The sequence below is a fragment of the Vibrio sp. SCSIO 43135 genome, assembly GCF_023716665.1.
GTDB classification, from domain to species: domain Bacteria; phylum Pseudomonadota; class Gammaproteobacteria; order Enterobacterales; family Vibrionaceae; genus Vibrio; species Vibrio paucivorans.
On the sequence record NZ_CP071859.1, the window covers coordinates 2,417,650 to 2,532,992 of the forward strand.

At 45.4% G+C, this 115,343-nt stretch carries 97 protein-coding genes (2 of these 97 only partly in view); 48 read left to right on the top strand and 49 right to left on the bottom strand.

Annotated features, from left to right (window positions below; translation table 11 throughout):
• Window positions 1–499: the end of a diguanylate cyclase gene (locus tag J4N42_RS10815; protein ID WP_252027901.1), read on the top strand. 719 nt of this gene lie to the left of the window's left edge; 499 of the gene's 1,218 nt are visible here — the last part of the coding sequence; its start codon lies beyond the left edge, outside the window; its stop codon occupies window positions 497–499.
• Window positions 500–574: 75 nt separating this feature from the next.
• On the opposite strand, the gene nqrM is transcribed toward J4N42_RS10815, so the two are convergent.
• From nqrM to bolA, 9 genes are all read right to left on the bottom strand, one after another.
• A complete protein-coding gene (nqrM, locus tag J4N42_RS10820) occupies window positions 575–808 on the bottom strand; it encodes a (Na+)-NQR maturation NqrM (RefSeq protein ID WP_252027902.1) in 234 nt (77 codons plus the stop codon).
• Window positions 809–823: 15 nt separating this feature from the next.
• A complete protein-coding gene (locus J4N42_RS10825; protein WP_252027904.1) occupies window positions 824–1,828 on the bottom strand; it encodes an FAD:protein FMN transferase in 1,005 nt (334 codons plus the stop codon).
• Between the two features lie 133 nt (window positions 1,829–1,961).
• Window positions 1,962–3,188, bottom strand: a complete 1,227-nt coding sequence (gene nqrF / locus J4N42_RS10830) for an NADH:ubiquinone reductase (Na(+)-transporting) subunit F (RefSeq protein ID WP_252027906.1) — start codon at window positions 3,186–3,188, stop codon at window positions 1,962–1,964.
• A gap of 33 nt (window positions 3,189–3,221) precedes the next feature.
• Window positions 3,222–3,818 carry an NADH:ubiquinone reductase (Na(+)-transporting) subunit E gene (gene nqrE / locus J4N42_RS10835; protein ID WP_252027907.1) on the bottom strand — a complete coding sequence of 199 codons (597 nt, stop codon included), beginning with the start codon at window positions 3,816–3,818 and terminating at the stop codon, window positions 3,222–3,224.
• 7 nt (window positions 3,819–3,825) lie between these two features.
• Window positions 3,826–4,458: an NADH:ubiquinone reductase (Na(+)-transporting) subunit D gene (locus J4N42_RS10840; protein WP_252027909.1), complete on the bottom strand. Its 633-nt coding sequence runs from the start codon at window positions 4,456–4,458 to the stop codon at window positions 3,826–3,828.
• Complete coding sequence (locus J4N42_RS10845; protein WP_252027911.1) at window positions 4,458–5,228, bottom strand: Na(+)-translocating NADH-quinone reductase subunit C; 771 nt, start codon at window positions 5,226–5,228, stop codon at window positions 4,458–4,460. Before J4N42_RS10845 ends, J4N42_RS10840 begins: the two co-directional genes overlap by 1 nt.
• Entirely contained in the window at window positions 5,218–6,462 is a 1,245-nt protein-coding gene (locus tag J4N42_RS10850; RefSeq protein WP_252027913.1) for an NADH:ubiquinone reductase (Na(+)-transporting) subunit B, read from the bottom strand. The genes J4N42_RS10845 and J4N42_RS10850 overlap by 11 nt, the downstream gene beginning before the upstream one ends.
• Before the next feature lie 5 nt (window positions 6,463–6,467).
• A complete protein-coding gene (locus J4N42_RS10855) occupies window positions 6,468–7,808 on the bottom strand; it encodes a Na(+)-translocating NADH-quinone reductase subunit A (RefSeq protein ID WP_252027914.1) in 1,341 nt (446 codons plus the stop codon).
• Between the two features lie 440 nt (window positions 7,809–8,248).
• Entirely contained in the window at window positions 8,249–8,557 is a 309-nt protein-coding gene (gene bolA, locus J4N42_RS10860) for a transcriptional regulator BolA (protein ID WP_252027916.1), read from the bottom strand.
• Between the two features lie 174 nt (window positions 8,558–8,731).
• On the opposite strand from bolA, the gene J4N42_RS10865 reads away from it, so the two are divergent.
• The 8 genes from J4N42_RS10865 to csdA all read left to right on the top strand — a co-directional run bounded on the left by J4N42_RS10865 (window position 8,732) and on the right by csdA (window position 16,533).
• A complete protein-coding gene (locus J4N42_RS10865) occupies window positions 8,732–9,862 on the top strand; it encodes a methyltransferase (protein ID WP_252027918.1) in 1,131 nt (376 codons plus the stop codon).
• 61 nt (window positions 9,863–9,923) lie between these two features.
• A complete protein-coding gene (locus tag J4N42_RS10870) occupies window positions 9,924–10,493 on the top strand; it encodes a YajG family lipoprotein (RefSeq protein ID WP_252027920.1) in 570 nt (189 codons plus the stop codon).
• A complete protein-coding gene (locus tag J4N42_RS10875) occupies window positions 10,493–11,038 on the top strand; it encodes a peptidylprolyl isomerase (RefSeq protein ID WP_252027922.1) in 546 nt (181 codons plus the stop codon). Before J4N42_RS10870 ends, J4N42_RS10875 begins: the two co-directional genes overlap by 1 nt.
• Before the next feature lie 57 nt (window positions 11,039–11,095).
• Window positions 11,096–12,484, top strand: a complete 1,389-nt coding sequence (locus J4N42_RS10880; protein ID WP_252027924.1) for an AmpG family muropeptide MFS transporter — start codon at window positions 11,096–11,098, stop codon at window positions 12,482–12,484.
• 396 nt (window positions 12,485–12,880) lie between these two features.
• Window positions 12,881–13,693: a nucleoside-specific channel-forming Tsx family protein gene (locus J4N42_RS10885; protein WP_252027926.1), complete on the top strand. Its 813-nt coding sequence runs from the start codon at window positions 12,881–12,883 to the stop codon at window positions 13,691–13,693.
• Between the two features lie 145 nt (window positions 13,694–13,838).
• Entirely contained in the window at window positions 13,839–14,726 is an 888-nt protein-coding gene (gene panE, locus J4N42_RS10890; RefSeq protein WP_252027928.1) for a 2-dehydropantoate 2-reductase, read from the top strand.
• Window positions 14,723–15,322: a DJ-1 family glyoxalase III gene (locus J4N42_RS10895; protein ID WP_252027930.1), complete on the top strand. Its 600-nt coding sequence runs from the start codon at window positions 14,723–14,725 to the stop codon at window positions 15,320–15,322. Before panE ends, J4N42_RS10895 begins: the two co-directional genes overlap by 4 nt.
• A complete protein-coding gene (gene csdA, locus J4N42_RS10900; protein ID WP_252027931.1) occupies window positions 15,322–16,533 on the top strand; it encodes a cysteine desulfurase CsdA in 1,212 nt (403 codons plus the stop codon). Before J4N42_RS10895 ends, csdA begins: the two co-directional genes overlap by 1 nt.
• A gap of 127 nt (window positions 16,534–16,660) precedes the next feature.
• Here the strand turns inward: csdA and csdE are convergent, their stop codons facing one another.
• The 4 genes from csdE to J4N42_RS10920 form a co-directional block, all read right to left on the bottom strand.
• Window positions 16,661–17,092 carry a cysteine desulfurase sulfur acceptor subunit CsdE gene (gene csdE / locus J4N42_RS10905; RefSeq protein WP_252030826.1) on the bottom strand — a complete coding sequence of 144 codons (432 nt, stop codon included), beginning with the start codon at window positions 17,090–17,092 and terminating at the stop codon, window positions 16,661–16,663.
• A gap of 17 nt (window positions 17,093–17,109) precedes the next feature.
• Entirely contained in the window at window positions 17,110–17,919 is an 810-nt protein-coding gene (gene tcdA, locus J4N42_RS10910; RefSeq protein ID WP_252027933.1) for a tRNA cyclic N6-threonylcarbamoyladenosine(37) synthase TcdA, read from the bottom strand.
• A gap of 86 nt (window positions 17,920–18,005) precedes the next feature.
• Window positions 18,006–19,109: a murein transglycosylase A gene (mltA, locus tag J4N42_RS10915; RefSeq protein ID WP_252027935.1), complete on the bottom strand. Its 1,104-nt coding sequence runs from the start codon at window positions 19,107–19,109 to the stop codon at window positions 18,006–18,008.
• A 69-nt stretch (window positions 19,110–19,178) separates the two neighbouring features.
• Window positions 19,179–19,604, bottom strand: a complete 426-nt coding sequence (locus tag J4N42_RS10920; RefSeq protein ID WP_252027936.1) for a DUF2850 domain-containing protein — start codon at window positions 19,602–19,604, stop codon at window positions 19,179–19,181.
• A gap of 196 nt (window positions 19,605–19,800) precedes the next feature.
• Between J4N42_RS10920 and argA the strand changes: the two genes are divergently transcribed.
• Window positions 19,801–21,138, top strand: coding sequence for an amino-acid N-acetyltransferase (gene argA / locus J4N42_RS10925; protein ID WP_252027938.1), 1,338 nt, complete (start codon window positions 19,801–19,803; stop codon window positions 21,136–21,138).
• A 211-nt stretch (window positions 21,139–21,349) separates the two neighbouring features.
• Window positions 21,350–21,535: a hypothetical protein gene (locus J4N42_RS10930; RefSeq protein WP_252027940.1), complete on the top strand. Its 186-nt coding sequence runs from the start codon at window positions 21,350–21,352 to the stop codon at window positions 21,533–21,535.
• Between the two features lie 65 nt (window positions 21,536–21,600).
• Here the strand turns inward: J4N42_RS10930 and recD are convergent, their stop codons facing one another.
• The 4 genes from recD to J4N42_RS10950 all read right to left on the bottom strand — a co-directional run bounded on the left by recD (window position 21,601) and on the right by J4N42_RS10950 (window position 32,215).
• Entirely contained in the window at window positions 21,601–23,742 is a 2,142-nt protein-coding gene (gene recD, locus J4N42_RS10935) for an exodeoxyribonuclease V subunit alpha (RefSeq protein ID WP_252027941.1), read from the bottom strand.
• A 2-nt stretch (window positions 23,743–23,744) separates the two neighbouring features.
• Complete coding sequence (gene recB / locus J4N42_RS10940) at window positions 23,745–27,377, bottom strand: exodeoxyribonuclease V subunit beta (RefSeq protein ID WP_252027943.1); 3,633 nt, start codon at window positions 27,375–27,377, stop codon at window positions 23,745–23,747.
• Window positions 27,378–27,696: 319 nt separating this feature from the next.
• Window positions 27,697–31,152, bottom strand: coding sequence for an exodeoxyribonuclease V subunit gamma (gene recC / locus J4N42_RS10945; protein WP_252027945.1), 3,456 nt, complete (start codon window positions 31,150–31,152; stop codon window positions 27,697–27,699).
• Window positions 31,153–31,246: 94 nt separating this feature from the next.
• The gene (locus J4N42_RS10950) at window positions 31,247–32,215 is read right to left on the bottom strand and encodes a TDT family transporter (RefSeq protein WP_252027947.1); all 969 of its coding nucleotides are present in this window, start codon (window positions 32,213–32,215) and stop codon (window positions 31,247–31,249) included.
• 111 nt (window positions 32,216–32,326) lie between these two features.
• On the opposite strand from J4N42_RS10950, the gene J4N42_RS10955 reads away from it, so the two are divergent.
• The 10 genes from J4N42_RS10955 (at window position 32,327) to J4N42_RS11000 (ending at window position 40,235) form a co-directional block, all read left to right on the top strand.
• Entirely contained in the window at window positions 32,327–33,217 is an 891-nt protein-coding gene (locus tag J4N42_RS10955) for a LysR family transcriptional regulator (RefSeq protein ID WP_252027949.1), read from the top strand.
• A gap of 133 nt (window positions 33,218–33,350) precedes the next feature.
• A complete protein-coding gene (locus tag J4N42_RS10960) occupies window positions 33,351–33,641 on the top strand; it encodes a YebG family protein (RefSeq protein ID WP_252027951.1) in 291 nt (96 codons plus the stop codon).
• A 198-nt stretch (window positions 33,642–33,839) separates the two neighbouring features.
• On the top strand, window positions 33,840–34,598 hold the full coding sequence (locus tag J4N42_RS10965) for a copper homeostasis protein CutC (RefSeq protein WP_252030827.1): 759 nt from the start codon (window positions 33,840–33,842) through the stop codon (window positions 34,596–34,598).
• Window positions 34,599–34,631: 33 nt separating this feature from the next.
• The gene (locus J4N42_RS10970) at window positions 34,632–35,585 is read left to right on the top strand and encodes a LysR family transcriptional regulator (protein WP_252027953.1); all 954 of its coding nucleotides are present in this window, start codon (window positions 34,632–34,634) and stop codon (window positions 35,583–35,585) included.
• Between the two features lie 102 nt (window positions 35,586–35,687).
• A complete protein-coding gene (locus J4N42_RS10975) occupies window positions 35,688–36,242 on the top strand; it encodes a porin family protein (protein ID WP_252027955.1) in 555 nt (184 codons plus the stop codon).
• Window positions 36,243–36,290: 48 nt separating this feature from the next.
• The gene (locus tag J4N42_RS10980; protein WP_252027957.1) at window positions 36,291–36,827 is read left to right on the top strand and encodes a hypothetical protein; all 537 of its coding nucleotides are present in this window, start codon (window positions 36,291–36,293) and stop codon (window positions 36,825–36,827) included.
• Window positions 36,828–37,105: 278 nt separating this feature from the next.
• Entirely contained in the window at window positions 37,106–38,065 is a 960-nt protein-coding gene (locus tag J4N42_RS10985) for a LysR family transcriptional regulator (protein WP_286036652.1), read from the top strand.
• Window positions 38,066–38,164: 99 nt separating this feature from the next.
• Entirely contained in the window at window positions 38,165–38,686 is a 522-nt protein-coding gene (locus J4N42_RS10990) for a porin family protein (protein WP_252027960.1), read from the top strand.
• A 151-nt stretch (window positions 38,687–38,837) separates the two neighbouring features.
• A complete protein-coding gene (locus tag J4N42_RS10995) occupies window positions 38,838–39,578 on the top strand; it encodes a hypothetical protein (protein ID WP_252027962.1) in 741 nt (246 codons plus the stop codon).
• An 81-nt stretch (window positions 39,579–39,659) separates the two neighbouring features.
• A complete protein-coding gene (locus J4N42_RS11000; protein WP_252027963.1) occupies window positions 39,660–40,235 on the top strand; it encodes an acyloxyacyl hydrolase in 576 nt (191 codons plus the stop codon).
• Window positions 40,236–40,303: 68 nt separating this feature from the next.
• On the opposite strand, the gene phoU is transcribed toward J4N42_RS11000, so the two are convergent.
• The 4 genes from phoU to J4N42_RS11020 form a co-directional block, all read right to left on the bottom strand.
• Window positions 40,304–41,002 (bottom strand): phosphate signaling complex protein PhoU, encoded by a 699-nt coding sequence (gene phoU, locus J4N42_RS11005; protein ID WP_252027965.1) that lies wholly within the window; start codon window positions 41,000–41,002, stop codon window positions 40,304–40,306.
• Between the two features lie 88 nt (window positions 41,003–41,090).
• On the bottom strand, window positions 41,091–41,909 hold the full coding sequence (gene pstB, locus J4N42_RS11010; protein WP_252027967.1) for a phosphate ABC transporter ATP-binding protein PstB: 819 nt from the start codon (window positions 41,907–41,909) through the stop codon (window positions 41,091–41,093).
• 2 nt (window positions 41,910–41,911) lie between these two features.
• Window positions 41,912–43,558 carry a phosphate ABC transporter permease PstA gene (gene pstA, locus J4N42_RS11015; RefSeq protein WP_252027969.1) on the bottom strand — a complete coding sequence of 549 codons (1,647 nt, stop codon included), beginning with the start codon at window positions 43,556–43,558 and terminating at the stop codon, window positions 41,912–41,914.
• A gap of 38 nt (window positions 43,559–43,596) precedes the next feature.
• Window positions 43,597–45,783: an ABC transporter permease subunit gene (locus tag J4N42_RS11020; RefSeq protein WP_252027971.1), complete on the bottom strand. Its 2,187-nt coding sequence runs from the start codon at window positions 45,781–45,783 to the stop codon at window positions 43,597–43,599.
• Between the two features lie 200 nt (window positions 45,784–45,983).
• Between J4N42_RS11020 and ppk1 the strand changes: the two genes are divergently transcribed.
• Window positions 45,984–48,065, top strand: a complete 2,082-nt coding sequence (gene ppk1, locus J4N42_RS11025; protein WP_252027972.1) for a polyphosphate kinase 1 — start codon at window positions 45,984–45,986, stop codon at window positions 48,063–48,065.
• Window positions 48,066–49,565, top strand: coding sequence for an exopolyphosphatase (ppx, locus tag J4N42_RS11030; protein ID WP_252027973.1), 1,500 nt, complete (start codon window positions 48,066–48,068; stop codon window positions 49,563–49,565).
• 27 nt (window positions 49,566–49,592) lie between these two features.
• Here ppx and J4N42_RS11035 read toward each other — a convergent pair whose 3' ends face one another.
• Genes J4N42_RS11035 through phoB form a run of 3 tightly spaced genes read right to left on the bottom strand, consistent with a single transcriptional unit; the run spans window position 49,593 to window position 52,599 of the window.
• On the bottom strand, window positions 49,593–50,561 hold the full coding sequence (locus J4N42_RS11035) for a PstS family phosphate ABC transporter substrate-binding protein (protein ID WP_286036653.1): 969 nt from the start codon (window positions 50,559–50,561) through the stop codon (window positions 49,593–49,595).
• Between the two features lie 16 nt (window positions 50,562–50,577).
• A complete protein-coding gene (gene phoR, locus J4N42_RS11040) occupies window positions 50,578–51,876 on the bottom strand; it encodes a phosphate regulon sensor histidine kinase PhoR (RefSeq protein WP_252027974.1) in 1,299 nt (432 codons plus the stop codon).
• A 33-nt stretch (window positions 51,877–51,909) separates the two neighbouring features.
• A complete protein-coding gene (phoB, locus tag J4N42_RS11045; RefSeq protein ID WP_252027975.1) occupies window positions 51,910–52,599 on the bottom strand; it encodes a phosphate regulon transcriptional regulator PhoB in 690 nt (229 codons plus the stop codon).
• Between the two features lie 217 nt (window positions 52,600–52,816).
• Here phoB and rdgC point away from each other — a divergent pair, with 217 nt between their 5' ends.
• The 3 genes from rdgC to J4N42_RS11060 all read left to right on the top strand — a co-directional run bounded on the left by rdgC (window position 52,817) and on the right by J4N42_RS11060 (window position 55,561).
• Window positions 52,817–53,731 carry a recombination-associated protein RdgC gene (gene rdgC / locus J4N42_RS11050; RefSeq protein WP_252027976.1) on the top strand — a complete coding sequence of 305 codons (915 nt, stop codon included), beginning with the start codon at window positions 52,817–52,819 and terminating at the stop codon, window positions 53,729–53,731.
• A 172-nt stretch (window positions 53,732–53,903) separates the two neighbouring features.
• Complete coding sequence (gene trhP / locus J4N42_RS11055) at window positions 53,904–55,304, top strand: prephenate-dependent tRNA uridine(34) hydroxylase TrhP (protein ID WP_252027977.1); 1,401 nt, start codon at window positions 53,904–53,906, stop codon at window positions 55,302–55,304.
• A gap of 2 nt (window positions 55,305–55,306) precedes the next feature.
• Window positions 55,307–55,561, top strand: coding sequence for a YfhL family 4Fe-4S dicluster ferredoxin (locus J4N42_RS11060; RefSeq protein WP_171758595.1), 255 nt, complete (start codon window positions 55,307–55,309; stop codon window positions 55,559–55,561).
• Window positions 55,562–55,617: 56 nt separating this feature from the next.
• Here the strand turns inward: J4N42_RS11060 and mepA are convergent, their stop codons facing one another.
• The 7 genes from mepA to queA form a co-directional block, all read right to left on the bottom strand.
• Entirely contained in the window at window positions 55,618–56,433 is an 816-nt protein-coding gene (mepA, locus tag J4N42_RS11065; protein ID WP_252030829.1) for a penicillin-insensitive murein endopeptidase, read from the bottom strand.
• A gap of 64 nt (window positions 56,434–56,497) precedes the next feature.
• Window positions 56,498–56,830, bottom strand: a complete 333-nt coding sequence (locus tag J4N42_RS11070; RefSeq protein WP_252027978.1) for a DUF1904 domain-containing protein — start codon at window positions 56,828–56,830, stop codon at window positions 56,498–56,500.
• 131 nt (window positions 56,831–56,961) lie between these two features.
• A complete protein-coding gene (gene secF, locus J4N42_RS11075) occupies window positions 56,962–57,909 on the bottom strand; it encodes a protein translocase subunit SecF (RefSeq protein ID WP_252027979.1) in 948 nt (315 codons plus the stop codon).
• Between the two features lie 14 nt (window positions 57,910–57,923).
• On the bottom strand, window positions 57,924–59,780 hold the full coding sequence (secD, locus tag J4N42_RS11080) for a protein translocase subunit SecD (protein WP_286036654.1): 1,857 nt from the start codon (window positions 59,778–59,780) through the stop codon (window positions 57,924–57,926).
• A gap of 21 nt (window positions 59,781–59,801) precedes the next feature.
• Window positions 59,802–60,131, bottom strand: a complete 330-nt coding sequence (gene yajC, locus J4N42_RS11085) for a preprotein translocase subunit YajC (RefSeq protein WP_252027980.1) — start codon at window positions 60,129–60,131, stop codon at window positions 59,802–59,804.
• A gap of 176 nt (window positions 60,132–60,307) precedes the next feature.
• Window positions 60,308–61,438, bottom strand: a complete 1,131-nt coding sequence (tgt, locus tag J4N42_RS11090) for a tRNA guanosine(34) transglycosylase Tgt (RefSeq protein ID WP_252027981.1) — start codon at window positions 61,436–61,438, stop codon at window positions 60,308–60,310.
• A 222-nt stretch (window positions 61,439–61,660) separates the two neighbouring features.
• On the bottom strand, window positions 61,661–62,713 hold the full coding sequence (queA, locus tag J4N42_RS11095) for a tRNA preQ1(34) S-adenosylmethionine ribosyltransferase-isomerase QueA (protein WP_252027982.1): 1,053 nt from the start codon (window positions 62,711–62,713) through the stop codon (window positions 61,661–61,663).
• 335 nt (window positions 62,714–63,048) lie between these two features.
• Here queA and J4N42_RS11100 point away from each other — a divergent pair, with 335 nt between their 5' ends.
• Window positions 63,049–63,498, top strand: coding sequence for a CBS domain-containing protein (locus tag J4N42_RS11100; protein ID WP_252027983.1), 450 nt, complete (start codon window positions 63,049–63,051; stop codon window positions 63,496–63,498).
• Between the two features lie 71 nt (window positions 63,499–63,569).
• Here J4N42_RS11100 and aceA read toward each other — a convergent pair whose 3' ends face one another.
• The 3 genes from aceA to J4N42_RS11115 form a co-directional block, all read right to left on the bottom strand.
• Window positions 63,570–64,880, bottom strand: coding sequence for an isocitrate lyase (gene aceA, locus J4N42_RS11105; RefSeq protein ID WP_252027984.1), 1,311 nt, complete (start codon window positions 64,878–64,880; stop codon window positions 63,570–63,572).
• A 176-nt stretch (window positions 64,881–65,056) separates the two neighbouring features.
• Window positions 65,057–66,700: a malate synthase A gene (gene aceB / locus J4N42_RS11110; RefSeq protein WP_252027985.1), complete on the bottom strand. Its 1,644-nt coding sequence runs from the start codon at window positions 66,698–66,700 to the stop codon at window positions 65,057–65,059.
• A 616-nt stretch (window positions 66,701–67,316) separates the two neighbouring features.
• Complete coding sequence (locus J4N42_RS11115) at window positions 67,317–68,222, bottom strand: hydrogen peroxide-inducible genes activator (protein WP_252027986.1); 906 nt, start codon at window positions 68,220–68,222, stop codon at window positions 67,317–67,319.
• Window positions 68,223–68,421: 199 nt separating this feature from the next.
• Between J4N42_RS11115 and J4N42_RS11120 the strand changes: the two genes are divergently transcribed.
• The 7 genes from J4N42_RS11120 to glpD all read left to right on the top strand — a co-directional run bounded on the left by J4N42_RS11120 (window position 68,422) and on the right by glpD (window position 76,754).
• A complete protein-coding gene (locus J4N42_RS11120) occupies window positions 68,422–69,030 on the top strand; it encodes a peroxiredoxin C (RefSeq protein ID WP_252027987.1) in 609 nt (202 codons plus the stop codon).
• Between the two features lie 284 nt (window positions 69,031–69,314).
• On the top strand, window positions 69,315–69,956 hold the full coding sequence (locus J4N42_RS11125) for a MarC family protein (RefSeq protein WP_252027988.1): 642 nt from the start codon (window positions 69,315–69,317) through the stop codon (window positions 69,954–69,956).
• Window positions 69,957–70,174: 218 nt separating this feature from the next.
• A complete protein-coding gene (dapD, locus tag J4N42_RS11130; RefSeq protein ID WP_252027989.1) occupies window positions 70,175–71,206 on the top strand; it encodes a 2,3,4,5-tetrahydropyridine-2,6-dicarboxylate N-succinyltransferase in 1,032 nt (343 codons plus the stop codon).
• A gap of 375 nt (window positions 71,207–71,581) precedes the next feature.
• On the top strand, window positions 71,582–72,436 hold the full coding sequence (locus J4N42_RS11135) for an MIP/aquaporin family protein (protein WP_252027990.1): 855 nt from the start codon (window positions 71,582–71,584) through the stop codon (window positions 72,434–72,436).
• Window positions 72,437–72,492: 56 nt separating this feature from the next.
• A complete protein-coding gene (gene glpK / locus J4N42_RS11140) occupies window positions 72,493–74,010 on the top strand; it encodes a glycerol kinase GlpK (protein ID WP_252027991.1) in 1,518 nt (505 codons plus the stop codon).
• A 225-nt stretch (window positions 74,011–74,235) separates the two neighbouring features.
• Window positions 74,236–75,009, top strand: a complete 774-nt coding sequence (locus tag J4N42_RS11145) for a DeoR/GlpR family transcriptional regulator (RefSeq protein WP_252027992.1) — start codon at window positions 74,236–74,238, stop codon at window positions 75,007–75,009.
• Window positions 75,010–75,185: 176 nt separating this feature from the next.
• Entirely contained in the window at window positions 75,186–76,754 is a 1,569-nt protein-coding gene (gene glpD / locus J4N42_RS11150) for a glycerol-3-phosphate dehydrogenase (RefSeq protein WP_252027993.1), read from the top strand.
• Between the two features lie 113 nt (window positions 76,755–76,867).
• On the opposite strand, the gene J4N42_RS11155 is transcribed toward glpD, so the two are convergent.
• Window positions 76,868–78,052 (bottom strand): NnrS family protein, encoded by a 1,185-nt coding sequence (locus J4N42_RS11155; protein WP_252027994.1) that lies wholly within the window; start codon window positions 78,050–78,052, stop codon window positions 76,868–76,870.
• A 259-nt stretch (window positions 78,053–78,311) separates the two neighbouring features.
• On the opposite strand from J4N42_RS11155, the gene J4N42_RS11160 reads away from it, so the two are divergent.
• Window positions 78,312–78,863, top strand: a complete 552-nt coding sequence (locus J4N42_RS11160) for a gamma-glutamylcyclotransferase family protein (protein WP_252027995.1) — start codon at window positions 78,312–78,314, stop codon at window positions 78,861–78,863.
• Between the two features lie 5 nt (window positions 78,864–78,868).
• Here the strand turns inward: J4N42_RS11160 and J4N42_RS11165 are convergent, their stop codons facing one another.
• The gene (locus tag J4N42_RS11165) at window positions 78,869–79,201 is read right to left on the bottom strand and encodes a tRNA-binding protein (protein WP_252027996.1); all 333 of its coding nucleotides are present in this window, start codon (window positions 79,199–79,201) and stop codon (window positions 78,869–78,871) included.
• A gap of 168 nt (window positions 79,202–79,369) precedes the next feature.
• Here J4N42_RS11165 and J4N42_RS11170 point away from each other — a divergent pair, with 168 nt between their 5' ends.
• Window positions 79,370–80,368, top strand: a complete 999-nt coding sequence (locus J4N42_RS11170) for a substrate-binding domain-containing protein (RefSeq protein WP_252027997.1) — start codon at window positions 79,370–79,372, stop codon at window positions 80,366–80,368.
• A 66-nt stretch (window positions 80,369–80,434) separates the two neighbouring features.
• Here J4N42_RS11170 and J4N42_RS11175 read toward each other — a convergent pair whose 3' ends face one another.
• Window positions 80,435–81,823: an MFS transporter gene (locus J4N42_RS11175; protein ID WP_252027998.1), complete on the bottom strand. Its 1,389-nt coding sequence runs from the start codon at window positions 81,821–81,823 to the stop codon at window positions 80,435–80,437.
• Between the two features lie 71 nt (window positions 81,824–81,894).
• Window positions 81,895–82,965: a cellulase family glycosylhydrolase gene (locus J4N42_RS11180; protein WP_252027999.1), complete on the bottom strand. Its 1,071-nt coding sequence runs from the start codon at window positions 82,963–82,965 to the stop codon at window positions 81,895–81,897.
• A gap of 215 nt (window positions 82,966–83,180) precedes the next feature.
• Here J4N42_RS11180 and J4N42_RS11185 point away from each other — a divergent pair, with 215 nt between their 5' ends.
• Complete coding sequence (locus J4N42_RS11185) at window positions 83,181–84,197, top strand: LacI family DNA-binding transcriptional regulator (RefSeq protein WP_353505328.1); 1,017 nt, start codon at window positions 83,181–83,183, stop codon at window positions 84,195–84,197.
• An 81-nt stretch (window positions 84,198–84,278) separates the two neighbouring features.
• Here J4N42_RS11185 and galM read toward each other — a convergent pair whose 3' ends face one another.
• The 4 genes from galM to galE form a co-directional block, all read right to left on the bottom strand.
• On the bottom strand, window positions 84,279–85,343 hold the full coding sequence (gene galM / locus J4N42_RS11190; protein WP_252028001.1) for a galactose-1-epimerase: 1,065 nt from the start codon (window positions 85,341–85,343) through the stop codon (window positions 84,279–84,281).
• A gap of 9 nt (window positions 85,344–85,352) precedes the next feature.
• Complete coding sequence (gene galK / locus J4N42_RS11195; RefSeq protein ID WP_252028002.1) at window positions 85,353–86,513, bottom strand: galactokinase; 1,161 nt, start codon at window positions 86,511–86,513, stop codon at window positions 85,353–85,355.
• Window positions 86,514–86,615: 102 nt separating this feature from the next.
• Complete coding sequence (locus J4N42_RS11200; protein ID WP_252028003.1) at window positions 86,616–87,668, bottom strand: UDP-glucose--hexose-1-phosphate uridylyltransferase; 1,053 nt, start codon at window positions 87,666–87,668, stop codon at window positions 86,616–86,618.
• Window positions 87,669–87,723: 55 nt separating this feature from the next.
• The gene (galE, locus tag J4N42_RS11205) at window positions 87,724–88,746 is read right to left on the bottom strand and encodes a UDP-glucose 4-epimerase GalE (RefSeq protein WP_252030832.1); all 1,023 of its coding nucleotides are present in this window, start codon (window positions 88,744–88,746) and stop codon (window positions 87,724–87,726) included.
• A 373-nt stretch (window positions 88,747–89,119) separates the two neighbouring features.
• Here galE and ebgR point away from each other — a divergent pair, with 373 nt between their 5' ends.
• The 5 genes from ebgR (at window position 89,120) to J4N42_RS11230 (ending at window position 96,674) form a co-directional block, all read left to right on the top strand.
• Complete coding sequence (gene ebgR, locus J4N42_RS11210) at window positions 89,120–90,103, top strand: transcriptional regulator EbgR (protein ID WP_252028004.1); 984 nt, start codon at window positions 89,120–89,122, stop codon at window positions 90,101–90,103.
• Between the two features lie 300 nt (window positions 90,104–90,403).
• Window positions 90,404–93,511 carry a beta-galactosidase subunit alpha gene (gene ebgA, locus J4N42_RS11215; RefSeq protein WP_252028005.1) on the top strand — a complete coding sequence of 1,036 codons (3,108 nt, stop codon included), beginning with the start codon at window positions 90,404–90,406 and terminating at the stop codon, window positions 93,509–93,511.
• Window positions 93,512–93,514: 3 nt separating this feature from the next.
• Window positions 93,515–93,967: a beta-galactosidase subunit beta gene (locus J4N42_RS11220; RefSeq protein WP_252028006.1), complete on the top strand. Its 453-nt coding sequence runs from the start codon at window positions 93,515–93,517 to the stop codon at window positions 93,965–93,967.
• Between the two features lie 170 nt (window positions 93,968–94,137).
• Window positions 94,138–95,574, top strand: a complete 1,437-nt coding sequence (locus tag J4N42_RS11225) for an amino acid permease (protein ID WP_252028007.1) — start codon at window positions 94,138–94,140, stop codon at window positions 95,572–95,574.
• A gap of 206 nt (window positions 95,575–95,780) precedes the next feature.
• Window positions 95,781–96,674: a DMT family transporter gene (locus tag J4N42_RS11230; protein ID WP_252028008.1), complete on the top strand. Its 894-nt coding sequence runs from the start codon at window positions 95,781–95,783 to the stop codon at window positions 96,672–96,674.
• Here the strand turns inward: J4N42_RS11230 and J4N42_RS11235 are convergent.
• Window positions 96,649–97,362: an AraC family transcriptional regulator gene (locus tag J4N42_RS11235; RefSeq protein WP_252028009.1), complete on the bottom strand. Its 714-nt coding sequence runs from the start codon at window positions 97,360–97,362 to the stop codon at window positions 96,649–96,651. The two genes, J4N42_RS11230 and J4N42_RS11235, sit on opposite strands and share 26 nt — an antisense overlap.
• A gap of 308 nt (window positions 97,363–97,670) precedes the next feature.
• On the opposite strand from J4N42_RS11235, the gene ygjJ reads away from it, so the two are divergent.
• Complete coding sequence (gene ygjJ / locus J4N42_RS11240) at window positions 97,671–98,729, top strand: protein YgjJ (protein ID WP_252028010.1); 1,059 nt, start codon at window positions 97,671–97,673, stop codon at window positions 98,727–98,729.
• A gap of 15 nt (window positions 98,730–98,744) precedes the next feature.
• Window positions 98,745–101,123, top strand: coding sequence for an alpha-glucosidase (gene ygjK, locus J4N42_RS11245; protein ID WP_252028011.1), 2,379 nt, complete (start codon window positions 98,745–98,747; stop codon window positions 101,121–101,123).
• A 71-nt stretch (window positions 101,124–101,194) separates the two neighbouring features.
• Here ygjK and J4N42_RS11250 read toward each other — a convergent pair whose 3' ends face one another.
• The 5 genes from J4N42_RS11250 to J4N42_RS11270 form a co-directional block, all read right to left on the bottom strand.
• A complete protein-coding gene (locus tag J4N42_RS11250) occupies window positions 101,195–103,318 on the bottom strand; it encodes an alpha-galactosidase (protein WP_252028012.1) in 2,124 nt (707 codons plus the stop codon).
• Window positions 103,319–103,347: 29 nt separating this feature from the next.
• Window positions 103,348–106,473, bottom strand: a complete 3,126-nt coding sequence (locus J4N42_RS11255) for a beta-galactosidase (protein ID WP_252028013.1) — start codon at window positions 106,471–106,473, stop codon at window positions 103,348–103,350.
• A 156-nt stretch (window positions 106,474–106,629) separates the two neighbouring features.
• Window positions 106,630–107,856 (bottom strand): ABC transporter substrate-binding protein, encoded by a 1,227-nt coding sequence (locus J4N42_RS11260; protein ID WP_252028014.1) that lies wholly within the window; start codon window positions 107,854–107,856, stop codon window positions 106,630–106,632.
• A 111-nt stretch (window positions 107,857–107,967) separates the two neighbouring features.
• Window positions 107,968–108,819: a carbohydrate ABC transporter permease gene (locus tag J4N42_RS11265; RefSeq protein ID WP_252028015.1), complete on the bottom strand. Its 852-nt coding sequence runs from the start codon at window positions 108,817–108,819 to the stop codon at window positions 107,968–107,970.
• A complete protein-coding gene (locus tag J4N42_RS11270; protein ID WP_252028016.1) occupies window positions 108,819–109,739 on the bottom strand; it encodes a carbohydrate ABC transporter permease in 921 nt (306 codons plus the stop codon). Before J4N42_RS11270 ends, J4N42_RS11265 begins: the two co-directional genes overlap by 1 nt.
• A 343-nt stretch (window positions 109,740–110,082) precedes the next feature.
• Here J4N42_RS11270 and J4N42_RS11275 point away from each other — a divergent pair, with 343 nt between their 5' ends.
• The 3 genes from J4N42_RS11275 (at window position 110,083) to J4N42_RS11285 (ending at window position 114,178) form a co-directional block, all read left to right on the top strand.
• On the top strand, window positions 110,083–111,165 hold the full coding sequence (locus J4N42_RS11275; RefSeq protein ID WP_252030833.1) for an ABC transporter ATP-binding protein: 1,083 nt from the start codon (window positions 110,083–110,085) through the stop codon (window positions 111,163–111,165).
• A 181-nt stretch (window positions 111,166–111,346) separates the two neighbouring features.
• Entirely contained in the window at window positions 111,347–112,687 is a 1,341-nt protein-coding gene (locus tag J4N42_RS11280) for an MATE family efflux transporter (protein ID WP_252028017.1), read from the top strand.
• 177 nt (window positions 112,688–112,864) lie between these two features.
• A complete protein-coding gene (locus J4N42_RS11285) occupies window positions 112,865–114,178 on the top strand; it encodes an O-antigen ligase family protein (RefSeq protein ID WP_252028018.1) in 1,314 nt (437 codons plus the stop codon).
• On the opposite strand, the gene J4N42_RS11290 is transcribed toward J4N42_RS11285, so the two are convergent.
• Window positions 114,153–115,070 (bottom strand): LysR family transcriptional regulator, encoded by a 918-nt coding sequence (locus J4N42_RS11290; protein ID WP_252028020.1) that lies wholly within the window; start codon window positions 115,068–115,070, stop codon window positions 114,153–114,155. The genes J4N42_RS11285 and J4N42_RS11290 overlap by 26 nt on opposite strands.
• 103 nt (window positions 115,071–115,173) lie before the next feature.
• Here J4N42_RS11290 and chrA point away from each other — a divergent pair, with 103 nt between their 5' ends.
• Window positions 115,174–115,343 carry the start of a chromate efflux transporter gene (gene chrA / locus J4N42_RS11295; RefSeq protein WP_252028022.1) on the top strand. The gene runs 973 nt beyond the window's last position, so only the first 170 of its 1,143 coding nucleotides appear in the window; it begins with the start codon at window positions 115,174–115,176; its stop codon lies off the right edge, out of view.

Sequence of the window (115,343 nt, forward strand, 5' to 3'; positions counted from 1 at the left end):
AATTCTAGACATGAAAGAGGCCACAAACGAACTCTTTCGCATGGCTAACCAAGACGCCTTAACCGGACTTTGGAATCGCCGTTTCTTGTTCAATCAAGTTTGCAATGGTTGTGAAAAAAGAAACATAGCCATGCTCGACATCGACCACTTTAAAAAGGTCAACGACACATATGGCCACGATGGTGGAGATGCTGCACTGAAAACGCTGTCTAGCATCCTCAAAATATACTTCGAAGATGATGTCGTTGTGCGGTTTGGTGGTGAAGAATTTTGTATTCAATCATGTGCCCCAATCCAAGAGTTTACCAACCGATTGGAAATCATGCGCCAAAGAGTAGAGAAAACCACGATTACTCATAACGAGCAGCAGCTATCTATTACGATTAGTATCGGCGTGACCGATATCGAAGGGGATTTGAACGAGCAAATAAAGGTCGCTGATGACCGGCTCTATTTGGCCAAAGAAAATGGTCGAAACCAGATAGTATCAGTTGGATAAACTCCCCAAACTAAAAAAGCCCGAAGAATCATGTGTTCCATGAAAACTTTGGGCTTTTTGAGTGATTGGAGCGGGTTAAGCGATGCGATCTTTTTCCCACGCAGCAAGCTTTTCTGCTCTAGCAGCTTCACGTGCTTCTCGCTTCTTACGTGCATCACACGGTTCTGGGCAGTTACATACCTTGTCGATACCTACCGCACCTAATCCGCCACAGCTTCCTTTAACCACTTTCTTTTGGAAAATGTAACCTACCGACATTGCTGCGATAACAGCTAGGAACACTCCAAAGGTAATCAAAAATGTATTCATAATGACATGCTCTTGTTAATTATGTACGTATGGTTTGTATGCTTCTGAAGTTAGCTCTAAGAACCCGTCTTTTGTTTTGACGATAATCAGAGCTGGGATACTGTGCTTATTCGCAACTTCCAATCCTTTCTCTTCACCCAATACCATTATGCCTGTCGCCAGGCCGTCTGCCGTCATAGACGACTTATCCAATACAGTAACAGACACAACCTTATTTCTGATCGGTTTACCTGTTTGTGGGTTAATTATATGCGAATAACGGATTCCGTCACGCTCAAAATAGTTACGATAATCACCAGAAGTGGCTATCGCCATATCACCCGGTTCTATGATCTCTTGAACACTGCGCTCATCTACCGAGGGTTTCTCAATCGCAATACGCCAGCGAACCCCTTCACGATTCACGCCTTTTAGGCGCAGTTCTCCACCAACTTCAACCATGTAGTCTTGAATGCCTTGAGATTCAATATAGTCGGCAACCACATCCACTCCCCAACCTTTTGCAATCGTAGAAAGGTCCACATACAAGTTAGGAATATCTTTTGATAATGAAGTAGCGGTAGCGCTCAAATGAGAAATGCCTGTGACTGCTTTACGTGCTGCTAGTTCTTCATCTGTTGGGACAACTTCAGGGCGTGCTTCTGGGCCAAACCCCCATAAATTCACTAACGGTCCAACTGTTACGTCAAGCGCGCCATGAGTAAGCTCATTAAGACGAATAGCTTCTTTCACAACAATCGCGGTTTGTGGTGAAACCTCGAATTGGTCGCTGCCTTGATATTGATTAAAACGACTTAGCTCCGAGTCTTTGCGGTAAGTCGACATTTGGTCGTTTACTTCTTCAAGTAAGCGGTCAACTTCCTGATGGATCTTTTGTGCATCAGGCGTCGAGTCTGATTCGATGTATTTGATGTTATAGGTGGTACCCATCGTTGGGCCACTTAAATGCACTTGCTCGGCCGGTTTTTCACAGCCAGCAAGGATCAAAAGAGAAGCTAACGCAACAAGCCATTTTTTCACTTGTTTACTCCTATAGATAAAAGTGGGGATAGGAAAATAGTCTAGATAAAACCGCTTTACTATCACAACCGAAGTTCGAAAAAAGAATGGCTGGCTCCAAGAGCCAGCCATAGAGTTCAATCACTTAGGTAGATTAACCACCGAAGTCATCTAGAAGGATGTTTTCATCTTCTACACCGAGATCTTTCAGCATACCGATTACAGCTGCGTTCATCATCGGTGGACCACACATGTAGTACTCACAATCTTCAGGTGCTTCGTGGTCCTTCAGATAGTTTTCGTACAATACGTTGTGGATGAAGCCAGTGTAGCCATCCCAGTTGTCTTCAGGCATTGGATCAGAAAGAGCACAGTGCCACACGAAGTTGTCGTTTTCTGCTTGTAGGCCATCGAAGTCTTCAACGTAGAACATTTCACGTTTAGAACGAGCACCGTACCAGAAAGACATCTTACGAGAAGATTTAAGACGCTTAAGCTGGTCAAAGATATGAGAACGCATTGGAGCCATACCTGCACCACCACCAACGAATACCATTTCTGCATCAGTATCTTTCGCGAAGAACTCACCAAATGGACCAGAGATAGTACACTTGTCGCCTTCTTTAAGAGACCAGATGAATGAAGACATGATACCAGGTGGTACGTCTGGGTTATTAGGCGGCGGCGTAGCAATACGCACGTTCAGCATAATAATCCCTTCTTCTTCTGGGTAGTTTGCCATTGAGTAAGCACGGATAGTTTCTTCATCTACCTTAGACTCGTAGCGGAACAGATTAAACTTGTCCCAGTCTTCACGGTACTCATCCGGTACATCAAACTCAGAGTATTTAACGTGGTGAGCTGGAGCTTCAATCTGAATGTAGCCACCTGCACGGAAAGGTACAGATTCGCCATCAGGGATTTGAAGTTTAAGCTCTTTGATGAATGTTGCTTTGTTATCATTAGAGATAACTGAACATTCCCACTTCTTAACGCCGAAGATTTCTTCAGGTAGTTCGATTTCCATGTCAGTTTTCATTGCAACTTGACATGCTAGACGTTCACCTTCACGAGCTTCACCTTTAGTAATGTGATCAAGCTCAGTTGGAAGAATGTCACCGCCACCTGATTTAACTTTTACGCGACACTGACCACAAGAGCCACCGCCACCACAAGCAGAAGATACGAATACGCCAGCACCAGCTAGAGCACCCAGCAGCTTGCTGCCTGGTTGTGTAACGATCGCCAATGAAGGGTCATCGTTCACAGAAATTGTAATGTCACCTGATGGAACTAGTTTAGATTTAGCGAATAGAATCACTAAAACTAGCGCCAAAATAATCAGGGTAAACATTACTACACCAAAAATAATAGTAGACATTGACTATTCCTTATTTGCTGCGGTTTACCCGACTTACAGTTGAACACCAGAGAAAGACATAAAGCCCAACGCCATTAGACCTACAGTGATAAACGTGATACCAAGACCACGAAGACCAGGAGGTACGTCAGAGTACTTCATCTTCTCACGGAGACCTGCAAGAGCAACAATAGCTAGCAACCAGCCCACACCAGAACCAAAGCCGTATACAACAGATTCAGCAAAGTTGTAGTCACGCGTAACCATGAAAGATACGCCACCGAAGATCGCACAGTTTACAGTGATCAACGGTAGGAAAATGCCTAACGCGTTGTACAGAGGCGGGAAGAAGCGATCGAGGATCATTTCTAGAATCTGTACTAGAGCCGCGATTACACCGATAAAGGTGATGAAGTTTAGGAAGCTAAGGTCCACACCTTCAACTAACGCATTCTCTTTAAGGATAAAGGTATAAAGCAGGTTGTTTACTGGTACCGCGACAGTCAGTACGAAAACAACTGCTACACCAAGACCGAAAGAGGTCTTAACTTTCTTAGATACTGCAAGGAATGTACACATACCTAAGAAGAACGATAGTGCTAAGTTCTCGATGAAGATCGATTTAACTAGCAAGCTAATGTAATGTTCCATGACGTCCTTACTCCTTCGCTTCTACTTGTTCAGGCTTGAACGTACGAATCGCCCAGATCAGGAAGCCGATCAGGAAGAATGCTGATGGTGCAAGTAGCATCAAGCCGTTTGGCTGATACCAACCACCATTACTTACTAGCGGAAGTACTTCTAGGCCGAATAACTTACCTGAACCAAATAGTTCGCGGAAGAAACCAACAGTGATAAGAACGAAGCCGTAACCAAGACCGTTACCAATACCATCGATAAGAGAAGGAATTGGCTCAGACTTCATAGCAAACGCTTCAGCACGACCCATTACGATACAGTTCGTAATGATAAGGCCTACGAATACAGATAGCTGTTTAGAGATATCGTATAGGTAAGCTTTAAGTACTTGGTCTACCACGATTACAAGTGACGCAATGATCGCCATTTGAGCAATGATACGTACACTGTTTGGAATGTGATTACGGATAAGAGAAACGAAGAAGTTAGACAGTGCAGTTACAAAGATAACCGCTAGTGTCATTACAAATGCCGTTTCTAGTTTGGTTGTTACTGCAAGTGCAGAACAAACACCAAGAACCTGTAGAGCAATCGGGTTGTTATCCAACACCGGTGCCATCAGACTCTTTTTAACGTTTTGTGCGCCAGACATTAGTTCAGACCTCCGTCACGAACTTTTGCTAGGAATGGACCAAAGCCCATGTCGCCTAACCAGAAATCAAATGTTCCTTGAACACCGTTACCTGTTAGCGTAGCACCAGAAAGGCCATCAACGCCGTGTTCTGAGCCAGCTGGAGCACCACCTTTAACAACCTTAATAGCTGGTTTGTGGTTCTCGTCGAACAGCTTCTTACCTACAAATTGTGCACGCCAAGACGGGTTCTCAATTTCACCACCAAGTCCAGGAGTTTCACCCTGTTCGTAGTAAGTGATCGCAGAAACCGTGTTGCCATCTGTTTCAACAGCAACAAACGCGTACATCATAGACCATAGGCCGTTACCATGTACCGGTAGGATAACTTTAGATACTTCATCACCTTCTTTCACAAGGTATACAACACCTGTGTTAGCACGACGAAGAATCTTAGCTTTGTCTTGGTCCGCAGTTAGACGGATAGACTCAGCTGGATCTTTTGCAGCGGAACGTTGATCGTAAGTTGCAGCATCACCTTCAACAAAGTCACCTGTTTCGAAATCTACTAGACGCGGCTCAATGTATTGTGCAAATAGCTCAGGAACTTTTTTTCCTTCCGCTTCAATACCAGCAACTTCAACAATTTTAGTTTGCTTATCTAGTACAGCGTTTGCTTTTTGTTGATCGCGAAGAACAACAGCTGCTGTTGATACGATGATTGAACAAACAAGGCTCAACCCGATAACAACACCCAGCGTCTTTTTAATGCTGTCGTTATTACTTGCCATAGCGAGCTAGTCTCCGTTTGATGTTCTTTTCAACAACTAAGTGGTCGAATAGTGGTGCAAATAGGTTCGCAAATAGAATCGCCAGCATCATACCTTCTGGGTAAGCTGGGTTTACTACACGGATCATTACACACATTGCGCCAATCAGAATACCGTAAGCCCATTTACCTTTATCAGTAAATGATGCAGATACTGGGTCAGTCGCCATGAAGAACATACCGAATGCGAAGCCACCTAGAACTAGGTGCCAATGCCAAGGCATATTGAACATAGGGTTTGTATCAGAACCGATAACGTTGAACAGTGTCGCCACTGCAACCATACCGATCATAACACCACCAATGATGCGCCATGAAGCAATACCCATGTAAACGATCATTGCTGCACCGATCATAAGAGCTAGCGTCGATACTTCACCGATAGAACCTGGGATGTTACCAATGAACGCATCCATCCAAGTGATTGCATCACCCGTGATAGTGTTCACTAGAGCACCATTACCGCCTTGTGCCCATTGGCTAAGCGCTGTAGCACCAGAGAAACCATCAGCCGCAGTCCACACTAAGTCACCCGAGATTTGAGCTGGGTAAGCAAAGAATAGGAAAGCACGGCCAGCAAGCGCTGGGTTAAGGAAGTTACGACCAGTACCACCAAAGATTTCTTTCGCAACAACAACACCAAAGGTAATACCTAGTGCTGCTTGCCAAAGTGGAAGTGTCGGCGGAACAATCAATGCGAATAAGATAGAAGTAACAAAGAAACCTTCGTTAACTTCGTGCTTACGCACCATACAGAAAAGCACTTCCCAGAAACCACCAACGATGAACACCGTCGCGTAAATCGGTAGGAAGTAAGTTGCACCTAGCAACATCTTACTGCCCCAACCAGCTTCAGGACTCAACGTTCCTCCAAGCATTTCGGTTAGCCAGTAGTGCCAATCGCCACTGATTACTGCTGCAAGCTCTGCACCAGAGTACATGTGGTTTAGTGCTGCGATAGCTTGACCACCTGCGTTGTACATACCCCAGAACATTGCTGGGAATACCGCAAGCCAAACCATGATCATGATACGTTTTAGGTCAACGCTATCACGGACATGCGAGCTTTTCTTTGTTACAAGACCAGGTGTGTAAAACAGAGTTGCTGCCGCTTCGTAAAGCGCAAACCACTTCTCGTGTTTTCCACCAGGCTCAAAATGATGCTCGATGTCTTCAATAAACTTTTTAAGGCCCATGAAAATTACCCTTCCTTCACAATTGTATCTAGGCATTCACGAAGTAGTTCGCCGTACTCGTATTTACCAGGACATACAAAGGTACACAGTGCTAAATCTTCTTCATCTAGTTCAAGAGCACCTAAACGCTGAGCGTTATCAGTATCACCTGCACATAGATCACGAAGTAGCAATGTTGGTTCCATATCAAGTGGCATTACTTTTTCGTAGTTACCAATTGGAACCATTGAACGGTCACTACCGTTAGTCGTTGTTGTCATGTTGAACAACTGACCTTTAAAGATGTGACCAAGGAAAGAGCGAGTAACAGAGAACTTGTTCTTACCAGGCATAGCCCAGCCGAACAGATCTTTCTCGCGGCCTTCACGTAATACAGAAACCTGTACGTGGTAACGACCTAGGTAAGCATGAGGACCCGTTGCGTGAGTACCAGTTAACACTGAACCAGAAATCACACGAACTTCGCCTGGCATCAACTCGTTGTCTGTTACATCGTCTAGGCTAGCACCTAGCGTTGTACGGACTAAACGAGGATTGTTTACAACTGGACCTGCAAGAGAAACAACACGGTCAGTGTAAAGCTCACCAGTTAGGAATAACTTACCAAACGCAATAACGTCTTGGTAGTTGATGCTCCACGCCACATTTTCTACATTCACTGGGTATAGGAAATGCATGTGGGTGCCAGCTAGACCAGCTGGGTGAGGGCCATCAAACACGTGCTCTTCTACATTAGATTGACCAGAACGAGGAAGGCTAGAACCAGACTTACATACGTAAACCTTGCCTTCAGTCAATGCAGAAAGAGCATCAAGACCAGCAACAAAAGCATCTGACTGCTCGTTGATAATCAATTCAGGGTCAGCTGCCAATGGGTTGGTATCCATTGCAGTAACGAAAATCGCCTGAGTTGTAGAATCGATTGCTGGAACCTTGCTAAACGGACGAGTACGTAAAGCTGTCCAAAGACCAGAGTCAACTAACTGAGTTTTAATCGCTTCGCGATCAAGACCCGCAATCTGACCTGCTTCAAACTTATCGAACGTTACCTGCTCATCACCTGCCACTTCAATCACAACGGATTGTAGGACACGTTTTGCGCCACGGTTAACCTCGATAACTTTACCGCTTGCTGGTGAAGTAAATTTCACGCCTGGGTTCTTCTTATCTTCAAAAAGAACTTGAGCTTTCTTTACTTCATCACCTACGCGAACATGCATCGTAGGACGCATGCCAACGTACTCTTCGCCAAGCAAGGCGACTTTATTGATGGTCTTACCATCATTAATCACCTGGGATGGAGTTCCTGCGATAGGAAGGTCCAAACCCTTCTTTATTGTAATCATACGCACTTGCACTACTTTATCGGGAAAAAGATTCTTTAATTGCGTAACTTTTAGACACGACACTAGTGTCCGGTTTTGATGCTGTTTAAAACATCAAAATCGCAACATCCTATTAATTATCTCATCACAAAATTTGAGTGAGATTTATCAGGTGCGATAGTCTAGCATTTTTTCTCAACCTGATGCCATGACCAATAACTTGATAACTCGTTTTATTTCGAAGGTTTTGAAGAATAAAGGCTATAGAATAGTCATAAGTTTGAAGCATCGCACAAACCCCTATTCCCTTACTCTTTAGAGGTATTTCTATTCGGTAATCATTTTAAACAAATGGAAACAAACAATTTGTAACATTCATTTGTTGAAACACTGTTAATAAAGCGAACAAAAAACAGACACAAAAAAGGGCAGCAAACGCTACCCTTCTCAATTTCTCAAACTTATTTTCCACCACCCATACACATAGGGCTGTCTGGGAAAGATTGTTTTTCTTTTTCCCACTCTTCCTCTGTATAGGTATGCATAGAGAGCGCGTGAATTCCGCCCGCTAATTCCTCTGCCAATACTTGATTGACCGCACGGTGACGTGCAATCAAGCGTTTACCTTCAAACTCAGTGCTTACAATTACAACTTTAAAATGGCTCTCAGACCCTGCTGGTACATTGTGCATGTAGCTTTCATTCATCACCTTTAGCTCGATAGGAGAGAAAGCTTGGCTTAGCTTTTGTTCGACAATTTCTTGAATCATGTCTGTTCCTCAATTCGATAGCTTACGTCTAAGGCTGACATAAGCGAAATAATAAAGTCATCTTACTCCGCAAAACCAGAGAGAAAAAGGTTTTGGTTTCTTGTTGTCGCTCCATTTGCGACAATGATGTAGAACATCCCTAGACGACTTCAAACACTAATAACTTTGACCAATATGAACATTGAGCTCTCTCTTCACGATCGTAATCTAACTTTATATCGTTACCCAGTTCGAACCAACGAAACACTTCAAGCTTGGGATGCAGGTGATGAATACCTGATCAACCACGTAGAAGAACTGGACTTGGCACCCAATCAAAACATTCTGATTATCAACGATCATTTTGGCGCTCTTTCTTGCTGGTTTTCCAACATTCACAATGTCACCCTGATGAGCGACTCATTTCTCGCACACACAGGGACTAACGAAAACTTGCAGCGTAATCATTGCCGTCCGATTCACTATATAACATGTATGGACGCTATTCCGGATTCGATTGATTTGGTCTTATTACAGCTGCCTAAGAGTAACAGGCATCTAACTTGGATATTGTCTCAACTGCGTCAACAACTTCCTTCCCATGTGCCTGTTATAGCTGTGAATAAGGCCAAAGAGATCCATACTTCAACTCTGAAGCTATTTGAGAAGTACTTAGGTGAGACAAAAACATCATTAGCATGGAAGAAGCATCGTTTAGTCTTTTCACAAGCCAACAGCCGAACTTCTCTACCTGTTTCACCAATAACGGAATGGAAAGTTGATGGAGAAGATATTCGGCTAAGTAATCTCCCTAATGTTTATTCTGGCGAGTCTTTGGACTTAGGTGCACGCTTTATCTTGCCTCATTTACCGAGCACAGATAAGTCACTAAAGATCATTGATTTAGGCTGTGGTAATGGTGTTCTATCAGTAAAATTGGCTCAGCTTAATCCGAACGCACACATCACAAGTGTAGATGAGAGTTTTATGGCGGTTCAATCCGCTCAAAAAAACATGCTAGACAACCTAGGCGAAGCTCAACAGCATCAATGTGTTGCGAATAACTGTTTAGACGGTTTTGAGGAAAACTCTACCGACTTAGTTGTCTGCAACCCACCTTTCCATCAGCAGCAAGCTATTACGGATCACATTGCATGGCAGATGTTCTGTGATGCAAAGCATGTTCTTGCCAAAGGTGGACAATTAATTGTTATCGGAAACCGACACCTCGGCTACGATGGGAAACTATCTCGACTATTCGGAAAGTCGCAAGTATCGACTGTCGCTTCCAATAAGAAATTTGTTATTTTACAAGCGACTAAATAGTTCACTATTATCTACATACAAATATCTCTACAGTCTTGAGAGCATGATAAAGGAAAACACCATGAGAAAACTGGTTCTTGCCGCATCTATAGCGCTACTAACTGCGTGTTCTGCCCCTCAACCAGAACAAATCAATTTTAAGCCTAAAGCCGTGCTTAGCAGCAGTGACCTTGTAGATGGAAGCTCGTATACCTTAACCAGTAAAGACGTTCGTTCGGCTCAGTATGTAGCGCTAGTTGATAGTGGTCGTTCAAACATCGAACCTCTGCATGCTCAGCAAAATGTACGTATTTCTTTGGAAAACGCTCTCCTGGAGCAATTTGGTTCCCAAGGTTTCCGTAGCACTGTAAACAGTGAAAACTCGGTTGAAGTTGAAATTCAAGAAGCCCTAGTAACGGTAAAACACTCCGTGATGGAAAACGAAATGGATGGCAAAGTCACCATTGAAATCACGGCTGAAACACCGAAAGGCAAACTTGTAAAAACCTACAATGGCACAGCGACTCGCTCTGGAATGCTGAGCGCTTCTAACGAAGAAATCGCGACAGTGCTGAACGATGTTGTCAATCTTGTTCTAAAAGAAATTGCTAATGACCGTGAGCTGAAAGAGTACATGGCGGAGCGTTTCTAATGATTCGCACTATTATTTCTACCCTAGCATTAGTGAGCTGCTCGGTATTGGCAGGCCCAAAAGTGTTGGTTGAAACCAACCTTGGCCCTTTCACGCTAGAGCTTAACGACCAAAAAGCGCCAATTACAACAGCGAACTTCATCAAGTATGTTGAAGACGGAAGCTACATTGGTAGCGTCTTCCATCGCGTGATTCCTGGCTTTATGGCACAGGGCGGTGGCTTTAACCAAAAGATGGACCGCTTACCGACCTATTCTAGTATCAAAAACGAAGCTTCTAACGGCTTGAAAAACGATACCGCGACCATCGCTATGGCTCGTACTAACGATCCTGATAGTGCAAGTCGCCAGTTCTTCATTAACTACAAGAACAACGATTTCCTGAACCAATCAGGTGCTAATGCTGGTTACGCCGTTTTTGGTCAAGTAACTCAAGGCTTTGAAGTGGTTCAAGAGATGTCTCGTAAACCCACTTCTTCTTTTGGCCGCATGCAAGACGTTCCTGTCGAGCCGATAGTTATCACCAACATCAGCGTGATTAAGTAGCCCCTCCAAGGCTCTGGATATTGCCAGAGCCTTTTTATTTCATAAGGACTTGGCTCTATGTCTCAAAATGCCCAATCATTATCCTGGGTTGAAACCCTACGCAGTTATCTAGACCGTCGCCTAATGTGGGTTTTCATGCTCGGGTGTTCGAGCGGATTTCCATGGGTTCTGATTGGCTCGAATATGTCTGGCTGGCTCAAAGATGCAGGCCTAACACGTGCAGCCATCGGCTACTTTGGAAGTGTATTTGCGGTATACGCCATTAATTTTTTATGGGCGCCATTAGTAGACCGTGTAAAGCTTCCTGTTTTACACGCTGTATTAGGCCAGCGTCGAAGCTGGATTTTCTTGTGCCAATCTTTCGTGCTGGTATGTACCCTGCTTATTGCGGGCGTCAATCCTGCAGACAACTTGATGTTCACCTCTATGTTGGCGTTGGCTATTGCAACAGCATCGGCAACTCAGGACATCGCCATTGACGCTTTCCGAATCGATACCTTTCCTAAGTCAGAATCGAACAAACTCCCTCAAGCATCAGCCATGGCTGTCATTGGTTGGTGGACTGGTTACTCCTTACCAGGCTATGTTGCCTTTATTAATGCTGACTCAATTGGCTGGAACGGTGTTTACTATGGGATGGCGATTTTCGTTGCGATTCTAATGGTATTTACTTTACTGGTAGGTGAACCTAAGACTGAACGTGAACGACTTCAGGCACAAGCCGAGCAACGTCACGAGAAAGTCGTCAGCTCGAAACTTGTAGCTTGGCTAAGTGTCACAGTAGTTGAACCTTTCTTAGATTTCTTTAAGCGCAACGGCGTACAAGTCGCCATCACACTTTTGCTGTTTGTGTTTCTGTTTAAGATTGGTGAAGCATTCTTGGGCCGAATGTCGATTACATTCTATAAAGAAGTCGGCTTCAGTAACGAGCAAATCGGCCACTATTCGAAGTTGATTGGCTGGGGAGCAACAATATTCTTCACTCTCGTTGGCAGCATGTTCAACGTTAAGTTCGGCATAGTGAGAGGCTTAATGATCGGCGGCGTTGCTATGGCAGCGAGCAACTTAATGTTTGCTTGGATCGCGAAAGTAGGTCCAAATGAACACCTATTCCTTGCAACAATTATCGTCGATAACTTTACGACAGCATTCTCTACGGTTGCCTTTGTTTCTTTCTTAACCGTACTTACAGGCCAAGCATTCTCTGCCACTCAGTACGCGCTGCTCGCCTCACTCGGTAACTTTGGGCGAACCACGCTTGCTTCATTTAGCGGTGAGCTTGCGGACTACTTAAACGACTGGTCACTGTTCTTCATCATTACCGCATTAATGGTGATCCCAAGTTTGATCATGCTGTATTCGTTACGGCACTACTTTAGTAATCTGCTTGAACAAGCGAGAGCTCGAGATTCTGAACCTAACCACCCCATAGAATCTGAAAAGTAATAAAAAGCGGCTTACAAGCCGCTTTTTACTTTCACTGTACGGACCAAATAATTCACCAAACAAATAATAAAACCAATCTCACATTAATTTGATAGATTTTTTACTCTATTCAGACATATAGTCGTAGTAACTAAAATTGTTGGTTAATCGATAACCATATATTTCATAAAACCCACCCCAAAAACCAACAGAGATCACAATAACAATGCAAAATAATGCAACTTGAATTTAGTTCCCCTAAATAAATCGCTAATGAGATCTAGATCACTATATTTGTTTATTTTTGCACCTTTTATCACTTTTAATTGAGATTTTTATCGCTATTATGCGCGTCATTCGGATAAGCGTAGCGCACGGATAAGCGCCTATAAGCATACAAACATAGAGAGTCCCATTATGCGTAAATCACTTCTAGCTCTTGGCTTGTTAGCAGCAACATCAGCTCCAGTTATGGCAGCAGATTACTCTGACGGCGATATTCACAAAAACGATTACAAATGGCTTCAATTCAACCTAATGGGTGCAATCAACGAGAAAGGTCCATACGAATCTACTCATGATTACCTAGAAATGGAATTTGGTGGTCGTTCAGGTATCTTCGATCTTTACGGTTACGTTGATGTATTCAACCTAACTTCAGATTCAAGCAGCGACAAATCTGGTAAAGACAAAATCTTTATGAAGTTTGCACCGCGTATGTCTCTAGATGCAGCAACTGGTAAAGACTTATCTTTCGGTCCTGTTCTTGAGACTTACATCGCGTCTGAAATCAACTGGGATGGCGGTCCAAATGGCGTAAACCTACAAAAAGTAGGTCTAGGCTCTGACATCGATATGCCTTGGTTCGGCAAAATGGGTCTTAACCTTTACGGTGTATACGATTCAGGTGTTAAAGATTGGAACGGTTTCCAAATCTCTACTAACTGGTTCAAGCCATTCTACTTCTTTGAGAACGGTTCATTCATCTCTTACCAAGGTTACATCGATTACCAATTCGGTATGCAAGACGAGTACTCTCAGTCTAGCCACGGTGGTGCAATGTACAACGGTATCTACTGGCACTCAGATCGCTTTGCGGTTGGCTACGGTCTAAAACTATACAACGACGTATACGGTTTTGCTGATGGCGAGCCTCTACCATGGGATTCAAGCGCAACGGCTGACTCTTCAGGTGTTGGTCACTACGTAGCTGTAACTTACAAGTTCTAATTGAACCTTGTAGTATCAGAAAATGGCGCCGAATGGCGCCATTTTTATTGGCTATTAGAATTTAACCTTACTTTCCAAACATTTTCATTTGCTTTAGGCTCGCTTCGCATTATCCTTGCCACAAATCATCTATTGAGGCTATACAGTGAATATTGTGGTACTTGGCCCCGGTGCAATTGGCTCACTATGGGCTACGAAACTCCAGCAAGCCGGGCACAATGTCTCTATCTGGGGCAATCAACTCGCTCCCCATCTTAGCATTCAGCTTGATGAACAACCCAGTATTCAATTTGAGAACAGAAAGGCAGAAAGTGTCGAAAATGCTGACCTTATTCTCGTCACCGTTAAGGCGTGGCAAGTAAAAGGCGCCCTCGAGCCTTTAATCGCTCATATTCATCCAGAATGCATGTTACTGGTTATGCACAACGGTATGGGAGCAATAGATGAGTTGGCGGGCCAACTCCAGCAACCTTTACTACTGGCTACCACCACTCATGGAGCATACAAGCCTAATGCTAATCAGGTACTGCATACAGGTCATGGAAGCACACAAGTTGGCGGTTACAATCTTAAAGGTGAAAAGTGCCAGTTTATCCAAGAAGTGCTCAATCATGCGCTGCCAAGCGTAGTCTGGAACCCTGATATTCAACTGGCATTGTGGACTAAACTTGCAATCAATTGTGCCATCAATCCTCTTACCGCCATAGAAGGCTGTAAAAACGGCCAGCTCGCGCAGCCTGCATATCAGCCAGTACTCAAAAACATCGTTGATGAAATTACTTTGGTTATGGAAGCGGAAGATTACGCTATCAGTAATGCAACCCTTTTCAAAAGCGTACAGTCAGTCATTCACAATACCGCCGATAACCTATCTTCAATGCATCAAGATGTTTTCTATCACCGAAAAACCGAGATAGACTTTATTACTGGCTATTTACTAAAGAAAGCGCGCGAACACGGGATAACGACCCCAGAAAACCAGCGCCTCTATGACAAAATACAAAAACTAGAACGAGATTGGACTCACCAATGAGCAAACGAATTTTAGTGCCTATTGCTTCCGGCACTGAAGAAATGGAAGCCATCACCATCATTGATACTCTAAGACGCGCAGGCTATGAAGTTGTTGTCGCTAGTGCAGACTTTGAAGGTGAACTGACACTGACAGGTTCTCGTTCGATTGTACTGACTGCGGAATGTAAACTGGTCGATGTCGCTGATGATGAATTCGATGCTGTTGTATTACCAGGTGGTGTCGGTGGTGCAGAAACATTTAGAGACAGCACACTGTTGGTCGAAATCGTTAAGCAACAAATGTACGACGGACGTTTAGTGGCTGCAATCTGCGCGGCACCAGCATTGGTGTTGAAGCATCATAACCTTTACCCAGACGCGCTCATGACCTGTCACCCTAGCTTTCAATCTCATATTGATGAGAAGCTGTGGCGTGCAAAACGAGTGACTATTGACGTCAATCACGACCTAATTACCAGCCAAGGGCCTGGTACAGCGCTTGAGTTCGCCGTCGAAATCATTATCTACCTTTCAGGTAAAGAGCATGCATGGAATGTCGCTGAACCAATGATCCCTAACCCAACCCTTCACTATCATAAATTTGGTGATGAATAATGTTTGATGTTGGCTCGGTACGTGCGCAATTTCCTGCACTCACCCAAACAGTAAATCAAGAACCTTTGGTCTATTTGGATAGCGCGGCAACCACACAAAAGCCGCAAGTCGTCATCGATGCTATTACCCGTTATTACAGTGCTCAAAATGCCAATGTTCATCGCGGCAGCCATAGCTTAACAGCCAATGCTACTAGCCAATTCGAGCAAGCTCGTAAAACCGTCGCTAAGTTTATCGGAGCAGAGTCTGAAAAAGAGGTCATCTGGACTAGAGGAGCAACAGAGGCCCTAAATCTAATTGCTCAGACCTATGCTCGAAACACACTCAAGCCAGGCGATGAAATACTCGTCAGCGAAATGGAGCATCACGCCAATATTGTTCCATGGCAAATCGTCGCAGAGCAGACTGGCGCAAAAGTCGTTAAGGTTCCAATGACGTCTGACTGCCAATTTGATTTAGGCGTTTTTGAGCAAACCATTTCAGAGAAAACCCAGATCGTCGCCCTAGCACACACCACTAATGTGACCGCCACAAGGCAGCCGATTGAAGAAGTCATCGCTATAGCCCATCGTCACAATGCTGTGGTAGTTATTGACGGTGCACAAGGCATTGTCCACGAAAAAATCGATGTATCTCAGCTGGATGCTGACTTTTTTGTGTTTTCCGGCCATAAGCTGTATGCCCCGACCGGCATTGGCGTGCTGTATGGCAAACTTGCTTTGCTTGATGCCATGCCACCATGGCATGGGGGTGGGAAGATGGTCGAATCCGTCTCTTTCGAAGGCACCACGTTTACCGAGTTACCAGGTAAGTTTGAGGCTGGCACTCCAAATGTGGCAGGCGCCATCGCTCTAGCTACAGCCATTGAATGGTATAAAGAGTTTAATCTTTCTGATGTAGAACAGCATATTCATCAGTTACAACATGCAGCCTACCAAGCACTGAGCAACATAGAAGACATCGACATTCTGGGCTATCAACCCAACTCGAGCGTGCTCACCTTCGTCATAGATGGTGTTCATCACCAAGATATTGCCACTCTACTCGATCAACAAGGTATTGCTGTCCGCGCCGGCAACCATTGTGCTCACCCCTTAATGGATGCCCTAGGAGTCAAAGGAACCGTGAGGGTATCTTTTGGTATCTATAACACTCAGCAAGATGTACTACGCCTAGTTTCAGCGATAGAAAAAGCCGTCGATATGCTTTAAAACTTTTGCTGCAATAGCGACAAATAAAAAAGGTTGGCACAGTGCCAACCTTGTGTATTTCAATTACCGTGAATGAGTCACATTACCTTGTGGTGTTATGGGGTTGTGATGCTCTAGGTTCGTATCGTTATAGACTTGCCGCAAGTTTGATTTGCTCAACGATCGCTTTCAGCCCATTTCCCCTAGATGGACTTAAATGGGCAACAAGCCCCAACAGATCAAAGTATTCATCGATGTTGAAAGCAGCAATCTCTTCACTGCTCTTGCCTTCATATGCGGCTAATACAATTGCAATCAATCCACGCACAATACGAGCATCTGAGTCGGCACAAAAGTACCATTTTCCATCAATATTCTCACTCACTAGCCAAACCGTACTTTCACAGCCTGATACTGTTACTTGATCAGATTTTAGCTCTTCTGGCATTTTGGGAAGTTTTTTCCCCCACAAGATCACTTGGCGATAGCGCTCTTCCCAGCCTTTAAAGGCTTGCATTGTTTCAGCGATATCTTGCGAAGAAATATCGCTCCCAAATGGAGATTGAGGAAAATTCGACATCATCTGCTCCGCTAATATTACTTGCTGTATTTTTGGATAAGCTTTTCGACTATACGCGACACGGCGACAAAACCAAACGTCGCAGTCACAACCGTTGCAGCACCGAAACCACTTGCACAGTCCATGCGTTTAGGACCTTCTGCTGTTGATTTTACTCCGCATACAGATCCATCAGGCTGAGGGTATTTCAACTGCTCAGTAGAGAAAACGCACTCAATGCCAAATTTACGTGCTGGATTGGTTGGAAAGTTGTGATGACGACGCAACGTGTCTTTGATCTTCTTAGCGAGTGGATCTTGAATAGTCTTAGTCAAGTCAGCGACTTTAATCTGAGTCGGATCAACTTGGCCGCCTGCACCACCTGTCGTAATTACCTTTATTTTGTTACTGCGACAATACGCTAGCAAAGAGGCTTTCGCTCTTACACTATCGATCGCATCAAGCACATAGTCGTACTCTTTGCTCAAGTACTCGTGTTGATTGTCCGGAGTTATAAAGTCATCAATTAGATTCACTTTACATTCTGGGTTAATAAGCTTAACTCGCTCGGCCATCACTTCAATTTTGCTCTGGCCAACTGTCCCTGACATCGCATGGATTTGACGGTTGATATTAGTCACGCACACGTCATCCATATCAATTAAGGTTAACTCACCTACGCCCGTTCTCGCCAAGGCCTCAACCGCCCAGGAACCAACTCCGCCAATGCCAATGACACAAACATGAGCTGCACGCAGTATTTCCACTTCACTATTTCCGTAAAGCCTGCGAGTACCACCGAATCGTTGATCGTAATTTTCAGAAGCAGGAGAGTCGAGTTCACGCATATTGATTGTCCGCTCAGTACAAAAAAGAAGAGTGCGATTTATACGCACTCTTGATTAAAAAGTCTAGATGAGATCCTCACCGATGGTTATTGTAACTTTTCCGGTGGTAACGCCCAAGGGGCTTGTGTTGGAGAATCTTCAAGCCCTAGCTTCCAGACTCGGCCAAAGTGTTTGTAATGGCCCGCTTCAGTTCCAGCTCTTGGCCCCATACCATGGTAAAGGTCTAGGTGGTTATCTTTCACCGCACCGCCTGTATCCAACACGATCAAAATCCTTAGTTGGTGCGCGCCGCTCCAAGTACCATCAGTATTGAGCAGTGGCACTTCTGCAAGAATTGGGGTTCCCATAGGGAATATAGAGCGGTCACCGGCTACCGATGCCATTGGCAGTAACGGAATACCTGCCGACCCTGTTACTGGCGCATCAGCTCTCGGTTCAAAGAAAACAAATGATGGGTTCTGCTCAAGCAGTTCACGCACCGTCGCTTCGTCGTTCTCTAGAACCCACTCTTTAATCGCCTTCATCGACATTTTTTCGCGTGGGACTAAATCACGCTCAATCAATACTCTACCAATGCTGACGTAAGCTTTATTGTTTTTACCGCCGTAAGCGAAATACTCTAACGTATCGTCATCTTCAAAGTGAACAAAACCACTGCCTTGTACTTCCATTAGAAATGGGTCAATCATATTCGCTGCATAGCCAAGCTCTAGCCCCTTCCCTTCCAACGCTCCATCATAAATTTGAGCGCGAGTTGGACAATCGCTTTCACAATCCGGCATGGCATATACAGGGTATTTAAACTTTTCGTTTGGCGTATGACGAAGTTCCATCACTGGGGAAAAGTATCCAGTGAATAACACATTACCTTTTTTATCTCCGCCACCCAATTGCGCAGTTTGAATACCAAACTGAGCGAGTTCGGATGTATCACCACTTTGAAGCGCCCACTCACTGATCCGCTCATACAGTGGTTGGTAAATCTTCGCCATAGACGGCGAGTTGTTGATAACTTCTTCAGATTGTCTTTGGAACTCAGTAAAATCTTGCGGTTTATCTGAATCAACGGAGGTGACTTTATTTAAAGTGTTAGTGAACTCTTCATCTAAATATTGCTGAGCTCTATCGGTAGGTTGAGCACAGCCCGCGAGCAGGGCTGTGATGAAAATGGGTACTAGAGGCTTAATCACGAAAGTCATCCCTTTTAAATGATACAGCGAGGATGACAAACTCTAGGCTAAATCTCAATTACCTATTTGTTAACGAAGGTTATTTTTGTGTTTTTCTAACAAACGGAAGGTCGGCTGATAATAAGCGTCTGTGGCTAACTGCATTTCAGTGTATTGTTCGTTAAGCATTTCATATTTAAACGAGCCCTCACCAGTAGTAAAGCTAAGAAATTTTCCGTCAAAGACAAATTCTGTAGAGACAACCCCGCCTTGAATAAAAATACCTTCAGCACCAATAATGATCTCTTGAGCCGCGTATCCTGCTACATCTTGCTCAACCCAAGTCCCGTAAACGCTCTCTTGTGGTGGCCAGAACGATTGTGAAATCTTGTCGTAAAGTGAACCGAAGGTTGCGAGCATTAAGCCCAGCACCACTACAATTGCAGCTAGCACACTGATTTCTAACCATCTTTTCTTACTTTTTGGCGTACGCTTATCTGAAGCACTTCCGGCCATTAAAACCTCTTGGTATTGACACCATTACAAATACAAAAACTTACCGAGCCAGACACTATACGCTAACTGGGCCAACGAATGACAGAGCGCGGTGATTTTACGACGTTGTTATTCGTCACTCCCTTCAAAAAACACTTGCCACAAATGAATAAAAAGACAATATTATCGTATATAAATTCAATAAGAGCACGTTACGTTGAAAATTCGTAGTACCGCATTAGTTAAAGGGTTCCGTCAATCCGCTCCTTATGTCAACGCTCACCGAGGCAAGACCATGGTGATCATGCTAGGTGGTGAAGCCGTTGCAGACAATAATTTTACCAACATTATTAGTGATTTAGCACTACTTCATAGCCTTGGTGTAAAAATTGTTTTGGTTCACGGTGCTCGCCCACAAATTAATCAGATACTACAAGCTAACGCTCACACTACCCCATACCATAAAGGGGTTCGCATCACCGATGAGAAAGCCCTACAACTTGTAATGCAAGCTGCGGGACAACTCCAACTCTCTATCACGGCTCGTCTTTCAATGAGCCTCAATAACACCCCAATGGCCGGCACTCAGCTCAATATCGTTAGCGGGAATTTCGTTATCTCTCAACCTTTAGGTATAGATGACGGGATAGATTACTGCCACAGTGGGCGCATTCGCAGAATTGATATAGAAAGCATTAATCGAGCATTGAATCAAAATTCAATTGTCTTATTGGGGCCAATTGCTAGCTCTGTGACAGGCGATTCATTCAATTTATTGTCTGAAGAAGTGGCGACTCAAGTCGCTATCAAACTTAAGGCCGACAAGCTCATCGGGTTCTGCTCCGAGCAAGGGATCATCGACGAAAACGGTAATGCTATTGCTGAACTGTTCCCTAAAGAGGCAGAAAAAATCACTCAGCGCCTGCAAAACGACCGTAACCAAAACGATGATAACGCTTCGGGTACGCTTCGCTTCTTGCGTGCTGCAACTACTGCGTGCCGTGCTGGTGTGCCACGTAGCCACTTAATCAGCTACAAAGAAGATGGCGCTCTCATTCAAGAACTGTTCTCTTTCGACGGTATCGGTACTCAAATGGTCATGGCAAGCGCAGAACAAGTTCGCCAGGCGCAAATTGACGATATCGGCGGGATACTCGACCTTATAAGGCCACTAGAAGAGCAAGGTGTATTGGTAAGGCGTTCACGGGAACAACTAGAACAAGAAGTGCATCAGTTCACCATTATCGAAAAAGACGGGCTAATCATAGGTTGCGCAGCACTGTATCCTTATAGAGAAGACCGTATGGCTGAAATGGCGTGCGTCGCCATCCACCCCGAGTACCGCGATGGGAACCGTGGCTTACTGTTGTTAAAACACATGAAGCATCAATCTAAATCTCAAGGTATCGATCAAATATTCGTGCTAACAACCCACAGCTTGCATTGGTTCAGAGAACAAGGCTTCTTTGAAATAGGGGTCGAATCTCTACCAATGACTAAACAAAGCTTATACAACTATCAAAGGCGCTCTAAGATCTTGGCACTACAAGTCTGAGAAGAGTTATCGTGAAAGTCTTATCGATGAGACGAAAGAAATCGATTACAAACTTAAAGCTGACAAATCTTCACTTTATTTCATATAGCTGATTGGTTAGAATTTGAGCTCCTCAATGAGGAGCTCCCTTTCGGGGTCATTGGACTCTTTGCCTAACTCAGTTAGGCCCGCATGGATTGCCTTTAGAACGTCACTAATGAGCAAGTTGTCTATGAGAACCATCGTTTGTAACTCTGTCCAGAGTTTCTGGGATATGGCTGATAACCAGTTCCTTGAAGGCTTAGATGTGCACTGCGTTTTTCCAGTTAGCGAAGGCTTAAAAGCCTTTATCTTGAACTACCAAGAGCGCTACAAAATCAGAAGTATTTCCTTCACTAACGCATTTCAGCCATCATAAAAATTACGTAGCCAGGGATGGTTACTCACTTGCTACTCCCATTAAACACTCACAATTTCACTGTACTATGGTTTTGCAGATAGCCTAGCTATCAGACCACTCGCTCGCTCAGTTCGAACCTTAATTCCACGCTTCATCACTCGCTCATCGACGTATAAACTCAAACGTTTCTTCGCCCGCGTTATCCCTGTGTAGATCAACTCACGTGTCAGAATCGGAGTAAAGTCTGGCGGTAAAATCATCAGCGTATGCTCAAATTCGCTCCCTTGAGATTTATGAATCGTCATCGCATAAGCGGTTTCATGTTCAGGTACTCGGCTTGGTAACACTGACTTAACGCTACCATCTGGCAGTTCGAAGAAGACTTTTAATCTTGGCTCGCTTTCCGAATCATCCAACATACAAATGCCAATATCACCGTTGTACAAACCCAATGCGTGGTCATTTCTCGCCACCATCACAGGTCTACCGTGATACCAAAGCTCGTCTTGGGTTTGAATCAACTTTTTAGCTGCCAGTGCACGTTCAATACGCTGATTAAGCCCAGCAACACCAAAGTCGCCCTCTCGAATAGCACACAGCAAGCGACAGCGCGCAAACTGATCCAATACCGCTTTGGCCCGCTTCGCCATGGTTTCGACTTCGCCTGTTACTGAATCGAGTTGCTGCACATCAATTCGCTTAAGGTAATGGCTATACTCGGCAACCATAGTCTGCACCATTTGATTGTAGTGTTGGCTATCAATCGGAAACTTAGCGATATCAGAGAAATCTTTCTGCCAAACCCAATCAACTTTTTGCGCCGAACCAGCATTAATGGCTTGCGCTAATTGACCGACCCCAGAGCGAGCATCAAATCGATAACTCTTCTTCAGCATACACAAGCTATCGGCGATAGAAGGATGCGTATTCGTAGTGTGTGCCAATGTTTCAAAACCAGTTAAGCGAGCAATTTGAGCCGCTTGACCATGGCTGAAACCCAGTTGGCTGAATGAACAAATGTCCCCTAGCACTGCCCCCGCTTCTACTGATGCCAACTGATCTTTATCACCCAGTAGAATCAATCTGGCATGCTTAGGTAACGCATCGACCAATTTGTACATCATAGGCAGATCGACCATTGAGGCTTCATCGACCACCAGCATATCTAGGTGAAGTGGATTATCTCTGTTGTGTCGAAACTCTGAGCTGTTAGGCAGTGCACCGAGCAATCGATGTAATGTACTGGCATCAGTTGGAATGGCCTGTTTTAGTTCAGGTGCCACAGGTAACTCAGCCACAGCTTTACCAATCGACTCGGTTAATCTTGCTGCTGCTTTGCCCGTCGGTGCGACCAACTTAATCGTTGGCTGCTCAGCTTGAGCGTTTTGCTGCGATGAGCTTTGAGCTTGCTCAATCAAAGCGGCAAGTAGTTTGGTTACGGTGGTCGTTTTACCTGTTCCCGGACCACCAGAGATCACGGCAAACCTTTGACTCAGTGCAACCGCAGCTGCGACTTTCTGCCAATTCACACAAGCAGCCAAAGGGACTAGCTCGTCCAACACCGAAAGTTGCTCAATGTTCTTAGCGGCTAGGAGCTTTTGGTCTATGGCAGGCCAGTCTAATTTATCCTCTGCCACGACGTCTAGATGGTCACAAACCATACGCTGACGGTTCACAGGGGTAGAGTCACCTTCTTGCTGAGATTTATTAATACCTTCAAAGAGATAGCGATAGTTTCGAGCAAATAGATGCTCAAGAAGATTGGAAAGTTTTTGGACTTCATTAGGCTTTAGGATCATAGGTGACCCAAAGCTATTCAAACGCTCAGCCAAGGTCACTTCATAGTGCCAATAGCGGTGTAAATAGAGTCGCTCACCATCAAATATCAGGGGTAGAGCTTCACTCTCTTCGGCTGAGTTTTTAGTAACCAAACAAGAATTGTTGAGCAAGGACACCCAGTCAATCGCCACCAACGTTTGATTTAACTCTAACGCCGCTTCGCCAAACAAACCCAGCTTAGCAGCGAGATCGACAGGCTGCCCTTCTGCATCAAACAGCGGTAGGCAAATATGGCCTTTGCCAAGTTCGTGGCTGACGACTCCTGCAATAAAAGCGAGCTGATCACCCTGCGATTGGCTAGCGATAAAGCGGGCAAACTGATAATCAAGTTGTCTGATGCTGGATTTGTTTGCCAATTGTTTAAGCACAGAAATAAGAGTGGTCATGATTACAGTAGCTCCATCTGGCCAGCTTGATTCGTTTTCGCTTCGACACTTTGCCCATCGATAAGTCTGTCCATATCGTTAAGAAACTCTAGGCTTGGTTTGGCAGAGAAAATACCATGCTCACTTTCTCCATCCATCCCCCTAAGGAATAGATAGTAGACACCGCCAAAGTGCTGATCGTAGTCATAATCTGCGATTCGACTGCGTAAGAAGCGATGTAGCGCTAAGGCATAGATTTGATATTGCAGGTCATAGCGATGATCTGCCATGGCAGATTTTAGCGCCTCTCCGTGATAGAAACCGACCTCGTCTCCAAGGTGGTTCGATTTCCAGTCAAGGACATAGTATTTACCCTGATGCTCAAACACCAAGTCAATAAAGCCCTTCAACATACCTTGAACGGTATAAAACCCTAGGTCACCAGCCTTAGCAGATAAAGGATCATGACGTTGGATAACGCGATTTAATGCGGGCGCTGCCAATACCTCAATCGGTAGTAAGAATTCCATCTCAACTAAGCGTTGGCTTGGCCCTTTCTGGTTGAGTAGCAAAGATTTTCCATCCAGTGGTGTGGCTAACACGGTATCAATCAACTGCTGTAAAATCGGTAGCCAGCTTGGGTCTAGCTGCTCACTGTCGAGAAGATGAGTGATTATCTCAGTATTCGCTTCGCTAGTACTTGGCTCGGTAAATTCTACTTCTTCGAATAACGTATGCAGGAAAGTACCGGGTCTAGCGCCGCGCGGGAAAGTGAAGATGGATTGCTCTGGCTCAACTAACTCATCTTCATCGTGCTCATCGGAAGAATCAATATCAAGATGCATTAAATCGGTAAAGGCATCTGAGCTATGATGAGAGCTCTGTTTTACCAATCCAGAATAACTGGTAATTCGCCAATCTCGGTCAATTACACTTTGTAGCTCGCTTGCGGTTAAATTTTGCTGCTGCGAGGTATGGGCAACAAAGACCTCTTGTTGTGGCTCAGGTAAGTCGCTTAATCGCACACTTTCAAGCCCATCCACGTGCTGTTGAATAGCATTAGTGAGATCATTGATCCCCCCTTCTTTGCCATCTTGTAGCAAATACCCCATAGCACTGTGATGAACGCCGGTTGGTTCTTTAGTAGAACGACCGTTTCTCAATGGCGCAGCCCCAACAAAACAGCCATAAACGGCACGGGTAAGCGCTACGTAAATTAGGCGTAAATCTTCAGCAAGGCGCTCTTTATCGGCTTGCGCTAAAGAAGCATCTTGCCCAGTGATATCTAAAATGGTTTTGTCTTGTTGCTCATCGTAGTATTTTGCTTCGCTAGCCTCACGATAGCTGAGAACAAAAGGCAAGAACACTAGATCATATTCCAGACCTTTTGATTTGTGGATCGTCACAATTTGCACCAAATTACGCTCTGATTCCAAGCGCTGGATTTGGTCTTCGCTGCCACCTAAACCACTTTGTGCATCACTGATCGCTTGAGCCAACCAACGTAGTAAACCATGGTCACTATCGAGTTCCTGGCTTGCTTGCTGTAGCAGCTCACCGATGTGCATCAAATCCGTCAGTGCACGCTCTCCACCTTCTTCCTCTAGTAAACGCTCGGCAATATGTCGCTTACTCATAACACTGCGCAACATAGGTAGCACACCTCGCTGAGTCCAGAGCTTACGATACTCTTTAAACTCATTTATGGCGTTTTCCCACTCATTTTCATCGTTGTTGAGCTTATCTAAACTACCTGCATCGAGAGCAAACATTTCAGAAGCCAAGCTTGCTCGTAAGGCGCGATCATTTTCTGGCGTCAGTACAGCTTGCAATAAACGCTGAATATCTTGGGCGACAAGCGAGGTAAACACACTGTCTCGGTTTGATAGATAAACACTCGCAATACCTTGTTTGGCGAGTGCCTCTTTCACCATACGACCTTCATTACCGGTTCGAACCAGTACCGCAATATCACCCGCCTGAATCGAATGCTCTCCTTTGCCATCTTCACCTTTCCCATCAACAAAAAACGCTTGCTCATTTTGCGCAGCCGTAAGAATTGTTTGGATTTGATCCGCGGTAGCCTTAGACATCGCCTCTAGGTACTCACCTTTTGGTAATGGCTTCTCGTCGGCATCTTGCAACCAATAAGTGAGTGCGGGTTGCTTTTGACCACCGATAGTCCAAACGCGTTTATCCGCGTTGGGGCTAGAGTCGACAGGCAAGAATGGAATATCTTTATCGTAAATAAACGGGCTCGAAGGCAACTCAAAAATCTGGTTTACCGCACTGACCATATCTGCGCTAGAACGCCAGTTAGTACCTAGAGTGAAGTGCGACGAAACCTGATTACGCGCTTTGATGTAAGTAAAAATATCTGCGCCACGGAAGCCGTAGATTGCCTGTTTAGGATCACCGATCATAAACAAACCACATTCTGGGTTGTTCAAGTAAATACGGCTAAAAATGCTGTATTGAAGGGGATCGGTATCTTGAAACTCATCAATCATAGCGACCGGATAGAGAGTTCGAATTCGCTCTGCAAGTAGCTCAGATTCATCACCATCGATAGCCGCAGAGAGATTAGTCAGCAAGTCATCAAAAGAGAGCCACTGTTTCTGCTGTTTGGCTTTTGCCAACATCTCGCGACAATGTTCAATCGCATGAGCAAGAATTGGCGCTTTGAGACTGATTGGCACAGCAAGGAAAGCATCAATCGCTTCAAAAACAAGGTGCTGCGGCGCGGTGCCTTTCGGTGTTTTCTCAACCAAGATATTCTGGGCAAACTTCTCCAGTTTGTCTGGATAGTCATAGCCTGTCGTTTCTGTTGCCGCCCACACATTGACCGCTTCGAGCCAAGTTGGTAGAGACTTTTTGGTGTAACTGCGCTTGTTGACATCAGAGTCGCTAATCAGGGAAAAAAAGTCATCCTGATGCTCTCGCCATAGCGACTTCAACTCATCGATACGCTTTAGGTTTTGTTGGTGTAAGTCCGCTAGACTGCCACTCATCGCAGCAACAGATAAGCTCAGTGGCGCACCAGTCAGGTAGTTAGTCACATCGCGCAGTAAATCAGACGGGGCATTCCAGATTCGACGCACCTCTCCTGCTAAATTCAGCGGCAAAGGATAGAAATTACGTCGCCAGTAATCGGCAACAATCTGCGCTTTGAGGTGACTCTCATCGGTCACAAATTCGTTGTTAAAGCGACTGCCTGACTCAAACGCATTTTGGGTCAACATACGTTGGCAAAAGCCGTGGATGGTATAGACCGCGGCTTCATCCATTTGCCTTTCCGCTTGCAAAAGGATCTCCGCGGCTTGTTTGTGGTCACTGAACTCATCAAGTAAAGGCTTAATCACAGGGTCGCTACTTTTACCTCGGGCAAAGGCAAGACGAGCATCATGAATACGAGCGCGGATTCGGTCTCTAAGTTCTGCGGTTGCCGCTTCCGTAAAGGTCACCACTAAAATCTGGTCGACCGTCAACGCCACCTGATGTTTGGTCTCGGATGTACCGTGACCGAGAAGCAACCTTAAGTATAAGCCAGCGATAGTAAAGGTTTTACCTGTACCCGCCGATGCCTCAATTAATCGTGCACCGTGCAAGGGAAAAGTCATGGCATTAAGCGGAGTAACCATTGACGTTGCTGTCATAAAATATCTGCCTTTTTACTGAAATAGCAGGACCCAAATGTGATCCAGACTCTAAAACTCAAACTATCAATACAAGCTATTGAATTATTGGGAGGGGGTGAGATCTTTCTCACGGTACGTCCACACCCAAATCGCTACTATGCGCGCCATGCGTTGAGCAACTTTGAACTTGAATGAACAGTCCACTCACGAGTTGCAACAAACCCACCGAATAATGGTCCCTCTGACCTGTGGCCGTACAGCGAACGCCCTACACTATAATGATTTACTGGCGGCCACCTACTTTCCCTTCAATGTATTTCCCATTAATGCTGGTTCATTATGCGTCTTCACTGCTCTTTGCCTCTAGTCGAGGGGTTTGCAGTACCAATGTTGTGATGGTGCGTGCCTGCGCTGCTAAGTTGTCGTTCCAACTTGGCCAGATACGCGAGATGTATGGGTTATTGCCTTCACCTGAGGCCATGAAGCTATCGTTAAATGTATCGGCCATTTTCTTAAGTGATTTCTCTTCATCATCCACCCAGTTTCCGCGACTGAATCCTGCTTCAACACCGGCTAATGCGGTTTTCGGGAAATAGCACAACGGTTCGGTCATACCTTGGTAGAACAAACGAACCAGCTCAGCCAACAAGCTATGAGCGTAGCTGGCATCTGCAATTTCAGGGTAGATAAGATGAACAACCCCTTCCTTGCGATCATAACCAATCATATGGGTGCGCTTACTAATGCCCATCGCCGACATCGCTAGGTGGTCTATCCAAGCAGACAAGTAGTCTTGTGAGCGAATCTTACCGCTGCGAAAACGAATTAAGCCCGACTGATAATACTGTGTCAGCCAGCCAGTTAGGTTAATCTTTTTATCCTCACCTAAGACGTCAAATGTCAGCTTTACTTCGAGGTCATTCGCTTCGCTGCCACATAAGAAAGTCAGTTTTTCCACCAGCTCCTGCGCCTGAACTCGGTTAGTTTCAAACTCAATATCCCCAAATGCGCCAACCGGTAATTTCCCTTGCGCACGTTGCTGCTTAACAAAGCTTTCAATTACACCCTTACTATCTTGACCACCAGAAAGCTGCTGTTTGAGTAGGCTATCCAATAAACCGTCACGCATTTGATAGCTTTCTAAGCCATTGAGTACAAAAGGCTCGTCATCTTCCATGACCGGAAGCGGCGGTTCAAACATCACTTTTAAGCGGCGATTGAAAAAGTATTGCACTGGCAAACGCCAGAAGCGTTGCAGCTCAACCAGATCTAGCTCTAATGGGTAGGAGGCATCGAGTAAGTAATCTTGCAGTAGTCGATTAAACTCACCGCTCACCTGACCTAATCTGTTCACCGCAGGTAACCACTCTTTAGCATAACTTGGATGCTCACCGACAAACGCAGTGGCACTAAACGGCACCATAGAGTGGTGAGTGATAAGCTCTGCTAGCAGCTTTTCTCCAGACTCATCACTCGCTAACACATCATCTCCATCTAGGCGGTAGTTTTGATGGCAATACTCCATCAACTCAGAAACCAGCACCGATGGCACACGCTCGGTATTGTCTTGGATTGAACGGCCAACATAACTGATGTATAGCGTTTGCTGTGCAGACAGCATGGCCTCTAAGAATAGGTACCTGTCATCATCTCGGCGAGAGCGATCCCCTGGTTTGGTTCGCCCATTCATCAGATCAAAGCCCTCTGGCGGCATAGAACGTGGATAGACCCCATCATTCATACCCAGTAAGCACACCGTTCTAAATGGAATAGAGCGCATCGGCATCAAAGTACAGAAGTTCACTTGCCCGGCAAGGAAGCGCTGGCTGATCCGCGTTCCAGACAGTTTGTTGTTCAAGTAAGTGGTAATAATCGCCGGAGATAATGACTGCTCGAAGGCTGCGTCAGTCAGTTGCTCTTTTAAGTTGGCTAAGGTGTCACGAATCGATTTGAGCGCCGCCTCACCTTCGAGCTCTACACTAAAGAAATCATCCAGCAGCAAAGTTAGAATTTCGCGCCAACAATCAATTAATTGAGTTTGTACCAGTTTGTGTCGGTAATCGCTGACTGTCTCAATAAAGTGCGCCAGCTTGCCCGCTAACTCCGCCCCCATCCCTTGCACTTCATTGTAAGGTGAAAGCGCCCCTGACTTGGATTCAAACAGCCCTGCTGATTCTGGCATGGCGTAGCCAAGCAACATGCGCTCAATACCAAACTGCCAAGTATTTTGCGCTGTCTCAGGTAAATCAAACTCTTGTCCTGTGGTCGAATTCAATCCCCAGCGAATACCCGATTCCTCTACCCACTGTTTGGCCAAAATAAACTCATCTTCCGTTAACCCAAATCGAGCCAAGATCGCCGGAGTTTCAAGCAGTTCGAGTAACTCAGACGCTAAACAACGGGTGTTTGGCAGGTTAACCAACTGCATAAATGCATTAAGGATTGGACTTTCTTGGTCGGCGGTACGGTCAGAAATAGAGTAAGGGATAAATCGCTCACCGGGAGCGTTGCCAAACACGGCTTGAATGGCTGGGCTGTAGGCATTGATGTCCGCCACCATGACAATAATATCGCGCGGCTTTAAACTTGGATCGGCATCAAACATCGCCAATAGCTGATCATGTAAGACTTCCACTTCACGCATCGGGCTATGGCAAGCGTGCAGCGTGAGGGATTTATCGCCTAATTGTACCACTTGTTTATGCGTACTGGTTTCTAACTGATGATCATCTTGATGCTCTTCAAGGTTGAGAATGTCTGCTTGAAGTTGATGAAGCAATGAATCTCGCTCGACATCAACAAAGGCTTCAATCTCATGGGACTCTAGCTGCGAAAGAAGATACATGTTATCGCGCCCTAACTTACCCATTGATGCGAGTAAGCTGTTCCCCACCGCGTCGGTATGTAGCTCATCAAGTACGTTGTCTTCAATCGAACCTTTAAGTTGCTCACTCTCGCCCTGTTGCTCGGAGTGGTCTTGATTCCACACCACATGTTTGCGGTGTTTTGCCGCTAAACGCGCTAAGAACTTTCTGTCTCGTACCTCGCCCCAGTAGTAACGACAAGGGTTGGTAAACATCAGGTGGACATCAATATGCTCACCTATGGCTTTAAGCGCATCCATATAACGTGGCGGCAGTGAGGTAATTCCGAACACAAACAAGCGCTGAGGCAAGTGTTCAAAACTGCCCTGAAAGTTTTCTAAGGTATCGATAAAGTGTTCGTACAAGTTGGCGCGATGATAAGGTGACTGACCTAAGGCAACGGTATGATCGTAAAGCGCTTGCCATAAAATCGGCTGCCAAGGGTGCTCATCTTCCAATTCCAATACCGCTTGCCCCGCTTCCCAACTGGCAATCCACTCAGGTCTATAAACCAAGTAGCCATCAAAGATGTCGGCAATTTTCTCTGAGAGTTGATAAAGCTTGGAGCTGTCTTCGTCTTGCTCTAGATAGCGTTTAAGTGGCTCGAACTCTGGCTGACTCAAAAGCCTAGGCAAGATGTGCATCAGCTTCCACGTCATCGACTCTTTGTTAAAGGCGCTACGCTTGGGTACATCTGGCAACACCTCTGTAAACATGTTCCAGATAAATGTCGCTGGCAGAGGAAAATCAATGTTCGCGGCTACACCAAACTCTTTAGCCAGTTCCATCTTCAACCACTGAGACATACCCGGGCTTTGCACCAAGATCTGCTCTTTATCGAAAGGGTTTGCTAATGGATTGAGACGAACGAGCTCAACAAGTAGTGACTTTAAGACATCGACTTGGTTGGAATGGTAGACAGTAAACAAAATGCACTCACACTAATATTGCCGCTATTAAGGCCAGATTAGCATAAGTGCATAACGTAGCAGAGAATAATCACCATCTGACTAAGTCAAAAGGCTACGCATTACTCACTGTTAGTTTGTGGGGTTGGTAAAAGTGCAAGTAGCGTATCGCAACATAGCTCACAACGACTGTTGCAACGATTAACTCTAGTCCAGCAAGAAAGTGAACCTGGTTGATGTATTTAGCCGCAACGCCAACCGATTCCATCCAGTGAGTAAGTTTGAATAAAGCTGTAGCACTAATAACAATTGGGAACGTAAAAGCCGCATAGCCTGGGCTAAATGGTAGGCGTAACAATCTAAAGAAAGCCAAGTAGATAATTGCAGTCATTAAAATCGCAATACCAAACAACAGACCAATGATCACTGGTGAAGGGTCGGCCGTTACCGTTAAATATCCAGCTAACGACAGGCTTGCAGGCGCTGCCATGATAGCCATAGTAGGTTTAGCTGCATCAGGGATTTCGTGGGTAAACATAAAACGATAGATCATCATTGGTAGCATTACTGCGTACGCCAGCATACCAAAGATAAGCGCACCGTTAGCGATTGGAGCCAATACAGGATTACCAGAGAACGATACATCCGCCACGATAATGCCTACAGGTGGAACAAACCAACTCGGCACCATATGGTGAAGCTCAAACTGCTTTGCTCTGTGGTACAAAAAGCTGACCAAGAACACAACATGCAACATAACCGCGAATAGCCATAATGTATCACCTGCTAATGGGTAAAAATGGCCGAGAGAATTTGAAACCACCATAGTGCCCATTGCGAACGTAGGCACCACACTACCAACAACAGGGTGCGCTAAATCTTGCTGAAGCAAATGGTTATGGATAAGGAATTTACCCGCGAGAATCACCAATAACACAGTGGCCACTGCGGCGCTGATCCACTGGCCGTAACCATTTAACGTTGCAAAGTTTTCCCAACTCCAACCTAAGCTCGCGATACCTAGTGCTAATCCAGCCATAGGAGTCGGAGCACCCATCAATTTTGTTTTTGCTCGTTGAATCATGGCAACCTCTGTTCAAAATTCTTTCATTGAGGTCAGTTTACGCTTGCACTTCGTTCTAATATATCTAATTATCTAAAACACTCGTTAAGATAACCTAAACGTAATCATTCTATGGCCAGCAATATTTCGTTGAAACAGCTTCGTGTGTTCACAACAATCACTCAGCACGATACCTTAACCTCGGCTTCTGAGTCACTTTTTCTGTCTAAAGCCGCGGTCAGCATGGCTCTTTCTGAGCTAGAGAAGCAAATTGGCCATGCCCTGTTTGATCGAGTTAATAATCGTTTGATTCTCAATCAAGAGGGGCAAAAGCTGTTGCCGCTAGCCGATGAACTGCTCAACCGAGCTCAAAGTATTGATGTGTTATTCGATGATGATCAAACGCTTTCTGGACAACTTCATATTGGTGCCAGCGATACGATAGGAAATCAAGTTGCGCCCTATTTGCTTAGCGACTTTCGTAATGAGACTGAGCATAAGTCTCAAAGCTTGTTCATCTCCAACTCGGCACAAATTTGCCAAAAGCTGATCGACTATGAATTAGATATCGCATTAATTGAAGGCAAAACGCTCCATCCAGAACTTTTATCAACTCAGTTCAGCCAAGATGAGATGTGCATTGTCTGTCATCCAGATCACCCTTTTGCCAGTAAGGCTACGACTTCGGTTCATGAACTTGAAGAAAGTGACTGGATTCTGCGCGAGGCTGGATCAGGTTCACGTGAGTTTTTCCTCAGAGCCATCGCGCCTAGGATTGAACATTGGCATGAAGCGTTTCAACTTAACACCACTGAGGCGCTAATCAACTCTGTCTCTGCTGGGCTCGGGTTTGGTTGCTTATCTAAGCTGTCTGCCGATCCTGCAATACGTGATGGAAGAATCGCCCAGGTTAAGGTGCCTCTCGATATGCAAAGGCGGTTTTGGCTTTTAGTCCATAAAGAGAAATACCAGAGTCCATTGTTGAAAGCATTTATTGAGTTTTGTCATCAATGGAACCGATAACCCTTCGAATAACGAATGTTGACTAACGCGTCGCCACTTAGCTCTCAGAATTGATACCTAACCTAGACTTAAACACACAAAAACTGTATAAACAGACAGTAATTGAATAATCAAAATTGTTAGAGGATTAACCATGGCTGTAATCGTCAAGTACGTGGTGGAACGCAACGGAGAAGAGAAAATGACTTTTACCTCTAAAGCCGAAGCTGACGCTTATGACAAAATGCTCGATATGGCAGATGAGCTATTTGAACTGCTCGGTAAAAGCGATCTGCTAGAAGACGAAGGCAAACAAGAAGACCTTGCCATGTTCTTGGCTCAGAACAAAGAAGAAGTGTTATACGCTTTAGGTGCGAAACGTAAACCAGCGCCTAAAAAGCCAAAAGCAGTGAAAGACGAAGAGCCAAAAGAAGACGCGGCTTAAGTCTCAGTAGTTTCAAAAACGCCCTAGAGTTCTGCTTTAGGGCGTTTTTCTTTGAGGCTGAAACATTCAATGGTAGATGAGAGACAAAGAGGAAAAGTTCACTGATAAACTTTACCCTTATTGGGGCAACACATTGCGATTACACTTTCATCATTCTCACTGTTCCAAAGCGAGTCAACTATGACTAATCATCTTGAAATGACCTACCACATTGAAGTTTGTATCGATAACCTTGAATCTCTGCATAACGCCATTGAAGGTGGCGCAACCAGAATCGAATTGTGTTCATCTCTGGCATTAGGTGGCCTCACTCCAAGCTATGGTTTGATGAAGAAAGCCGCCCAAATCACCACTATCCCTGTTTATGCGATGATTCGACCTCGCCAAGGCGACTTCCTCTACGATCAAGACGATATCGACTCTATGCTTCTCGATATTGAGTCTGCAGCTAATGCTGGCTTACAAGGTGTGGTATTGGGAGTACTCACTGCTCAAGGTGATATTGATATGCCGCTTGCTAAGCAGCTAGTCGAAAAAGCCCACCAACTTCAATTGGGCGTCACGTTCCATCGCGCAATCGACCAATGTAGTGACTATAAGCAAGCTATCGAGCAAATTGCATCATTAGGTTGCGAGCGCGTATTGACCTCTGGGCTGGCGCCAAATGTCGAACAAGGTATAGAGGTACTCAAAGAGATGGTGATACTGGCAGCAGGTCGATTCAATATTATGGCTGGTGCAGGTTTAAGCTCCGACAACCTAGAACACATCGTAAAGCAAACAGGTGTCACAGAAGTCCACTTGTCGGGAAAATCGACCCGTCCAAGTAAAATGCAACATGTCGCTGCCAGCGCTAAAATGGGTAAAGAGGACTTAGATGATTTTGTTGTGCCGGTGACAAACCCAGAGTTAATCCGGCAAGTAGTTGAAGCTATCCGCCATCATAAGCCACAATAGCGATTGCACAGATTAGTTTTTTGTAGGGATGGTATGGCTAAAGATCTTTTCTATCAATTGGACCTTAACTTGCTTAGAACGTTTCTCGTTTTGTCGCAAGAGCTCAATATGCGTAAAGCGGCGAAGCGCTTACACGTCACTCAACCAGCCGTCAGCCAATCCTTACAAAAACTACGTACCCACTTTAACGATGAACTGTTCGTAAAAGTAAGAACGGGGTTAGAACCAACACCCTATTCGATAGAGCTAGCTACTGCCATCACTCCTCACTTGGATGGGTTATCAACGGCCCTCAACAGCACACAAGAGTTTGCTCCTGCGGAATTAACTCAGAGCATAAAAATCGCTCTTACTTCTCCTGTTTTATCTTGTCTCGCAGGCCCACTATTCCAAAGAATCAAACAGCTAGCACCAAATGCCACAATAGAATTGGTGAGTTGGAATCACTCAACTTATAGCGATATTCAAAAAGGTAATACTTTTTTAGGGGTTCATTACGACATGAACCACCCTAAAGATATTTATACGAGTCATCTAGTTAATCTATCTGGGCAAGTCATTGTACGAAAAAATCACCCCGTAAATAAAAAGTTCGCGTTACCAGAAGACTTTAAGGGTTATGACATCGTCTCAATGATTGTTCCTGGTTGGAACGATAACCACAGCGTTGCTGAAGATATAATGAACAAACGAGGGGGAGCTTCTAAGATTGGTTTTCGCACTGAAGTTATCTCAGCAGCAATTGATGTTACTAGGCATTCAGATATGTACATGCCTCACTCCGACTTATTTCCACTACAAAACTACCCCGATTTAAGAGCGATAAGCGTGGAAGTTGATGGTTCAATACCCCAGCTTAGCGTATCAAGCTATTGTCACACTAAGAATCGAAATAGCCCTCTAGTAAAATGGCTACAGGAACTGATGCAAGATATCTTTAAACGTCAAATAGAAGCATATAATAAGCACTACTTATCATCTAAATAAGAAACTCTGTTTAGAAAACGTCCGCTAGCACAATTAATATTTGCTCCACAGGATTTAGATGAGTTCAAGGAAAGAACATAACTCATGCTAAGGGAGTAAATAATGAAAGCAGCACTTACCGCATTAATCGCCACTTCCCTTTTATCTGCCACCACGTTAGCTAACAGTTTTGAGAGCCAACATCGTGTTGGATTAGGTTACACAAAAACTTCTGTCGACTTTCTTGAAGCTTCTGCATCTGGAGATTGGGGAAACGGTTTGAAGCTAGAATATGGCTATGAAGTTAATCGTATCGTCGGTCTAAATGTGTCATATGGCAAGAATAAAGACAGTGCGACTGACGGAGTTAACACCTTCAAACTAGATGGTTCAACTTTCAAACTAGATACCGATATTGGCTACAAGTTTATATTGGATAGTTTCAATGTAAAACCTTACGCCGCGATCGGTATAGCTCGTTATAACGAAGAAGTGAGCATTGAGCAGATTGGGTACAAATGGAACGAGAACAGCCTTATTTTAGGGTTTGGTGTTCGTGGTGAAATTGGCCGACATATCTACTCAGATATTCGCTTCGACTATGCCGGATTCGATGGTGATTTATGGGGTAACGCAGATTTCGACCAGTTTTCTTGGACCGTCGGTTACCTATTCTAAATTGCTCTAGCCAAGGATGGCTTCCTTCCAACCCAATACGGTCACCCAATGATAAAGTATTTCCTCGCACTAGCCATTTTTCTGCCTACGCTGGCGTCTGCTCAAACTATCCACTTATCACCCGCGGTTAAACTCGGGCCTTATTCCTTTCTCGATGATCCTGGTGGCGAGATTCAATTCGGCTTTGCCAACGCTGTTGGACTTGATGCGGCATATGCAAGTTTTGGTCATAGCTCGTTTGGTTTTTTCGATACCAAAGAGCGAATTAAAACCTATCGTTTTGGCGGCCAATACAAATTAAAAACCACACCATTTCTTGGTCCTTTTATGGGTAGTGAAGGTGTCGCTATTCAATTAGAAGCGGGACTTGCAGAATATGAAGGGACCAAAACCAACGTAATTTCTAGCAATCAGGAGTATCGCTCAACTTACGGCGCAAGTGCGGCTTTCTCTTGGGTTCGAATGTTTACACCCAACTTAGGTATGAGAATAACTGGTGAGCTCAACTACCTAGACAGAGATAACACTCACTTGCCTTACAATACTTCCGCGATGCTAAGTACTGGGCTTACGCTACGCTTTTAACATACCTAAGACCGGAGCAAAGTAACCATGTCATATAATTGACTGAGATACACCTTACTTTGTAACCAAGACCATTGTTTACAAAGGTTTACACTTAAAGCTGTTAGCTTATTTAACTTATGTAACCTGTTAATAATTAATGGTTTCTCCCCTTTTAGCTTTACACGAAAAGGGGAGAAACCTTGACTTATCAGTAACAGTTATCTGGCTAAACTCTTATACTGGCATATATTCTGCTGAATTATTTCACGCAACCAATAATAACCTCAGTAACTTAGATGCCAAAGAAAGACCGCTTCTTAAGCTTAGATTTAAACTTGCTTAAAACGTTCCTTGTCCTGTCAAGAGAGCTCAATATGCGTAAAGCATCCGAGCAGCTGTGCATCTCCCAGCCAGCAATAAGTCAATCGTTACTAAAATTGCGCCACCACTTTGACGATGAACTGTTTGTCAAGGTACGTACAGGGTTACAACCAACCCCATTTAGTATTGAGCTGGCACGGAAGCTATCCCCTTCTTTTGAACAGCTATCGGTAACTCTAAATGAGGTCGAACCATTTGACCCTAGCAAATTAGACATAAATATTAGAATCGCAGTGTCACCAGTAATTCTTAATGTACTTGCTGTAAAACTGTTAACTAGGATGAAGTCATTTGCACCTAAATGTACCTTAGAACTTGTGACATCTTCACACTCTACTTTAACAGAAGTTGAGAATGGGGAAGCTTTATTAAGCTACGGCTACCATACAACAAAAACCTCGAAAAGCCTTCACACCTCAGAGATCGCGATAGCTAGAGGATGTGTGGTAATGAGACAAAATCATCCAATCAAAAAAAAGTCTATAACGCCTTACGAATTTAATAATTACGAGTTTGCTTCATTTGTCATTCCTGGATGGAACGGCAAGAACAGCCCAACAGTAAAGACCTTAAGAGAACATGGAGTCGAGCCAAAAGTGCACTTTAGGAGCGACGACCTTTTAACATGCCTTGAAATGCTTAAGACTAGTAACCTGTTGATGCCAATGACCGACCTCTTTCCCATTCAAAACTTCCCCGAGCTAAAAGCAATAACAGCCGAAGTTCAAGGTAAACCAGTAGATATACCAATAGTATGTTTCAGCCACTACAAGAACCGAAACGCTCCACTCTTAGTGTGGATAAATAAACTTGTGAGCGAGATCCTCGAAGAACAAAAGCAAACCTATAATAACTACCAGTTATCACTATCATAAGTAATTACGTTTAGTCGGTAAGCACACTCTTTTCTTAATATCTCCGATGTAAAAAATTAACTAAAAACTCAATACTGAGTTAAAACAACCGGAGTAATAATGAAAACTGTAGTATTCACTTTAATCGCTGCTTCCCTTTTTTCTACAGCTGTTATGGCTAATTCAGGCCCACATCACCGTATCGGCCTAGGTGTAAATAATACCTCTGTCACTGCCGGTGAATCAGATGACAGTCTGGATATGGGGCTTAAACTAGAATACGGATTCGAACTCAACCCTATTTTAGCTGCTAACGTCTCTTATGTAACAGCAAGCAAAGAAGAAAATGGGTTTGAAATAAAGGCACCTCAGTTTAAAGCCGATATCGAAGCTGGTTACACTTTCCCTGCAGGCAATTTCGCATTCAAACCATATGCAGCAGTAGGTGTTGCTCATAGTAATTTTGAACAATCTTATGAAGATAGCTCACACTCAGAGTCAGAAGTTTCACTTTTGCTAGGTCTAGGCTTGCGTACTTACATTGCTGATAATTTCTACGCCGATGCTCGATACGATATGACTGAACCAGCAGAGGGGGTTGAGCTAAATAGTCTGTCTCTAACATTCGGTTACCGCTTCTAGTACAACCATCAAACATCGTTCGATGATTTCAACTATGCCCTGTAGCTATAGGGCATTTTTATTTCTGAATAAATTTTAGAGTAGATTAGTTGGTTATTAAAACAATCGAAATATAACCTATTTATATTCAACCTATCGTAAGGTAACTCCAATGAGAAAGATTTTATTATTATTAATATGTTTCCCCGTATCTTATTCCGCATATTCACAAGAGTATCATTCAGGTGACATTCGAAATAATCAATCAAAATTATATGTAGACTATGCTGTTCAAACAGATGATGAACTTGACAATGATTTAACCTTTGGTGGGGCAATTAATTTATTCATTCCAAATATTTCCCTAGGGTTTGAAAGTGGAAGCACGCAAGAGTTTTCAGATAGTTCTGAGGAGGATTATAATTATAATATATATTCAAAGATGAACTTTCACTATATTACTCTAAATGCCTCACTTGAAGAAACAAAAATTAGATTCAAGTATACCGAACCGGGCTGGGGAGGCGCAACCAACGATGGATACGTTAGCCATTCAGTTATTAAGTTTGGAGGTGACTTTCTTATGGATGGCTCAAACGGAGGAGTTTACAACCTAGGGGTAAACTATAATGTGGAAAAATTTGGGTATAGTCTAATCTCCCCTGGAGAACTTGCACCAGATGAAGACTATCTAACTGTAAAGCTAGGTTACCTTAAACCGTTAACATCTTCTTTTTACTACCGTGGAGACATCGAAGCTAACACTAAAGAATTAGAACGGTTCGATACGAAACACTCCATAGGATTTAACTTCAGTATGCTGACTATAGATTTATACTACAGTTATGAAAACCTATCACTAATCCATGATAAACAATCCTCAATGGGCGTTAGTGCTGGTATTTCTTTCTAATTTTTCCTTTTTTGATAGAGCCCCATCACTTTGATCGGGCTTAAAATAATGAGCTCCCAAAGACTAGTAACAATAAGATACATGAACTACTTAAATGCCATAATTAAATCTTCAGAAAATGAATTATTACAGAGATTCAGCCACTCTTCCCTTGTTATTTTTCTATTAATACCAAACAGTGTTTTAGCATTTAGTGGAAACCAAAATCAATTTTCCATTTCCAGTGGAATAAGCTCACGTAGTGATGGTCTGGAAGAGCTCTACGATATCAATTTACAATACAGTCAGCCCAACCAATTTTTCAGGTTACCAGGTCGAAGAAATATAGAAGTAAGTTGGTTTGTCGGAGGAGAATATAGTACAAATGAAAGTGAAGATTTAAGCCAATACAATCAATTCATTGCAGGTGCTTCCCAGGATGTATTTTTATTCTATAGCCAAAATTTTTATGCTGGAGCTGGCTTAGGGGGCTATATAAAATCAAAATCGACTCATAGGATTAGTTCCAAGTTTACTTTTGGGCAAAAAGTGTTTGTTGGCCTAGCAACTGGTCGTATAAACTTAGAGCTTTACTTTAGACACTACTCAAACGGAACATTGACATATAGAAATGCTGGACATAATTTCCTAGGATTTACCTTTTCATACAACTATTGATAGTACAGTCACTTTTTTCTAGATCGTTTGGCCCTAAGTTTTCCTACGAGAAACGCCACCAGCCTTTCCTAACGAAGCACATCATCAATACTCTGTTCGCCCAAGTGGCGAACATCTTTACCTTTCACAAAGTAGATAATGTATTCACAGATATTCTGGCAACGGTCTCCCACGCGTTCAATGGCGCGAGCTGACCACATCACTTGCAGGATACTAGGAATGTTCTTTGGGTCTTCCATCATGTAGGTCATTAGCTGGCGAATAACCGCTTCGTATTCAGCATCGAGCTTGTCATCGAGTTTATGTACTTCTGCCGCAGAATCTACGTCCATGCGAGCGAATGCATCGAGCACTTGATGAAGCATGGTGATGGCTTGACGGCAAAGCGGCTCCAAAGAAACATGAAACTGCGTTTCTTTTGAAGCAGGGCTTTCGATAGCAACATAAGCAATCTTAGTGGCAACATCACCAATACGCTCTAGGTCAGTGATCGTTTTAATGATCGCCATGATGAGGCGTAAGTCTTTTGCTGTTGGCTGCCTTTTCGCAATGATTCGCGTGCATGCTTCATCGATAGAGACTTCCATTGCGTTGACCTTATGGTCGTCGCGTACCACCTTTCTCGCCAGCTCAATATCTTCTTTGTGCAGCGCTTGCATAGCAAACGAAAGTTGCTGCTCGACCAATCCCCCCATCGTCAGTACGTGGGTACGAATCGATTCAAGCTCGACATTAAACTGACCTGAAATATGGCGCCCAAAATTCATAAATAAAGTGAGTCTCTTTTGCTGATTAAAAGGAAAAATCACATACTGGATAAGTACCAAACTGCGATATCAAATATGACTAACAAACCTAGCCATATCTACCAGTAATGTAGTCTTCCGTTTGTTTTTTCAATGGTGAAGTAAAAATGGAGTCTGTATCTGAGTACTCGATCAAGGTTCCCATGTGAATAAATGCCGTATGGTCACTCACCCTCGCCGCCTGTTGCATGTTATGGGTGACAATCACTACGGTATATTTGGTTTTGAGATCGTTAATCAGCTCTTCAATTGTCAACGTAGAAATAGGATCCAGTGCCGATGTTGGCTCATCGAGCAACAATACTTCCGGTTCAATAGCAATAGCCCGCGCAATCACCAAACGTTGCTGCTGACCACCGGACAAACCAAACGCATTTTCATGTAGACGATGTTTTACTTCATCCCACAATGCCGCTGCTCTGAGTGAGCTTTCAACGGCATCATCAAGCGTTCTGCTGTTCTTTATGCCTTGCAATCTAAGGCCATAGACTACGTTCTCATAAATCGACTTGGGGAAAGGGTTTGGACGCTGGAATACCATGCCAACCCTACGGCGCAAAGTCGCCACATCGACATCTGGATGGTAAACATTTTTGCCGTGTAAGTTCACCCTTCCTTCAACACGGCAACCTTCCACTAAGTCGTTCATACGATTGATGCAACGCAACAAGGTAGACTTACCACAGCCTGAAGGGCCGATAAATGCGGTGACCTGACCTTTCGGAATTCGCATTGAGATGTCATTCAGCGCTTGGGCGTTTTGATAGAACAAGTTAAGCCCTTCGATCGAGATGGCTGTCTCGTCATCACTTAGATTATTTACATCAAGAGGCGGCTCGTAGCCTAACGTTTGATCGACAGAAAACATGATTAGTCTTGCCCTAAAGTACGGTATTTTTCTCGTAAATTATTACGAATGCTGATAGCTGTTAAGTTTAGCCCGACGATTACTGTTACCAACAAAAACGATGTGGCATAAACCAATGGCCTTGCTGCTTCAATATTAGTCGTTTGAAAGCCTACATCATAGATATGAAAGCCTAGATGCATGAATTTACGCTCTAAGTGTATAAACGGGAACTGAGTATCGACTGGAAGGCTGGAAGCCAACTTCACTACCCCAACCAACATTAATGGCGCCACTTCTCCAGCCGCACGAGCAACAGCCAATATTAAGCCCGTAATGATTGCAGGACTCGCCATTGGCAACACAATCCGCCATAACGTCTCGAACTGAGTAGCACCGAGGGCCAATGAACCATGACGTACCGAACCTGGAATTCGGCTAAGCCCTTCCTCTGTTGAAACAATCACGACTGGCAAGGTTAATACAGCGAGCGTCAGAGCCGACCATAACAGCCCTGGTGTACCAAATGTCGGAGCAGGTAAGCGCTCTGAATACAATAGGGTATCAATCGAGCCACCTAAGGTATAAACGAAGAAGCCCAAGCCGAATACACCATATACAATTGAAGGAACACCCGCCAAGTTAATAACTGCAACCCGGATTACTCGAGTGAAGGCATTATTCTTTGCATACTCATGAAGATAGATCGCGGCGACAACCCCAAGAGGCATCACGATAATCGACATGATAATAACCAATAAAACGGTACCAAATATCGCAGGAAATACGCCACCTTCAGAGTTAGACTCTCGAGGGTTGTCCGACAAGAACTTCCAAACTTGTTTGAACCAATGAGACACCTTGTCGCCAAAGCCCATTTGATTTGGATACCACACATCTAAGATTTGGCTTAGCGGGATTTGTTTCGTTTGCCCGGTAATATCCTCGACTAATAGAGCCTGCTGACTAAATTCCGCTCGTAGATCATCCAATCGAGATTCAGAGATCGCTAAATAGGATTCCAGCTTCTGTTTGGCCTTCTGATGATTTTCGAGAAACTGCTCATCTAATTGTCCATTCAGTTCTCGCTTGCGTTTAGCTAATCTTAATCGCTCTAGCCCTCTGCTAGTCACTTGGATCTCATCACTGATAATTCGAGCGATTTCTTCATGCATCACTTCAGCAACAGCAAGCCCTTTGGCTAGGTCCACTGTCACTGAATCGTACGCTATACCAGATGGAGTCACATAGCCAACCGGTTTAGCGTAGAAGTCGCCATTTCGGCTACGCTCAATCACCGCCCAGCCACTAGGTAGCGTTTTTTCTCGCAAGTCGATATCGAGAAAAGAAACGAAATCAGACGGATAAAGATCTCGGTTAGCCACTTTGATGCTAAATCGTTTTATAAGCCCTTTTTCAACTACTTCGGAGGGAAGCTCTACCTGCATATCTTGCAAGTGGTTGATAGGCACATACTCTTCCGCGTAGAGTTGGCCAAGCAACTTGTCACCCTGTTCTGTTTGCCACTGATACAAAGGTGCAGGCCAAAAATAAGATAACCCTTTCCAGCCGATCAGAAGCAATAGGCCCATCACAGATAGCAAACTAATGCTTACCGCTCCGCCGGTTAGCCAAATCCAAGGTGCGCCCGACTTTAACCACTTAAACATGGGTGAGCACCCACTTACTCGTCATAAGAATACCAAACTTAAAGTGCACGATACCTATCCCTCAAACGCTGCCGCACCCACTCAGCCACTGAGTTCACTAAGAAGGTGAACACCAGCAGCAATAACGCCGCAAGGAATAGCAGTCGATAGTGAGAACTGCCAACTTCTGATTCTGGCATTTCAACCGCAATAGTGGCTGACAAGGTGCGCATTCCCTCTAGAATATTCCAATCGAGTATCGGTGTGTTACCCGTCGCCATCAACACAATCATAGTTTCACCAACCGCTCGACCTAGTCCCATCATAATGGCAGAAAAAATACCCGGGCTGGCTGTCAGAAGAACCACATAGATAAGGGTCTGCCAAGGCGTTGCACCCAGTGCTAACGAACCATCAGAAAGATGTTTAGGAACCGAAAATATCGCGTCTTCTGCGATGGTAAATATGGTTGGTATCACCGCAAAGCCCATCGCAAAACCGACAACTAGTGCATTTCGCTGGTCATAGTCGATACCGTGCTCAGCAAGAAAGATTCGAATATCGCCACCAAACAACCACGCCTCAATCACTCCGCTATACATCATTGCTAGCGTCACAACGCCAACCAACACTGGCATTAGAATTAACCCGTGATAACCATTGGCCACTCGGGTTAACCATTTGCGCGGCAGTGCATGCCATAGCGCTCCTGTCACTAAGATAGTCACTGGCAGTAGTAACATCAGCGATACGACTGCAGGTAAATGAGTCTCAACAATTGGGGCAAACCATAGGCCTGCAAGAAAGCCAATGATTACTGTAGGCAACGCTTCCATCAGTTCAATTGAAGGCTTCACCACTCGGCGCATCCTTGGCGACATAAAGTAGGCGGTGTAGATCGCCCCCAACACTGCGATTGGAATAGCGAACAACATGGCGAATGCAGCTGCTTTTAGCGTACCAAATGCGATGGGTACTAAACTAAACTTGGCTTCAAATTCATCGCTGGCCGATGTTGTTTGCCAAACATAAGCTGGCTCGGGGTAACTTTCGTACCATACCTTTTGCCACAACGATGAGAGCGATATTTCTGGGTAATCATTATCGACTTCAGCCACATCTAAACGCTGCCCAGACAAAGAAATAAGAAAGCGCTCATTGTTCGACATCGCAGCCAGAGACGGAGCCTTATCGTAAGCACGTTCAAACATCACTAGCTTTTCGCTTGTCGTGTAGTGACTCTGCAATGTGCCATTGGTATAGAAGCTGTAAAAACCCTTTCGGTAGGTATCAGGCAATAAGAACCTGAGCTGTGAAGCTAACTTAAATTCACGAATATGAGTCAGCTCGCGCGCCCCATCTTTCAACACATCGAACCATTGAGAGACCAAGCCATCTTGATGGGTGACAAGTAAAGAGTAGGCGCCTGACAACAGCTTAATATCCGTTACCGCGTGTTTTTCAGCGCCAGCACTCAAATCAACGACTTCACGAACGGAAAATCTGTCGTGTTGCTTCTGCGCAACTACCAGTTCCGATCCAGTCCGTAAGAAGAGCTGTTTTCCATCAGGCGTTAAGATAATTTGATCTAGCTGATTAAAAGGCAAAGCGAAGCGATACTCTTGAATAGAGCCAGACTGCTCCCAACGTACGAGTACACCGCCATCTTGGTAATAACCCGCTAAAGTCGTGCCTTCACTATTATGTGCAAAATCAAAGCTTTGCAACACACGCCCTGATTCATTCAAATTCAGGTTATTGAGTGTTGCTAGTTCAACGCTTGGCGCAAAGCTTCGACCTTCTTTGCTGACTAAGGAAGTAAAAATTGGCCTGAATACGGACACACGGCCTTTTTCAGATGCAATCGCTAACCAACCCGAAATATCTCCGGTGGAGGCTAACAACGGTGAATTAGCTTGGACAGGAAACGAGAGAGGTGACTGACTTTTTCCGTTCAGCGTCCAGAAGTCAACTTTACCCTCTTTAGAGAGTACGTACGCATGCTGGCCATATTCGTCGACGCCAATAGCCATAGGGCTTGATGTTGAAATAGTTTGATTGGCAAAACCAGTTTCAATTTTAGCGTCAGAGAAAAGTGGCAAAACAACCATAGCGAGGTAGATAAAGATCAGCACCAAGGCGGCCAACACACCCACACCACCGCAAGTCACCGCAAGACGAACCAAACGATCTTTAATCAATCGTTTTCTATCTCGTTCTTTTAATGAAAATTCGGCTTTTGCCATGTGTGTCTCTACCTATTCTTGCCCAAGGTTATATTATTTCGTTTAGGTGACAATTATATTACAGATCGCATTAAACAACTGAAAACAATACAACAATAAACACGTAATAAAACTGTCATAGTAAAAAATTACCGTTCATTACCTGATATTTTTTGGAACCCACCGCACACGCGAACCATCGCAAGGAACTAAGGTAAGGTATGAGTGCTGAAAAACTGTACATCGAAAAGGAACTGAGCTGGCTCTCGTTTAACGAGCGAGTCCTACAAGAAGCGGCCGACAAATCGGTCCCTTTGATCGAACGCGTGCGATTTTTAGGTATATTTTCCAATAACCTAGATGAGTTTTATAAGGTTCGCTTTTCCGATGTAAAACGTCGAATTCTGATCAACCAAGAACGTGGTGGAAACGACAATTCCAAGCACTTACTCATCAAAATGCAAACCAAGGCGCTGAAACTGAATCAAGATTTTGATGAGGTTTATAATGAGTTAATTCTCGAAATGGCACGAAGACGTATCTTTCTTGTCAACGAAACTCAGCTCTCCGAAACACAGCAAAAGTGGGTAAAAAAGTACTTCCGCAAGCAAGTCTTGCCCCACGTCACTCCACTTATGATGAATGATGACATCGATTTGTTGCAGTTTCTTAAAGATGAGTATGCCTACTTGGCGGTGGAGTTGCGTAAAGACGATCATCGTCAGTACGCCATTGTGGAGATACCAACCAACCATCTCCCTCGCTTTGTAATGATGCCAGAGCAAAAAGGCAAACGGCGTAAGACCATCATTTTGCTCGATAACATCATTCGTTATTGCCTCGATGATCTTTTTAGCGGTTTCTTCGATGGTTATCAGCTTAACAGTTACGCGATGAAAATGACCCGTGATGCGGAATACGATTTAAGTAACGAAGTCGAACACAGCTTACTGGAGCAGATGTCGGAGGGCCTTAGCCAGCGCTTAACGGCAATGCCAGTTCGATTTGTATACCAGCGTGAAATGCCCGAAGAGATGCTGACGTTCCTATGTGACAAGCTGCAAATCTCCAATTACGATAGTCTGATTCCCGGTGGCCGCTACCACAACTTTAAAGACTTCATCGGCTTTCCTAATGTTGGTCGGGATTACTTAGAAAACAAACCCTTACCACCAATGAAGTGTGCAGACTTTGATGGGTTCAATAACCATTTTGAAGCCATTCGTCATCAAGACATATTGCTGCATTACCCTTATCACTCTTTCGAACATATCACCGAACTGGTACGCCAAGCTTCATTTGACCCAAAGGTCATCAGTATAAAAATCAACATTTACCGAGTCGCCAAAGACTCTCGCTTGATGAACACGTTAATTGATGCGGTGCACAACGGAAAAAGCGTCACTGTCGTGGTTGAGCTACAAGCTCGCTTCGATGAGGAGGCCAATATTGAGTGGGCAAAGCTGCTAACCGAAGCAGGTGTCCACGTTGTTTTTGGCGCGCCCGGACTAAAAATACACGCCAAGTTACTCCTAATTAGCCGCCGCGAGGGAGAGCAAATCACTCGTTACGCCCATATTGGTACTGGCAACTTCCATGAAAAAACCGCGCGTATTTATACCGACTTTGCGCTGCTAACTGCATCACCGGAAGTAACCAACGAAGTACGTCATGTATTCGGCTATATTGAGAACCCGTATCGGCCAGTTAAGTTTAACCAGCTGATTGTTTCGCCGCGCAACTCACGCAAACAACTCTACCGCTTAATCGACACAGAGATTGCCGCGGCAAAAGCAGGGAAAAAAGCCGAGATAACCTTGAAAGTGAACAACTTAGTCGACAAGGGAATGATCAACAAACTGTATGGTGCGAGCAGCTCAGGAGTAAAAATACGAATGATCGTGCGCGGCATGTGCTCTTTAGTTCCAGGAGTAGAAGGGGTCAGCGACAACATCAAAATCATCAGTATTGTCGATCGCTTTTTAGAACACCCTAGAGTGATAATCACCCACAACGGTGGCGACCCACTCGTGTATATCTCTTCGGCAGATTGGATGACGCGTAACATAGATCACCGGATCGAAGTAGCAACTCCAATCAATGACCCTCGCCTTAAACAGAGAATTATCGATATCATCGAGATTCACTTTACCGACACCGTCAAAGCACGTTGGATCGATAAAGAGATGAGTAATACCTATGTGCCGAGAGGAAATCGTAAAAAAGTTCGTTCACAGCTCGCTATTTACAACTATCTTAAGCATATAGAGAAACACAATCGGCAACAAAAACAGCAACCATAAATGACCCAGCAAACAGACATTCGAGATATCGCCGCCATCGACTTAGGCTCAAACAGCTTCCACATGGTAGTAGCAAAAGTCGTCGGCCAAGACTTGCAACTGGTGAGTCGACATAAACAGCGAGTTCACCTCGCTTCTGGCTTAGACAGCCAGATGAACCTCGACAATGCATCGATAGAACGTGGGCTCGAATGTTTAGCCATGTTTGCCGAACGCCTCAATGGCTTTGAAGCTTCGAATGTCCGTATTGCTGCAACCCACACTTTGCGCCGCGCAAACAATAGTCATGTGTTTTTGCTCAGGGCACGTGATGTGCTTCCCTTCCCTATTGAAATAATTCCCGGTGTTGAAGAAGCTCGCCTAATTTACATGGGAGTCGCACATACTCAACCAGAATCGACGTCCAAATTAGTGATTGATATAGGCGGCGGCAGTACCGAATTGGTTATTGGTCACGGCTTCGAAGCGCAATTGGTCAACAGTAAGCAGATGGGATGCGTCAGCTACACCAATCGATACTTCTCTAACGAGAAGCTGACCGCTAAAAACTTTGCCAAAGCGACGTTAGCTGCGGAGCAAAAGCTTGAAACACTGGCAGCTCAATATAAACGTAAAGGCTGGGATATCGCTATCGGCTCATCGGGAACAATAAAAGCCATACGCGAAGTACTAATAGGGTTAGGTTTTGAAGACGGGCTGATTAACAGCAAACGCCTAGATACATTGATAGACAAACTCTGTGAATGGAGCTTAATTGACGACATTGCTCTAGAGGGTTTAACGCCAGAAAGAAAGCCAGTATTCGCAGCTGGGGTTGCAATACTTCGAGCTGCATTTAAGTCTTTAAAAATTAAAGAACTCCATTACTCAGAGGGCGCCCTACGGGAAGGTTTACTCTATGAAATGGAAGACCGCTTTCAACGTCTCGACATTCGTATGCGCACCACTGAAAACCTCGCAGCCAAACACTTAGTCGACCTCACTCACGCAGAAAACGTCGCCCAAAGTGCACAACTATTTTTGCAGCAAGTTCACCCCACTTTAGGAATTAGACACCGCAGCCAGCTGTTCGACTTACTTCGATGGAGCGCCCTGCTACACGAAGTTGGGCTTAGTATAAGTTTACAAGCTTTCCATCGCCACTCTGCTTATATACTCAAACACACCAACATGCCTGGATTTAACCGAGAGCAGCAGCAGGTATTGGCAATACTCGTTCGCTTTCAGCGTAAAGCGCTCAAGCTACATGAAATGGAAGAGTTCTCCCTGTTTAAGAAGAAACACATTCTAGGGCTGATTCGGATTCTTCGTTTAGCTATCGTCATTAATGGTCAACGTAGCGAAGCACCTTTGCCTAATCTAACTTTATCCATAGACGAAGAGTCGTGGCACCTCTCCTGTGATGATTCAGAGTGGCTCAACAATAACCGTCTACTTAGTGCCGACTTACAAACAGAACAAGAATACTGGAGCAACGCGGGCTGGCAACTCGTATTCTAGAAAACGACCTACCATTTGGTTACTGAGTTAGCGAATGCCCACTTTCGCTAGTTCTAGCTGTGCAATTTCACCTGAAATCGGTACGTAGCCATCTTTCTCCACCAGCGCCTGCCCCTGCTCCGAGAAAATGAAGCGAATAAACTCACGCTCGATTGGAGACAATGGTTTGCTTGGGTGCTTATTGATGTATACGTAAAGGTAGCGTGAAAGTGGGTACTCACCAGATAAGATATTTTTCTGGCTTGGCTGGATGTATTCCTTGCCCTGTTTCGCAATAGGAATGAGCTTAACGCCAGAGACTTGATAACCAACCCCAGAATAGCCAATGGTGTTGATTGACGATGCAACAGATTGAACAACCGATGCAGAACCCGGCTGTTCGTTGACGTTATTCTTAAAGTCCCCGCCACACAGCGCATTCTTTTTAAAATACCCATACGTGCCAGAAACAGAGTTACGTCCAAACAATTGCATGCCACGCTTCGCCCAATCAAAGTCGATATCCAATTGGGACCAAGTTTGAATTGGCTCTGTCGCACCACAACGGAGAGTCACAGAGAATATAGCGTCTAACTGATCAAAGTTGAGGCCTTGAATGGGGTTATCTCGATGCACAAACACGCCGATCGCATCAATGGCGACTCTAAGCTCGGTTGGCTTATAGCCATGCTCTCGCTCAAACGCTTCAATTTCACGTTTACGCATAGGTCGGCTCATTGGGCCGAACTGAGCGGTACCTTCAGTCAGAGCCGGAGGAGCGGTCGACGAACCCGAAGCTTGTACTTGACCATTCACACTTGGGTAGAGCGCTTTAAATTCTTCCACCCAAAGCGTCGTCATACCCGCCAACGTATCAGAGCCTACCGACAAGATACTGCCAGACACGCCAGAGGTTTTCTGGTACGGCACAAGCTGCTGAGCTTGAGCTGAGCCCATGTTCAGCAAGCAACTGCAAAATATTGCCAAATAAGCTTTTCGAGCTAATTCAATAACCATCGTCCACCTACTCCAATTAATTTACGAGTAAGCGAGCAGGCAAAACAAAAGAGAACTTACTGCCAACGCCAACTTCACTGTGAATTTCTAGGTGTGAATCGTGGTGAGTAAGCGCATGCTTCACGATAGCAAGCCCAAGACCACTGCCGCCAGTATCTCGCGACCGCGCTTTATCGACTCGGTAGAAACGCTCCGTTAGGCGGTGTAAGTGTTGAGGTTCAATACCATCCCCACTGTCTTCGACTTCTAAGCAAGCACCCTGCGCGGTTTGGAACCAGCGTACTTTCACGTCTGCTCCTGCAGGGGTGTACTTGACTGCATTGTAAACAAGGTTAGAAATTGCACTGCGCAGCTGATCTTCATCACCTAATACACGCAAGCTGCTGTCGATATTAAATTCGAGTTTATGGCCCAGATCGCCGCTCAGGCTGGACGCTTCTTTTTCTAACACTTCTAGCATTGCGGGTACATTTACCACTTCTTCCAGCTCATGCATTGGCGCCGCTTCAATCTTTGATAACGTCAGTAGCTGATTCACCAAACTATTCATGCGGTTTAGCTGCTCTGTCATCACACCATGCGCTTTGGTCCACATAGGGCCAACAATCATATCTGGATCTTCAGTCATCTCCAGATAGCCTTGCAGCACAGTCATTGGTGTCCTGAGTTCATGAGATACGTTGGCGAAGAAGTTTCTGCGCATCCCTTCTAGCTGTTTTAGCTGAGAGACATCGCGCACTACCATCAAATGCTCACCCTCGGTGTAAGGCACGATACGTAGTTCCAGCATACGTTCAACGTTTAACGGAGAGCGCATTTCTAGCGGTTCGGAGAAGTCTTGTTTATTCAGGTATTTGATAAAGTCTGGCGTGCGAATCAAGTTGGAAATCGGCTGGCCTGAGTCATCCGGCCAACGAAAGCCCAACAGGTGCTGAGCAAGCTTGTTACACCATACGATGTTACCTTCACTCCGGAATACAACCACCGCATCCGGCAGTGATTCTGCACCGTTACGGAAACGGCGAATTAGGTTAGTCAGTTCTTTGCGCTTCTTACGCTGGCGCTGCTGCAAACGATAGATACCGTTAAACAGAGATTCCCAGTTTCCCGAACCCGATGGTGGTGTCAGGCGTTTTTCATCCCACAACCAGGCCGAGAGACGCATCTGGTTATGTAGATGCCACACAAGCTGCAAAACCGTGGCAGCGAGAAGCAACCACGGCATGTATCCGAATATCCAGCCAATAATCACCCAAGGGGTGTAAAAAAAAGCCAGCTCCCAGGCCAGCTTTTTCCAGGTTAACCTTTCAACCATTCAGTTCCTCGAATTCAATTCCTTTGCGCTGGATTAAGCTTTAGTAGAGAAACGGTAACCGGCACCACGCACGGTTTGAATCAGTTTATCGTGTCCAGCAGCTTCGAGCGCTTTACGTAGTCGACGAATATGAACGTCAACCGTACGATCTTCAACGTAAACATTTGTGCCCCAAACATTGTTCAGCAGTTGCTCACGGCTGTACACGCGCTCTTGATGAGTCATGAAGAAATGCAGCATCTTAAACTCGGTAGGCCCCATGTCTAACGGCTGATCATTTGCTGTTACACGGTGAGATACAGGGTCCAACTTTAGGCCTTGTACATCAATGATGTCTTCGAGTGCCGTTGGCGTTACTCGGCGAATCACCGCTTTCAAGCGAGCCACAAGCTCTTTCGGTGAAAAAGGTTTCGTGATGTAGTCATCAGCGCCCACTTCAAGGCCACGGACTTTATCTTCTTCTTCACCGCGAGCTGTTAGCATTACCACAGGGATGTTGCGAGTCAGCTCTTCACGTTTCATATGTTTAATAAAGTTGATTCCACTACCGCCTGGTAGCATCCAATCTAGTAAAACCAGATCAGGGAAGGGTTCGGCCAATTTGTTGACAGCCATATCGTAGTCTTCCGCTTCTACGGCTTGGTAACCTTTCTGCTCAAGTACAAAACACAACATCTCGCGAATTGGTGCTTCATCTTCAACAACCAGAATCCTTCTAGACATATCTGAATAACCTTATGTTTAAACTTTGATAAACAGGGAGTATCCCTTTGCAACTGTAGGCATTATCACTACTAATTATGACACTTTTGTGACCTTTGAAAACAAATTTTCATATAACTTTCTCTCGAATTTCATTGCGATATTTTGAAATTGAGATAAGACATACGTTCGAAAATTGCCTATGATTGGCTCCTTAATTCCGGCTTAGAGAAGAAATATGTGGTTTAAAAACTGTCTGGTTTATCGCTTTAATCGCGATATCGAATTCAATGCAGACCAGCTAGAGAAGCAACTTGAAGAGTTCCGTTTCACTCCTTGTGGCAGCCAAGACAAGCAAAAGTTTGGCTGGGTAGCAGCAATGGGTAAACACGGCGACATGATGACTCATGTGTCTGAAAACCGCATTCTTATCTGTGCTAAGCGTGAAGAAAAAATGCTACCTGCTTCAGTTATCAAAGACTCACTTGCAGCCAAAGTTGAAGTGATGGAAGCTGAAGAAGGTCGCCCATTAAAGAAAAAAGAAAAAGACACTCTAAAAGAAGACATCATCATCGACTTGCTGCCACGTGCATTCAGCCGCAGTAACCATACTTTTGTTCTCATCCTACCTAAAGAAGGATTCATTTTGGTAGATGCGAGCAGCTACAAAAAAGCTGAAGATGTATTGGCGCTACTACGTAAAACAATGGGTAGCCTACCTGTGGTACCAGCAATTCCAGAGCAAGCGGTCGAAACAACACTTACAGAATGGGTTAAGACAGGCACCACTCCGCAAGGTATCGAAATGCTCGACGAAGCAGAGCTCAAGTCGGTATTGGAAGATGGCGGCGTTATTCGCTGTAAGAAGCAAGAGTTAACTGCTGATGAAATTCAGAATCATATCGAAGCAGACAAAGTGGTGACTAAACTTGCTCTTAACTGGCAGGAGCGTATCGAGTTTCTTCTGGCAGAAGATGGAAGCATCAAACGCTTGAAATTTGCTGATGATTTAAAAGATCAGAATGATGATATCCCACGTGAAGATCCTGCGGCTCGATTCGACGCAGACTTCTCGTTAATGTGTGGAGAGCTAAGCGCATTCCTACCAAACCTGTATGAGAACTTAGGCGGCCTTCCTCACCCGAACGCTTAAGCAGTGCACATCAGAATAAGTAGCGCCCTCTTCAAGAGGGCGTTTTTGTTGGTGCGCGATGCTGGCTAAATGAACTTCTCCTAGTCACAGGTCACATTTTGGCGTAAAATTTGCGCCCCTATTCCATATGGTGGAATAGGCCTGACTTGAGATCAGACTAAGAGAATTACACATGACTACTGAGAAAGCATTCGTACCAGAGCTACTGTCACCAGCGGGTAGCCTTAAAAACATGCGTTACGCATTTGCCTACGGCGCAGACGCGGTATACGCAGGCCAACCTCGTTACAGCCTTCGCGTACGTAACAACGAGTTCAACCACGAAAACCTACAAATTGGTATCAACGAAGCTCATGCACAAGGCAAGAAGCTTTACGTGGTATGTAACATCCAACCGCACAACTCAAAGCTAAAAACCTTCATCCGTGACCTTAAACCGGTTGTTGAGATGGGCCCTGACGCACTAATCATGTCTGACCCAGGCCTTATCATGATGGTTCGTGAAGCTTTCCCTGATATGCCAATTCACCTGTCTGTTCAAGCGAACGCAGTAAACTGGGCAACGGTTAAGTTCTGGGCGGCAAACGGCGTTGAGCGTGTGATTGTGTCTCGTGAGCTTTCTCTAGAAGAGATCGAAGAAATTCGTGAGCACTGTCCTGAAACGGAACTAGAAGTATTCGTACATGGTGCTCTATGTATGGCCTACTCTGGCCGCTGCCTACTGTCTGGCTACATCAACAAACGCGATCCTAACCAAGGTACATGCACTAACGCATGTCGTTGGGAGTACAAAGTTGAAGAAGGCAAAGAAAACGACACTGGCGACATCGTAGAGAAATTCGACCCAACAGAAGCGCAAGCGGTTGAAGTTCAAGACGAGCGTCCTGAAACTACTATCGGTCGTGGCAAGCCTACTGACGAAGTAGTTCTTCTGTCTGAAGCACACCGCCCAGAAGAGAAGATGGCAGCTTACGAAGATGAGCACGGCACTTACATCATGAACTCGAAAGACCTTCGTGCTGTTCAACACGTTGAGCGTCTGACTAAGATGGGTGTTCACTCACTGAAGATCGAAGGCCGTACTAAATCATTCTACTACTGTGCACGTACTGCTCAGGTTTACCGTAAAGCCATTGATGATGCTGTAGCAGGCAAGCCATTTGATGAGAACCTAATGGGTACCCTTGAGAGCCTAGCACACCGTGGTTACACTGAAGGCTTCCTACGTCGTCACACACACGATGCTTACCAAAACTACGACTACGGTTACTCTGTTTCTGATGCTCAACAGTTTGTTGGTGAATTCACTGGCAAACGCCGTGGCGACCTTGCTGAAGTTGAAGTGAAGAACAAGTTTGTTGTCGGTGACAGCCTTGAGCTAATGACGCCAAAAGGCAATGTAATCTTTACACTTGAAGCAATGGAAAACCGCAAGTCAGAGAAGATTGAGGACGCAAAAGGAAACGGCCACTTCGTATTCATTCCTGTTCCTGAAGATATGGACCTAGAATACGGCCTGTTAATGCGTAACCTAAACTCAGGTCAGGATACCCGTAACCCAACAGGTAAATAAGCATGGCTCTACTGATCACTGATAAGTGCATTAACTGTGATATGTGTGACCCAGAATGTCCAAATGGGGCAATCACTATGGGTGACACAATCTTCGAGATCGATCCCGATCTATGTACTGAGTGTAAAGGTCATTACGAGAAGCCAACGTGTCAGTCTGTGTGCCCAATTACTAAATGTATTATCACAGACCCAAATCACATTGAAACTGATGAAGAGCTACTCGAAAAGTTCGTCATCATTCAAGGTTTAGCTTAATTAGAAACGCCGCTCTTTGAGCGGCGTTTTTCTTTGTACGATTACCGATTAAGTCATCAACTGTTTTCAAGCAATAGCTGACACTGTTCCGGTATAACCTTTGGTTTTTTCTTCTTTGCTGGAGGTCGAACCAAGCTAGAATTATCACTTTCATCGACAGGTTTCCAACTCGCTAGTTCGGCTCCACAGCCATCCCCTTCTGGCGGTAAGGACTGATTCTGGCAGTTCGTACTCCCCTCTGGGCAAGTTAAGCGAACGTGCATATGCGAATAATGTCCCCACCATGGCCGAATTTTTCTAAGCCATTCACGATCCGCAGACCTTTCCTCATCACACAACTTTTGCTTAATGACTGGGTGCACAAATATTCTGGCCACGTTTTTAATTGAGGCCGCTTGTTTGACGATACCGAAATGACGTTCATCCCAATTCTGTTGGTTGAGCTTGTATTGAGAAACGTGAACAACACTCATCGCTTTCGGTTCAGCTAACTCCTCAACTGATAGCTTTTGATCGGCTAAACGCAGCCATATATCAATATCGAGCCCAGTTTGGTGACTCGAGTGACCAAATGAAAAGCGACCGCCTTGGGGCAGAGAAAGATCGCCAATCAATAGGTTGGTTTGGTATTGAGTGCTAGCAACCTTCCCTAACTGACGAATGTAGTCAACAGCATCGGAGTGAGCATAATAACGCGCCCTGTGACTCCGAATTACCTGATACCCTTGCCCTTCTAACGGCAAGGCTTCAGCGCCAGCTAGACACCCATTTGCGTAGCTACCAATCGATTCAGTTGGCTGAGTCGAAGGCCTCTCTAACTGTTCCCATGGCGTGGCATTTGCACCTAAAGGTAGTGCTACCAAAATCGCCATGTACTTGTAGAATCGTTTCAAAAATCGCGTCCTTGTCGTTAGTCCTTAATCCGATTTACTTCATCTAATAGTGTTCGCCATTGTCATAGTAGCCCTTGGCATCTAACGCAGTGAAGATAACCGCGACATCGACGACCTCCCCAATAATACCGCGCACTTGATGTGTGATAATACTTGCCACTGCGTCTTGGGTCTCTTGCCCTCGGTCGAACCAAAGCACTTCTACAAATGGGTAAGCTGAACTTACCTCTCCATCGTGGAAAAACGTCGAGTAGATGTATTCAAAAGTGAAGTCTTCACGGGGGCAGTCCATATGCGGCTGCAGTGAATCAATTAATGACGAGGACAGCGCTTGTACGGTTTGAGGCTCAACAGCTCTAAAACGTAGGTGAGGCATGACAAAGCTCCTTTTTCGTTATCATCCCAGCATAATAGCAGAGCTTGGAAAAATTATGATGGCTCAGTACGGCACGCATAAAAAAACCGCTAGTAAACTAGCGGTTTTTCGGAGCTTATCAACAAATAGCCTTATGGCATTTCATCAAACTCTGCACCTTCTTTCTCAATTTGCGGTGGCATTAGGTGCTCTTTCTGGATACCCAGTTTTAGAGCCAGTGCCGATGCAACATAGATAGAAGAATATGTACCAACAGTGATACCAAGTAGCAATGCAGTCGCGAAACCGTGGATCATAGCGCCACCCTGAGTAAATAGAGCGATCACTACGAACAAGGTTGTACCGGAAGTAATCAATGTACGGCTCAATGTTTGAGTAATTGAGCTGTTCATGATTTCTGCAGGCTCCCCCTTACGCATCTTACGGAAGTTTTCACGGATCCGGTCAAATACAACTATGGTATCGTTGAGCGAGTAACCTACTACGGTCAACAATGCCGCTACAATGGTGAGGTCTACTTCAATTTGCATCAAAGAGAAGACACCCAGAGTGATGATGACATCGTGCGCCAACGCGAGTACCGCACCTGCGGCTAAACGCCACTCAAATCGCATCGAGACGTAAATCAAAATACAAATGAGGGAAACAAGAATGGCTAGGCCACCCGCTTCCGTTAGCTCGTCACCGACATTTGGACCAACGAACTCAATACGGCGCATTTCAACCGACTCACCAGTACCATCTTTAATTGCGTTTAGGATTTGGTTACCCAAGGTTTCGTTTGCAACGTCTTCACGTGGACGCAAACGAACCATTACATCACGCACAGAACCAAAGTTTTGTACGGTTGCATCGCCAAAGCCTTTCGCATCTAGCGCGGTACGGATTTCTTCTAGGTTAGCTGGGTTTTCAAAACCCACTTCAATAAGCGTACCGCCTGTAAAGTCGAGTCCCCAGTTTAGCCACTTCGTCGACAGCGTGAAGATAGACGCACCAATCATCAAGATTGAGAAGACAAATGCGAACTTCGACCAACGCATAAAGTCGATCGTTTTATCTGCTTTTAGAATCTGAAACATAATAATTCCTAGCCTTAGATCGACAATTTCTTAATGCGCTTACCGCCGTACACTAGGTTAACCACACAACGTGTACCTACGATAGCTGTAAACATAGAAGTTAAAATACCGATGGAAAGCGTCACAGCGAAACCTTTGATCGCACCTGTACCGACTGCAAATAGAATGATCGCAGTGATAAGAGTTGTCACGTTCGCATCGGCAATGGTGCTGAATGCGTTCGAGTAACCTTGGTGAATCGCTTGCTGTGGGTTACGCCCATCGCGAATTTCTTCACGTATCCGCTCAAATATCAGTACGTTCGCATCGACCGCCATACCGACGGTTAATACAATACCGGCGATACCTGGTAGCGTCATCGTCGCCCCCGGAATCATCGACATCACACCGATAATCAATACTAGGTTAGCCATCAATGCTAGGTTGGCAATCAAACCAAACTTACGGTAGTAAAGCAGCGTAAATAGCATTACCGCAACCATACCCCAGATCATCGCTTGGATACCCATATCGATATTCTGCTGACCCATTGATGGACCAATCGTACGTTCTTCAACAATAGAGATAGGTGCAATCAAAGCACCAGCACGAAGTAGCAGTGCTAAGTTGTGCGCTTCTGCTGCTGAATCAATACCAGTAATACGGAAGTTACGACCAAGTGCAGACTGGATTGTCGCTTGGTTGATCACTTCTTCATGCTTGGTCAGAATGACTTTACCTTCAGGCGTCTTACGACCACTGTCTTTGTACTCAGCAAATACCGTCGCCATTAGCTTACCGATATTTTGACGTGAGAACGCAGACATCTTGTTACCACCTTCACTGTCTAGTGAGATGTTAACTTGAGGGCGACCATATTCATCAACACTTGAGCTTGCATCAGTGATGCTGGAACCACCAAGAATAACGCGCTTTTTCACCACTACCGGGCGACCATCGCGATCTTGCTTAAGTTCACTACCTGCAGGTACACGACCATTCGCTGCTGCAGATAAGTCCGCTTTGTCATCAACTTCGCGGAATTCTAGTGTTGCCGTTGCACCAAGAATTTCTTTCGCACGAGCTGTATCTTGAACACCAGGCAGCTCAACTACGATGCGGCTTGCACCTTGACGTTGAACAAGTGGCTCAGCAACACCTAACTCGTTTACACGGTTACGCAAAATTGTGATGTTTTGTTCAACAGCGTAGTTACGAATTTCTTGTAAGCGAGCCTCTGTAAATGAAGCAACAATCGAGTAACGACCATTCGAATCTGAGTCAACAAAAGTCATATCAGGATGATTTGACTCAAGAATACGTACCGCTTGTGCAAGTTGCTCTTCATTGCGAAGTAGCACTTCTACTTTATCTTTGCCCGAAGGGCGAATAGAACGGTAACGAATTCTTTCTTCACGAAGTTCGCTACGGAAGGCTTCTTCTTGTTGGGAAACTAACTTTTCCATTGCCGCGTCCATATCCACTTCCATCAAGAAGTGAACACCACCACGCAAGTCAAGGCCGAGTTTCATTGGTGCAGCACCAATAGACTCTAACCAATCAGGTGTAGACGGCGCGAGGTTAAGCGCAACAATTTTGTCCTGGCCGAGAGCTTCAGAAATTATATCGCGAGCACTTAGCTGCGTGTCAGTATCAGAGAAACGAACAAGGATGGATCCATTTTCAAGAGCAATGGATTTATGAGATAAGCCCTCGTTTTCAAGAGCATTGGTGACGGAATCCAGCGTTGACAGATCTACAGAGGCGCCACGCGCCCCTGTAACTTGAATTGCCGGATCTTCACCGTAGAGATTTGGAAGTGCATACAGAGCTGCGATACCGATGGCAAAGATGACCATCAAGTACTTCCATAACGGATAACGGTTTAGCACAGCGAGGATCCTCTAGCTGTTTTATAGAGACTTCAGCGTACCTTTAGGTAGCACTGCAGTAACGAAATCTTTCTTGATAACAACTTCGTTGTTCGCGTTCAGCTCGATAGAGATGTAGTCGTTGTCTTCTGCGATTTTAGTGATTTTGCCCACTAGGCCACCGCTAGTTAGAACTTCATCACCTTTCCCCATAGAAGCCATAAGGTTCTTGTGCTCTTTTACACGTTTAGCTTGAGGGCGGTAGATCATGAAGTAGAAGATAACAGCAAACATGCCAAGCATGATTAGCATTTCAAAACCGCCACCTGCTGGTGCGCCTTCTGCTGCTGCGTGAGCCTGAGAAATAAACATTAATACGTCCTCTATTATTTTTTATTGATAGTCCAATAACTTGGGCTAAATTCCTCTACTTTCAAGCCTTGGAGCCCCTAAAGTGGGAGCGCCGTCGACAAAATAGAAATCAGTAAACCCTAACAATTATAAAATTACCGCTTGGCTGTTTATTACATAACCAAGCGGCAGTTCAATTACTTACCTAAAGGCGGTACTTCGCGGTCGCGACGAGCGTAAAACTCTTCAACGAACTCATCAAAGCGATCTTCATCAATCGCTCTGCGGATACTTTCCATCAGACGTTGGTAATGACGTAAATTGTGGATGGTGTTAAGACGTGCACCCAAGATTTCATTACAACGGTCTAAGTGGTGTAAGTACGACTTAGAATAGTTCTGACAAGTGTAACAGTCACAATGCGGATCGAGTGGCGTTGTATCTGTTTTATGTTTCGCATTACGGATCTTGATCACACCACCAGTCACAAATAGGTGACCATTACGTGCGTTACGCGTTGGCATCACACAGTCGAACATGTCGATACCACGACGAACGCCTTCAACCAAGTCTTCAGGTTTACCAACACCCATTAGGTAGCGAGGCTTATCTTCAGGTAGTTGCGGACACGTGTGTTCAAGGATGCGGTGCATGTCTTCTTTTGGTTCGCCTACAGCCAAACCACCCACTGCGTATCCATCAAAGCCGATATCAGTCAGGCCTTTAACGGATACATCACGTAGGTCTTCGTATACACCACCTTGAACAATACCAAACAGGTTGTTCTCGTTGTCTAACTTGTCAAAATGGTCGCGCGAACGTTGAGCCCAACGGAGAGACATCTCCATCGACTTTTTCGCTTCGTCGTGCGTCGCCGGGTAAGGCGTACACTCGTCGAAAATCATTACGATGTCAGAACCTAAATCTTTTTGAATTTCCATCGACTTCTCTGCGTCCATGAAAATCTTGTCACCGTTTACTGGGTTACGGAAGTGAACCCCTTCTTCAGTGATTTTGCGCATTGCACCTAAGCTGAATACTTGGAAACCGCCCGAATCAGTTAGGATTGGTCCATGCCAGTTCATGAAATCATGCAAGTCACCGTGCATCTTCATCACTTCCTGACCAGGACGTAGCCATAGGTGGAATGTATTACCTAGAAGAATCTCAGCACCCGTGCCTTTTACTTCTTCCGGTGTCATACCTTTAACCGTACCGTAGGTACCTACAGGCATGAATGCTGGCGTTTGCACTGTTCCGCGTTCAAACGTTAGTTGACCACGACGTGCATTACCATTTGTCTTTTTAAGTTCGTACTTTAACTTCACGAAGCCTCCAATATGCCAGAGAAACAGTCTGACGATTTATTTAGGGGAGTATCCCCCTACTTAAGGAGCGGTCGCTTATCCCTGCGAGAATGCAATAGTCTTGCCATTGATATTCCTAGCGTACTGCTAGCACTCGTAAATTATTAATTTTAAAAACTTATTAGCTTAATATGTTACGCGTCAAAAGCACGGTTAATGCAGCTATTGAAGCGTAAGAGACAGCTAGTCAGTTTTTTTGCTGATGAACATTGAATCGCCATACGAGAAAAAGCGGTACTTGTTCTCTACTGCGTGCTTATAGGCGTTCATCGTATTTTCGTAACCTGCAAACGCACTCACTAACATAATCAGTGTCGATTCTGGCAGGTGGAAGTTAGTGATTAAGCAGTCCACTAACTGATATTCGTAACCTGGGTAGATAAAGATTTCTGTATCGCCAAAGAACGGGACCAACTCTGTGCCTTTCTTCAATGCATCTTGAGCAGCACTTTCTAGTGAGCGTACCGATGTTGTGCCCACCGCGACAATACGACCGCCGCGCTGCTTGGCTGCTTTGATCGCATCCACCACCTCTTGTGGAACTTCTACATATTCCGCGTGCATGTGGTGATCGTTAATATTGTCTACTTTGACTGGCTGAAATGTACCCGCGCCTACGTGCAAAGTCACATACGCAAGCTCCACCCCTTTTGCTTTAATTTTTTCAATCAAAGCTTCATCGAAATGTAACCCTGCTGTTGGCGCTGCAACGGCTCCCGGCTTTTCATTATAGACGGTTTGGTAGCGCTCTTTGTCTGAGTCTTCATCTGGTCGGTCGATGTAAGGTGGAAGCGGCATGTGGCCAATTTCTTCAAGAACCGCTAGGACATTTTGCTCAGTATTAAACTTAAGCTCAAACAGCGCATCATGACGTGCCACCATCTGTGCCGAGTACTCGTCGTTTTCACCAATAAAAATGGTTGAGCCTGGCTTTGGTGACTTAGAGCAGCGAACATGAGCAAGAATACTTTTCTCGTCCAATACACGTTCAACCAGAACCTCAAGTTTACCGCCCGATTCTTTACGGCCAAACATACGCGCAGGAATAACGCGCGTGTTGTTGAATACCACCAGATCACCCGGTTGGACTTGGTCCAATACATCAGTAAATGTGCCATCGCTTAGCTCACCACTGTTGCCATCTAACTGCAATAAACGGCTAGAAGTACGCTCTGGTTGAGGGTAACGAGCAATCAGCTCATCAGGTAAATCAAAGTGGAAATCGGATACTTGCATGGTACTAATCTTTTGTCGTGGTTTCTAAATGTCGTGATGAGTCGAACTGATTCTGTCACAAACAGACGACGAGTTTTTCGCAGCCGACTAGTATAGGTTTCCCTGCTTGAATAGCAAGGATTGTGATGTCAAATATTGTAAATCTGCATGTGCTACAGGCAGGTATTGAGTCGCCTCAAAAACAGCATTTTCTGACGACATATTTCGCCACACTTTTTTTAAGGTAATTACAACAAAAACGAACTAGCTCCCAGTTAAGCGTAGGGAAAGAAACTATATTTAATTTATACCCACATAGCTTGTTATATACCAATAAGAACACTCAGGAGGCTGCTATGATCAAGGTTGAAGACATGATGACGCGTAACCCTCATACCTTGTTACGTTCTCATACCCTCGCCGATGCCAAACACATGATGGAAGCGCTCGACATTCGCCATATCCCAGTCGTAGATGCAGACAGGCAACTGCTTGGTATCATTACTCAAAGAGATATTCTCTCAGCACAAGAATCTAGCTTACAAAAACTTCCTTCCGAAAACTCCTACACACTCGCCACACCACTGAATGATGTCATGCACACCAGCATTATGACCGCTTCGCCTTTTGCGGGATTAAAAGAAAGTGCTAAGTACATGCAAAAACATAAAGTCGGCTGTTTGCCTGTGGTAGATAAAGGAGAGTTGGTTGGCATTATTACCGACAGCGATTTTGTTTCTATCGCCATTAACCTGCTAGAACTGCAAGAAGATACCGAACCAGAAGAACTTGAACTCGAAGATTAAAAAAAAGAGCGGCCGAAGCCGCTCAAAAAGTGTCGCAGTTTTTATTATTCGTAGGGGCCAACTAGCCCAGCTTAGAATTGGTCTTCTTCAGTAGAGCCCGTTAATGCTGTTACCGATGAGTTACCACCTTGAATGGTGTTTGTCATTCGGTCGAAGTAGCCTGTACCCACTTCTTGTTGGTGCGCCACAAACGTGTAGCCTTTCTCTGCAGCTTCAAACTCTGGACGCTGAACTTTCTCAACGTAGTGACGCATACCTTCACCCTGCGCATAAGCGTGTGCCAGTTCAAACATGTTGAACCACATGTTGTGAATACCCGCCAACGTAATGAACTGGTATTTGTAACCCATGTCCGCAAGCTCTTGCTGGAACTTAGCAATCGTTTCAGAGTCTAGGTTTTTCTCCCAGTTGAACGATGGCGAACAGTTATAAGCTAATAGCTGGTCTGGGTATTCTGCATGAATCGCTTCTGCAAACTTACGCGCTTCTTCTAGACAAGGTGTCGCGGTTTCACACCAAATAAGGTCGGCATATGGTGCGTAAGCCAAACCGCGAGAAATTGCTTGGTCGATACCCGCTTTCACTCGGTAGAAGCCTTCTGCCGTACGCTCGCCTTCGATAAAGTCACGATCGTATGGGTCGCAATCTGAAGTAAGCAGGTCTGCAGCGTTAGCATCGGTACGTGCAATAACTAACGTTGTGGTTCCTGACACATCAGCAGCTAAACGAGCTGCAACCAGCTTTTGCACCGCTTCTTGAGTTGGAACAAGTACCTTACCGCCCATGTGACCACATTTTTTCACTGACGCAAGTTGGTCTTCAAAGTGAACACCCGCAGCACCAGACTCGATCATGTTCTTCATTAATTCATAAGCGTTCAGTACACCACCAAAGCCAGCTTCTGCATCTGCAACGATTGGTAGGAAGTAATCAATACCGCCTTCATCTTCCGGTGTCTTGCCACCAGCCCATTGAATCTGGTCTGCGCGGCGGAACGAATTATTGATGCGCTTCACTACCGCAGGTACTGAGTCTACTGGGTATAGTGATTGGTCTGGGTACATGGTAGATGCCGTGTTGTTATCCGCTGCAACCTGCCAACCCGATAGATAAATCGCTTCAATACCGGCTTTCGCTTGTTGTACTGCTTGGCCACCAGTCAGTGCGCCCAAACAGTTCACATAGCCTTTCTTAGAAGAACCATTGACCAATGACCATAGCTTGTCAGCACCGCGTTGCGCGATAGTGTTAGCCGGTACCATTGAACCGCGAAGTTCTACTACTTCTTCTGCAGTGTAAGTACGTTTTACGTTTTTCCAACGTGGGTTAGTTGCCCAGTCTTTTTCCAAAGCTTCGATTTGTTGGCGGCGAGTTAATGTCATGGTCTATCCCTCATTTTGGTGCACGGCGTGTCAACTCTCTGGTCAACGACGGGTGCGATGGTCTTCCATTTCCTCAGCAGTACATCTCTCTCTGCATTCGAAAACTGATTTCACGTTATTGGTTATTAATGTTGTTCGTTGATTAATCAGGATTAATCGGTATTACTCAAAATCTGTTAGTCCAAGTAGTCATAACCTGGAATGGTTAAGAAATTAGTCAGCTCGTCACTGGTGGTGAGTTTCGCCATCAATTTAGCGGCTTCATCAAAACGCCCGCTGTTGAATCGCTCTTCACCGATTTCTTGCTTAACGACTTGGATCTCTTCTTCAAGGTATTGCTCAAACAAGTCTTTGGTGACAACTTGGCCGTTATCGAGTGACTTATTGTGTTGAATCCATTGCCAGATTGAAGCTCGCGATATTTCAGCAGTCGCTGCGTCTTCCATCATGCCGTAAATCGGTACACAGCCATTTCCAGAGATCCACGCTTCAATGTATTGCAGCGCAACCCGAATGTTATGGCGCATGCCTTGTTCAGTTCGCTTCCCTTCACAAGGGGCCAATAGTTGCTCTGCGGTGATCGGTGCATCTTCACTGCGCGATATGTCCAGTTGGTTGATACGCTCGCCAAAGGTGTTGTCGAACACTTCAAGTGCAGTATCTGCCAACCCAGGGTGAGCAACCCAAGTACCATCATGTCCGTTGTTCGCTTCCAATGATTTATCATTACGGATCTTATCGAGCACTTGCTGATTCACCTGAGGGTCTTTTGCTGGGATAAAGGCGGCCATACCTCCCATTGCAAATGCTCCTCTCTGATGACACGTTCTTACAAGTAAACGTGAATATGCATTAAGGAACGGCTTTTCCATGGTCACTGCCTGTCTGTCTGGCAGCACGCGGTCGGGGTGATTCTTCAACGTTTTGATATAGCTAAAAATGTAGTCCCAGCGGCCACAGTTCAGGCCGACAATATGTTCTTTTAGCGCGAACAAGATTTCATTCATTTCGAACACTGCTGGAAGCGTTTCTATCAGAACCGTCGCCTTGATCGTTCCCGTATCTAAACCGAAGTATTCCTCAGTGAAATGGAATACATCGCTCCACCACTTAGCCTCATGATGAGACTGTAGTTTAGGGACATAAAAGTAAGGACCGCTCCCTTTAGCCAGCAGCGCTTTGTGGTTGTTATAGAAATAAAGCGCGAAGTCAAAAAGAGCGCCAGGGATGATTTTGCCGTTGAAAAGTACATGCTTTTCTTTCAAGTGCAGACCACGCACACGACAAATCAATACCGCTGGGTCTTCAGTCAATTGATAGTGCTTGCCATTGCTAGGGTTGGTGTAACTGATGGTGCCATTTACCGCATCACGCAAGTTAATCTGACCATCCAATACTTTATCCCATGCCGGTGCCATCGAATCTTCGAAGTCCGCCATGAACACTTTTACGTTCGCGTTCAACGCATTAATCACCATTTTACGGTCAGTAGGACCAGTGATTTCTACGCGGCGGTCTTGCAGATCCTTTGGAATACCTAGGATTTTCCAGCTTCCTTCGCGGATATCTTGCGTATCCTCTAGGAAATCAGGCAGTTCACCCTGATCGATTTTTTCCTGTCGGGCTTCACGAGCCATCAACAAGTCATCGACTCTATCGGCAAACTTCTCACACAGCAGAGACAAAAGGGTTTGGGCTTCAACAGGGAAAATAGCTTGGTGTTCTGGCGAAAGGGTACCAGCAACCTCAAGCATGCCTTCTTGGGCTTCGGCTGTTATTGTTCTTTTCTCTTGTGTGTTTTCTGAAACTGGAGCAAGCATAACTATCTATCCTTAGACCTATCCTAAAACCTCTCAAAAACACATTTGTAACTATAAAACTACAATTTACATTTTCTGTTATCAGTGCGTTTTGAGCATTTCTTGTTGTTTGTTGTCTATACCTTCACTTAGTAGAGAAGGTTTTTCAAGACTGTCGGAACTAGACATAAGTCTTACAGAACCTTTATTTAACTTATACCAACATCCATTAGAGTAAAAGACCCAAAGTTAACAAAAGGTTAAATTCGAAGTTTTATTCCGTTTGAAACAAGTGCTTGATTTTAGCCCTAAAAATGTAAGTAGTTACGTAATAAAATTACAGTAAAATTGGACTAGTAAAACCGTTTCAAACGCATGTATGAAATAAAAAATAGAAGGGAAAGCTATATGCCACCGAGTTGGGCATAGTGATGAGTATGCATATTTAAACAACTGCTTTACTCAAATATGTAAAATTTACATTGTGAAATTTCACAATTTAATGAAACCTTCAATCAAGATTACTTGTGAAATTTTACAAGTTAAAGTTAACTGACAGAATATAATGCTAAAAAGCACACCAATTACAGTGTGCTTTTTAGGGTAAAAACCAAATAAAAGTGGCTACGACCAAACTCTATAGTAGCTCCGAGACAACATCAGCTAATTGATTGAAAGTGTTCACTCGTGAAGAACTCGGGCGCCAAACCAAGCCAATATCACGATAAGCTTGTTGGCCAGGGGGATCGATAACGACCAAGTTTTGGTTGTCCAGTAATCCATGATCAATCGCCATTTGAGGAATAAACGTAGTCCCCAGCCCATTCGCAACCATCTGCACGAGCGTGTGCAAGCTAGTTGCAGTAAATGGATTGATCTTTTCTCTTTCCGTTAATTTACAGGCAGATACCGCATGTTCTGTAAGACAGTGCTCTTTTTCTAATAGGAATACTGACTCATCGGGTAAGTCATCGTATTTAATTGGAACACGAATCCCATCCGCTTGATTACGGCTAATCACCATCCGAAACGGGTCTTGTCCAACCACCTTACTTTGCATTCCATCGATTTCGACGGGAAGCGCCAAAATCAGTACATCTAATTCGCCATGGCGCAACGCTTCTAATAGGTTGGTGGTCGTGTCTTCTCTTAGTAGCAAGTTAAGCTGGGGAAATCGCGCATTGGCCTCTTGAACAAGGTCACACAACAAAAATGGCGCTATCGTTGGAATACAGCCCACTTTAAGCTGGCCTTGCATTTTGTCGCCTTGGCATAGATTACCCAACTCGACCAGATCTTGCCCTTTCGCCAATAACTCTCGGCCTTGCTGCACCACCAGTTCTCCCGCTTGGGTAAATACTAATGGGCTTTTTTTATCTTTCTTTTCATATAAAGGACAACCAATCAGCTCTTCAAGGTTTTGGATACCTTTACTCAAAGTAGATTGGCTAACAAAACACTTATCGGCGGCGTCGCCAAAGTGGCGGGTTTCGTGAAGCGTGACTAAGTAATGTAACTGCTTCAAACTTGGCCATTTATTCATAATTCTATTGATAATTCACTGGGAAAAATTGATCTCTATAATAGATTTAGTCTTATCGCTTTTTTCGATTAACTTAATCTATTTATTTCGCTTTTTTCTATACTACAACCTGTACTATAGTTTGTCGCGAATAAACACGGACTAAACCAAGACACAATCGTCTGGTTTGGAACTAACCATACTTTTTAGGAGCAAAAAAATGGTACTAGTAGGTCGTCAAGCCCCTGACTTTACTGCTGCAGCAGTTCTAGGTAACGGTGAAATCGTTGATAACTTCAACTTCGCAGAATTCACTAAAGGTAAGAAAGCGGTTGTTTTCTTCTACCCACTAGACTTCACTTTCGTTTGCCCATCTGAACTAATCGCATTCGACAACCGTCTAGCTGATTTCCAAGCTAAAGGCGTTGAAGTAATCGGTGTTTCTATCGATTCTCAATTCTCTCATAACGCATGGCGTAACACTGCTATCGAAGATGGCGGTATCGGTCAAGTTAAGTACCCACTAGTTGCTGACGTTAAGCACGAAATCTGTAAAGCATACGACGTTGAGCACCCAGAAGCAGGCGTTGCTTTCCGTGGTTCTTTCCTAATCGACGCTGAAGGTGTTGTTCGTCACCAAGTAGTTAACGACCTTCCACTAGGCCGTAACATCGACGAAATGCTACGCATGGTAGACGCGCTAAACTTCCACGAGAAGAACGGTGAAGTTTGTCCTGCACAATGGGAAGAAGGTAAAGCTGGTATGGACGCATCTCCAAAAGGTGTTGCAGCGTTCCTATCTGAGCACGCAGAAGACCTAAGCAAGTAATCTCTACTTAAACTTACCTCAGCTCAATAGGTAAGTGATGGTTGGAACTCTCTATAAAGAGAACATAAAGCATAAGCTATAGCGCAAAGCGCACGCCAATCAGTTTTAAGTAAAGTCTTATATCAAAGCCCGAAGCACTGCTTCGGGCTTTTTGTATTCTCCGTTGCAAGTAACCGCTACTTAAGGTGTTTGTCGTCGTTTATTCGTACGGATATAAACTGGCTATTTTCTGCTCACTCTTACAGTAGTATCTAAGTTATCTCTATCTTTATTAAAGGAATAATATGAAAGAGCTAATCATTCATACCATTACCGTTTTTATGGGCTTCTTTGCGATAATGAATCCTATCGCTAACACGCCTATTTTTCTTGGTCTCACCAATGGCAATGACCGAGATACGGTAAAATCCGTCGCGTTTCGTTCGGTACTTATTGCCTTCTTCATTGTTGCCACCTTTGCTATATCGGGAAAAGTCATCTTCGACCTATTCGGGATTACGCTTTATGCACTGCGCATTACCGGAGGCATCTTGGTCTTTCTCATTGGCTTTCATATGCTGCAAGGGGACTCAACCCATGGAAAAACTAAAGAGAAAGCGAATTCGGATGCGCAAAAAGATGCGGCGCTAAGTGTTGCTGTATCTCCCTTGGCCATGCCGATACTGGCTGGGCCTGGCACGATTGCTACAGCGATGAACTTCGCCACTACCGGCGGTTTCTATGAGACTATCATCACCATCGTTGCTTTTGGTTTATTGTGTGCGTTGACCTATTTCCTATTCGTGTTTGGTGAACGCTTTGTCAAAGCGGTTGGCCCAAGTGCTCTGAACGTGATTACTCGAATGATGGGATTGATCCTCGCTGTCATCGGCATGCAGATGCTCATAGAGGGGATTGAACAAGCCTACAAGGCTCTGTTTATCTAGTGCTGCAAGTGAACTAACTGGCTCAACACTTTCACACAGCAACATTTCTTAACAGACAAACATATCTCTAAAGAGACAAACCGTATCGGTTTACAGACTTTCTTATCGTGCCCCCTTTCATAAACAGGGGGCTCTCTTTATGATGTCCTCATCGCAAAGATTTATCATGTGACGGCAATGAGCTGTCCATTAAAGCAATTTAAACATGGAGATTTAACATGGCTTATTTTTCAGCAGCCTTCGGTACGGCAACCAAAAACCGTGATGGGAAAATCATTGAAGCATTCTTCCCTAACCCAGTTCTAAACCCTAGCGATGCACTTATCGCATCACTGAAAGAAGTGAGTGGTTACGAACAAGGCAACCAAGCTATCGAGATCTCTGCAGCTCAAAGTGCTGACCTAGCGGCAGCATTTGAAGCTAATGGCGATGCTGCAAACGCATCATTCGCTCAAAAAGCAGCGTCTTCAGAGCAGCCACTTGTACTGGTTATTCTAGCGACGGACGAGAAGCCAGCTTCTGTAGCAGAAGGTTTCCTTAAACTACAGCTTATCTCTAATCGTCTAGTGAAGCCTCACGGTACGGTACTTGATGGTATCTTTGGCCTACTACACAACATTGCATGGACTAACGAAGGCCCAATCGATCTTCCTGAGTTGGCTGATCGTCAAATTGAAGCTCGCCTAGCTGGCCGTGCACTGAGCGTAGACTGCGTAGACAAGTTCCCGAAAATGGTGGATTACGTGGTACCAGCGGGTATTCGTATTGCTGATACTTCTCGTGTACGTCTTGGTGCTCACGTGGGCGAAGGTACAACGGTTATGCACGAAGGTTTCATCAACTTCAACGCAGGTACAACCGGCGTAAGCATGGTTGAAGGCCGTATTTCTGCAGGTGTCGTTGTCGGTGACGGTTCAGACATTGGTGGTGGTGCTTCTATCATGGGTACACTTTCTGGCGGTGGTACTGTTGTAGTATCTATTGGCGAGAACTCACTACTCGGTGCAAACGCAGGCCTTGGCTTCCCTCTAGGCGATCGTTGTACTGTTGAATCTGGTCTTTATGTGACTGCAGGTGCGAAGGTTCGCATGCTTGATTCTTCAGGTAACGAAGTAGAAGTAGTTAAAGCGCGCGACCTAGCAGGCGTATCCGATCTTCTGTTCCGTCGTAACTCTGTAACTGGTCAGATTGAGTGTCTAGCTAACAAAAGTGCAGTAGAGCTGAACAGCGAACTTCACAGCAACAACTAAACAGGTTGTTAACCAAATGAACATTTAGGGTTGGCGTATCTCGCCAGCCCTTTTTTATGCCTGCGATACCGTATGTCCACTTCTTCATCAATAGATAACCCCCTTCACACTTCGCGCCTCAAACTTGTCATACCAGTTGAACAATATCCGGTTCAAGGTTAGTTTAGCCCCCTCTTCTATTTCCCCTTCGAACATAGACGCTCAAATAAAGTTCACTTTTGTTCTAAAAGATGCGTTATTTAACAATCAAAGCGCGTTTAATTAACATTTTTATGCTCAAACGCTCATTTTTAATGTTCGTTTGTTTTCGATATCGTTTAGATATGCACAATATCACCGTGCTAGATAAGCACAAACGACAAAGGACTATTTAAAATGAACACGAACAAACAACCTACACTTCTAGGTGAATGCTTAGCCGAGTTTATCGGCACCGGGCTTCTCATCTTTTTCGGCGTTGGCTGCGTGGCAGCTTTAGTGTTAACTGGAGCAACATTTGGGCAATGGGAAATCAGCATTATGTGGGGCTTTGGCGTTGCCATTGCTATTTACTGTACGGCGGGTGTATCGGGAGCACACATCAACCCAGCAGTCACCATTGCATTAGCCGCATTCCACGGTTTCGATAAAGCGAAAGTAATTCCCTACATTATCGCGCAGCTACTTGGTGCGTTTTGTTCGGCGGCGCTCGTATATGCCCTTTACAGCAACCTTTTCACCGATTACGAGATCGCACATAACTTCGCCCGTAGTAGCCAAGATGCGCTAGCAACAGCGGGTATCTTCTCTACCTACCCACACGCATCGCTCTCTTTCTTCGGCGCTTTTGCAGTCGAATTCGTGATTACTGCTGTACTGATGTTTGTTATTTTAGCCTTGGGCGATGAAAATAATGGCGCGTCACGCGGCGCAATGAACCCATTGCTTATTGGTATTCTTATTGCTGTCATCGGTGGTTCTCTTGGCCCACTGACTGGCTTTGCGATGAACCCAGCACGTGACTTCGGCCCTAAATTATTCGCTTACTTTGCCGGCTGGGAGTACGCACTTACAGGTGCTAGGGACATCCCTTACTTTATCGTACCTATTCTTGCACCTATTGCTGGCGCATGTTTTGGTGGCTGGTTATACCCTAAAGCCATCGCGGCCTACTTACCGCAACAAGGCCAAGGTTGCACGATTCCAAATCAATGCGACCAAGAAGACGACGCTCAAGAAGCTCGCGCTTAACCTTTCAACCCTGTATTAACTAAAATAGTAATAACGAAACAAAAAGGATTCTTACCATGACCGAGCAAAAATACATTGTCGCCCTAGACCAAGGCACAACAAGCTCTCGCGCCGTAATCCTAGACCACGATGCGAACATCGTTAGCGTAGCGCAACGTGAATTCACACAAATTTATCCTAAAGCAGGCTGGGTTGAACACGATCCACTAGAAATCTGGGCAACTCAAAGCTCGACTCTAGTTGAAGCACTTGGTAAATCCGGTATCCGCAGCGACCAGCTAGCCGCCATTGGTATCACTAACCAACGTGAAACCACTGTTGTATGGAACAAAGAAACAGGCAAGCCGGTTTACAATGCAATCGTATGGCAATGTCGCCGTACTGCAGATATCTGTGAAGACCTAAAACAACGTGGCCTTGAAGACTACGTTCGAGACAACACAGGCCTAGTGCTTGACCCTTACTTCTCTGGCACAAAAGTGAAGTGGATTCTGGATAACGTTGAAGGTGCGCGTGAAGACGCTGAAGCCGGCAAACTATTGTTTGGTACAGTAGATACTTGGCTAGTTTGGAAGATGACTCAAGGCCGTGTACACGTAACAGATTACACCAACGCATCACGTACTATGCTGTTCAACATTAACGACCTTTGCTGGGACCAAAAAATGCTCGACGAGCTAGGTATCCCTGCGTCAATGATGCCAGAAGTAAAACGTTCTTCAGAAGTCTATGGTCAAACGAACATTGGTGGTAAAGGCGGTACTCGTATTCCTATCGCAGGTATTGCAGGTGACCAACAAGCCGCACTTTACGGTCAAATGTGTGTCGAAGCGGGTCAAGCGAAAAACACCTACGGAACGGGCTGTTTCCTACTGATGAACACAGGCCAGGAAAAAGTAACATCGAAGAATGGTCTACTAACAACCCTAGCCTGTGGCCCTAAAGGCGAGCCCGCTTACGCTCTTGAAGGCGCTGTGTTCATGGGCGGCGCATCAATTCAATGGCTGCGCGATGAAATGAAACTTCTTGCCGATGCAAAAGATTCAGAATACTTCGCAACCAAAGTCGACTCTTCGAATGGCGTTTATGTGGTACCAGCCTTCACAGGTTTGGGCGCACCATACTGGGATGCTTACGCTCGCGGCACGATTGTTGGTTTAACTCGTGGTGTGAACTCTAACCACATCATCCGCGCAACTCTGGAAGGGATTGCTTACCAAACTCGTGACGTACTAGACGCAATGCAAGCCGACTCAGGTATCAAGCTTGCGAACCTACGTGTCGACGGTGGCGCGGTAGCAAACAACTTCCTAATGCAGTTCCAATCAGACGTACTTGATACCGAAGTTCACCGCCCTGAAGTGACAGAAGTCACTGCACTAGGTGCGGCATACCTTGCTGGTTTAGCTGTTGGTTACTGGAACAATATCGATGAGCTGCAAGGCAAAGCGGTACTTGATCGCACTTTCGCTCCTCACCACGACGAAGAAAAACGAAACCGTCGTTACAAAGGTTGGAAGCGTGCGGTGAAATGTGCACAAACTTGGGCAGAGATGCACAACGACGAAGATTAATCTTCCTTAATATATGAACTAAAGGGCGCATAATTGCGCCCTTTTTGCGTCTCAGACCTTATTCCTTATGAGTTACTCTTCTCAGCATGCGCTAATTCGAGCACAATAGCGGCAGTAAAATTATCGAGCGCGCTTTTTAGAAACAGATTTTGAATCCATTTATTCGACAATTCATGGTTTCGAAACCACCTTCGCTGAAGTTTCGCCTCGATCAGGGAGTAATGAGTGAAACAAATACCAAGACACCAGCAAATCATTGAGCTGGTTCAAAAGCAGGGCTATGTCAGCACGGAAGAGCTGGTTGAAAAATTCAATGTCAGCCCACAAACCATCCGACGTGACCTTAATGAACTTGCCGATGACAACAAAATTCGCCGTTATCACGGTGGTGCCACGATTCCATTGAGTTCGGAAAACACCAGTTACTCGACTCGTAAGTCTATGAACTTCAATGAAAAAGATGTCGTTGCCGAGGAGCTTGTTAAACACATCCCAGACGGTGCTACGCTATTTATCGATATCGGCACAACACCAGAAGCGGTCGCTCGCGCGCTCAATAAAAACCACAAGCAGCTTCGAGTCGTCACCAACAACATTAACGTTGCTACCATCTTGTTACCTAACCCGGAGTTCAAGGTTATCTTGGCAGGTGGTGAAGTGCGCAACCGCGACGGCGGCATTGTTGGTGAAGCCACACTCGACTTCGTTAAACAATTCCGGCTAGATTTCGGTATTTTAGGTATCAGCGGTATCGACTTTGATGGTTCATTACTTGATTTCGATTACCACGAAGTTCGAGTGAAACAAGCGATTATCGACAACAGCCGAAGTGTCTACCTCGCCGTGGACCACACTAAGTTCGGTCGTAATGCGATGGTCAAACTGGGCAACATTTCTCAAATTCACATGCTGTTTACCGATAAACAACCACCAAGCGAAATTCAGGAAATTCTTCAAGAGCACTCCATTCCTCTTGAAGTCGTCCATAGCAACGCTTAAGAATAACGGTCAAACACCCTTCATTCGAAACCTCTAGTTACAAACTAGAGGTTTTTTTTATGTTCAAATCACACAAAACGCTCATAAACGAAAATAAAGGATGATCCAAAACGAAAGGTGAGTTACGATTGTTTTATGTTCTAAAATGCTCGTTCGCTCACCAAGAGGTCAAATTTATGAGTATCCAACACAGTGCTACTGCATCGAATACGTCTGAAACATTGGACTTGATCGTCATCGGTGGTGGCATTAATGGCGCAGGTATCGCAGCAGACGCTGCAGGTCGTGGACTTTCTGTCGGTTTATATGAAGCCAGTGATTTCGCTTCTGCCACTTCATCTGCCAGCTCTAAACTTATTCACGGTGGCTTACGCTACCTAGAGCACTACGAGTTTCGTTTGGTTTCAGAAGCACTGGCCGAGCGCGAAGTATTGCTAAGAAAAGCACCGCATGTGGCAAGACCAATGCGTTTCCGTTTACCTCATCGCCCATTTTTGCGCCCAGCGTGGATGATTCGTTGTGGCCTATTCCTTTACGATAACCTAGGTAAGCGTACTACCCTACCAGCCAGTACTTCGGTTGATCTGGCGAAATCTGGCCTACTCAAGCCAGAAATGAAAAAAGGATTCGAATACTCTGATTGCTGGGTAGATGATGCACGTTTGGTACTGCTCAATGTGCTGGCTGCGAAAGAGAACAACGCAGAAATCCGCAATTACTGCCGCGTAGAAAAAGCGCAGCGCGAAAATGGCATTTGGCACGTCACGATCCACGATGTCACAACAGATCAGAGATTCGAGCGTAAAGCGAAAGCGTTGGTCAATGCAGCTGGCCCATGGGTTAAACAGTTCTTTGACGACGGATTAGAACAAGATTCACCACGTAATATCCGCTTAATCAAAGGCTCTCACATCGTCGTGCCACGTATTCACGATGAACCACAAGCGTACATTTTGCAGAACAAAGATAACCGAATCGTATTCATGATCCCTTATCTAGATAAGTTCTCTATCATCGGTACAACGGATGTTGAGTACAAAGGCGATCCTCGCGAAGTTGCGATTTCTGATGACGAAGTCGACTACCTAGTTGATATCGTAAACCAACACTTTGTTAAACAATTGAGCCGTGAAGACGTGGTTTGGACATACAGTGGCGTTCGCCCATTATGTGACGATGAGTCTGATTCTCCACAAGCTATCACACGTGACTACACGCTAGAGCTGGATGCAGAACTCGACCAAGCTCCACTGCTATCTGTGTTTGGTGGCAAACTTACCACTTATCGCAAACTAGGCGAAGCTGCGCTGAAAAAACTGCAGCCTTACCTATCGAACATGGGTAGCCCATGGACAGCGAATCAAGCGCTACCAGGTGGTAACTTTAGCTGCAGCCGCGAACAACTAGCTGAAACCATTCAAGCTAAATACAGCTGGTTACCGACTGAGTTGCTGCTTCGCTACGTGACTCAATTTGGTAGCTACACGTGGAAACTGCTTGAAGGTAAAACGAGCATCGCGGATATGGGTACTGAGTTTTCTCAAAGTGCACACGGCGTGTATCAACTTGAGATCGACTATATGATCAATCACGAGTTTGCAGTCGATGCTGAAGACATTCTGTGGCGCCGTAGTAAGCTTGGCCTCTACTTAACCAAAGAAGAACAGCAAGCGGTAGCCGACTACATGAAACAGTCACTGGCCGAAAAGGTCGTGAGCTTGGCTGATGTAGACAAAGTGGGTTGATTAAGCGGTTAGTTGAATTAGAAAGCTAACCAATACAAAACGAAAAAGGCTTGGTCACTTCTGCAATGAAGTAGGTCCCAAGCCTTTTTTAGTCTATTTATGCCCTACTAGCTTTAGCCTGGATGGCCATCCACTCTTGGGGTAAGCAGCATTTTTCCAAACAGCTTCAGATACATAGCAAATGCCAATATCCATAAAGCGCCACTGATATCGACCATCAACATCATATGTTGTGGGAAGAAAGTCACACCTAGGCTACGAACTAGCGCCGCCAAAATCAGTGCAGCAAATCCTACGCTCATGTTAGGGCCTTCATATATTGCTCGACCAGTATGCCCCATAGTGACACGCGCAATCATGGCTAAAATGAGCCCTCCCAACGCGCCAATGGCAAATAGGTGAATCAAGTTGTGATTCGCAAATGGGTTCTGCAATAAACCTCGTAGCAACAAGCTAATAGGCAAACACGCATACGCCGCATGTAAAGACCACACCAAAGGCTCACTTAGCGTACGCCACGGTTGCCAGCGGTAAAAGCGGACCAACTGAGCAACACCCGCAAACACCATTAACGGTTGGCCAATTTGGGCAAAAGTCATAGGAAAGAAGCTAATGATGAACAAGCCAACTAAGGGCAGATTTGCCGCCCATTCCAACCAGATTAAAGGCTGAGCTTTTTCAAAGTTAAAACGCCTTGCGGTGAAGAATGGAATCACTCGCCCGCCCATCACAGACAACAGCAAGGTGAACCACCACAACATCGCTTGCCACACCGCGGACGCCGGGAAAGGAGGCATTCCCTTTATCGTTGCATAGCTGGCGAAGTTCGCCACGATCGCTAATACAAACAAAGGCACAAAAAATAGATTTCGCCAGCCTTTCGATTTCACAACTCTAGTAGCAACTTCATAAGCAGCGAACGCGAGAAACAGCGCTTCAATACTTGAGATGAGCCAAAGTGGCGTTGGTGTCCATAACAGAATTCGCGGTGCGAACCATAACGCCACCAGCACAGCTAACCGATGATGTTTGGTACCATTAATACCCGTCCAATTTTGTACCGCGGTTAAAACAAAACCGACCACAATCGCCATCGCAAAGCCAAACAACATTTCATGCACGTGCCACCATAATGCAGGCACTTGTAATTGGGTTGGTTGTCCAGCTTGGAACATCCAAACCCACAAGGCAATCGCCAGCACTGCATAGCAGCCACCTAGGAAAAAGAACGGACGAAAACCAAGACGTAGATAAGCTGGTATCGCTTCTTCCACTTTTTTATCTGTAATATTGAGCAAGTTAACTCCTAAACGGCTTCCCGACAAAGCACAAGTATCTATTAGTTGACCACTAATGTCGTCATAACACGCTTAACATTGCATTTTTCATTCCACATATTTAGTCATTTATTATCAATAACTTGAGAATCGCATAGTGTCTATATGACACGAAAAAGCCAGGTCATATAGACACGAAAGGGATAATTTATTACAGAAACGTCGTAGCTGTAGAGCCGAAGAAGTGATAGCGTAAAGTTTCAGCAGCAAGGAGGTAGTAATGTATATTTTCGGCTACGGCAGTCTTATGAACTCTGCATCAAGGAAACTGACAGGTCAAACAGGGCGAACTTATCCCGTCGTTGCGCATGGCCTAATTCGGTATTGGGGAAAGATCGACGACAGTTACATCCTTTCTCCTTTGGTTGTTAATAAAGGCGAAGGTCAGGTTAATGGCGTCTTACTTGAGATCGACGAAACTGCTCTGCTTGATTTCGATCGTCGTGAACGAGGTTATCATAGAATCCAAATCTCTGCCGATCAAATCGACTCGGACTTCGAGTTAGCCTCAGATGCCGTCATTTGGGTGTATGTCAAAGATCAGCCAGAACCACCATGCTCACTGAGTCCAATCATGCAAAGCTATGTTGATACCGTACTTGCGGGTTGTTTAGAAGTGTCGGAAAGTTTTGCCAAGCATTTCGTCGACCATACCATCGGCTGGCACTTCCCAATGGAAAACGATAGAGAACAGCCTAAATACGGTAATTTAGCTGGCGTAGAAGCAGCGCACCATAGCCAAATCGATGCGCTGATTGCGTCTGTTCGATAGGCGAGTTAAACGATACGAACCCCTGCTGACATCGCACGCTCCGGTGTCAGCAATACACTTTCCGATTCATCATCCGTTTCCGCGCAAAGCAGCATACACTCAGACGTCTCACCACGCATTTTCGCTTTCGCAAGGTTACACAACACAACCACCTGCTTACCCATCAACTCTTCTTCTGTGTAGTACGGCACTAAGCTAGTCACAGTTTGTAAGCTCTTTTCGCCAACATCAATCTGTACAATGTACAGCTTGTCTGCATTATCGTGACGCTTCACTTCCGTGATTTTTCCCACTCTGATTTCAAGTTTTGCAAAATCTCCGTACGCAATAGTTTCCATCAAACTCACCTTTAGTAAAATTTAGTAAAAGACAACGTTTACACTATCAAGATTCTCAACAATGACAAGTGGTAAAGATCGCATTTAATGAAGTAAAAGCATCCACTGATTGCGTTATTTACATTGCCAGTGTTTAATGCAGGTATTACAAAGTGGAAAGGTTCAACCATGGCAACAATCAAGGATGTAGCAAAAGAAGCCGGTGTTTCTATCGCTACGGTTTCTCGAGTCATTAATAAATCACCAAAAGCGAGCAAGTCCTCAATTGAGTCTGTCACTCAAGCGATGAACAAGCTCGGCTATCGACCAAATGCAGCGGCCAAAGCCCTCGTTAGTCAAAGTACTAATACAGTGGGTGTATTAGTCGGTGATGTCTCTGACCCTTTCTTTGGCACTTTAGTTAAAGCAGTAGATACCGTTGCCCACCAACACAATAAACACATACTGGTCGGAAACGGTTACCACAACGCAGAAGAAGAACGACGTGCCATAGAGCTATTGATCAATAACCGCTGCGACGCGTTAGTTGTGCACGCCAAGGCACTATCCGACGAAGAGCTGATTGGCTACGCTAAAGAAGTCAAAGGCCTTGTCCTGATCAATCGTCATATTCCTCAGTTAGCCGATCGATGCATCTCGCTCGACAACAAAAAAGGCGCATACCTAGCCACTGAGTATTTGATTCGCCACGGTCATACAAAGATCGCCTGCATTGCGTCTAGCCACTCCATTGAAGATGCAGAAGAGCGAGTAGAAGGTTACTTAGCCGCACTTAACGATCACGATATCAAACTACCCAAAAGCTATATCGAATACAGTGAGCCAAACAGCGACGGCGGTGAAGTAGCCATGACTAACCTGCTATCAAAGTCGTTAGAGTTAAGCGCCATCGTTGCTTACAACGATTACATGGCTGCTGGAGCATTATCGGTTCTCGATGAAAACGGTATCCAAGTACCCAACCAAATGTCGATGCTGGGGTTCGATGATGGCTTGATCGCCCGATATGTTCACCCTCGCCTGACCACAATTCGTTATCCAATTGAAATGATGGCTGAACGTGCAGCGCAGCTGGCATTGAAATTAGCTAAGTCGGAGCCGAGTGAAGAGCAAGCGATCATCTTTAGCCCAACCCTAGTGCGTCGTAATTCGGTCGAAAAATGCTAAATACACCGATACCCAAGTAAAAAAGCCCCAGCTATTAAGCTGGGGCTTTCTCTTACCATTAAAGACTTAACTTAACGCTTGTCGCGTGTTGCTCTCATCAACTTCCACACCTTCAGCAAATTCACCTCTTTGAAGCTTCTCACGTAAAATTGCGTGCTGATCTTCAGTAAATGTGTATCGAGACATAATAAAGATTCTAATCAATGCCCCAAGAGCAGGCAGTAGCGCGACGCAGAAAAACATTCCATCTAATGCGGTAGTAGACTGTTCTGAGTTAGGTACATAGCCAATCATTGTTAGAATTACCCCCGTTAAACCACCCGCAACCGCGACCGATAGTTTGCCGGTAAATGTCTGACCAGAGAAAGTGATCGCTGCTGTACGTCTGCCGCTATGGTAGTACGAATACTCAACGGTATCCGCAATCATTGCTGAGATCAGTGGGTTAGTCATCATAAAGATGCCGGTAATCACGGCTAACCAAGTCATCACCAAAGTTGGGTTATCGTAACCAGTAAAGTAGAAGCCGACTCGAGCAATAATTTCTAGGACACAAAGTGCAATAAAGATGTCGCGTTTTTTGAAGCGCTTGGTGAGTACTGGGGTGGCCAAACATGCAATCGCGCTTACCAGAGTGATTGTGCCGATTAACGAAACTAACCCCGCGTCTCCCATGTTGTAGGTAAAGAAGAAAATGTACATGCCATTAACTAGGTTAAAGAACACATTCATAAAAAACGCAGCCAGAATAAAAAACAATGGCTTGTTTTTTCTCACAGCTTGAAAGGTCTGTTTAAGTGTTATCTTTTCTCCACCAGCTGTCGAGATACGCTCTTTGGTGTTGTAAAAACCATTGAGCATAAACAACAATCCAACCACCATCAGTATCATTACCGCTGGCAAGTAACCTTGGTCTGCACGGCCATCAGAAAAATAAGCGCTCAGCTTTGGAAAGATGATCAGTGTTGCACCAATACCTGCGTTGACACCTAGCATTGCGCATGTCGCCGCCTTTGCTCGTTCTTGAGGTTCATCCGTCATTACTGATGACATAGACCAGAAAGGTACGTCAGATATGGTATACAACGTTCCCCAAAGTATGTATGTAATGCCCGCGTACATCACCTTGGTCGAAGTATCTGCGTCAATATTGTAGAAAGATGCGATGGTCACTAACACAATCAAAAAAGGCGTAAAGAGCATATATGGACGGAACTTACCAAACCGAGATTCTAACGTATCCATATAACCAGCAATTACAGGGTCATTAACCGCATCCCAAACCCTAGCGATTAAAAAAATTGAGCTGGCTGCGATAGGTGAGATCCCTAGGATATCTGTATAAAAGTAGAGAATAAAAGAGCCGACTAGACCAAAACTAAAGCACTGGCCTACTCCGTAGCCGAAGTAAGACATCAGCTCCTTATTCGATAATTTGTTGCGTAGAGTAGTCATGTTTCACGTCCCAATTGATGATAATTATAGAGAGCTGACCGGCGTGTGTCGCAACGCCGAGTCACAGGCTATTAATCCACTTCTGCGAGTGTTTTGATTAACTGAACTTCACTTTGGTCATATGGCTGCCCTTCTTCATCGAGCAGATCATGAAACCAACGATCTGAATAGTTGGTGTCGTTGTTTTTGATCTCTGGCCATGGAAGGTGGGTTTGAGTTTTTCCTTTAACTAGCCCCCATTGATAACAACCGATCATTTTTTGTTTGAAGATTGGCAACTGTTCGTGCAGGTGAGATTCAGCATGACGCGCAAGCCATTCTGTACACATCATCGGGCGGTTGTATGCTGCAACGACCTCAACTGCTTTGCTAAATAGGTCAAGCGGTAGGTAAGCATGGAAAGTAATAATGTCCGACAGTTCCATAGCTTTACGATCGGTCGGATGTTCAAAAATAGGTAGAGTACGATCGAGAATACTTGGCGCATGCCATGCACCAACCGTGAGTGGCTGAGAAGGATTTTCCTCACGAGCCCATTCAAAAGATTTCTCCATCAATTCATGACTATACGATTCCATGGCTTCATCAAACGGCAATTCACCTGAAGTCGTAAAAATCATTCTGTTGGTTGGCTCGTTATACAAGTCCCAAATAACGATTCGCGAATCGTTTTTATAGGTAGAGATAATGTCTCTGATGTAAGCCTCTACTTCACCCCACTGTGATTTATCCATCACTACATTACGTCCAGGGCTTGCAGCAGCTTGGCTGTTGTGTAATTCAGGAACAGGGGCCTTTTGAGGGCCGAGGTAAGGGTGATCGCCTGAGAAACCACAATCATCCATTGGTGTCATCATTACCTTGATTTGGTGGCGCTTACAGATGCCCAGAAAACGTTCTATCCTCTGATGCAACCCAGCACGATCCACCTGCCATACAATAAAAGGTAGGTTCGTGCGTAACGTGTTGTAGCCCACCTCATTGGCCCAAGCGAGCTCTTGCTCTATGACGTCAGGATCAAATGTTTCTGCCTGCCACATTTCTGTCCAGTTAACAGCAGTACGCGGTAAATAGTTAAATCCACGCAACCATCCCTGTTGTTCCTGCCATTGCCATGCTTCTTGTTCTGACCACTTTTGCATCTTCTCTTACCTTTTGGAGTTAATATATTAACTAATATTATTAGCTAATATATTAAGCATCTTTTTTACGTCTAGTAGGTCAAGAAATAAACGTGGGAGATATCACAGCTTTCAATGCGGCTATGGCAAATACTGTGATCAAGAAAGGTTATAGATGATCTCTAGGTGATCTTTAGCTAATATCTTTAGCTATCAAATCTAATCGTTCTAAAAAGATGGCTAAGAAAGTAACCATGAGCGATATCGCCGCATCTGCGGGGGTGTCACAATCAACCGTATCCTTGGTATTAAACGGTTCAACATCGGTAAAAATCGCTGAAGCAACCCAACAAAAAGTGCTCGACACAGCCGAATCTCTTGGCTACAAAAATAAAAAAGTGGCTCATGCTTTGGGGCGCCCGAAAAAGGTGGCCTTGGTCCTTAATGGACTAACGAGCTATGACCCATTTCTTGATGCCGTCAACGCCGCTCGAGAAGAAGCTTGGGCGAACGATTTCATATTAGTTTCATTCAGTTACAGTCACGATGAAGTTCTAGCGAGTAAGATAGAATCAGAAATAAACAGTGGAGATTACGCTGGGCTTATTTATGCGTCGAGTATGACGCGTGAACTCGAAGTACAAAGGGTTACTACTGAGCTGCCTACTGTACTGCTCAACTGCACCAGCCAAACTCATACCGATACACCTTCTGTACTACCTGCAGATATGATAGGTGCATACAAAGCGGTATCGCACTTAACCAACCAAGGGTATCGTCGTATTGCGATTCTTTCTGGAGAAAGCTGGATGTTGGCAAGCCAACAGCGGGTTGAGGGGTACCGTCAAGCGTTGATTGATGCTGATATTATTCCAAGTCCAAGTTACGTGCTTGAAGCTAACTGGTCACTCAAAGAGGCATATGAACAAACGTTAACTTTGCTCTCAGCGAAGCAACCACCTCAAGCAATTTTTTGTTGTAGTGATTACATGGCTATGGGCTGTTATCAAGCTATTGCTGAGTTCGGACTAAAAATTCCCCAAGACATTGCCGTCGTAGGCTACGATAATCAGCAAATCGCCTCAGAGAGCTTCCCTGCTCTGACATCCGTTGAGCTACCCTATTCAGACATGGGTAAGCGCGCAATTGAATTCTTAATGGCACAGATTGAAAAACAGCCTTTGCTTTCGAAGAGACATAAAGTCGAAGGCGAGTTAGTTGTACGTCATTCATCAATAAAAAAGGCGAGCTAAAAAGCTCGCCAAAAGGCCGTTAAAAAACGAAGTAACTAGCTAATTCTCCCCCTAGCCAGTCAGTTCTAGCCTACAAAACCCTTAAAATTCAAATTTGTACGCAGTGCTATGATGATAGCGCTGCCCAGCTGGTAACACGCCACTGCTTTGCCCCCATTCAGGGTGATTAGGCCCATCTGGGTAATATTGCGTTTCAAGCGCGACGCCATCGTAACGCTGATACTCTTTGCTCTTACCTTGGGTACCAAACAAAAAGTTTCCTGAGTAAAATTGAACGGCAGGTTTGGTAGTCATCACTTTCATCACCACATCTTCTTGTGGCGCAATCAGCACCGCGGCAACCTTCTTACCGTCAGTGAATTCTGAGTTGAAGATAAAAGCATGATCGTATCCGCCCGCAGTTTCTTGGTCAGCTTCCGACAGAAACTCTTGGCCAATAAGCTTAGGTTGCGTGAAGTCAAAGCTGGTACCGGCAACTGGCTTTTGCTCGCCCGTTGGAATAAGGCCTGAGTCAGTCGGTAGATAATGCTCGGCACTAAGTTGCAAGCTGTGGGTGAGCGCTGTCGCGCCACTTCCTTCCCCCGCTAAGTTGAAATAAGCGTGGTTAGTCAAGTTCACTGGAGTTGCTTGATCCGCTTCTGCTTCATAAGCGATGTGCAATGTGTTGTCGTCGGTTAATGTATATGTCACCTTCACGTCTAGGTGACCAGGGTAACCTTGGTCACCATCTGGAGAGTGGAGCATAAACACAGCTTGCTGAGGCGAATGCTCTACGATGGTCCAGCGGCGCTTATCAAACCCCTCTAGCCCACCATGCAGTGAGTTTTCACCGTTGTTGATGCCTACTTGGTAGTGACTATCGGCAATCGTAAATTTGCCAGCAGCAATTCGATTCGCATAACGGCCCACAATAGAGCCAAAGTAGGCTCCCTGCTGCATGTGTTCTGCCATATCTGGAGAACGCAGTAATACCTCACGCGATTCTCCGTTAATAGGCAGCGTGGTACTCAACCACGTTGCCCCAATATCCATAAACGATGCGGTCATGCCATTGGCATTTGTCAGGTGTACTAACTTAGCGACTTGGCCATCAAACGATGGCGTTGCCGCCATCGATTGTTGTAACTGCTCTAGAGTTGAATGCATGCTTCGTCCTTACAGTGCTTCGACTAGGCCAGCACCGTCTTTGGCTTGGCACACATAAATCGATTCTTTAAGGCCCGTCGCAGCCTGATATTTCGCTTCCACTGCAGACTTCACTTCGTCGACCAAAGCCGGTGGTACTAGTGCAACAATACAGCCACCAAATCCACCACCAGTCATGCGCACCCCTCCTTGATCGCCAATGACTTCTTTCACCATCTCAACCAAGGTATCAATTTCTTTTACTGTGATTTCAAAATCGTCGCGCATCGAAGCATGAGACTCCGCCATCAGTTCGCCCATTCGCTTCATATCGTGATTACGCAACGCTTGTGCCGCTTCTACCGTACGGTCATTTTCCGTGATCACGTGGCGAGCTCGCTTAGCCACTAACTCATCCAGTTCGCTCACTTTTGCGTTGAACTGCTCAATCGATACATCACGCAGAGCCTTCACACCGAAAATACGCGCCGCCTCTTCACATTGTTCACGGCGAGTGTTGTATTCACTGTCAACGAGGCCACGCTTCTTATTTGAGTTGATGATCACCACTGCCATATCTTCTGGCATTGAAACCGCTTGAGTTTCGAGACTTCGGCAGTCGAGTAGCATAGCGTGATTCGCTCGACCTTCTGCAGAGATCATTTGATCCATAATGCCGCAGTTACAACCCACAAACTCATTTTCCGCTTGTTGGCCGTTTAGCGCGATTTCAGCTTGAGAAATTTCTAAGTTGTACAGCACCTTAAAGGTTTGACCGATCACCACTTCCAACGCAGCCGATGAGCTTAAACCCGCGCCTTGTGGAACATTACCCGTCACCGCAATATCGGCACCAGTAAACTCATAACCACGCGCAAGCAAGCACTTAACGACACCACGCATGTAGTTCGCCCACATTTTGTCTTGCTGGAAGGTGATTTCTTCTGTGATATCGAACTCATCCAACGCATCACCGTAATCGACCGAAACTAAACGCACTCGATTGTCATCGCGCTTTGCCGCCGCAACCACTGTTTGATAGTTAATCGCACATGGCAGTACAAAACCGTCGTTGTAGTCGGTATGTTCACCAATCAAGTTGACTCGACCCGGCGCTTGAATAATGTGGCTTGGTGCATAGCCCAATACGTTTTCAAAAGACGCTTTCACATTTTGGATTAGTTCAGACATAGTTAAATCTCGGCTTAGAATTTTTAGTGAGGTTTCGCATCTAACTTGGCGTGGCGGAACCTTGAATCAATGATTGCAAACAGGCGCACTGCGCCCATTCAGTTACTGTTCTTTGTAGTGAATATCGCTTAAATCACGTAGGCGCTGCGCGGCTTGCTCTGCGGTTAAATCACGCTGAGTTTCAGCCAGCATTTCGTATCCCACCATGAATTTACGTACTGACGCACTTCGCAGTAGAGGCGGATAAAACACAGCATGTAACTGCCAGTGATCGACATTGGTGCCTTGCTCAAAGAACGGCGCGTAATGCCAACCCATGCAGTATGGGAAAGAACATTGGAATAAGTTGTCGTATCGACTGGTCAGCTTCTTCAGCGCTACTGCTAAGTCGTCACGTTGTTCTTCCGTCAGCTCACTCATGCGACGAATGTGCGTTTTAGGTAGCAGCATGGTTTCAAATGGCCATGCCGCCCAATAAGGAACAACGGCAATCCAATGTTCGGTTTCAACGACTGTACGCGAGCCATCTTTCATTTCTGCTTCAACGTAATCCACCAGCATTGGGCGGCCATGCTCGTCAAAGTAGGCTTCCTGGTTACGATCTTTACGCTCGATCTCATTTGGCAAGAAGCTGTTTGCCCAGATTTGTCCGTGTGGGTGAGGCTGAGAACAGCCCATAGTTTCACCCTTGTTTTCAAAGGCTTGAACCCAAACGTAATCTTTACCTAACTCTTCAATTTGTTCATTCCATGTGTCGACCACACCGCGAATGGCGGGCACCGATAGTTCTGGCAACGTCTTGCTGTGATCGGGAGAAAAACAAATCACTCGGCTTAAACCACGAGCGCCTTGAGTTTGGAACAGTGGATTGTTGGATTCTGGAGCATCAGGAGACTCAGGCATCAATGCTGCAAAGTCGTTTCCAAATACGTAGGTTCCTTGATAATCCGGATTCACATCCCCAGAAATTCGCTCGTTGGTCGGGCAAAGAAAACATTTTTCTTCATAGCTTGGCAGTTGCTCGTAGCTTGGCTTTTCATCCGCCCCACTCCAAGGACGTTTCGCTCGGTGCGGTGAAACCAACAGCCACTCACCAGTCAACGGGTTATAGCGGCGATGAGGGTGATCTACAGGGTTAAACTCAATATTCGACATCTTAATTACTCAACTTTAAAAATTCTTTCTTTGCGACTTCAATGCTCAACAGGCGCTATGACTTTAGGGAATATCCGTTCGGATTATTCGATTGCCACTTCCAAGTGTCAGCCGTCATTTGCTCGACAGTGCGAGTCGCTTTCCAGCCAAGTTCTTGCTGGGCTTTTTCTGTACTAGCCCAGCATTCCGCAATGTCACCAGGACGGCGTGGACAAATTTCATAAGGCACTGGAGCACCACAGGCTTTGCCAAACGCATCCACCATTTCCAAAACACTTGAGCCTTTACCTGTACCCAAGTTATAGATGTGTAATCCCGATTTTTCACCGACTGCTTTTAGTGCAGCGATATGACCGTCGGCTAAATCCATCACATGGATATAGTCACGAACGCCAGTGCCGTCTGGAGTCGGGTAATCGTTTCCAAATACAGCTAAGGATTCACGACGACCAACGGCCACTTGAGCAATAAATGGCATTAGGTTGTTTGGGATCCCTTGTGGGTCTTCCCCCATCGAGCCTGAAGGGTGGGCGCCAACAGGATTGAAGTAACGCAGTAGCGTAATGCTCCAATCATTTTCAGCATTGAACAAATCACTTAGGCACTCTTCCACCATGTACTTGCTACGCCCGTAAGGGTTGGTTGTCGCTCCTGTCGGTGAATCTTCCGTAATTGGCACCACCTCAGGGTCGCCATAAACAGTCGCAGAAGAACTGAAAACGATGCTTTTTACACCGGCTTTGCGCATACTGCGCGCCAGTACAAGTGAACCATTTACATTGTTGTCGTAGTACTCAAGAGGTTTCGCGACGGACTCGCCGACCGCTTTCAAGCCAGCGAAATGGATAACAGCTTGGATATCGTGTTGTGCGAATACTGAATCAAGGAAGGCTTCGTCACGAATATCCCCTTGATGAAACGCTGGTTGTTTGCCAGTAAGCACTTCAATTCGGCTAAGCACTTCCACATTAGCATTACACAAATTATCAACGATGATCGGTTCCATACCCGCTTCAATCATTTGTACACATGTGTGGCTACCGATGTAACCCATACCGCCTGTCACCAGAACTTTCACTTCAGCTTCTCCTGCTAGCGTTATCGACATTAACTGCGCCGTGATGGCGAGAATTAATGCCTGACGTATCAAATTGACTAAAAGTCTAGCAGCCAACTTAGGCACTTTGCTGTGATCAAATTCGCATTGTGTAAACGTTTCCACAAAATTCCATAATGCGCCACATGAGAGGTGCCGTTGAATAGCGGTCACGATCAAACCATAACTGCTATAAAAATCAGCAAGTTAATATTGATTTATCAAAGCGAGACAAAAACCACTATTGTTTCGAAAATTTTTAGTAAAAAATTAGTGCATCGTTTATTGCTTTTATTACAATAGACAACAGATACCTTTATTCTCTTGACGAGAGCGACGCCAACTGGAAGTGAACATGGCAACTCTAAAAGACATAGCAACAGAAGCCGGTGTTTCATTAGCCACGGTTTCCCGAGTACTCAATGACGATCCCACTCTGAGCGTAAAAGAAGACACTAAACGCCGAATTTTGGAGATCGCTGAAAAGCTGGAATACAAAACCAGCAGCTCGAAAAAGTCCATTTTAAGTAAAAAGCAGAACCATCACTTTCTTGCACTCTACAACCATAAGCAAGAAGCTGAAGTTAACGACCCGTATTACCTGTCGATTCGACACGGCATCGAAACTCAATGTGATAAGTTGGGAATTGAACTGACCAACTGCTACGACAACCACATCGAGATCGAAAACCACAAAATCACCGGCATTTTACTGGTTGGTCGCTGCACCCCAGCAGCACTTAAACAAGCGCAAAAACTCACAGACAATATCTGTAATGTGGATTTCCAATCTCCCGAGTTGCCTTACGACTCGGTTGATATTGACTTGACTCGAATCAGCAAAGAAATCGTCGACTTCTTTGTAAATCAAGGCTATTCAAGGCTTGGTTTTATTGGCGGTGAAGACGCACCGAACACCCCCGACATTCGTGAAATGGCATTTTCTGAGTACGGCCAACTTAAAGGTGTGGTGTCACCTAACGATATCTACCGAGGCGACTTCTCGAGTTCATCGGGTTACGACCTAACCAAAGAAATGTTGAGCAAGCCGGATTTCCCGAATGCGCTGTTTATAGCGTCGGACTCTATTGCCATTGGCGTGCTGCGTGCCATTCATGAGCATGGCTTGAATATCCCAGACGACATCTCTTTGATTAGCGTAAACGACATCCCAACAGCCAAGTTTACTTTCCCTTCTCTATCAACAGTGCGCATTCACTCAGAGATGATGGGGATTCAAGGAGTAAACCTTTTAGTAGAAAAAGTTCGTGATGGTCGAGCGCTGCCACTGCAAGTCTACGTACCAAGCAAACTTAAGCTACGCGGCACCACCAAATAAGCTCACTCTCTGCAAACATTAAAAATAAAGCGCTGATTTATCAGCGCTTTATTTTTATCTCTCAATTTTACCCAACATTTTTTGTGCTATTTGCCACAAGTTCCCGCTAATTCCTCATTTAATCTAGGTGCTTTTAACTCGATCACAGCAATTCGATAAATCACTCAATAAAACGTGACCAAGTTAAAGTAAAACGTTTTCACAAATTTATTTTAGTAAAAGTTTTACTAATATCTTTCCCAGATAGTTATTTTACCAATAGAACGTCGGCGTTCATGCAGTCGCCGAGGGGAGAGAAACGTGAACAACTGGGAAAACTTCCTCCATTTACATGAGAACCGTTTAGCACCTCGTGCTTACTTTTTCTCATACGACTCAGTTCAAAGCGCAACAACATTTCAACGTGAGCTAAGTAGTCGTTTTCAATTACTCAGCGGTCAATGGAATTTCAATTACTTCAGCAACCCACTACTGGTGCCTGAAGAGTTTTACACACAGAAAATGACCGACTGGGGCAGTATTACTGTACCGAACATGTGGCAAATGGAAGGCCACGGCGATCTTCAATATACCGATGAAGGTTTCCCATTCCCGATTGATGTACCTTTCGTACCAAGCGATAACCCAACCGGCGCCTATCAGCGTACTTTTAACCTTGGTGCTAACTGGAACGACAAACAGACCCTAATCAAGTTTGATGGTGTAGAAACCTACTTTGAAGTGTATGTGAACGGCCAATATGTTGGTTTTAGTAAAGGCAGCCGCCTGACGGCAGAATTCGACATCTCAGCGTTCGTCAACCAAGGTGAAAACCTGTTGTCGGTACGCGTGATGCAGTGGGCTGACTCAACTTACATTGAAGACCAAGATATGTGGTGGACAGGCGGTATCTTCCGCGATGTTTACCTTGTCGGTAAAGAGCAAGTCCACGTGCAAGACCTAACGGTTCGCACTGACTTCGCCGACGATTACCAAAGCGCGACATTAAACTGCGCTGTTGAGCTAGAAAACCTTAACGCTGCCGAAGCACAAGGTTACTCACTTGAGTACACATTATTTGATAAAAAACAGGTTGTCGCACAAGGCTCTTGCGCCAACCTGTCTATCGCAGACAAAAGCCACACCCAATTTGCAATTGATGTTTGCGAACCGACTCATTGGACAGCTGAAAACCCTTACCTTTACCAATTGGTTATCACGCTAAAAGATGCACAAGGCAACGTGGTTGAAGTGATTCCTCAACGCGTTGGCTTCCGTGACATCAAAGTTCGTGACGGCTTGTTCTACATCAACAATAAATACGTGATGTTGCACGGCGTTAACCGCCACGATAACGACCACCTCAAAGGTCGTGCGGTTGGTATGGATCGCGTCGAGAAAGATATTGTGCTGATGAAGCAGCACAACATTAACTCAGTACGTACCGCGCACTATCCAAATGACCCACGTTTCTACGAACTGTGTGACATTTACGGTTTGTTTGTCATGGCTGAAACCGACGTTGAGACACACGGTTTTGCCAACGTTGGCGATTTAAGCCGAATTACCAACGATGCTGCGTGGGAAGCCGTTTTCGTCGAGCGCATTGAACGTCATATTCATGCTCAGAAAAACCACCCTTCAATCATCATGTGGTCACTGGGTAATGAATCTGGGTACGGCTGTAATATTCGTGCGATGTACGACGCCGCGAAACTCATTGATGACACTCGCCTAGTCCATTACGAAGAAGATCGTGATGCTGAGGTCGTAGACGTTATTTCTACCATGTATTCACGTGCGCAGCTGATGAACTACTTCGGTGAGTTCCCGCACGATAAGCCTCGCATTATCTGTGAGTACGCACACGCTATGGGTAACGGCCCTGGCGGTTTGACCGAATACCAAAATGTGTTCTACCAACACGACCATATTCAAGGTCACTACGTTTGGGAATGGTGTGACCATGGCATCCTAGCTCGTGATGAAGCTGGAACCGAGTTTTATAAATACGGTGGCGACTACGGCGATTACCCAAATAACTACAACTTCTGTATGGATGGCCTGATCTACCCAGACCAAACACCGGGCCCAGGCCTTAAAGAGTACAAACAAGTTATCGCGCCAGTGAAGATTCGCGCTTTGGACGCCAAAGCAGGCACTTTCGTCGTGGAAAATAAATTGTGGTTTAGCGACCTCAATGACTACACCATCACCGCCGATATTCGAGCTGAAGGTGAAACCCTACACAGCGTGCAATTCAAAGTGGAAGAGTTAGCTGAAAACTCACAGCGTGAAATCGCACTTGAACTACCAGAGTTGGATACCCGTGAAGCCTTTATCAACTTCACAGTACGTAAAGACTCTCGCACCGCTTACAGCGATGCAAACCACGATATCGCGGTTTATCAATTCCAATTGAAGCAAAATACGGCTCAGCTGCCTGCGTACCAAAACAGCAATGCGACAGAACTTCAATTGCAAGAGTCTCGTTTAGATTACTCAATCCAAGGGCACAACTTTGTCATCAACTTCTCGAAGGTAAACGGCAAGCTAACCTCATGGATCGTCAACGGCGAACAACTGATTAAGTCAGAGCCTAAACTGAGCTTCTTCAAGCCGATGATCGACAACCATAAGCAAGAACACGATGGTTTATGGGAACCTGCTCACCTGCAAATCATGCAAGAGCACTTCCGCAGCCTAGATGTACAGCAGCACAACGGTAGTGTTCGTATCACAACCACCAGCATTGTGGCACCTCCAGTATTTGATTTTGGTATGCGCTGTACTTATCGCTATGAAATCACAGCAAACGGCCAGCTAAATGTGGAAGTGAGTGGCGAACGCTACGGCGACTACCCACATGTCATTCCAGCTATCGGCCTCGACCTAGGCATCAACGGTGACTTCGACCAAGTTCAATACTACGGACGTGGTCCAGAAGAAAACTACCAAGACAGCCAACAAGCCAACGTGATTGACGTGTACCAATCGACTGTTGGCGACATGTTCGAGAACTATCCGTTCCCGCAAAACAACGGTAACCGTCAGCATGTCCGCTGGGCAGCACTTTCTAACCGTCATGGCTGTGGTTTAGCGGTTAAGCCGCAACAAGAAATCAACTTCAGTGCTTGGTTCTACACCAATGAAAACCTGCATCAAGCGCAGCACACCATCGAATTAGAGAAAAGCGGCTACATCACCTTGAACCTCGATATCCAAGTAATGGGTCTCGGTTCTAACTCTTGGGGCAGTGAAGTGCTGGACTCTTACCGCGTATACATGGATGAGTTCCGCTACGGCGTATCGCTAGTGCCTTTCCAAGCAGGCGATTGCACCGCAGCAAGCTTGATGAACCACTCTTTCGACACTGATTTTTTTACAACGACTGAGTCACACCAAGGCTCTAGCGTTAACGAGGCATAACCCATGATCGTATTAGACAGCTTAGAGCAATTTAAAGTGGTATATCGCGATGGCCGTAAATGGAATCGTTGTATCGAAGCGATTGAAAACATTGGCAATATCAAAGATGGCGTTATGTATTCCATTGGCGATTCCTTGGTGTACATGATTCAAGACGGCGCAGCTAAAACCACTGACACATTTGAAGGTAACCGCCGTTATTTCGATGTTCACTACTACCTCACTGGTACAGAAAGCATTGAAGTGGCAAACAAGGTAGACCTAGAGCAAGTCGAAGCCTACCGCGATGAAACTGACCGTGAATATTTTCAAGGTCAAGGGGACGTGACTTCTGTCGCCGCAGGCCAAGTCGTTATCTTCGACAACGATCAGGCGCATCGTTTTAGCCACAGTGAACAGCTTCGAAAAGTGGTTCTCAAGGTCACGATTGAAGACGGCTACTTCCTTAACAAATAAGAGCTGGACAACGAACAGCTCGACGAATAACAGCGGGACCAGTGAGTGACATGCTCACTGGCCTCTCTGATTGAACTATAAGCGGGTCAGGCACAAGTACCAGACCTACAACTTACAAAACACTCAATAAAGATAGAGTGTATACTAGACGTGATTCATTGGAGGACACTATGTCTGAATCTATGCGCGGCACCATTGGCAAATTTGCCTTGCTGTCGATGACATTTGCGGCGGTATTTAACGTCCGCAACATCGTAAACAACAACATTGAATTAGGCCTGAGCTCTGCGCCTATTTTCTTGCTGGCGACGATTGTCTACTTCATTCCTTTCGTATTTATTATCGCGGAATTCGTTTCTGCGAATAAAAACTCTGAGTCGGGCATGTATGACTGGCTTAAACAGCCACTTGGCTCAAAAGCAGCCTACCTTGGCTCGTTCTTATACTGGTTCGTAAACCTGTTTTGGTTCGTATCGCTACTGCCAAACGTTATTGCCTACGCGTCTTACGCGATGCTGGGTTACGAATACACCTTCTCACCAATGGTGACCTCAATCATCTCCATTGTCCTGTTTGCAGCAGCCACTCATATCTCAACTAAGGGCGCATCTTGGTTAGGTAAGATTTCTGAGATTGTTGCCTACGGTGTATTTGCACTGTTCGGTATCTACGTTCTAGGTGCATTGATGGCACTAAGCGGCGGCGACTACACTCCTGCAGAACCAATCACAATGGAAGCAATGAGCCCAACAATTAACTGGGCAACGCTAGGTATCATGTGTTGGATTTTCCAAGCAGCCGGCGGTGCAGAAACGGCAGCAGCTTACCTAAAAGATGTAAAAGGTGGCCAAAAAGCCTTCATCAAAGTGATCATCCTTGCTGGTGTGCTTATTGGTGCAATGTACGCCATTGGCTCACTACTCGTGAACGTATTCGTTCCACGCGAAGACCTAACCTACGCCGGTGGTATGGTAGAGATCTTCACTGGTATGGCTCAGTACTTTGACGTTTCTACCGCTATGGTTGGTCGCTTCGTTGGTATCGTACTCTTCATCGCAATGTTCGGCTCAATGATGATGTGGACAGCGGCTCCAGTAAAAATCCACTTCTCTGAAATTCCAAAAGGCGTTTACGGCGAAAAAACGACTGAGCTAAACGAGCACGGTGTACCTGTTCGCGCAGCATGGTGGCAGTTCGCATTCGTTGTTGTGATGCTAGTGGTGAATGGCTTTGGTTCAGAGTCTGTTCAAGACATGATGAACCAAGCAATTAACCTAACAGCAGGTACAGCAATGCTACCGCCAATCTTCATCATGGTGGCGTACTTTGTGTTCCGCTTGAAGTTCGACGACACACCACGTGACTTCCGCATGGGGTCTCGTAACTTTGGTATGGCAGTGGTTTCTGTTCTGATTCTGATCTTCGTTGTCAGTATGACAGCATCGGCGTTCCCAACAGGTGTAAACCTAGTTCGCGCCTTCTTCATCAACGTATTTATGACCGCAGTCTTCTCGGCTCTGGCATGGTGGTGGATTTCTCGCTTCGAAAAAAAGCAAGCAAAAAAAGCCGCTAACCAAGAGTCTGGTAAGCCAGCGACTCAAGCATAAGTTCCTAATTTACTAGTCCATTAGTAAGTCCATGGGCACCGAAAGGTGCCCTTTTTTGTTTCCTACTCCTCAGAAACTTCGCCTTCAAAGCACATTAAACCGTCTTTTCGGACAACTCTCATTTCATAAGCCACGGTATAGTTTTCCTTAACGTGTGCGCCCACGACCTATTCCATTTAGTCATGTTTGCGGTTAAGGAAACCAAAATGAAAAACCTCAACACCTTTGCCCCGGTTCTGTTTCTTGTTATGTGGAGCAGTGGCGCAGTAATCGTAAAACTCGGATTGCAGTTTGCTTCAGAATGGAGCTTTTTAACTCTGCGAGCTGCACTCTCATTCGCCTGTATCAGTATGATGTATCTGATAGCCAAACGCCTCTATCCCAATGGATTTACGCAGGTTCGACGTCAGGATTTCAAAAGCATTCTCGCTGTCGGACTAATGCTGCAAGTGTTGTATCTCGCCTTTTATATTTTGGCGATTGGCTCAGGCATCTCCCCAGGCTTGGTGACTTTAGTACTTGGCTTACAACCGCTGATTACGCCACTACTGTGCAAGCAGCGACTCACGGCTACTCAGATCATATTACTTATGGTCGGGTTTGCTGGGCTAGCAATTGCCATTTCAGGTTCGCAAAGCATCCAACACATTGCAGCAACGGGTTTTGGCTTCGCCCTATGTGCTTTGCTGGCCATTACCGGTGGAACTATTTGGCAGGCGAACATTCGAGTGCATTCGGTGCAAGCGATGTTCTACCAAAGCGGTTTAGCGACACTGTCGTTTAGCGGTTTAACCCTTCTGACCGGATGGCAAGTAGATTGGACGGGCGAGTTTGTATTTGCTTGGCTGTGGATGAGTTTAGTCGTGTCGGTCGGCGCATTGCTGCTACTGATGTACATGGTCAAACAAGACAGTGCCGACAAAGTTAGCGTCCTATTTTACGCCATCCCAGTGCTGACGTACTTATTTGACTACTTGCTGTTTGATGAGCCACTGACACTCACCACTTTGCTAGGAATGGTCATTGTCGCAAGTGCAGTGATACTTTACCGAAAGTATACCCACGCTCGCCCGGCTAACTTTGCCAACGATGCTGCTTAGGTGGCTGATTAAAATATCGAGTAAAACTGCGAGTAAACGAAGATGCGCTACTAAACCCGACTTTCTCGGCGATGATGCTAACGGGCAAGTCGGTGTTTGCCAACAGCGTACTCGCTCGCTCCATTCTCAATTTAGCGAGGTATTTCAACGGCGTAAGTTTTATGTCTTTACTGAACAGATGTTTAAATTGAGTAGGGCTTAGACAGGCAACGTCAGCCAGCTCTTCAATGGTGTGTGGCTTGGCAATATCTTGATTCAGATATTGAATGACTTTCTTGATTCGACTGTCGACTTTTTCTCCAGACTCTTGACGAACAAGTAACTCAAATAACAGCACCATCATGTTTTCCTCCAGCTCTGCCGACGTTGAAAGCTCAAGCTGTTTTTCAATAAAGCGGATGTAGTGATGACTGGCTTCATCTAAATGCAGAATTGGGTGTTGCAAAGTCAGTAATCGTTCTGGCAACTCATCCACATCGATAACGAGAAAACGAAAGTCTTCTCGGGCTTTAAACTCATGGAAGCACCCAGATTCGATGATGACACAATCTCCATACGACACACTTGCCGCTCGCCCGTCGAGCGTTAAATCAATGAATCCACGCAATGGCAACAACACTTGATGATGAACGTGACTGTGTCCATCGGAAGATGGGCTGTAAGAGCGAATGGTAATTTTATCAGTCACATCATTTCTCACTGCATGGTTGTGTGGTCCCCCAGCCTATCATACATAGACACATATCAATCAATTGCAGATTAATTCCGTATGCCAATACCTCAGCTATATCGTTTAAACATCAAAAAACCTCAAAAGGTAAAATTTTACTAAATATAGATCACACCTTAACTAAAGAGCATTTAGTCAAACTTAGATTGATCGATAAAATTATCATCAGCTAGTGCGCAAAGTTGATCATACGCCTATAGAGCACACCCCAACAGAATCAACCAGGCCCACCAAGCAAATTCCTACACAATTAAGAAGTGACTAAAATGAAATTACATTTTACTAAAACTGTTTTATCCGGGTTAATTCTTGCTGCTGTGAACGTGCACGCTGCTGAAAGCGAAGCCAACCACAGCACCACTCAACCACCACAAGCCAGCTCGCCAGAGTTGAGCTTCGACTTTTACGGTGAATTGGGTGTGGGTGGTCATGTTGCTCTGGAGGGTGACGACAAAGGCCGTTACGCCGACGGTACGTATATCGAAGGTGGTTTAGCGGTCGAGTATGGTAACTGGTTTGGTCTGGCCTACATGGAAGGCTGGACAGTTCAGGCAGACGACGATGGCAATGCTTGGGCAACAGGCCACGGTTGGGGCGGCTTTGAAGGTGGTTTTAACCGCTTCTATGCTGGCTACCGCACTGATGGCAATACAGAATTTATGGTTGGTCGTATGGACTCTTCTCTGGATGATATCCAGTGGTGGGGCGATGCAACTGTTGAGTACGGTTACGTTATTTCCAATACCCGTGACGTATTCTTAGGCGCAAAAATCCAGAACTTAGACGGTAAGTTCCGCTACAGCATCTCTGCAGCACCAGAGTCTGACTTCTCTGAAGATGACTCTTGGGTGAACTTTGGCAAATACGACCGCTTTGCCGATCAATGGATCGACAAGAACGCAATGGTCAACGGTTATATTCAATATGATATCGCCGAAAACCTAACCCTTTTAGGTGGTGCCGAAGTTCGTAACAACGATGGCGGTGAGCTATTCCTATTGGGTGCTGAATACAAAAACGTTGCAGCACGTGTATGGCACGATACCGACAAAGGCAACCAAGTTTCAGACGGCACTGAGTCAGGCTTTATGACCAGTACTTGGTACGAAGCAGCCCCGGGCGTCTACCTATCTGCTGCTTATAACTACGCAAACTTCGAATCTGATACTGCGGAAGACGAAATCACGTCATACATCAACGCAGGTGTTTGGTGGGAATACGGCAACGGTACGTGGGCAACAGCCTTCGATAGCCGCTTCGCAGTTGGTGACGACAATGTCACTGGCGACGCTCAAGTTTTCGCAATGCAATACTTCTACTGGTAAACCGAGGATTAATTCATGACTTTACGTAAAACGCTGATCGCTTTAGCCGTTGGTTCTGTAGTCACACTATCTGGCTGTAACGCGCTTACTTCTTCTGAAGCGCCGCTACAAGCGAACGAATTTAAGAACGTCATTGATCGTACTGGTTCACCAGAATACATGCGCGATTACGATTTCGATGATCACCAACGCTACAACCCATTTTTCGACCTAGGTGCATGGCACGGCCACCTGCTACCAGATAACGCAGACGGCATGGGCGGCTTCCCGGGTACTGCGCTATTAACCGAAGAATACATTAACTTCATGGCGAACAACTTTGACCGCCTAAGCGTGTACAAAGATGGTCAGAAAGTCGCGTTCGAAATGGACGCTTACAGCCTGCCTGGCGCGTTAGTTCAAAAACTCACATCTAAGGATGTGACGGTTGAAATGACTATCCGCTTCGCTTCAGACCGTACTTCTCTATTGGAAACTAAAATCACGTCTGACACTCCAGTAGAGCTAGTGTGGGACGGTGAACTGCTAGAGAAATACCACGCGAAAGAAGGTGAACCTCAATCAGATAAAACGATTGATGAGCAATACCCAGATTACAACCGTACGATCGTCGCAACCGACGACGGCCTTAAAGTCACATTTGGCAAAGTTCGTTCTACTTGGGATCTTCTGACTTCTGGTGAATCTGAGTATCAAATCCACAAATCTATCGATATGGAAACAGAAGTCGATGGCCACCGCTTTACGTCTAAAGCAAGCGTAGAAGGCTCAACGACGATCTACACTACTTACACACATGTATTAACCGCGCAAGAGAATCAAGCTGAACAGGCGAAGATTGCCGATATTCTAGGCAACCCAGAATCTTACCTAGAAGCTTCTGAGCAGCGCTGGGAAGACTACCTAGAGAAAGGCTTAACCAACCCGCACGCTACACCAGAGCAAGAGCGCGTAGCTGTTAAATCAATGGAAACATTGAACGGTAACTGGCGCGGTGTTGCTGGTGCAATGAAGTTTGACTCTGTGACACCTTCTGTGACGGCGCGTTGGTTCTCAGGTAACCAAACTTGGCCGTGGGATACGTGGAAACAAGCGTACGCAATGGCGCACTTCAACCCAGATGTAGCGAAAGACAACATTCGCGCAATGTTCGCATACCAGATCCAAGCAGACGATCCAGTACGCCCTTGGGACGAAGGCTATGTGCCAGACCTACTCGCTTACAACCTAAGCCCAGAACGTGGCGGTGATGGTGGCAACTGGAACGAGCGTAACACTAAGCCAAGCCTTGCGGCATGGGCAGTAATGGAAGTGTACAAAACCACTGGTGACAAAGCATGGATCGAGGAAATGTATCCTAAGCTAGTGGCTTACCATGATTGGTGGCTACGTAACCGTGATAACAACGGTAACGGCGTTCCTGAGTACGGTGCAGCTGTCGATAAAGCACACAACACACCAGAAGGTGAAATGTACTTCACCGTGGTACGTGGCGACGATCACGAGACCATCATCGGTAAGAAAGCACTGGCAGAAGTCATGGCGAAGGGTGATTACGATTACATCGAAAGCCCAGCTCAAACAGCAGCTTCTTGGGAATCTGGCCGTGATGACGCAGCCGTATTCGGTTTCATCGACAAAGATCAGCTAGATGCTTATGTTGCGAACGGCGGTAAGCGCAGTGATTGGGACGTAGAGTTTGCACAAAACCGTGCGGAAGATGGCACTCTATTGGGTTACTCACTGCTGCAAGAGTCCGTTGACCAAGCCAGCTACATGTTCAGCGATAACCAATACCTAGCGGAAATGGCCGACATGTTAGGCAAAGATGAAGACGCAAAAGCGTTCCGCGCAAAAGCGAAACACCTAGCCGATTACATCAACACTTGTATGTTCGACGAAAGCACAGGGTTCTTCTACGACATCCGTATCGAAGACAAACCATTAGCAAATGGCTGTGCGGGTAAACCAATCGTAGAGCGCGGCATGGGCCCAGAGGGTTGGTCTCCACTATTCAATGGAGCCGCAACACAAGCCAATGCTGACTCTGTGGTGAAAGTGATGAAAGATACTGAAGAGTTCAACACTTACGTTCCACTAGGCACTGCAGCGCTGTCTAACCCTGCGTTTGGCCCAGATATCTACTGGCGTGGACGTGTATGGGTGGATCAGTTCTACTTCGGCCTGAAAGGTATGGACCGTTACGGTTACGGCGAAGATGCGGTTGAAATGGCAACTGCTTTCTTCGACAACGCTGACGGCCTAGTTCAAGACGGCCCAATCCGCGAGAACTACAACCCACTAACGGGCGATCAACAAGGTGCACCTAACTTCTCTTGGAGTGCCGCGCACCTATACATGCTTTACAACGACTTCTTCACCGAAGACAAGTAAATCCCCGCGATAAAGTTATTAAAAAGGGCACCATTAGGTGCCCTTTCTTTTTATCTCGAGTAAGCATTCATCTATTCAGCCAACTCCGTGACTTCAAGTAATAACGCCGCTTCAGGGTCAAGAATGGGTAACGATAGCCCCATATTCATTAACCACTCTCCGTTAGCGACCAGCTCACCGCTCTCCCACCAGCCCGCATTTTCCTTCATCAGCGAAGCACTGCTTTGTGGGTAATCCACCAACTTAATGTGGTAGTTCGCGCTTGGGTTAAGTTCTATCAATCGAATAGGATCAGGTAATGCATAGTCTGGCATCGCTAACTGGCACACAATGACGATACTTTGCGAACCATTGCTCACGCCATAGGCTAAATGCGTATCATCGATGTTATCGAGATAAAAGCTGCGCCCATGATGCAACAACTCACGATAGTGTTTATGCAAAGTAATGTAATGAGCGAAAGCCTGCTTTTCTGATTCCGACTCTTTTACCGGGTCCAGCTCTACCCCCATATGGCCAGTCAACGCAGTTAAACCTCTCAAGTTAATACTGTGAGTTCGGCGCGTGGTATGGCTGTGTTTAGGACCAATATGCGCACCCATCACTTCTGGAGGGAAAAAGATCCCCATGTGCTTTTGAATCGTTTGGCGCTCCAATGCATCGTTGCAGTCTGAAGTCCAGAAGCGACAAGTTCGCTTGAGAATTTCGTAATCAATCCGTCCACCACCCGAAGAGCAAGACTCAATCTCTACATTTGGGTGGGCGCGATTCAACTTATCGATAAGGCGATATAAAGCGCGTGTTTGCCCATTAACGGAAGCTTGTCCTTGGTGAGTCGGCTGTACCAGTTCTCGGTTCATATCCCACTTCACGTAACCAATATTGTGCTCTGCAAGCAGCTTATCTAGGCTCTGATACAAATAATCAAAGCAGTCTTGGTTTTGCAGGTTCAATACATATTGATAACGCCCCGTTGGCTGCTCATAGCCTTGTGCAGCTAGCAACCATTCAGGATGAGCGCGGAACAGATCCGAGTCTGGGTTGACCATTTCTGGTTCAACCCAAATACCAAACTCCATTCCGAGCTGATTCACGTGCTCAATAACCGGATGGAGGCCGTTGGGATATTTACTTTGATCCAGTACCCAATCGCCTAACGAAGACTTGTCGTCATTTCGCCCTTTAAACCACCCATCATCAATAATAAAACGTTCAACGCCAATCTTGGCAGCTTCGGTCGCCATCTGGCAGATATACTCAGGATCGTGTTCAAAGTAGATCCCCTCCCAAGTATTAAGGTGAACCGGACGCGGTTTGTTAGCATCAAAGGCTAGAACCTGCTCGCGGACAAACTGGTGATGGCTTGCACGTATACCGTTAATCCCCGAACGGCTGTATGACGCGTATAACTCCGGCGTGGTGTAACTTTCATTTTCGGCCAGTACGATTTCACCCGGCAGTAATAGCTCCCCGGCTTGCATAAAACGGCGACCATCGCTTTTCACTTCTGCGCGCAGTTGATGATTACCACTCCAAGCCAGATGAAAGCCCCACACTTCCCCATTTTGCTCGCTGAATCCGCTCTGGCCGAGTAAACACGCCGGAAAGTATTCATGCGATGTTCGGCCACGGCGGTTTTCAGCGCTCCAAGCACCATGAGAAATCAACTGCCGGTTGGCCTGTAGTTCTCGGCTCCATCTACCGTAGTAACTCTCAACCTCATTAGCTCGATGTGGGACAGGCAGAGTAAGCGCCAATTTGTTTAACGTATAATCAGCTCCTGACTGATTGGTGAGTGTCACCTGCTTGCGTAGTACGCCAGTGGCAAAGTCGAGTGCGAGTGTGATGCTGAGCGCTAAGTTTGCTTGCTGATCTAAACAATGTATCTCCGCCACATTGTCATTTTGCTGATGGGAAAGGTATTCAAACCTTGGCATAGCATTAAGCCCAGCATGATGGCCTTCGATACCAGATGCCCCAAATGAGCCTCGCCCCAGTTCTGGACACAAGGTTAGCGGCACATCTTGATCGAGCCGCGCTTGTGGCACCGCTCGCTGTTGAGTATGTATGAATGCCTCTATCTGATTAGCATTCAGTGGTGTAATAGCCGCTCCCCAATACACAATTTCGGGCGCAGGTGTAAGCTTCACTAACAAGGAGACAAGTGGACTGTGAAGCTGAATAATCTGAGTCATTGACGGTAAACCCTCAAAGTAAGTTACGGCTACTGCTGAAACTGCAAGCAGACCTGATATCGGTATCGATTTTGTGTCAGTTGATACGCCTTATGCACACTCGGAGTCCAAGAGTCATCGCCACCTACCCCCATATGGAAGCCATCAATACGCACAAACAAAGTATCGCTCTTAGTCAGCTCATTAGTGTGCTTCGCTTGAGCCAAATTTTGCTGACTGTATTCACTCACCGAGAAATGGAACTGGCCTTTAACGCTAAGTTCACCAACAGCGGCTTGCTGCACATCACAGCGCAAGCCATTTTCTGATGGGAAGATGTACCCCGTATGCATATCGGCGATACTTGCCTCATAGTGCCCCATATGAGCTGATAACTTTCTGTCTGGGTAGTTTTCATGTGGCCCACGCCCATACCAGCTCACTGGCAACTGGTGCTCACTTTCATCGTGATCAAACATCGCGACTTCCATGCCAATCCTCGGCAATGGCGGTAGATCGTTCGCTAGCGATACATCGACTTTGATGTCTACTTGTCCTACAGAATCAATTTGGTATCGCCAGTCGGACGTAATATACAGTTTGTCGTGATGGTAATAAGCTTGGCGACAGATGACTTCAACCCCACTGCGGGTGTAATACCATTCAAGGTCGAACGCTTCGCGGCGCAAGCTGGCTAAACCGATCGACTGCCATCGAGCAAACCAAGAGTTAGGATCAAGCTTGTCGGCTTCACTGGTACCAATATCGTTGTCCAGTGGGGCCCGGTAAAAGTTATCGACAATGGGTTGGCGTAACTTTTCGTTGTCGTTAACTTTCCAACTCGCAATCGCGCCAAGCGCTTTATCAAACTCAATCGCAAATAGATCACTGTAGACCAAAAGCGTATTTTCGTTATCAGCGACATTAGCCTGCCACATAGGTTTGTCGTTGGTAAGAGATAGCTCACCACACCCCAAAAGCTCAAATTGCTCTATTGCAGTGATATGGCCAGCCTTAGCCCAAGCCGTATCGTTAACTAATTTTACCTGCAAGTTTAAATGGTACTCCGCCCCGGGCTCTACTCTTGGTAAAGTGTTTTCAAGCACCAGTTCCACTTTTTGTTCCGCCCCCACAGCAAGCTCAATATGTCCTGATTCCACCTCTCGACCGTTGGCGGTAATGCTCCAATAAAGCGCTTCGTTATCACTGTTTGTAAACAAGTTCTCACTCTCGATGGAGACGCTTAGTGGGGTTTGCGATAGCAAGCTAAACTGGTAAAACTGCTGGGCTTTCTTTACTTCATGTAATGTTGGATGAAGGCTTCTATCTGGGAAAACCAGCCCATTGATACAGAACTGACGGTCGTTAATATGATCACCAAAGTCACCGCCATACCCCCAATATGTGTCACCGCTCGGTACTGCTTTGGTCAGGCCCTGATCAACCCAGTCCCAAATAAACCCACCTTGTAAGCGCGGGTTGTCTCGAAACGCCTGCCAGTAGTTATTGAAACTGCCTAAGCTATTCCCCATCGCATGGGCATATTCACACAATATCAGTGGGCGCTGTTCATTCGGCAATGCGATGGTCTTTTTGATACCGATACGAGGCGTGATTTCAGGCTGATGAGCCACCACTGGAAGATCCCAATCTACGCGCGCATACATTGGACAGATGATGTCGGTTGCGGCTGTCATCGCCCCACCGCCTTCATATTGCACCGGACGAGAAGGGTCACGCTGCTTTACCCATTGGTACATAGCATGGTGGTTGGTGCCAATACCGGATTCATTACCCAATGACCAAATAATCACACTAGGGTGGTTTTTATCCCGCTCAACTAAGCGCGTCATCCTACGCATGTAACTTTGTAGCCACTCGGCGCTGTCGGACAAGCGGCACATAGGAAACTGACCGTGTGTTTCGATATTCGCTTCGTCGACCAAATATAGCCCATACTCATCACACAGTTGATACCAAAGCGGATGGTTAGGATAGTGGGCGGTACGCACTGCATTGAAGTTGTTTTGTTTAAGCAACTTAATGTCGCGAATCATATCGTCTCGCGTCATAACATGCCCCAATTCAGGGTGATGCTCATGTCGGTTCACACCTCGAATTAGCAGCGCCTTACCATTAAGTTTCAGCTGCCCCTGGTCTATTTCGACTTTACGAAATCCGACCGAATAGGCTTCACAGTCAATGAGCTGACCCGCTTCATCAATCAACGCGACAACAACACGGTACAAATAAGGACGTTCGGCACTCCATAATTTGGGAGATGCTACCTCTATACTGTGCTGCGCTCTATCGCACCAAGCGCCTTTCTCATCGACAAATTGCTCCCCTGCGTTGGCCGTCTGTTCAGCAATCAGCTGATGCTTCCCATCGAATAAGCGCACTTGAACCGTATGGGGTAAGTTTTTACGTGACAGTGAAGTTTCAACGTGAAGTATCGCATCCCGATAACACGCGTCTAACTCGGTTTGGATTTCTACATCTCGGATATGAATCGTAGGCTTGGTCGTTAAGGTTACGTCGCGGAATATACCGCTTAGCCACCACATATCTTGATCTTCTAAGTAGGAACCATCACTCCACCTCATCACCATGACTGTCAGGTGGTTGGTGCCCTCAGCGAGATATGGTGTTAAATCAAAACACGCCGCAAGTCTTGAGTCCTGAGAGTATCCAACCCACTTGCCGTTACACCATAAGTGGAAAGCACTATTAACCCCATCAAAGGTTATCGCTGTAACCTGTCCTTCTTCAATCTGATGCTCAAACTGAGTACGATATACCCCCGTCGGATTATGCTTAGGCACATAAGGCGGTGTGTCTGGAAAAGGGTATTTTACGTTGGTATAGATCGGCTTATCACGGCCTTGCGTTGCTTCAGGCGCTAGCTGCCAATTACTTGGCACCGCGATATCATGCCATGTGCTGTCATCAAAACTCTTCTCAACGCACACCTCAGGAACCAGCTCAGGGGCATCAAACAGACGAAAACGCCATTCACCGTTCAGAGAACACTGATTGACAGATTGTCGGTTCTCCAATGCACTGGCTTCATCGGAAAATGCATGTAGCGGAGCATGAGCAGGTAACACATTGTGGTGCACAATATGCTGATTCTCCCATTCTCTAGCAGCAAGAATTTGAGCAAAAGTTTTCATCACAGCATCCTTTAACGATAAGAATGAAATACAAGAAAGTCTCTTAGAAGGGAAAGTGCCGGAAAGACACTTTAGGGAATACCGCCCCTCGCTTGCTCGATAAACCGACAAAGGACTCTAACTCACGAAAGGCGGTATATAAGGTGCAGTCAAACGTTACTTAAAGGTACGCTTGCTGACTTTATCTAGTTTCTTCAGGATCTTATCAATTCTCTCTGGGTGAACCATAAACTCTTGGAAGCCTTTCATGCCTTCTTTCGCCATAGCTGGATCAGTATCACGGTCGTAGAACTGAGCTGTACCTGAAGCGGTATTCAACATCTCAACACCTTTATTCAAGAACGGATCGTCTTTCACTTTTGCTTTGTTGTTGGTTGGGATCTGCAACATCATTTCATTGATAAGCTGCTGATTCTCAGCACGAGCAACAAACGCTAGGAATTTACGTGCATCTTCTTTGTTCTTAGCTTTCGATGGGATATGAATCGTATCCATTGGTGCATCTTCTGCTTTTGGCACATTCGGATCGATAATCGGGAACTGGAAGAAGCCCATTTTATCTTTCACATCCTCTGGGAAGTTCGCTGTTAGGAAGTTACCCATCAGATACATAGCAGCCTGACCGTTGTATAGGAAAGGTTGCGCTTCTTGCCATGAGTATGATGCATGGTTATCTAGGAAGTAACCTGGTTCAACAAGCTGTGCCCAGTTGGCAAAAGTTTTCTTCACTCGCTCATCAGAGTAAGGCACTTTGCCATCCATCAATTGAATGTGGAAATCGAGACCGTTGGTGCGCATGTTGATGTAATCGAACCACCCAGCTGCTGTCCATAAGTACTTGGTACCTATAGTAAATGGAGTGACTCCATTTTCTTTTAGAGTCGCCGATGCTTTAAGTAAGTCGTCCCATGTTTTTGGTTCAGCAATACCGAATTGTTGGAAAATATCTTTGCGGTAGTAAATGCCCCATTGGTAATACGTGTAAGGCACACCATACTGCTTATCTTGAATGGTCATTGCAGGCTTAGCAGAGGCAAAATCATCGTACATACCTTGTGATTGCCATAAATCACTAACATCTTCAAACAAGCCACGATCAACGAAAGTCTTCATACGGTTACCAGCGTACCAGAACACAACATCTGGTGGAGAAGTCACTAGCCAGTTACGAATCGTAGTTTTGTACGCTTCATGATCGTATAGGTTGTACTTCACGGTAATATCCGGGTTTTCTTTCTCAAAGCGTTCAACGATTTCTCCCCACGCCTTTTTTGGCGCAGGATCGGAGGCATCTGAGTTAATCACTAACGTTCCCGCCCAAGCAGAGGTGGATAACGTAGCCCCAAGTACCGCAGTAGCAGCAAGGTGTTTCACGTATTTCATATTCAGGTCCTTGTTATTGAGCATTTTGCTCATGGGTCCAATTGCTTTTTTTATTGTTAGTACCGCCAAAGCAGTGTGGGGACACCGCCCTAGCGGTAAATCTGAATCTTGTTAACCTTTGGTTGCACCGAGTGTTAAACCGGCAATAAAGTGTTTTTGCATCGTAAAGAACAGCACCACTGGTGGAATCGCTGCGACCACTGCGCCGGCCGACATCAGTTGCCAAGACGCTAGCCACTGCCCTTGCAGCGAACTCAGCCCCGCGGTGACCGGCCTCACTTCATCACTCTGAACCAATACCAATGCCCAGAAGAAATCGTTCCAGATAAAGGTAAAGACAAGCACGGCAAGCGCCGCTAAGGCAGGACGAACCAACGGCAATACAACGTGCCAAAAGATTTTCCATTCCGTGACCCCTTCCACGCGCGCAGCCTCTATAAGTGCGTCAGGAATGCCGACGATAAAGTTACGCATGAACAAGGTACAAAAGCCGGCTTGAAAGGCAATGTGGAAGAAAATTAACGCCCAGTGAGTGTCGTACAAACCAAAGCTAATGGTGAGGTCACGTACCGGAATCATTAAAATTTGGAACGGCACAAAGTTACCCGCGATGAACATCGCGAAGATCCATACATTAGCTTTGAAGTTGTACTTCGCTAGCGCAAACCCTGCCAAAGTAGACAGCGCAACAGCTCCTGCAACAGCAGGCAGCGTGATCATCAAACTATTGATCAGGTATTGCCCCATTGAGGTGGAGGTAAAGACTTGGCTGTAGTTTTCTAAGAACTGGATTTCAGTCGGCCAACCCCAATAGTTACCTGTGTTAATGTCTTCCATTGAACGAATGGAAGTCATCATTACCGCGATCAATGGCAGCAGCCACATCACAATCGAAATTGGCAGCGCTACTCGGTAGCTAATGTTGGTGAAGCGTCCTGATTTTTGTATCGGTTGCGGAAACATTATTTTTCACTCCTTAACATACGCCACAAGAAGTACGCGATATACACATCCATGATTAAAAACAGCACCACAGAGACAGCCGCACCATAGCCCATTCGATAATTAAAAATAGATTCTTCATACATTTGGTACGCGAGTACCGTAGAGCTTCCCCACGGACCACCCGCCGTCATGGTGGCAACTAAGTCGAACGAACGCAGTGCACCAATAACAGTAACAACGACCGCAATGAACGTTGCAGGGCGTAACTGTGGCAGTACCACATACCACAACATGCGCCACTTCTTAGCTCCATCCAGCCTTGCCGCTTCGATCTGTTCTGGATCGAGGTTGTTAAGGCCTGTGAGATACAAAATCATGCAATAGGAAATCTGCGGCCATAAGCCCGCGGCGATAATGCCGTACGTCACGTAGTCTTCATTAGCTAAGATGGAAATTGGTTCAATACCGAAGCCACCGAGAACAATGTTGAATAAGCCAAATGAAGGGTCATAAAACCAAGCGAAAACTAAGCCGACCACCACTTGCGAGATAACAAAAGGAAAGAAGAATAATGATTTAACAACGCGTATTCCTCTTACCTGCTGGTTAAGGAACAAAGCAATGGCGAGCCCTATCGGTGGCGCTAGCATAAAGAACACCAACCATAGGAAATTGTTTTTTAGAGAGGTATAGAACGCATCAGAGTCAAACAACTCTCGATAGTTATCCAATCCGACCCATTGCTTTTCACCTAGCCCATCCCATTCAAAAAAGCTCAACCAAATACTGTCGAGAATGGGGTAAACCACATAAACCGCGAAGATCACCATCGCTGGCGCAAGAAATAACCAAGGAGATAGCTTAATGCTGATCCTTGCTTTGCGTTTCGATGATGGAAGACGATTTTCTGGGTATATCGTTTTCACAGATTGCTCCATTTCACGTGACTCCTTGTCACATTCGGCGAGTTACTTTGGTAAAAATCCACTCACTAAAAGTAGACCACTAGAAAGCAAAAGCCGAAGTTTTATCTAACACCTGAACAAATACTAGCCACATTATTTATTATTTTCACAATATAAGAGCTCTTTTTGTAAACGTTTCCACAAAAATGATTAAATTTCGGTAAAAATACATGACAGAGATCAATAATTAGCTAGCCATGAGTAACAAAAAACAATGAAAGGCGTATGTTTTATAGACAGGAAAATGAGCACACTTACAGACATTCATCTAAGTGCTTATTCATCAAGTTCACATGCCATTATGCAAGGAGTAGATATGGCGGATATCAGCTTAAAACAGATCAAAAAGCGCTTCGGTGACGTTCAAACCATTCATGGTGTCGACCTAGAAATCGAAAATGGCGAGTTTGTGGTGTTTGTTGGACCGTCAGGCTGCGGTAAATCCACTTTATTGCGCCTTATCGCGGGCCTAGAAGAGATCACCGAAGGTGAGCTGAGCATCGATAATGAAGTAGTGAATGAGATTGATCCCGCTGAACGTGGGGTGGCAATGGTATTCCAATCCTACGCCCTTTACCCGCATATGTCGGTGGAAGAAAACATGGGTTTTGGCCTCAAAATGAACGGGCACCCAAAAGAGTTCATCGATAAACAAGTCTCTAGTGCAGCAAAAACCCTGCAGCTAGACCATCTTCTGAAACGCAAGCCAAAAGAGTTATCAGGTGGTCAAAGGCAACGTGTCGCTATTGGGCGTGCGATTGTACGCAACCCTAAAGTGTTCCTGTTTGATGAACCATTGTCGAATTTAGACGCAGAACTTCGTGTCGATATGCGCTTACAAATTGCGAAACTTCATCAAGATCTGCAAAACACTATGATTTACGTTACTCACGATCAGGTCGAGGCAATGACGCTAGCCGACAAGATCGTGGTATTAAAAGACGGCCAGGTCGAACAGGTGGGTTCGCCATTAGAGCTTTACCATACGCCAAGAAATGAGTTTGTCGCGGGCTTTATCGGCTCACCAAAAATGAACTTCATCCCAACCACAGTTGAGCACAGCAGCCCGACACAACTCACGCTCGTTACCCAAGACAATACCGTTATCCAGTTACCTGCGACACAAAGCTCACTGAGCAGTGGTGACAAACTGACACTAGGAATTCGCCCAGAACACCTAGAAATACACCATGACCTTGAAGTCAAACTAGAGTTCCAAAGCGAGGTGGTTGAGCGCTTGGGTAACAGCACTTATATGTTTGGCCAATCATGTGGAGTCGATGGTTTTAAAGTTCACCTACCGGGCGATCAAGAAGTCGAAAAGTTCCAGAAAATTGCGCTGAGCTGCAAACAGGGTGATTGCCACTTATTCGACGCTTCAGGCCTACGTATTGAGTAGCTCAACACAGTTTGAAGTGTGAAACACAAGCCAAATGTTTCATCAAAGGGCACAGAGTCTTGAACTCAGTGCCCTTTTTTCTATCTGGAGTGTAAACATTACCACTCCCTGACAAAATGGGATTTTCAGCGCTTCCTCACTCGATTAAAATAGCCCGTTAACTTTTTTATGAGCGACTCGAATGCCGAACTCAGAATCAACCATGAACAAACGAATGAATATTGTTGCCCTTACTTGGCCAATTTTCATCGAAGTATTGCTAAGGACAGCACTCAACACCAGTGATGTCTTTATGCTCAGTGGTTATTCCGACAAAGCCGTTTCTGCCGTCGGGGTCATTGCCCAGCTGTCATTCTTTTTGATCATTGTCTCTTCGATGGTCAGCAGTGGAACTGGCATCCTCATCGCACAATACAATGGCTCAGGCCGAACCCAAGATTCCGCCTATGTTGGCGTGGCTAGTATTCTGCTGTCGGTGGGGGTAGGACTCTTGTTAAGTGTGTTGGCGGTGATCGGCGCCGAATACTTTTTGCCGCTCTACGGGTTAGAAGCTCAAGTCGAGCAGTATGCGCATGAGTATTTGATTATTAGTGGCGCGATGACCTTTAACGTCACCGTTGGTATTGTCTTCGCAACCATATTACGCAGCCATGGATTTTCTCGCTCGCCAATGGTGATCAACCTGATTGCTGGTGTGTTTAACATAGCGGGTAACTATATTGCCTTATATCAGCCTTTTGGATTACCAGTATATGGTGTCGAAGGGGTAGCCATTGCGACTGTCATCAGCCAAGTACTGGCGACAGTAATGCTTTGGGTATCCATGCGTTCTAAAGGCATCGAACTCCCGTTTTCGCGCTACCGTGAGATCCCAAAAGATATCTACCGTAAAATTTTAAAAATTGGCGGCATGAACGCAGGGGAAGTACTGTCTTACAACGTTGCACAAATCACCATCATGTTCTTTGTCGTGCAAATGGGAACCGCTTCTCTGGCCGCTTTCACCTATGCACAAAATATCGCCCGAATTAGCTTTGCGTTTTCATTGGCACTGGGACAAGCCAGTCAGATTCAGGTTGGGTACTACGTAGGTAAAGGCTGGGCTGATAAAATATTGGTCATGGTACAGAAGTACTTTGTGGTCGGATTTATCGCTTCCGTCTCCTTCTGTGCACTTGTGTATCTATTCCGCTTCGATGTTATTGCGCTCTTTACGGAGGAACCTGAGATAACAGCGCTCACCGCCAGCTTAATTGCAGGTTCTATTATCTTAGAAGCTGGGCGCGTGTTTAATCTTATCTTTATCTCTGCGCTAAAAGCTACCGGCGACATTAAGTTCCCTGTACAAATGGGGATTATCAGCATGTGGGGCATTGGTGTCGGCATGAGCTACCTACTCGGTGTGCATTGGAGTTATGGTGTATTTGGCGCATGGATGGCAATTGCTATGGATGAGTGGCTGCGCGGCATCATCATGGCTAGGCGCTGGAGGCAAAAACGCTGGGTTAAGTTTTCGCTATAACCCTAGCCTACAGGCCGAAAACTTCAGCCAATCTGGTCTACACTGTTAGAATAATCAAAAGTGTAGCCAGATATGAACGAACAGAACTCTCTATCTCGATCTGCCCTAGCATTAATCCTCCTCGGCTGTCTTTTTTTCAGCTTCAATACTGTTTTCACACGCGCAGATGCGCTTGCAATGTACGACACTAAAAGAATATTTATTTGCACGATAGTCGTAGCTTTCTGCCTTGCGTTAGTCTTGTCTTCTTCATTGCGCCGTCAATTCTGGCGTACTTTGACTTCCCTTAATCCCGTAACTCGATTATTACTTACCACACTCTTTGCATTGTCTTTCTTAGCCAACTGGCAAGGGCTGTACTTCTGGCCCGCTCATGCCAACTACTTTTACATTATTGGCTTAGGCATTACCTGTGTGTGTTTGGTTCCCATCGTTACCAAGCATAGGGTCATGAGCTATCAATACTTCATTGTCATGTCTGTGTTCCTTTTTCTCTCAATCGCCGTTGGACAAGGATTACGTAACTACTACCAATACCCAGAGAGTATTCATTCGGTGCTTAGCTTCATCAATCCACGCTTTATCAATCAGGTACAAGTTTGGCTGCTGATTCCACTGATGTACCTGACGCTATTAGCCAAAAGAAAGCAAAAACACTATCGTTCACTTCAATTTATTGCAGCGCTAAATGTCGCGGGTATAGTAGCAACGGATGCAAGAGGCATCGCCATTGCTGGCGTGACAGCAGTACTAATCTGGGCTTGGCTGGAGTCTAACTGGCGTCGTCAAGTGATGGTATTGCTTATTCAGTCTTTAATTTTCGGCTACATTTTAAAACTGCTACTAATTGCGCCTATTCCCGCATACATACTGCACGGTGGTGAGTTAGATTGGTCTAGTATTAGGCTCGGCTCACCTGGCAGGATAAAATTATGGCTAGAGGCTCTTGCTCTATCTAGCTTTTGGGGATTGGGCGGCGATGCATTTGTCTGTTTATCCGAGCGATTTGGTCGCCCCCACAATTCTGCACTATTGGTGTGGGTTAACTGGGGGTTTATTCCACTGGTATGCTACCTTGCATTGCTATTTCAATGTCTGATTACCGTTTGGAAAACACCGCATCGACTCACTCGCGTAACAGGCCTTAGCCTACTTGCAGGGTTCGCCTACAGTTTAGTGTCTGGGGTATTGGACTCCCCATTAAGTCAATTGTTGGCAATCTTAAGCATTGCTATATTTTGGGCCAGTTTAAAAGGCTTAACTTCTACACACTTATCTTTGAAAAGTAAAACCTTAGGACAAACTACTCTACTCAAACATATTGTGATTATTATCATCGCAATCATAAGCAGCGCATTTATCGTTGAACGAGTGTATCAACGTATACTAAGTTATCCCGACTTAGTTCAATCTAGAGATTTAAAAGTCCAGTTTTGGTTAGGGTATAACTGCCAAGTCGACCCCATTAGTTTGCAGATAACGCCGAAATAACGATTGAACGCAGCCAAGTATTCTTATCATCCTGACGTTGATTGACCGACCACAGCAAAGAGATATCAAAATCAGGCACATTAATAGGAGGGACAGCTGTCGCAAGGTGATCACTGAATGCACCATTTTTTGCCATCAACTTCGGCACAATTGCAATTAAGCGCCGCCCTTTCAGTAAGCTTCTAATTGTCAGAAAGTTTCGAGAAGCAACCGTCACTTGACGCTTTAACCCCAACTCTTCCAATCGTTTATCAACTTGAGTCGTCAAACTACCATCAGGGCTCACCAATGCCTGGTCAATGGAAGCAAAAGTTTCCGCTGATAACCCCCCTCCAATAGATACTATGCTTGGGTCATATAGGCAGACATGCTCTTCTGTATAGAGCTTTTGAGATTCGAAACTCTCATCAACATTAGGGATACTGCCAATCAGAGCATCTAACTTCTCTTGTTCAGCCACTTTTAAATAATTGTTTCGGTTAACATTTATAAAGCTAATTTGAGCATTTGGAGCATCATTGCGAATAGCATCATAAAGTATCGGGGCGTAAATAAACTCGGCATAGTCCGTTAAACCAATCCGACATATTCCAGAGTAGTTCTGTGGCGCAAAAGGTTCTCTCGAGAGTAGTTCAGACGAAACCGTATCAAGCAGCCTCATTACAACTGGAGCTATATGATGAGCATGCTCCGTTGGCTCCATATGGTGCCCTTTTCGCTCAAATAGAGTGTCGTCTAATAGAACCCTGAGCCGCGATAAGCTGTGGCTCATTGCAGACTGACTCACAAAGGCTTTTGCCGCCGCAACGCTCACGCTGCGATGGCGATAAAGATGAGAGAAGGTGACCAGTAAATTCAGGTCAACACTCTTCCAGTTCATTTCTTTACTCATCAACAATCCCATTTCATTCATATTTAAGATTAATACTATCAATTTGAGTCATCTTATACCATTTCATAAAATGAGCTTAGTTACTTAACACGAGATCGCTCTCATGCTGTCGATATTCAAAACATTCTTTTGGTTAGGCTGGATTAGCTTTGGTGGACCAGCAGCGCATATCGGGTATTTCCGCAATACCTTCGTTGAAAAGCTAAAATGGCTAGATGACACAGAGTACGCACAAATTGTCGCGCTCAGCCAGTTCTTGCCAGGCCCAGGCTC

Coding starts and splice junctions, on each gene's coding strand:
- J4N42_RS11060 (WP_171758595.1), top strand. CDS start 55,307: ATGGCTCTACTGATCACTGATAAGTGCATTAACTGTGATATGTGTGAC.
- J4N42_RS11200 (WP_252028003.1), bottom strand. CDS start 87,668: ATGTCGAATATTGAGTTTAACCCTGTAGATCACCCTCATCGCCGCTAT.
- galM (WP_252028001.1), bottom strand. CDS start 85,343: ATGCATTCAACTCTAGAGCAGTTACAACAATCGATGGCGGCAACGCCA.
- ppx (WP_252027973.1), top strand. CDS start 48,066: ATGACCCAGCAAACAGACATTCGAGATATCGCCGCCATCGACTTAGGC.
- nqrE (WP_252027907.1), bottom strand. CDS start 3,818: ATGGAACATTACATTAGCTTGCTAGTTAAATCGATCTTCATCGAGAAC.
- J4N42_RS11100 (WP_252027983.1), top strand. CDS start 63,049: ATGATCAAGGTTGAAGACATGATGACGCGTAACCCTCATACCTTGTTA.
- J4N42_RS11135 (WP_252027990.1), top strand. CDS start 71,582: ATGAACACGAACAAACAACCTACACTTCTAGGTGAATGCTTAGCCGAG.
- J4N42_RS10965 (WP_252030827.1), top strand. CDS start 33,840: ATGACCTACCACATTGAAGTTTGTATCGATAACCTTGAATCTCTGCAT.
- tcdA (WP_252027933.1), bottom strand. CDS start 17,919: ATGCGTGAACTCGACTCTCCTGCTTCTGAAAATTACGATCAACGATTC.
- J4N42_RS11275 (WP_252030833.1), top strand. CDS start 110,083: ATGGCGGATATCAGCTTAAAACAGATCAAAAAGCGCTTCGGTGACGTT.
- J4N42_RS10960 (WP_252027951.1), top strand. CDS start 33,351: ATGGCTGTAATCGTCAAGTACGTGGTGGAACGCAACGGAGAAGAGAAA.
- J4N42_RS11035 (WP_286036653.1), bottom strand. CDS start 50,561: ATGGTTATTGAATTAGCTCGAAAAGCTTATTTGGCAATATTTTGCAGT.
- mepA (WP_252030829.1), bottom strand. CDS start 56,433: ATGGCGATTTTGGTAGCACTACCTTTAGGTGCAAATGCCACGCCATGG.
- recD (WP_252027941.1), bottom strand. CDS start 23,742: ATGACCACTCTTATTTCTGTGCTTAAACAATTGGCAAACAAATCCAGC.
- J4N42_RS11160 (WP_252027995.1), top strand. CDS start 78,312: ATGTATATTTTCGGCTACGGCAGTCTTATGAACTCTGCATCAAGGAAA.
- J4N42_RS10895 (WP_252027930.1), top strand. CDS start 14,723: ATGAGCAAACGAATTTTAGTGCCTATTGCTTCCGGCACTGAAGAAATG.
- J4N42_RS11225 (WP_252028007.1), top strand. CDS start 94,138: ATGTCTGAATCTATGCGCGGCACCATTGGCAAATTTGCCTTGCTGTCG.
- csdE (WP_252030826.1), bottom strand. CDS start 17,092: ATGTCGAATTTTCCTCAATCTCCATTTGGGAGCGATATTTCTTCGCAA.
- dapD (WP_252027989.1), top strand. CDS start 70,175: ATGGCTTATTTTTCAGCAGCCTTCGGTACGGCAACCAAAAACCGTGAT.
- ppk1 (WP_252027972.1), top strand. CDS start 45,984: ATGAGTGCTGAAAAACTGTACATCGAAAAGGAACTGAGCTGGCTCTCG.
- J4N42_RS11185 (WP_353505328.1), top strand. CDS start 83,181: ATGGCTAAGAAAGTAACCATGAGCGATATCGCCGCATCTGCGGGGGTG.
- J4N42_RS11115 (WP_252027986.1), bottom strand. CDS start 68,222: ATGAATAAATGGCCAAGTTTGAAGCAGTTACATTACTTAGTCACGCTT.
- J4N42_RS10880 (WP_252027924.1), top strand. CDS start 11,096: ATGTCTCAAAATGCCCAATCATTATCCTGGGTTGAAACCCTACGCAGT.
- J4N42_RS10955 (WP_252027949.1), top strand. CDS start 32,327: ATGGCCAGCAATATTTCGTTGAAACAGCTTCGTGTGTTCACAACAATC.
- J4N42_RS10885 (WP_252027926.1), top strand. CDS start 12,881: ATGCGTAAATCACTTCTAGCTCTTGGCTTGTTAGCAGCAACATCAGCT.
- yajC (WP_252027980.1), bottom strand. CDS start 60,131: ATGTTTATTTCTCAGGCTCACGCAGCAGCAGAAGGCGCACCAGCAGGT.
- J4N42_RS10970 (WP_252027953.1), top strand. CDS start 34,632: ATGGCTAAAGATCTTTTCTATCAATTGGACCTTAACTTGCTTAGAACG.
- J4N42_RS10990 (WP_252027960.1), top strand. CDS start 38,165: ATGAAAACTGTAGTATTCACTTTAATCGCTGCTTCCCTTTTTTCTACA.
- J4N42_RS11020 (WP_252027971.1), bottom strand. CDS start 45,783: ATGGCAAAAGCCGAATTTTCATTAAAAGAACGAGATAGAAAACGATTG.
- J4N42_RS11220 (WP_252028006.1), top strand. CDS start 93,515: ATGATCGTATTAGACAGCTTAGAGCAATTTAAAGTGGTATATCGCGAT.
- J4N42_RS11175 (WP_252027998.1), bottom strand. CDS start 81,823: ATGACTACTCTACGCAACAAATTATCGAATAAGGAGCTGATGTCTTAC.
- J4N42_RS11255 (WP_252028013.1), bottom strand. CDS start 106,473: ATGAAAACTTTTGCTCAAATTCTTGCTGCTAGAGAATGGGAGAATCAG.
- nqrF (WP_252027906.1), bottom strand. CDS start 3,188: ATGTCTACTATTATTTTTGGTGTAGTAATGTTTACCCTGATTATTTTG.
- ygjJ (WP_252028010.1), top strand. CDS start 97,671: ATGAAATTACATTTTACTAAAACTGTTTTATCCGGGTTAATTCTTGCT.
- J4N42_RS10855 (WP_252027914.1), bottom strand. CDS start 7,808: ATGATTACAATAAAGAAGGGTTTGGACCTTCCTATCGCAGGAACTCCA.
- aceA (WP_252027984.1), bottom strand. CDS start 64,880: ATGACATTAACTCGCCGCCAACAAATCGAAGCTTTGGAAAAAGACTGG.
- J4N42_RS11120 (WP_252027987.1), top strand. CDS start 68,422: ATGGTACTAGTAGGTCGTCAAGCCCCTGACTTTACTGCTGCAGCAGTT.
- J4N42_RS10980 (WP_252027957.1), top strand. CDS start 36,291: ATGATAAAGTATTTCCTCGCACTAGCCATTTTTCTGCCTACGCTGGCG.
- J4N42_RS11260 (WP_252028014.1), bottom strand. CDS start 107,856: ATGAAATACGTGAAACACCTTGCTGCTACTGCGGTACTTGGGGCTACG.
- phoB (WP_252027975.1), bottom strand. CDS start 52,599: ATGTCTAGAAGGATTCTGGTTGTTGAAGATGAAGCACCAATTCGCGAG.
- galK (WP_252028002.1), bottom strand. CDS start 86,513: ATGTCTGAACTAATCCAAAATGTGAAAGCGTCTTTTGAAAACGTATTG.
- recB (WP_252027943.1), bottom strand. CDS start 27,377: ATGACAGCAACGTCAATGGTTACTCCGCTTAATGCCATGACTTTTCCC.
- J4N42_RS10865 (WP_252027918.1), top strand. CDS start 8,732: ATGAACATTGAGCTCTCTCTTCACGATCGTAATCTAACTTTATATCGT.
- rdgC (WP_252027976.1), top strand. CDS start 52,817: ATGTGGTTTAAAAACTGTCTGGTTTATCGCTTTAATCGCGATATCGAA.
- J4N42_RS11265 (WP_252028015.1), bottom strand. CDS start 108,819: ATGTTTCCGCAACCGATACAAAAATCAGGACGCTTCACCAACATTAGC.
- J4N42_RS11180 (WP_252027999.1), bottom strand. CDS start 82,965: ATGCAAAAGTGGTCAGAACAAGAAGCATGGCAATGGCAGGAACAACAG.
- glpK (WP_252027991.1), top strand. CDS start 72,493: ATGACCGAGCAAAAATACATTGTCGCCCTAGACCAAGGCACAACAAGC.
- phoU (WP_252027965.1), bottom strand. CDS start 41,002: ATGAATTTTGGGCGCCATATTTCAGGTCAGTTTAATGTCGAGCTTGAA.
- secF (WP_252027979.1), bottom strand. CDS start 57,909: ATGTTTCAGATTCTAAAAGCAGATAAAACGATCGACTTTATGCGTTGG.
- ygjK (WP_252028011.1), top strand. CDS start 98,745: ATGACTTTACGTAAAACGCTGATCGCTTTAGCCGTTGGTTCTGTAGTC.
- trhP (WP_252027977.1), top strand. CDS start 53,904: ATGACTACTGAGAAAGCATTCGTACCAGAGCTACTGTCACCAGCGGGT.
- J4N42_RS11000 (WP_252027963.1), top strand. CDS start 39,660: ATGAACTACTTAAATGCCATAATTAAATCTTCAGAAAATGAATTATTA.
- J4N42_RS10920 (WP_252027936.1), bottom strand. CDS start 19,604: ATGGCCGGAAGTGCTTCAGATAAGCGTACGCCAAAAAGTAAGAAAAGA.
- queA (WP_252027982.1), bottom strand. CDS start 62,713: ATGCAAGTATCCGATTTCCACTTTGATTTACCTGATGAGCTGATTGCT.
- J4N42_RS10840 (WP_252027909.1), bottom strand. CDS start 4,458: ATGTCTGGCGCACAAAACGTTAAAAAGAGTCTGATGGCACCGGTGTTG.
- J4N42_RS11070 (WP_252027978.1), bottom strand. CDS start 56,830: ATGCCTCACCTACGTTTTAGAGCTGTTGAGCCTCAAACCGTACAAGCG.
- J4N42_RS10930 (WP_252027940.1), top strand. CDS start 21,350: ATGAGAACCATCGTTTGTAACTCTGTCCAGAGTTTCTGGGATATGGCT.
- J4N42_RS10975 (WP_252027955.1), top strand. CDS start 35,688: ATGAAAGCAGCACTTACCGCATTAATCGCCACTTCCCTTTTATCTGCC.
- J4N42_RS10950 (WP_252027947.1), bottom strand. CDS start 32,215: ATGATTCAACGAGCAAAAACAAAATTGATGGGTGCTCCGACTCCTATG.
- aceB (WP_252027985.1), bottom strand. CDS start 66,700: ATGCTTGCTCCAGTTTCAGAAAACACACAAGAGAAAAGAACAATAACA.
- csdA (WP_252027931.1), top strand. CDS start 15,322: ATGTTTGATGTTGGCTCGGTACGTGCGCAATTTCCTGCACTCACCCAA.
- J4N42_RS11230 (WP_252028008.1), top strand. CDS start 95,781: ATGAAAAACCTCAACACCTTTGCCCCGGTTCTGTTTCTTGTTATGTGG.
- J4N42_RS10850 (WP_252027913.1), bottom strand. CDS start 6,462: ATGGGCCTTAAAAAGTTTATTGAAGACATCGAGCATCATTTTGAGCCT.
- J4N42_RS10870 (WP_252027920.1), top strand. CDS start 9,924: ATGAGAAAACTGGTTCTTGCCGCATCTATAGCGCTACTAACTGCGTGT.
- pstB (WP_252027967.1), bottom strand. CDS start 41,909: ATGTTTTCTGTCGATCAAACGTTAGGCTACGAGCCGCCTCTTGATGTA.
- J4N42_RS11285 (WP_252028018.1), top strand. CDS start 112,865: ATGTACGACACTAAAAGAATATTTATTTGCACGATAGTCGTAGCTTTC.
- pstA (WP_252027969.1), bottom strand. CDS start 43,558: ATGTTTAAGTGGTTAAAGTCGGGCGCACCTTGGATTTGGCTAACCGGC.
- nqrM (WP_252027902.1), bottom strand. CDS start 808: ATGAATACATTTTTGATTACCTTTGGAGTGTTCCTAGCTGTTATCGCA.
- J4N42_RS11270 (WP_252028016.1), bottom strand. CDS start 109,739: ATGGAGCAATCTGTGAAAACGATATACCCAGAAAATCGTCTTCCATCA.
- phoR (WP_252027974.1), bottom strand. CDS start 51,876: ATGGTTGAAAGGTTAACCTGGAAAAAGCTGGCCTGGGAGCTGGCTTTT.
- glpD (WP_252027993.1), top strand. CDS start 75,186: ATGAGTATCCAACACAGTGCTACTGCATCGAATACGTCTGAAACATTG.
- J4N42_RS10995 (WP_252027962.1), top strand. CDS start 38,838: ATGAGAAAGATTTTATTATTATTAATATGTTTCCCCGTATCTTATTCC.
- bolA (WP_252027916.1), bottom strand. CDS start 8,557: ATGATTCAAGAAATTGTCGAACAAAAGCTAAGCCAAGCTTTCTCTCCT.
- J4N42_RS11165 (WP_252027996.1), bottom strand. CDS start 79,201: ATGGAAACTATTGCGTACGGAGATTTTGCAAAACTTGAAATCAGAGTG.
- J4N42_RS10985 (WP_286036652.1), top strand. CDS start 37,106: ATGCCAAAGAAAGACCGCTTCTTAAGCTTAGATTTAAACTTGCTTAAA.
- J4N42_RS11170 (WP_252027997.1), top strand. CDS start 79,370: ATGGCAACAATCAAGGATGTAGCAAAAGAAGCCGGTGTTTCTATCGCT.
- J4N42_RS10875 (WP_252027922.1), top strand. CDS start 10,493: ATGATTCGCACTATTATTTCTACCCTAGCATTAGTGAGCTGCTCGGTA.
- J4N42_RS10845 (WP_252027911.1), bottom strand. CDS start 5,228: ATGGCAAGTAATAACGACAGCATTAAAAAGACGCTGGGTGTTGTTATC.
- J4N42_RS11290 (WP_252028020.1), bottom strand. CDS start 115,070: ATGAGTAAAGAAATGAACTGGAAGAGTGTTGACCTGAATTTACTGGTC.
- ebgR (WP_252028004.1), top strand. CDS start 89,120: ATGGCAACTCTAAAAGACATAGCAACAGAAGCCGGTGTTTCATTAGCC.
- J4N42_RS11250 (WP_252028012.1), bottom strand. CDS start 103,318: ATGACTCAGATTATTCAGCTTCACAGTCCACTTGTCTCCTTGTTAGTG.
- J4N42_RS11125 (WP_252027988.1), top strand. CDS start 69,315: ATGAAAGAGCTAATCATTCATACCATTACCGTTTTTATGGGCTTCTTT.
- J4N42_RS11280 (WP_252028017.1), top strand. CDS start 111,347: ATGCCGAACTCAGAATCAACCATGAACAAACGAATGAATATTGTTGCC.